The sequence below is a fragment of the Escherichia sp. WS1152 genome, from assembly GCF_046487665.1.
GTDB classification, from domain to species: domain Bacteria; phylum Pseudomonadota; class Gammaproteobacteria; order Enterobacterales; family Enterobacteriaceae; genus Escherichia; species Escherichia coli.
On sequence record NZ_JBJQJA010000006.1, the window covers coordinates 1 to 112,315 of the forward strand.

Consider the following 112,315-nt stretch of genomic DNA (forward strand, 5'->3'; position numbering starts at 1 on the left):
GAATTACGTGTTCACTCTTGAGACTTGGTATTCATTTTTCGTCTTGCGACGTTAAGAATCCGTATCTTCGAGTGCCCACACAGATTGTCTGATAAATTGTTAAAGAGCAGTGCCGCTTCGCTTTTTCTCAGCGGCGCGGGGTGTGCATAATACGCTTTCCCGCTACAGAGTCAAGCATTTATTTTTGCTTTCTCTGTCGGAATTCTCAGGAGAACCCCGCTGACCCGGCGGCGTGTTTGCCGTTGTTCCGTGTCAGTGGTGGCGCATTATAGGGAGTTATTCCGGCCTGACAAGCGAAAAATATAAAAACTTTATCGTTCGCTCACTTTTCAGGCAAAACATCTTAAATATAGTCTTTTCCGTCTAACTTATAGACAAAAACGAGCCCCGAAGGGCTCGTTTTATCATTTACTGGACGGCGACAATCCGGTCTTCATTAACTTCCAGGCGAATCACTTTACCCGGAACCAATTCACCAGACAGTATTTGCTGTGCCAGCGGGTTTTCGATCTGCTGCTGAATTGCACGTTTCAGAGGACGTGCACCATAGACCGGATCGTAACCGTTCTCGCTCAGCAGTTTCAGCGCCTCGTCAGAAATGTGGATTTCATAACCACGTTCTTCCAGACGTTTATACAGACGTTTCAACTGAATCTGCGCAATCGACGCAATGTGCTGTTCACCCAGCGGATGGAAGACCACCACTTCATCGATACGGTTAATGAATTCCGGACGGAAGTTATGGCTAACCACACCGAGCACCAGCTCTTTCATGTGCGCATAATCCAGTTCACCGAAGCGTTCCTGAATCAAATCGGAACCGAGGTTAGAGGTCATAATGACAACCGTATTACGGAAGTCGACCGTTCTCCCCTGCCCGTCAGTCAGACGCCCATCATCCAGTACCTGCAACAGAATGTTGAAGACATCCGGATGCGCTTTTTCCACTTCATCCAGCAGGATAACGGAATACGGACGACGACGCACAGCTTCGGTCAGGTAGCCACCTTCTTCATAACCGACATATCCCGGAGGCGCACCAACCAGACGAGACACCGAGTGTTTCTCCATAAACTCGGACATATCGATACGGACCATCGCCTCGTCGCTATCAAACATAAAGTTCGCCAGCGCCTTACAAAGCTCTGTTTTCCCCACACCAGTTGGGCCGAGGAACAGGAATGAACCAATCGGGCGATTTGGATCCGCCAGCCCCGCACGGCTACGACGAATAGCGTTAGATACCGCATCAACCGCTTCGTTCTGACCAATTACGCGATGGTGCAGTTCTTGCTCCATACGCAGCAGTTTTTCGCGCTCGCTTTCCATCATGCGAGAAACCGGAATCCCCGTCCAACGCGCCAGCACTTCAGCAATTTCGGCGTCGGTCACTTTATTACGCAATAGACGCATAGTTTTGCCTTCGAGCTGCGTTGCGGCTTCCAGTTGCTTTTCCAGTTCCGGGATTTTGCCGTATTGCAGTTCAGACATCCGCGCCAGGTCCCCCACACGGCGAGCCTGTTCAATAGCGATTTTCGCCTGTTCCAGTTCCGCTTTAATGGTCTGCGTACCAGAAAGCGATGCCTTCTCTGCTTTCCACTCTTCTTCTAACTCGGAGTACTGACGTTCTTTGTCGCTCAGTTCTTCGTTGAGCATATCCAGGCGTTTTTTACTGGCTTCATCAGACTCTTTCATTAACGCCTGTTGTTCCAGTTTGAGCTGGATGATACGACGATCGAGTCGGTCGAGTTCTTCTGGTTTTGAGTCAATTTGCATACGAATGCTGGATGCTGCTTCATCGATCAGGTCGATAGCTTTATCCGGCAGCTGACGGTCAGCAATGTAGCGATGAGACAACGTCGCCGCTGCAACAATTGCCGGGTCAGTAATTTGCACATGGTGGTGCAATTCGTAACGTTCTTTCAGGCCACGCAGAATCGCAATGGTATCTTCAACAGAAGGCTCGGCAACAAACACTTTCTGGAAACGACGTTCCAGCGCAGCATCTTTTTCGATGTACTGGCGATATTCGTCAAGCGTAGTGGCACCTACGCAGTGCAATTCACCACGCGCCAGCGCCGGTTTCAGCATGTTTCCGGCGTCCATTGCGCCATCGGCTTTACCCGCGCCGACCATGGTATGTAATTCGTCGATAAACAGGATGACGTTGCCTTCCTGTTTGGCAAGATCGTTAAGCACGCCTTTTAAACGTTCTTCAAACTCACCGCGATATTTCGCCCCAGCCACCAGCGCGCCCATATCCAGCGCCAGTACCCGGCGGCCTTTCAACCCTTCCGGCACTTCGCCGTTGATAATACGCTGCGCCAGACCTTCAACGATGGCAGTTTTACCGACGCCGGGTTCACCAATCAGTACCGGGTTATTTTTAGTACGACGTTGCAGCACCTGAATGGTACGGCGAATTTCTTCATCACGACCAATCACCGGATCGAGTTTGCCCTGTTCGGCTCGTTCGGTAAGGTCGATGGTATATTTTTTCAAAGCCTGACGTTGGTCTTCAGCACCTTGATCGTTCACGCTTTCACCTCCACGCATTTGTTCAATCGCTTGAGTAATGTTGGCGGTGGTCGCCCCTGCTGCTTTCAGGATGTCGGCCAGCGTGCCGCGAGACTCAAGTGCCGCCAGAACGAACAGTTCTGACGAGATAAAGTTATCACCACGTTTTTGCGCCAGCTTGTCGCAAAGATTAAGAACGCGCACCAGATCCTGTGATGGCTGGACATCACCACCAGTACCTTCAACCTGCGGTAAACGATTTAATGCCTGATTGATATCTGTGCGCAACTGGCCAGCATTTATGCCAGCTGATGTTAACAAAGGACTAACCGACCCCCCTTCCTGATTCAGCAGGGCGCTCATTAAATGAAGTGGTTCGATGAATTGGTTGTCGTGCCCGAGTGCAAGTGATTGGGCATCGGCAAGAGCAAGCTGGAATTTATTAGTAAGACGATCCAGACGCATAACTCCTCCCATAACGGATCAAAGTTGCTACTGGAGATTAAATGAGGTCATCCCTCAATTATTCAAGGTTATTGACCAGATTAATGTGAAAAGAAAATCACGCGTACCGGATCGTCTTGATTCTTTAGGTTATATCAGCCAAATGAAACTTGCCATACGCCCGGTGGTCTTGTCGCGACGATAAGAGAAGAAAGTCTCATTTTCCGTATATGTACAACGGTCGCCGCCGAAAATTTGTTCAACACCAACGCTCGCCAGACGCTGCCGGGCAAGCAGATAAATATCCGCCAGATACTTATCACCATGCTGAATGAAAGCTGTACTCGCTTTGGCGTCTGCTGCCATAAACGCCTCGCGAACCTCCGCCCCCACTTCGAACGCGCGTGGACCAATTGCCGGCCCTAACCAGGCGAGAATATTTTCCGGATTATCAGCAAAACAGGAAACTGTCTCTTCCAGCACGCCTGCGCACAGTCCACGCCAGCCAGCATGAGCGGCGGCGACTTCCGTTCCCGCTCGATTGCAAAACAGCACAGGGAGGCAGTCGGCAGTCATCACTGCGCAAACCGTGCCAGGCGTATTGCTATAAGAGGCATCTGCTCGTTTTGAGGCATAAGGTTCGCCAGTAAGCTTAAGCACATCTTTGCCGTGTACCTGCTCAAGCCAGACCGGTTTAGAAGGCAAATTGCCCGCAGCAAAAAGTCGCTTGCGATTCTCCTCAACATGATCCGGGTTATCGCCACAATGGGCACCGAGGTTGAGCGAGTCATACGGGGGCAAGCTCACGCCGCCGATACGAGTAGAGCTACAAGCCGCAACACCTTTTGGCAGCGGCCACTGCGGGACAATCAGCTTACTCATAACCAGTCCACTTCATCCTTATGTTCTTCGAAATCGGCACGCATCGCCTCAATCAGCTCCACCATATCTTGTGGAATAGGCGCATGCCATTCCATTTCGATGCCGGAGATCGGATGATAAAGACGCAGCATGGTTGCATGAAGCGCCTGGCGGTCAAACTTACGCAGCGTGGAGATAAACGCTTCCGAAGCACCTTTTGGCGGACGCGGACGGCCACCATAAACCGGATCGCCCACCAGCGGATGAGTGATATGGGCCATATGCACGCGGATCTGGTGCGTACGTCCAGTTTCCAGACGCAACCGCAGACGCGTGTGCACACGGAAGTGTTCCATGATGCGATAGTGAGTCACCGCTGGTTTGCCCATCGGATGCACCGCCATGTGAGTACGTTTGGTCGGGTGGCGACTGATTGGCTCATCCACCGTACCGCCAGCGGTCATATGACCAATCGCCACCGCTTCGTACTCACGAGTAATTTCACGCCTTTGCAAAGATTCGACTAAACGCGTCTGAGCCGGAACGGTTTTTGCCACAACCATCAGGCCAGTGGTGTCTTTATCCAGACGATGGACGATGCCCGCACGCGGTACATCGGCAATAGGCGGATAATAATGAAGCAACGCATTCAGTACCGTGCCATCCGGGTTACCCGCGCCAGGATGAACCACCAGGTCGCGCGGTTTATTAATGACGATGATGTCTTCATCTTCATAGACGATATCCAGCGGGATATCCTGCGGTTCAAAACGCGCTTCTTCTTCAATCTCTGCGTTGATGGCAACCTGCTCGCCACCCAATACTTTTTCTTTCGGCTTATCACAAAGTTTGCCGTTAACCAGCACGCGCTGGTCGAGGATCCATTCTTTTATTCGCGAACGTGAATAATCCGGGAACATTTCGGCCAAAGCCTGATCTAAGCGTTGACCGAGTTGGTTTTCGGACACCGTTGCAGTGAGCTGTACTCGTTGTGCCATATATACTGCTTCTTCGTTTATCGTTGGGGTTTTACGGCTTTGCCGTTTAATATAGTGTGCTATTGTAGCTGGTCTTAACCGGGAGCAGGAACAGAGAATCTCCCGTATTACATTTTGAGGAAAGTCAAAACGTCATGACGCGCATGAAATATCTGGTGGCAGCCGCCACACTAAGCCTGTTTTTGGCGGGTTGCTCGGGGTCAAAGGAAGAAGTACCTGATAATCCGCCAAATGAAATTTACGCGACTGCACAACAAAAGCTGCAGGACGGTAACTGGAGACAGGCAATAACGCAACTGGAAGCGTTAGATAATCGCTATCCGTTTGGTCCGTATTCGCAGCAGGTGCAGCTGGATCTCATCTACGCCTACTATAAAAACGCCGATTTGCCGTTAGCGCAGGCTGCCATCGATCGTTTTATTCGCCTTAACCCGACCCATCCGAATATCGATTATGTCATGTACATGCGTGGCCTGACCAATATGGCGCTGGATGACAGTGCGCTGCAAGGGTTCTTTGGCGTTGACCGTAGCGATCGAGATCCTCAACATGCACGAGCTGCGTTTAGTGACTTTTCCAAACTGGTGCGCGGCTATCCAAACAGTCAGTACACCACCGATGCCACCAAACGTCTGGTATTCCTGAAAGATCGTCTGGCGAAATATGAATACTCCGTGGCCGAGTACTATACAGAACGTGGCGCATGGGTTGCCGTCGTTAACCGCGTAGAAGGCATGTTGCGCGACTACCCGGATACCCAGGCTACGCGTGATGCGCTGCCGCTGATGGAAAATGCATACCGTCAGATGCAGATGAATGCGCAAGCTGAAAAAGTAGCGAAAATCATCGCCGCAAACAGCAGCAATACATAACAGAAACCTGAAACACAAAACGGCAGCCCTTGAGCTGCCGTTTTTTTATTCTGTCAGTTGTGAAACTGAAGCGATTTAGTCACTATCGATCTCATCAAATATGGCTCGCTTTGAGATATTCCTCAAGTAAAAAAACACCTCTTCCTGCGATTTCTCACAAAAAAGATTCGTTGACAAAAAGTGACAAAATTATGAGATTTCCATCACACATTTTGACATCAGGAACGGTATGCTGAATTCACCAAGACGGGAAGACAAGAGGTAAAATTTATGACAATGAACATTACCAGCAAACAAATGGAAATTACTCCGGCCATCCGCCAACATGTCGCAGACCGTCTCGCCAAACTGGAAAAATGGCAAACACATCTGATTAATCCACATATCATTCTGTCCAAAGAGCCACAAGGGTTTGTTGCTGACGCCACAATCAATACACCTAACGGCGTTCTGGTTGCCAGTGGTAAACATGAAGATATGTACACCGCAATTAACGAATTGATCAACAAGCTGGAACGGCAGCTCAATAAACTGCAGCACAAAGGCGAAGCACGTCGTGCCGCAACATCGGTGAAAGACGCCAACTTCGTCGAAGAAGTTGAAGAAGAGTAGTCCTTTATATTGAGTGTATCGCCAACGCGCCTTCGGGCGCGTTTTTTGTTGACAGCGTGAAAACAGTACGGGTACTGTACTAAAGTCACTTAAGGAAACAAACATGAAACATACACCGTTTTTCTTCGCATTCTTTTTTACCTTCCCCTGAATGGGAGGCGTTTCGTCGTGTGAAACAGAATGCGAAGACGAACAATAAGGCCTCCCAAATCGGGGGGCCTTTTTTATTGATAACAAAAAGGCAACACTATGACATCGGAAAACCCGTTACTGGCGCTGCGAGAGAAAATCAGCGCGCTGGATGAAAAATTATTAGCATTACTCGCAGAGCGGCGCGAACTGGCCGTCGAGGTGGGAAAAGCCAAACTGCTCTCGCATCGCCCGGTACGTGATATTGATCGTGAACGCGATTTACTGGAAAGATTAATTACGCTCGGTAAAGCGCACCATCTGGACGCCCATTACATTACTCGCCTGTTCCAGCTCATCATTGAAGATTCCGTATTAACTCAGCAGGCTTTGCTCCAACAACATCTCAATAAAATTAATCCGCACTCAGCACGCATCGCTTTTCTCGGCCCCAAAGGTTCTTATTCCCATCTTGCGGCGCGCCAGTATGCTGCGCGTCACTTTGAGCAATTCATTGAAAGTGGCTGCGCCAAATTTGCCGATATTTTTAATCAGGTGGAAACCGGCCAGGCCGACTATGCCGTCGTACCGATTGAAAATACCAGCTCCGGTGCCATAAATGACGTTTACGATCTGCTGCAACATACCAGCTTGTCGATTGTTGGCGAGATGACGTTAACTATCGACCATTGTTTGTTAGTCTCCGGCACGACTGATTTATCCACCATCAATACGGTCTACAGCCATCCGCAGCCATTCCAGCAATGCAGCAAATTCCTTAATCGTTATCCGCACTGGAAGATTGAATATACCGAAAGTACGTCTGCGGCAATGGAAAAGGTTGCACAGGCAAAATCACCGCATGTTGCTGCGTTGGGAAGCGAAGCTGGCGGCACTTTGTACGGTTTGCAGGTACTGGAGCGGATTGAAGCGAATCAGCGACAAAACTTCACCCGATTTGTGGTGTTGGCGCGTAAAGCCATTAACGTGTCTGATCAGGTTCCGGCGAAAACGACGTTGTTAATGGCGACCGGGCAACAAGCCGGTGCGCTGGTTGAAGCGTTGCTGGTACTGCGCAACCACAATCTGATTATGACCCGTCTGGAATCACGCCCGATTCACGGTAATCCATGGGAAGAGATGTTTTATCTGGATATTCAGGCCAATCTTGAATCAGCGGAAATGCAAAAAGCATTGAAAGAGTTAGGGGAAATCACCCGTTCAATGAAGGTATTGGGCTGTTACCCAAGTGAGAACGTAGTGCCTGTTGATCCAACCTGATGAAAAGGTGCCGGATGATGTGAATCATCCGGCACTGGATTATTACTGGCGATTGTCATTCGCCTGACGCAATAACACGCGGCTTTCACTCTGAAAACGCTGTGCGTAATCGCCGAACCAGTGCTCCACCTTGCGGAAACTGTCAATAAACGCCTGCTTATCGCCCTGCTCCAGCAACTCAATCGCCTCGCCGAAACGCTTATAGTAACGTTTGATTAACGCCAGATTACGCTCTGACGACATAATGATGTCGGCATAAAGCTGCGGATCCTGAGCAAACAGTCGCCCGACCATCGCCAGCTCAAGGCGGTAAATCGGCGAAGAGAGCGCCAGAAGTTGCTCAAGCTGAACATTTTCTTCTGCCAGGTGCAGCCCGTAAGCAAAAGTAGCAAAGTGGCGCAGTGCCTGAATAAACGCCATATTCTGATCGTGCTCGACAGCGCTAATACGATGCAACCGAGCGCCCCAGACCTGAATTTGCTCCAGAAACCATTGGTATGCTTCCGGCTTACGTCCATCACACCAGACCACAACTTGCTTTGCCAGGCTACCGCTGTCCGGGCCGAACATCGGGTGTAACCCCAGTACCGGGCCATCGTGCGCCGCCAGCATGGCCTGTAATGGTCCATTTTTCACTGATGCCAGATCAACCAGAATACAATCTTTCGGTAAAGGCGGTAATTTGCCGATAACTTGCTCAGTAACGTGGATTGGCACACTAACAATCACCATTCCGGCATCGGCAACAATATCAGCCGCTCGATCCCAGTCATGTTGCTCCAGAATCCGCACCTGATAACCCGATAGTGTCAGCATCTTCTCGAACAGGCGTCCCATCTGACCGCCGCCGCCAACGATAACTACCGGGCGTAACGCAGGACAAAGTGTTTTAAATCCTTTGTCGTTTTCACTGGAGTAAGATTCACGCATCACCCGACGCAAAACATCCTCAATCAGATCTGGCGGTACACCCAGAGCTTCCGCCTCTGCACGACGCGAGGCCAACATAGATGCCTCGCGCTCCGGAACATAAATAGGCAGTCCAAAGCGGCTTTTCACCTCGCCCACTTCAGCAACCAGTTCCAGACGCTTCGCTAATAAATTCAGCAGCGCTTTATCGACTTCATCAATTTGATCGCGTAATGCGGTCAATTCAGCAACCATAATAAACCTCTTAAGCCACGCGAGCCGTCAGCTGCCCGTTCAGATCCTGATGAATTTCACGCAGCAAGGCATCGGTCATTTCCCAGCTAATGCAGGCATCGGTTACGGATACACCGTATTTCATTTCACTGCGCGGTTGCTCGGAAGACTGATTGCCCTCGTGGATATTACTTTCGATCATCAGACCAATAATTGAGCGATTGCCATCTTTGATTTGAGCAACCACGGATTCTGCCACCGCAGGCTGACGGCGATAATCTTTATTGGAATTACCGTGGCTGCAATCTACCATCAGAGACGGGCGCAGTCCCGCCTGTTCCATCTCTTTTTCACATTGCGCAACATCCGCAGGGCTATAGTTCGGCGCTTTACCACCGCGCAGGATCACATGTCCGTCCGGATTCCCCTGAGTTTGTAGCAACGCAACCTGACCTGCCTGGTTAATGCCAACAAAACGGTGCGGCTGGGCGGCGGCGCGCATAGCGTTAATTGCTGTTGCCAGACTGCCGTCGGTGCCGTTTTTAAAACCAACCGGCATGGAAAGCCCGGAGGCCATTTCACGGTGAGTTTGCGATTCCGTTGTACGAGCACCAATTGCTGACCAGCTAAACAAATCGCCCAGGTATTGCGGGCTATTCGGATCTAACGCTTCCGTCGCCAGTGGCAGTCCCATATTCACCAGCTCAAGCAGCAATTTACGCGCGATCTGCAGCCCGGCTTCTACATCAAAAGAGCCATCCATATGGGGATCGTTAATTAACCCTTTCCAGCCGACAGTGGTACGGGGTTTTTCAAAATAGACGCGCATTACCAGATAGAGGCTATCGCTGACCTCTGCGGCAAGGGCTTTAAATCGACGAGCATATTCCAGAGCAGTTTCCGGATCATGAATGGAACAAGGACCACATACTACCAGCAGACGAGGATCGCGCCCGGCGATAATATCTGAAATGGTTTTACGCGAGTCAGCAATCTGGGCTTCTTGTTGCAGGCTTAATGGAAAAGCGGCCTTCAGTTGTGCCGGAGTCATTAAAACCTGTTCGTCGGTAATATGTACGTTATTCAGCGCGTCTTTTTGCATGATGGCGATCCTGTTTATGCTCGTTTGCGATAGTTGATCCTCAGCGAGGATGACGTAACGATAACACATAAAGTAAAGTTTTCAATCCATATTTCGTACATTTTTCTTTACAGAAGCAATTTATTCGCGCTTTCAACCCTTGATTCTGTATAGATAAATTTACACCACCTTTGAAAACAATCCGCTATGCTTTGAAAAAGGAGAAAGAAATGATGAAAAAGTTTATCGCCCCCTTGTTGGCTTTACTGGTTAGCGGATGCCAGATTGATCCTTATACTCACGCGCCAACCTTGACCAGCACCGACTGGTATGATGTTGGTATGGAAGATGCGATATCGGGCAGCGCCATAAAAGATGACGATGCATTTAGCGATTCACAGGCGGATCGCGGTCTATACCTTAAAGGATATGCCGAAGGACAAAAGAAAACTTGCCAGACCGATTTTACTTATGCCCGAGGACTTTCCGGTAAAAGCTTTCCTGCCAGCTGCAACAATGTTGAAAATGCCAGCCAACTGCATGAAGTATGGCAAAAAGGGGCTGATGAAAATGCCAGCGCAATACGATTAAATTAATTAAAACCCCACAAATAAATTAAACATAAGATTTTACTCATTATGTTTTATTTCTCACAATGATGACGACCGCATGAAATAATGATATTTTAATGAGCATTCTGAAAAAATATCGATGCATTTCGAGCGAAGATGGTGGGGATCCCTGAATGCGTTTTTCTCACCGACTGTTCTTACTGCTGATTCTCCTGCTGACGGGAGCACCAATACTCGCTCAGGAGCCTTCTGACGTTGCGAAAAACGTGCGTATGATGGTTTCCGGTATTGTCAGTTACACCCGCTGGCCTGCGCTATCAGGGCCACCAAAGTTATGTATCTTTTCATCTTCACGTTTTAGTACCGCCCTACAAGAGAATGCCGCGACATCTTTGCCTTATCTGCCTGTCATCATTCACACTCAACAAGAGGCGATGATTTCAGGCTGCAATGGTTTTTATTTTGGCAACGAGTCACCGACATTCCAGATGGAATTAACCGAACAATATCCGTCAAAGGCGTTATTATTAATTGCCGAACAAAATACCGAGTGCATTATTGGTAGCGCCTTTTGTCTGATCATCCACAATAATGACGTCAGATTTGCCGTAAACCTGGATGCCTTATCGCGTAGCGGTGTAAAGGTCAACCCGGATGTCTTAATGCTCGCACGGAAGAAAAATGATGGATAACGATAATTCTCTTAATAAGCGCCCCACGTTTAAAAGAGCATTACGCAACATCAGTATGACCAGCATATTTATCACTATGATGCTGATCTGGTTGCTGCTTTCCGTGACCTCGGTGCTGACCCTGAAACAGTACGCGCAAAAAAACCTGGCACTGACAGCAGCAACAATGACTTACAGTCTGGAAGCAGCTGTCGTTTTTGCCGATGGCCCTGCAGCAACTGAAACACTGGCAGCGCTGGGCCAGCAAGGGCAATTTTCAACTGCAGAAGTACGTGATAAGCAGCAAAATATTCTGGCATCCTGGCATTACACCCGTAAGGATCCAGGCGATACTTTCAGCAATTTCATAAGCCACTGGCTCTTCCCTGCCCCCATCATTCAGCCGATTCGTCACAATGGTGAAACCATTGGCGAAGTACGCTTAACCGCTCGCGACAGTTCAATCAGCCATTTTATCTGGTTTTCGCTCGCCGTACTGACCGGTTGTATTCTGCTGGCATCAGGAATCGCAATTACCCTCACCCGCCATTTGCACAATGGCCTGGTGGAAGCACTGAAAAATATCACCGATGTCGTACATGATGTGCGTTCCAACCGCAATTTTTCCCGACGAGTTTCGGAAGAACGTATCGCTGAGTTTCACCGCTTCGCTCTCGACTTCAACAGTCTGCTGGATGAAATGGAAGAGTGGCAGCTTCGTTTACAGGCCAAAAATGCGCAGCTTCTGCGTACCGCGCTACATGACCCATTAACCGGGCTGGCTAACCGCGCAGCGTTTCGTAGCGGCATCAATACGTTGATGAACAATTCCGATGCCCGAAAAACGTCGGCGTTACTATTTCTTGATGGCGATAATTTCAAATATATCAATGATACCTGGGGTCATGCGACGGGCGATAGAGTCTTGATTGAAATCGCAAAACGGTTAGCTGAATTTGGCGGGCTGCGACATAAAGCATACCGCCTGGGCGGCGATGAATTCGCTATGGTGCTCTATGATGTACAGTCGGAATCTGAAGTGCAGCAGATATGCTCAGCACTGACACAAATCTTTAATCTCCCGTTTGATCTTCATAATGGCCATCAGACCACCATGACATTAAGCATTGGTTACGCAATGACCATTGCGCACGCTTCTGCGGAAAAATTACAAGAGCTGGCCGATCACAATATGTATCAGGCCAAACACCAGCGTGCCGAAAAGCTGGTGAGATAACAAGGATATATCGATATGATAAAGCACCTGGTAGCACCCCTGATTTTCACCTCACTAATACTGACTGGCTGCCAGTCCCCTCAGGGAAAGTTTACTCCTGAGCAAGTCGCCGCTATGCAATCTTATGGATTTACTGAATCCGCCGGCGACTGGTCGCTGGGCTTATCAGATGCCATTCTGTTCGCAAAAAATGACTACAAATTGCTCCCGGAAAGCCAGCAACAGATCCAAACCATGGCAGCCAAATTGGCCTCGACAGGGCTAACACATGCCCGTATGGATGGACACACCGATAACTATGGTGAAGACAGTTACAACGAAGGCTTATCATTGAAACGGGCGAATGTCGTGGCCGATGCATGGGCTATGGGTGGACAAATTCCACGCAGCAATCTCACCACACAGGGTTTAGGAAAAAAATATCCCATAGCCAGTAACAAGACCGCCCAGGGCCGCGCCGAGAACCGCCGCGTCGCAGTGGTGATTACTACCCCTTAAAACACGAGCAAACAGATAAAAAAAGGGCCAGCCAATTGGCCAGCCCTTCTTAACAGGATGTCGCTTAAGCGAAATCTTAGTTAAGACGCTCTTTGATACGAGCAGCCTTACCAGTACGCTCACGCAGGTAGTACAGTTTAGCTTTACGAACAGCACCACGACGTTTGACAGAAATGCTGTCAACTACCGGAGAGTGAGTCTGGAAGACACGCTCAACGCCTTCGCCGTTGGAAATTTTACGAACAGTGAATGCAGAGTGCAGACCGCGGTTACGAATAGCGATAACCACGCCCTCGAATGCCTGCAGACGTTTTTTGGAACCTTCAACAACCCATACTTTCACTTCCACGGTATCACCCGGACGGAAGGAAGGTACGTCCTGCTTCATCTGCTCTTGTTCAAGTTGCTTAATAATGTTGCTCATAATTTAATCTCTTATCCTGGGTAAACTGATATCTCGGGGGCTTACGCCATCCCATCATGTTTATGTTGCTGTTGTGCGTGTTCCGTTTTGAACTCCGCCAGCAACCTTGCTTGCTCTTCAGTCAGAGCCAGGTTTTCCAGAAGTTCAGGTCTTCTAAGCCAGGTACGGCCCAGCGACTGTTTCAAACGCCAGCGACGTATCTCGGCATGGTTGCCCGACAGTAACACTGGCGGAACCTCCATCCCTTCTAACACCTCAGGCCGCGTATAGTGCGGGCAATCCAGCAATCCTTCAGCAAAGGAATCTTCCGTTGCCGAGGCTTCATGTCCCAGTACTCCCGGAATAAACCGGGAAACGGAGTCAATCAGCGTCATTGCTGGTAACTCACCACCACTGAGAACGTAATCGCCGATTGACCATTCTTCGTCAATTTCGGTTTGGATCACGCGCTCATCTATACCTTCGTAGCGACCGCACACCAGAATCAATTTTTGATTCGTTGCCAGTTCGCTGACGCCCGCTTGATCAAGCTTGCGTCCCTGTGGTGAAAGATAAATCACCTTTGCGCCTTCACCCGCCGCGGCTTTTGCTGCATGAATGGCGTCCCGCAAGGGTTGCACCATCATTAACATCCCCGGTCCGCCGCCGTAAGGACGATCGTCCACGGTACGGTGCCGGTCATGCGTGAAATCGCGAGGACTCCAGCTCTGGATGCTCAGCAGGCCATTTTTAACTGCCCGGCCAGTTACCCCGTAATCGGTAATTGCGCGGAACATTTCAGGAAACAGGCTAATTATGCCAATCCACATAGCGCCGTCTTTTACCGTTTATCCGGTGGTTTAAAAACCAGGATCCCAATCTACTTCGATTGAACGAGTAGTGAGATCGACTTTCTTGATAACCTGCCCATCGAGGAACGGTACGAGACGTTCCTTGATACCAAACGCATCTTTCAGGTTTGCCTTAATGACGAGAACGTCATTGGATCCGGTTTCCATCATATCGACGACTTTACCGAGATCGTAGCCTTCAGTGGTTACTACCTGGCAGCCCATCAGGTCTTTCCAGTAGTAGTCACCCTCTTCAAGCTGAGGCAGCTGCGATGAATCCACGACAATTTCACAATTTGTCAGCAGGTTCGCCGCATCACGATCGTCAACGCCTTTCAGCTTGATGATCATGTCCTGATTGTGGTGCTTCCAGCTTTCCAGCTGGACTTGCTGCCACTGACCCGCCTTCTGGATAAACCAGGGCTGATAGTCAAAAATGCTTTCGGCGTCTTCGGTGGAAGAAAACACTCTGAGCCACCCACGAATACCGTAAGACGAACCCATTTTTCCCAAAACGATGGGATCAACAGGTGCTTGCGCGGTGAGTTGTTTGCTCATCATGACCACCGTGACAGATTAAGCTGCTTTGTTTACTTCTTTGATCAGCGCAGCAACGCGATCAGAAATAGTTGCGCCCTGGCCAACCCAGTGAGCGATGCGATCCAGATCCAGGCGAGTGCCTTCTTCTTTTTCGCTAGCGATTGGGTTGAAGAAACCAACGCGCTCGATGAAGCGACCGTTGCGTGCATTACGGCTGTCAGCGACAACAACCTGGTAGAACGGACGCTTTTTAGCGCCGTGACGTGCTAAACGAATAGTTACCATAACATCCTCTTGTGTGAATAAAACAACCGGACCCCATCGAGGAACGGAGTCCGGTGTCATATTAAAAGCCCGAAAATTTTACTGATTTCTGGAGAAAATGCAATCAGCAGTTAATAACTCTGTCGCATAAGGTCATTTAGCGACCAGGAAATCCCGGCGGCATCATCCCCTTCATGCTTCTCATCATCTTCGCCATTCCGCCCTTCTTCATTTTCTTCATCATGCGCTGCATGTCGTCGAACTGTTTCAGAAGACGGTTAACGTCCTGCACCTGCATACCGCAACCGGCAGCAATACGGCGTTTACGCGAACCTTTGATGATTTCTGGCTTAGCGCGCTCTTTCATCGTCATCGAGTTGATGATGGCTTCCATACGCACCAGCACTTTATCGTCCATCTGTGACTTGACGTTATCCGGGATCTGCCCCATGCCCGGCAGCTTGCCCATCAGACTAGCCATGCCGCCCATATTTTTCATCTGGCGCAGTTGCTCAAGAAAGTCGTTGAGATCGAAGCCGTCGCCTTTTTTTAGCTTGCTGGCTAATTTCTCTGCCTGCGCGCGGTCAACTTTGCTTTCGATATCTTCGATCAGCGACAGTACGTCGCCCATGCCGAGAATACGCGACGCGATGCGGTCCGGATGGAACGGCTCCAGCGCCTCAGTTTTCTCGCCAACACCGAGGAACTTGATCGGTTTGCCAGTGATGTGACGAATAGAGAGCGCCGCACCGCCGCGGGCATCGCCGTCCACTTTGGTCAACACTACGCCGGTCAGCGGTAACGCTTCATTGAATGCTTTTGCCGTATTGGCCGCATCCTGACCGGTCATGGCGTCAACCACAAACAGGGTTTCAACCGGATTTATGGACGCATGGACTTGTTTGATCTCGTCCATCATCGCTTCGTCAACGTGCAGACGACCAGCGGTATCCACCAGCAGCACGTCGTAGAATTTCAGTTTGGCTTCTTTCAGCGCCGCGTTAACGATATCTACCGGCTTCTGACCAACATCAGAAGGGAAGAAATCAACGCCCACCTGCTCTGCAAGCGTCTCAAGCTGTTTGATTGCCGCTGGACGATAAACGTCGGCAGAAACCACCAGCACTTTTTTCTTGTGCTTCTCGCGCAGGAACTTACCGAGCTTACCGACACTGGTGGTTTTACCGGCACCTTGCAGGCCCGCCATCAGCACGACCGCAGGCGGTTGTGCCGCCAGATTCAGGGTCTGGTTCTCTTCGCCCATCGCCGCAACCAGTTCGTTACGGACGATTTTGACGAACTCCTGCCCCGGCGTCAGGCTTTTATTAACTTCATGACCAACCGCTTTCTCTTTTACGCGATTGATAAACTCACGCACTACCGGCAGAGCGACGTCCGCCTCCAGCAGCGCCATGCGCACTTCGCGCAGCGTATCTTTTACGTTGTCTTCAGTGAGGCGTCCACGGCCACTGATATTGCGCAGCGTGCGCGACAAACGATCGGTTAAATTATCAAACATTGTCTCTCGCCTGGGGTGGAAACGGTTGGCCGCAATCGCGACACATCATCAGTATTTTGCCGCAGTATAACATGAAGGCGTCTTTGTTGTTATGCAACGGTTGGAGCAGCGTTCACCTGACGCTATACTGCTTCTCTTTCTTATTGCTCAAACTGTCGACATTACTATGCCCGTTTTTGCTCTGCTCGCGCTTGTCGCCTACTCCGTCAGTCTTGCGCTGATTGTTCCCGGTCTGCTGCAAAAAAACGGCGGCTGGCGGCGCATGGCTATTATTTCTGCGGTCATTGCGCTGGTCTGCCACGCAATCGCTCTGGAAGCCCGCATCCTGCCCGACGGTGATAGCGGACAAAACCTCAGCCTGCTGAACGTTGGTTCATTGGTCAGTTTGATGATCTGTACGGTAATGACCATTGTGGCTTCTCGCAATCGTGGCTGGTTGCTGCTACCCATTGTCTATGCCTTTGCGCTTATCAACCTGGCGCTGGCAACCTTCATGCCCAATGAATACATCACCCATCTGGAAGCTACACCTGGGATGCTGGTGCACATTGGCTTATCGCTCTTTTCCTATGCCACGCTAATTATCGCCGCCCTGTACGCGCTGCAACTGGCGTGGATTGATTACCAACTGAAGAACAAGAAGCTGGCGTTTAACCAGGAAATGCCGCCATTGATGAGTATCGAGCGTAAAATGTTCCACATCACGCAGATTGGCGTGGTGCTGCTAACGCTCACGCTTTGCACTGGCCTGTTCTACATGCACAACTTATTTAGCATGGAAAATATCGACAAGGCTGTGCTCTCTATCGTGGCGTGGTTTGTCTATATTGTGCTGCTGTGGGGACATTATCATGAAGGATGGCGTGGACGCCGCGTCGTCTGGTTTAACGTTGCGGGTGCAGTCATTCTGACACTGGCCTACTTCGGCAGCCGAATTGTCCAGCAGTTAATCAGCTAAACCCAGAAAAGGAGTTTCCCCTGGAACACATTTCTACTACTACGTTGATCATTATTCTGATCATCATGGTGGTCATTTCAGCCTATTTTTCCGGGTCCGAAACCGGAATGATGACCCTCAACCGCTATCGTCTGCGACATATGGCGAAACAGGGTAATCGCTCGGCCAAACGCGTCGAAAAATTGCTGCGTAAGCCAGACCGCCTGATAAGCCTGGTGTTAATCGGCAATAACCTGGTCAATATTCTTGCCTCCGCGCTCGGCACTATTGTTGGGATGCGTTTGTACGGCGATGCGGGCGTGGCAATTGCGACTGGTGTGCTGACCTTTGTGGTGCTGGTTTTTGCCGAAGTGTTGCCGAAAACTATCGCTGCGCTATACCCGGAAAAAGTCGCTTATCCGAGTAGTATTCTGTTAGCACCGCTGCAAATTTTGATGATGCCGCTGGTCTGGTTGCTGAACGCTATCACCCGCATGTTAATGCGCATTATGGGCATCAAAACCGATATCGTGGTCAGCGGCTCTTTGAGCAAAGAAGAGTTGCGCACTATCGTGCACGAATCGCGCTCACAAATTTCCCGTCGCAATCAGGATATGCTGCTGTCGGTGCTCGATCTGGAAAAAATGACCGTTGATGACATCATGGTGCCGCGCAGTGAAATTATCGGTATTGATATCAACGATGACTGGAAATCTATTCTGCGCCAACTCTCCCACTCACCTCACGGGCGCATCGTGCTCTACCGTGATTCGCTGGACGACGCCATCAGTATGCTGCGAGTACGTGAAGCCTGGCGGTTGATGTCGGAGAAAAAAGAGTTCACCAAAGAAACCATGCTGCGCGCCGCGGACGAGATCTATTTTGTGCCGGAAGGTACGCCGCTCAGCACGCAGTTGGTAAAGTTTCAGCGCAACAAAAAGAAAGTCGGCCTGGTCGTCAACGAGTATGGAGACATTCAAGGGCTGGTGACGGTTGAAGATATTCTGGAAGAGATTGTCGGCGATTTCACTACGTCGATGTCGCCAACACTTGCCGAAGAGGTCACGCCGCAAAACGACGGTTCGGTGATTATCGATGGCACCGCCAACGTGCGGGAAATCAACAAAGCCTTTAACTGGCATCTACCGGAAGATGATGCCCGCACGGTTAATGGCGTCATTCTTGAGGCACTGGAAGAGATCCCTGTCGCAGGCACCCGCGTGCGTATTGGCGAGTACGATATAGATATTCTCGACGTACAGGACAATATGATTAAGCAGGTAAAAGTTTTTCCTGTGAAACCGCTGCGCGAGAGTGTGGCGGAGTAACGAAAACGGCCCTGCATTCGCATGCAGGGCCGTGAATTATTACGAAAACAGAAATTACGCTTTTGCTTTCGCTACAGTTACCATCGCCGCACGAATCGTACGACCATTCAGCGTATAACCCTTCTGCATAATGCCCAGTACGTTACCTGGCGCAACGTCATCAGATTCCACCATTGCGATAGCCTGATGCACATTCGGGTCCAGCGGCACGTTAGTTTCGGCGATCACTTCAACACCAAACTTACGCACAACATCCAGCATCGACTTCAGCGTCAGCTCAATGCCTTCAACCATCGCAGACATATCCGGGTTAGCTTTATCAGCCACTTCCAGCGCACGATCCAGGCTATCAATCACCGGCAGCAATTCGTTGATGAATTTCTCCAGCGCGAATTTGTGGGCTTTTTCAATATCCAGTTCAGTACGACGACGCAGGTTTTCCATTTCGGCTTTTACACGCAAAATGCCGTCACGTTCACGGGTCTGGGCTTCAGCCAGCTGAGCTTCGAGATTCGCAATTTTTTCATCGCGCGGATCCACCTGCTCAGCAGAAGCTTCTGGCTCAACTGCCTCAATCTCTTCGTGCTGATCCATGATAATTTCTTCCGGGGCTTGCCCCTCAGGCGTTTTCTGTTCTTTACTACTCATGAATTTCTCCGCGTTTTTTTCGCATTCATCTCGCTAACTTCGCTTATTATGGGGATCAGTTTCAGGGTTTCAAGGGAAGCACTCACATTGTCATCAATCTTCGCAACAAGGACCTCGGAAAAATGAATAATCATTTCAAGTGTATTGGCATTGTGGGACACCCACGGCACCCTACTGCACTGACAACACATGAAATGCTCTACCGCTGGCTGTGCACAAAAGGTTACGAGGTCATCGTTGAGCAACAAATCGCTCACGAATTGCAACTGAAGAATGTGAAAACTGGCACGCTCGCGGAGATTGGGCAACTGGCTGATCTCGCGGTAGTCGTTGGTGGCGACGGTAATATGCTGGGCGCGGCGCGCACGCTCGCCCGTTACGATATTAAAGTTATTGGAATCAACCGTGGCAACCTGGGTTTCCTGACTGACCTTGACCCCGATAACGCCCAGCAACAATTAGCCGATGTGCTGGAAGGTCACTACATCAGCGAGAAACGTTTTTTGCTGGAAGCGCAAGTCTGTCAGCAAGATTGCCAGAAACGCATCAGCACCGCGATAAATGAAGTGGTACTTCATCCAGGCAAAGTGGCGCATATGATAGAGTTCGAAGTGTATATCGACGAGATCTTTGCGTTTTCTCAGCGATCTGATGGGCTAATTATTTCGACGCCAACAGGCTCCACCGCCTATTCCCTCTCTGCGGGCGGTCCTATTCTGACCCCCTCTCTGGATGCGATTACCCTGGTGCCCATGTTCCCGCATACGTTGTCAGCACGACCACTGGTCATAAACAGCAGCAGCACGATCCGTCTGCGTTTTTCGCATCGCCGTAACGACCTGGAAATCAGTTGCGACAGCCAGATAGCACTGCCGATTCAGGAAGGTGAAGATGTCCTGATTCGTCGCTGTGATTACCATCTGAATCTGATTCATCCGAAAGATTACAGTTATTTCAATATATTAAGCACCAAGCTCGGCTGGTCAAAAAAATTATTCTAATTTTACGCCAGCCTCTTTACTGTATATAAAACCAGTTTATACTGTACACAATAACAGTAATGGTTTTTCATACAGGAAAACGACTATGTTGGCACAACTGACCATCAGCAACTTTGCTATCGTTCGTGAGCTTGAGATTGATTTTCATAGCGGCATGACCGTAATAACTGGCGAGACCGGCGCGGGTAAATCTATTGCAATAGATGCCCTCGGTCTTTGTCTCGGTGGTCGCGCTGAAGCCGACATGGTGCGTACCGGCGCTGCTCGCGCTGACCTGTGCGCCCGTTTTTCTCTGAAAGATACGCCAGCGGCCCTGCGCTGGCTGGAAGAAAACCAGCTTGAAGACGGGCATGAATGTTTGCTTCGTCGCGTGATCAGCAGCGATGGTCGCTCCCGTGGTTTCATCAACGGTACAGCTGTTCCTCTGTCACAACTGCGCGAACTGGGTCAGTTGCTGATTCAGATCCATGGTCAGCACGCTCATCAGTTACTCACCAAACCCGAGCACCAAAAGTTCCTGCTTGATGGCTATGCCAATGAAACCTCTCTACTCCAGGAAATGACCGCACGTTATCAGTTGTGGCATCAAAGCTGCCGTGACCTCGCGCATCATCAACAGTTAAGTCAGGAACGCGCCGCCCGTGCGGAACTGCTGCAATACCAATTAAAAGAACTTAACGAATTTAATCCGCAGCCCGGAGAGTTTGAGCAAATCGACGAAGAGTACAAACGTCTGGCGAACAGCGGTCAATTGCTGACCACCAGCCAGAATGCATTGGCATTAATGGCCGACGGTGAAGACGCAAACCTGCAAAGTCAGCTTTACACGGCTAAACAACTGGTGAGCGAATTGATTGGCATGGACAGCAAACTGTCCGGCGTACTTGATATGCTGGAAGAAGCTACCATCCAGATCGCTGAAGCCAGCGACGAACTGCGCCACTACTGCGATCGTCTGGATCTCGATCCCAACCGACTGTTTGAACTTGAACAGCGCATCTCAAAACAGATTTCGCTGGCACGTAAACATCACGTCAGCCCTGAGGCATTACCACAGTATTACCAGTCGCTACTGGAAGAACAGCAGCAACTGGACGATCAGGCCGACTCACAAGAAACGCTCGCGCTGGCGGTAACGAAACATCATCAGCAGGCACTGGAAACGGCGCGCGCATTACACCAGCAACGCCAGCATTATGCAGAAGAACTTGCACAGCTGATCACCGACAGTATGCATGCGCTCTCAATGCCGCATGGGCAGTTTACGATTGATGTTAAATTTGACGAGCATCACCTGGGCGCTGACGGTGCCGATCGTATTGAGTTTCGGGTAACCACCAACCCAGGTCAGCCAATGCAGCCTATTGCCAAAGTCGCATCCGGTGGTGAATTGTCCCGCATCGCACTGGCAATCCAGGTCATCACGGCGCGTAAAATGGAAACCCCGGCACTGATTTTTGATGAAGTGGATGTAGGGATTAGCGGTCCAACAGCGGCAGTTGTCGGCAAACTGCTGCGTCAACTCGGCGAATCAACTCAGGTGATGTGTGTTACCCACCTGCCACAAGTCGCGGGATGTGGTCATCAACACTATTTTGTCAGCAAAGAAACCGATGGTGCGATGACAGAAACGCATATGCAATCTCTGGATAAAAAAGCGCGGTTACAAGAGCTGGCGCGCCTGCTTGGTGGCAGTGAAGTCACACGTAACACACTGGCGAATGCGAAAGAACTGCTTGCGGCGTAAACTTTTTTCCTGCTTCACGGTCAGAGTAAACAGCAAAACGCCGTAAGACCGGAAAGCAAAAGGTTTTAAAGTGATGAAAGGTCTATTATCATCGGCATATTACAGATGAGCCACGTACTGCTCGGGCCCGAAAAGGAATCAAATCACTATGCGCTGTAAAACGCTGACTGCTGCAGCAGCAGTACTATTGATGTTGACCGCAGGCTGTTCCACTCTGGAGCGAGTGGTTTACCGTCCTGACATCAACCAGGGGAACTATCTGACCGCTAACGACGTATCCAAAATACGTGTTGGCATGACGCAACAACAAGTTGCGTACGCATTGGGTACACCGCTGATGTCCGATCCATTTGGTACGAATACCTGGTTCTATGTCTTCCGCCAGCAACCAGGTCATGAAGGTGTAACGCAGCAAACGCTGACGCTAACCTTTAACAGTAGCGGTGTGTTGACCAATATTGATAACAAACCTGCGCTGAGTGGTAACTAATAATAAAGTTGCTCTCAAAGACGTTAAAAAAGGTGCTCAATGAGCACCTTTTTTCTGTCTGTTATTTATTCGCTGATTTTTCTGCTCGTTGCCTGCGAAGCTCTTTCGGATCGGCAATGAGAGGGCGATAAATCTCCACCCGATCGCCATCATGCACACTATCGCTTAGTTTTGCCGGACGGCTGTAAATGCCGACTTTGTTTTTAGTTAAATCGATATCGGTACGCAACTCCAGCAAGCCACTGGCGCGAATAGCTTCTTCAACCGTCGCGCCCTCCTGCAGCGTCACGCGCTGCAGGTACTGCTTCTCAGGTAGCGCATAAGCCACCTCAACGGCAATTTTACCTGGCACTGTAAACCTCTTTCGCACGAACCGTAAAAGCCTGGACCATATTAGACGCCAGCTCTTTAAACACGCGACCAAAAGCGAGTTCAATCAACTTATTGGTAAACTCAAAGTCGAGATGAAACTCGATACGACACGCCTCCTGGCTCAGCGGCGTAAACTTCCATCCACCAATCAATTTCTTGAACGGCCCATCCACCAGATTCATAAGAATACTTTGGTTACTGGTCAACTGGTTGCGGGTAGTAAACGTTTTGCTGATCCCAGCCTTAGAGACATCTACCGCCGCAGTCATCTGCCCAGGAGTGGACTCCAGAATCCGACTTCCGGTACAACCCGGCAAAAACTGAGGATAAGACTGAACGTCATTCACTAACTGATACATTTGCTCCGCGCTGTAGGGTACCAGTGCGGTCCGGCTAATCTGAGGCATAACAATTTCCATCAACAAAAATCCAACAAATAATATCATTTATCCTGCTGTAAAAAAAACGCTATCCCGGCGCTGGGTAACATCGGGTTCATGCTAAGATAGAGCCTTGTCCCCCGCAGGATTGATATGGGGTGTTTTCGATTTCAGATTACCGATGATTCACGACGCTTATGACGAAGAAAAAAGCACATAAACCTGGTTCAGCGACCATCGCGCTTAACAAGCGCGCCCGTCACGAATACTTTATCGAAGAAGAGTTCGAAGCGGGACTTGCCCTGCAAGGCTGGGAGGTTAAATCCCTGCGCGCAGGAAAAGCCAATATCAGCGACAGCTACGTCCTTCTGCGTGACGGAGAGGCATTTCTGTTTGGCGCTAACATCACGCCAATGGCCGTGGCCTCCACGCATGTGGTGTGCGATCCTACCCGTACCCGCAAGTTACTTCTCAACCAGCGCGAACTGGACTCATTGTACGGTCGCGTCAATCGAGAAGGCTATACCGTAGTGGCGCTCTCCCTGTACTGGAAAAATGCCTGGTGCAAAGTGAAAATCGGCGTCGCCAAAGGTAAGAAACAGCACGATAAACGTTCAGATATCAAAGAACGCGAATGGCAGGTGGATAAAGCGCGTATCATGAAAAACGCTCACCGTTAAACCTGCACTCCAATTATTGACCAGTTCCTCACCGCGCCTCCCTCTCCGGCGGCGCGAATGAACATCTTATTGGCTATCACATCCGACGAAAATGTTGCCATCCCATTGCTAAATCGAATAAAAATCAGGCTACATGGTCGCTAAATCTTTAACGATAACGCCATTGAGGCTGGTCATGGCGCTCATAAATCTGGTATACTTACCTTTACACATTGGGGCTGATTCTGGATTCGACGGGATTTGCGAAACCCAAGGTGCATGCCGAGGGGCGGTTGGCCTCGTAAAAAGCCGCAAAAAATAGTCGCAAACGACGAAAACTACGCTTTAGCAGCTTAATAACCTGCTTAGAGCCCTCTCTCCCTAGCCTCCGCTCTTAGGACGGGGATCAAGAGAGGTCAAACCCAAAAGAGATCGCGTGGAGGCCCTGCCTGGGGTTGAAGCGTTAAAACTTAATCAGGCTAGTTTGTTAGTGGCGTGTCCGTCCGCAGCTGGCAAGCGAATGTAAAGACTGACTAAGCATGTAGTACCGAGGACGTAGGAATTTCGGACGCGGGTTCAACTCCCGCCAGCTCCACCAATCATGATTGGACGGTGTAAGGACAACACCAACAAAAACAGGAAGTTAGCAGTCTCAGCAGGACACCGACCAGACGGTGAGGAGACAAAAAAGGATACGCAAAGGAGCCGCGGCTCTCAAGTGTGAAAAAAGCCCGCAAATTGCGGGCTTTTTTATTGATCAGTCAACAATAAACAGTAACCGAATGAGAATTTAATAAGGATATTCATATGGAAGCTACTGTGGATTCGATTGATTTTCTGATCCGTAGTGAAGATGATTTTCTAAACTTTCTGGAAGAAATGAAAGCCCGAGAGGGGCTTGATTCTAAAGAGTTTATTTTCCCTAACGTAAAGTTTGCAGGCTGGCCATCCTTAGACATAAATGTTAAAGGAGAGCGGTATCATTCATCAATTACATCAGCAATGTTGTTTGGTATGTCAATGCTCAACGAGGAGATACAGCGGGCGTTTGCAACCATACGATACGGATCGCAGAATCTTCAACGCTTGACTAATGAAGACAAGCAACGACTTGATATAAATTTTAAAATTAGCGAAGGTTCTAGTGATGCGGAAGGCACCACTGACAAGATCATCAACGCAGTAACTGATTTTTTGCGAGATACTATGTCTGGACTGAACGGCTGGCAGAAAATGCTTGTTATAATCACAATGGTTGGCGCGGCCAGCACATGTGGTTATCACTACATTTCAGAAAATGCCGTAACAGAAAGACATGCAACTGATCGGCAGGTTGAAATTGCGAAAACCACATCCGATGGCATAAACAAAGCCATAGAAGCAACATTAGATTATAAAATCTATGGGAAATCAGCGATTAGCGATAAAGTTACTAGTCACGGACAAGCAGGTAAAAGTGCTTTAGTGAAGCAATTAGCTGCTGATCCTACTGTCGAAACCGTGACTTTAGGAAATGAGAAACTAACACGACAAGACCTAAATACCTACAACAGCCGACAATCTGTAGATAGAGAACGTAAAGAACGAACTGATATATTTTCCATCAAAGGTGTAACCAGAACAGGGCCAACAAATCAGGATATTAATATTAACGTTGTTAGGGTCTCTAATGACGAATGCTTCACAATCAAAGCTTCAGCTGATGTTATCACCCAAGATGAGTTGACAGCTATTGTTGACGCTTTGTCAAACAACTCTCATATTAAAATCAGTTACTTAGAGGTAATTGAAAAGGGTGCTGTTTCTATAGGTCAGTTCAACACTATTGTTTCAGAATAATCACTTAACCCCATTTATGTCGGTTGAGGTTATAAGTCACGGAGACCAGATATGTCCTTAAAGTATGCACATGAAAAATTTCATACTGCAGTACTTACTCTTGCGGGCCATGGAAGTATTCAAGAACGCTTGATTAATTCGTATGTTTTTAGCCTTGGGCATCTTAAAACAGCCGATGATATTCCAAATGCCTTACAAAGCAGGTTCGATGAATTATGTAAGGAACTGACTAAGTTTGATGCCACTGGCGATGAGGGGCGAGTTCAAGCAACAGTATCAAAACTTAACGATTTCGAGATCAATAAACTGATCGAAGATATTGTCAGTCTTAACGATGATATTTGCATGAAATTGGCTCTGACGGATGAGACTTACCAAGACATACACCAAAGTTAATTGATTAAATTCAAAAAGTTAACGTTCAACCAGCCAGTTTTTGGCTGGTTTATTGTCTTATAATATTCTTGCTCGAATGATGCACTATTTATGATGTAATCCGGACATCAGTTCATGGACAAGATTATCTCTTTCATTGTGTTGCAACCGTAAATGCATAGCAAAAAGGTGAGCACTATCCTCATTCCTCTTCAAGCCATGCTGTTCAAGATACCCGAAAAAACGGCTTCTCTTATCCGCTATTTCCTGAGTCTGACGTGCAACATTTACCAAATTTTCTAGCGTTTTTCTTGGCATACTATTTCCTCCTGAAATTGTTGTAATTCACTAGGATATTCATTTTAATTTGTATCATTTAGTACCAAAACCGCTATCAATTAACAAAGCCATCGTTGTGGTTTACCTTGCAGCCGTTTTTTGTCATTGACTCTATGTGAAAATAATGAATCATCATGAGATTGGCTCACACGTTCTTGAATTCGACGAGCTGTGTCTTTATTTATCTCCTGCCGGAAACCTCTGATACAAAGTCGATACGCCAACATCATAGATAATCGCAACTTTCTGGCGCGGAACTCCTGATGCAATTAATCGTCCGGCTTGTGCCCATTGTTCTGGTGTAAGTTTGGGACGACGTCCACCAATTCGTCCCTGTGCGCGAGCAGCTTCCAGTCCAGCTTTTGTTCGTTCAACAATCAGTTCTCGTTCCATTTCAGCCAAGGCCCCCATCACATGAAAGAAAAAACGCCCCATTGGTGTGCTGGTATCAATTGAATCCGTCAGACTACGAAAGTTGATGCCTCGTTCGCGCAACTCCTCCACCAACACGACAAGATGCCGCATACTACGCCCCAGCCGATCCAGCTTCCAGACAACCAGAGTGTCACCTGCCGATAATGTCCTGAGCAGTTTTTTCAGTCCCGGCCTTTCGGACTTTGTGCCGCTTATCTTGTCTTCAAAAATCAGCTCGCATCCTGCACAGTTCAGCGCATTACGTTGTAGATCTGTGTTCTGGTCATTTGTTGATACGCGTACATAGCCAATAAGCATGGTAGATCCCCCTGACAAAAGCAGGAATGATGCCATTTGCTCGTTATTTCTGCATTTTCATAAACGTTGGTTTTGGAGAAGGTGCTAACTGGGTTATGTTACCTGGAGGAATGATAATTCAGCGTGTTTATCTTGGATTTCCTATTGGCACCAATGCAAGACACATAACTTTCCCCCGGTCGTTTACAACAACGAACTATTCCATCTCAATTAACTGGAATGATATCGGTACTGTAACAACTGAAACACAATCACCAGCAAATGTGGCGGTTGTTCATCAAACAAAATCATTAACAGGGGCCAGCATCTGGCAGGCAGGTCCCGGGGGATTTAATGTGGACATTATAGCGGTGGGGTATTGATATGTACGTATGGAGCGCTAAATCAAATGGCTTTTTCCCCATATCGGAGAAAGAAAAATTTGAGGCATCAGGTCTGTGGCCTGATGATGGTGTAATAGTCAGTGAGGAAGAACATAAAAAGTTATTTATGGATATTCCACCAGGAAAACAGATTGGAACACTGAATGGAAAACCAGCACTGATAGATATTCCTCAGCCGACCAAAAAGGAATTAATAGCTATTGCTGAAGTTAAAAAATCCCAATTACGGGAAAAAGCTGACAGTGAAATATCCTGGCGTCAGGATGCTGTTGATGCTGATATCGCAACTGATGAAGAAACTTCAACTCTCACCGAATGGAAGAAATACCGTGTGCTGCTGATGCGTGTTGATACTTCAACAGCACCCGATATTGAATGGCCTACGCCTCCGGCAGTTCAGGCCAGATGACATCCGGCGCGGTGCTGGTATCTGTTGCCGTCACCGCGTCAATGTAATCCAGCACGGTGTTAAGTCGGGTTGTTTCTGCCTGAGTCAGTTTCCGCCCGGCCTGTAATTTCAGCTGAATCAGACTAATGGAAGCCATTGCTGCATCAATCAGTGACTGGCGCTGTGCTTCTGCCGCTTCTACTGCGGCGCTATGCTGTGCCTCAGTATCGGTCACCCATTTCTCACCATCCCATTTATCGTATGGCGTTAATGGGGCGATAGTGGTTGTATTTTCAGGGTAATCACCCGGAACTGTGATTTCTCTGGTATCTCCCGTTTCGGTACTATAGACAACTTCACCGCGATGGTCTGGCACATATTCCCATGAATTTAAATCTACAGAGCGACAGATTGCATAACCAGCTTTATGTATACCTGGTGCATCCAAACAGGAACATGCCGGGATACCGACGCCGACAGCGAGATATTCAGTTGATGTAGAAATATATTCCCGCGTTTCACCATCATAATTATAAATGATAATGTCTCCCGCTTTTATTGCAATGAGTTCGCTATTTAATATAGCTTTATTCATCATGCGGCCCTCACAATATAATTAAAAGCGATGTTACGAGGACGAGTTTCTGTACCTACATTTCCACTAATTTCACCATAACGTTTAACACTACGAGAGCTAAGAGCTCGTAGTGAGGAAGGCACCTTAAGACCGGGTTCGTCCGTTTTAACTATTCCCCCGTCACCGTATGTAGCCAGTATTCCTGGGTTTACTCCTTCCCGTGCACTTCCTGCGGCGAGTCCGTCCCCTGTCCATAATTCCATATAGTGTGCATGGTCCAAAATTGTGTGTGGCTGCCAATTAAGCAAAGCGCGACCAGTATCAATCCCGCGACCGTCATCCCAGCCACGAATAAATTCACCGCGTAAATCAGGCAATTTATTGGTCTGGTAAGCCTTTGCCAGTTCCGGGTATTCTTCAGCAGAAAAAGCCGCACCATTGCATTTCAGCCAGCCTGTTGGCGGAGTGGCTGAGGGCCACGGAACAGGCACACCAACGGGTAATGCCGAACCTTCTCCCAAACCAAGGTTTTCGAGAGCCGTTTTCACCGTGCCGTCCGATTTGATATCGCCAAACGGATTCTTGCGGCTTAACAGCAGCGCACGAAGCGCAGTAAGCAGCTGGTCATGCCGCCCCTTCTCCAGGCTGGCACCGGATGCCTCCACCACGCTGCAGAGTTCTTCCTGCAACATGTCAAAGTAGTCATCATCCAGATCGGTGGCAGGTGTGCCGGTCTGGGGGTTACCACGGGTAAAACCGTTCTTACCCGCGCCGAACTTATCCTTCTGCGCGGTTTTCGTGTCTATACGATGCATGGATTACTCCGGATATTTAAAAATTACGTAGGTATGCGAAGGGCAGAGTTTGTTAAGCACACACTCGACAACGGTGTCGCCCCAGATACGCAGTGCGGAATCACAGGGATCACCACATGTCATCCAGGTGGTGTTGGTGGCAGCTGGCATGTTGACCTGCCAGTAATACCGCCATTCCGGCGCATTCACCGCGTCAGTACAGGCCGATGAGCAGGTGAAGGTGCTTTTGTCGTATCGCGTGATGGTGGCATCTGGTCTGCCCAGGGCAGCAAGCTGTGCAAGATAAAAATCCTCGTTGATGCCGCCCGCCAGGTTAACCTTCGCATCCAGCCGTTGCTGACGCTGGCGAAGGGTCTGTGTCCCTGCGGGAATACATTCATCCGGCAGGCCGCACAGACGCTCCCAGCGGTTTATCAGTTCGGTGGTGGTGCGCGGATCCAGCTCCCGCATCAGGGCATCCGCACGCTGATGAACACGGGTTAATGACGGTGCTGCACCGGCAATCGCCGGATCGCTGACTGACCACGCCGGACCGGGCGGCAACAGTGCCGACAACAGACGGATATAATCATCGTTTGTCACGTCCATGAAATCGTCCCCAGAACTGCCAGCTCATTTTTTGCAATGGAGATATTGTCCGCCGGTGCAAGCAACTGATGGCTGTATTCCCCGTTCGCACCGGAAATCGCTTCACTGATACGCGATACCTTCAGTTCTCCCTGCGGATAACCATCACGCAGCAGGAACGAACGCAACTCGGCGGTGATGGCAGCCCGTATTTCCGGTGTGTCCGGCGTCACGCGGATATGAAAATCCACCGTATGCGCCACCGGCCTGAACACATACAAATCAGAGCCTGCCACCGGGGCCAGTGGCCAGATATGTTGTCTTGCTGCCGTTTCCGTTGATTCTTCCGGAATGGGATTAATCAGGTCACTGCTGGCAATCATCACACCGACAGTTCCCGTTCCCATCCAGTGACGGTATGTCCATGCGCGGGTAATGCCGGGCACTTCTTTAGCCCAGACGACATAGTCCCCGTCAGCCCCGCCCTGAGGCGTCCAGTAATACCGCTCAATGACGCGGGCGCGCCACGTTTCCAGCTCTTCAGTATCAAATCCGCCTGTCAGGGTGTCAGTCACACCGGAAGACGGCAGACCATTCACCGGCGTGACCAGGATTAATGCCGTACCATCGTCAGCGTTACCGACCGCGCCTGCAGTTGAGCAGGCGATCGGCACGCGCAGGACACCACCGGAGCTGGTTGCATCGGCAGTTGCCGTGTACTGAACCAGGTCATCGCGCTGAATAACACTCCCGGCAGTCACCTTCAGGCCATCGCTGACACCTTCCCAGCGCATATACCCGCTGGCAGCCGTGGCCCCCTTGCGCGGACACCGTTTCATCGCAGCATGTCGCGCCAGCCAGGACTCATCGCACAGGTCAGGCAGCATGTTCATTGCCAGATAATCGATGTAACCGTAAACCGTATGCAGCGCCGCCGCATACACCTTTGCCCGCACGTCTTCATCCATGCGCCGGAGCGTGTCGCTGACGTCCAGCCTGGCGAATAAATCGTTACGGAGCATACTGATATTTTCTGCCAGCGTCGGGCGCTGAAATTCACTGTCCGCCATGCGTTATCGCACTCCACAGATCATCAAAAGAAATCATTACCGGTCCGTCACGACGCCAGAGAGTGATACTGTTACCCAGTTCATTAATCCCGGTGCGGCGGATATCCAGATCAATACGGGACACCACGCCGTCATCAATCATCCATTGCAGGCATTCGCGGATATACCCCCTTACCGTCTGCACCAGCTGATTGGTCAGTTTGCTGCGCTGAAGCAGCCACAGTCGGGAGCCGTAACGGTCATTCTGTACCGCAGGCCAGGTATCCCCCCACCATCCCATCGGGACGTCGGCGTTGTCATCAGGCTCCGCCCGCCGCCAGGTAAACAGGGAAATCACCACGGCGCGGGTCAGCGGATCCAGTTGTGCGCTGGCGCAGGTGCGTTTACCGTTCACCGTCAGCCACAGTTCCATCATGCCTCCATCGCTTTATCAGGTTTGTCGGTGTTACTGCCCTGACCGTTCTCTCTGTGACGATGCCCGTTATAGGCAAGCCGCATCGCTGACATGGTGGTACCGCCGGAGTCGCACAGGTCTTTCACCTGTCCGGTCACTTCCAGGTCCATTTCAAAACGTGCTCTGGGCGCATTGCGAAACGTGATCGTTTTACCTGCACCGTCCACCACGATCCCCTCCCGGGTCAGCGTCACAGACTGCCCCTGATCGTCATAGACAGCCACCTCACCCGTCTGCAGCCCTTTCAGGCGGTAGCGCCGGTCCGACACCGTAACAACCACCGCATGAGAACGGTCGCCATCCGGAAACAACACCACCGCTTCCGCACCGCTGTTTGCCCTTGCGGTAAAACCGTAGGGTTCAAGATGTTCAACCCCGGCTTTGGGTTCACCGGCAATCAGGGACACATCCACGGTCTGACATTTCGTGGCGGCACTGATGCTTTTCACCACTGCCCGCCCAATCAGGCCGAGAAGTTGTCGCTGCATTGCTTCAATCGTCCTCATCAGAACGGGTCCTCCTGTACTCTGGCTTTTTTCTTTTTCCGCGCGCCGGGATCTTCGGGTTCAGGCAGATAAGCATCAGGCGGGCCGACACGGATTTCCGTCAGGGTGCCGTTCTGGTCCTGAGTAAACGTGACTTCCGAGACAAGCAGTTCGGTATTGTCGAAACCACAGACCGGATCGAAGACAATCACCCGCTGGTTGGGCTGCCACAGCGTACCGTTACCCTGTCGCCAGCCCTGCACCACATAGGTGGTTTCATCCGTCCGCGCCGCCCGTTGCCGGGCTTCAAAGTCAGCACGCGCAATACAGCCTGCCCCCGTAGCCTGCCCTGTCTGCCTGATATACATCGGACGGTAACGGGCAATAAATGCGTCCTCTGTGCGGGCCCGCAGCGCGGTGGTGGTGGCCTCACCGAAATCATCGTCGTTTCCGGCACGCTGCCCCGCCACCTGGTAAACAGAAAACCGCTCCCGGATACTCTTCTCCGTATCACAGGAAAGGATGTTTTCCCCAAGTACCAGCGCGGTATGTGCCCGCGTTGAGCCAATACCGCCAATCACCAGCCTGCCGTGCGGGTCGTCATAAGCCAGCGCCTGCTGCTGACCGAGTATTTTGTTGATTACCTCAATCACCGTTTCACCGTGATCAGGCTGGACATCAGGAATAACACCCGACGGCGCACCGCTGTTCACCACCTCAATGCCGAAAGGCGCAGCAAGCGCCTGCGCAATCTGTACCAGCGATCGTCCGTTAAACTGTGTCGGTTCGGCTGCACAGTCAATCAGGTCAGCGGTCAGACTGCGTCCGGCAATACCGGTGCTGACCGAACGGGCATCGTAACGAACGGGCGTCGCCTCCACCCAGCCGGTGATCACCAGCTCATCACCAATCAGCACCTCCACTTTTGAACCGTTTTTAATGCGCGGCTGAAGCGTGGTGATACCCTCATCTCCCGGCCACTGGCGGGTGATCTCCACACTGAAATCCCGCGCCAGTCGTTCAACACCGGCACCGATGCGCACCGATGTCCAGCCATTCCACTCCCGGCCATTTACCCGTAGCGTGACGTTATCGTTCATTGCACTGGCACCTTCAGAGGGATCACCGGCACAAAGCCGGGATGCGTAATGGCATTACGCCGGATAATGTCCGCGTCACGCGCCGCGTTATCAAACCAGGTCGCCGCCAGCACCAGCGCGGGTAAAACCTCATCCGGTGTGCGCTGAATGATCCGTGCAGACTGTTCAAGGCGCGTGTTGATATCCGCATTCAGATCTGCTTTCACCCGGCGCAGCGCCAGAAACAGCGCATCGCTGGTTGTACGGGACAACTCCTTATCAATTGCCGTATTCAGTGTGTCGCGAATGTCAGTCAGTTCTTCCCACGTCGGCAGGTCAACCGTGTTTTTCACCGCCGGTGCATTGTTCAGTGCCGGATGCGTGATGGAAGGCCAGCCAGTGCTCTGCGCGGGTGTTGTTGCCTGCCCCACTGCGGAATTCTGCATCACCGCGGAAGTTGTTGGCGCAGGCAATCGGGTGACGGCATACGCCGCTTCGCTGATTGCGGTCGTACGAAGGGTGCTGGCAACCACGTTACGCTGCTGCGTAGCCGTGGCGGTGGTTTTACTGTCCGTTTTCCAGACGCCGCGCGGTTGCAGATCGCTGCCGAGGCTGACACCGGAAAGCGTTTTGATCATGGTGACCAGGTCGCTGGCGTTACCATAAAGGCGCTTCCCGGTACGCCACATTTTCTGCACCTGCTCAACGAAATTTTTGCCTGACGATGGCGGCGGCAGAAGTACCGAGATATCCCCCTGCAACAGTCTGGCGGCATCCGATACGGCAGAATCCACCACTTTCATCGCATCAGAAACATACCCAAGCATTGTGCTGGCATTACCGACGACGTCGTTCTGCACAAAATCCGCCACGCCATCGATACTGAAACCACTGAAACTGTCACTGATGCAGTCATCCAGTGCAGAACAGGATGACATCAGCGTCTGCGCCGTCGCCGCACCTGATGTGGGGTAAGAGAGTTCTCCTGCTTCGACAAACTTCAGGTCAAAGCGGACAATACGCCCTTCACTTTTCGATGTGCTGACCCGAACTTCCCCGTCAACACAGACTTTCAGCTCACCATATGTCGGGTGGACAAGCTTGCCGGGACCGGGTTTATTCAGCGCTTCAATCAGGCGATCGCGCTGGTCAAAGCAGTCATCTCCCACCACATAAGCTGTGATGGACGGGCGGAAAGTGACTTTTCCCAGATCTTCGGTATAGGGCTTGTCGCGGTTCGGGTATTCATGTGTTTCCACACGGCGACCGGTTCCCGCACTTTCTTCTTCAACCTTAAACGGCACACCTCGAAATGACGCATCCTGAAGCCTGTCTTTCCACGTCATATACACTCCGAAAATAAAAAAGCCACCTATTAGAAGGTGGCCTTGTAATGAATTTTATTAATTAGCGAGTCAGAAACAACGAATCTTTATACTTTTGCTGTTGTTCATTTAAATACTTAGCTGTTTCATCGCTGGCAAATGGAAATATTACCGTATTTTTAGGCATGGTAATTTCTTTTTTGTCCAGCGTCAGAGTAAACATAGGAACATACTGAGCAGAGTAACGCACCGCAGAAACGAGCTCTAGTTTAGACTCTTCAATAACACTTAAATTATCCAGGCTAACTTTCTCTTCATCTTTTTTCTTTGACGCATTTAAAGTTTTTATTACTTTATTTAATTTCTCCTGAAAATCCTCCTTAAAGTTTTCAGGATTGCCGTCGACAACAAGAATCTGTTCACCCTGATTATCTGGAAAAATAATCTTTGCACTTATCAATTTATTTTCTTTATAAACATCACCAAGTTTTATGGCTCCTCCAGATAACTGAATAATATGTTCATCTTTAAAGGAGATGTTGCCAGAGATTATGAGAGATGAAAAAATAGCCGCTGCTCCAAGAATTACACTTGCTGTGATATAGCCTTTCATTTTTCGCCTATTAACATTTTTCTAAATGTGCATTAATTCTATCACTCTATTTATGACTTACAACCAGCAATACCTGTGAGGGGAATCCTGGCTACCAAAATCGGGTATAGCCAACATCGTGATTTATATCAATGCCACTGGAGCGTGTTTCCGTAACCCGCATATCTGGTGGCATATTTATAAATGATACCTTGATCTCACCATCAACTTTTGGCGCGGTAGCTTTATTAATCATGAAGGGATTCGAGCCTGTGGCATCGGAGGCGTTGTTTGCCTGAGCCGGATCCACCGCCGGATAAGGCGTGTATCCCCGTGCCGGTATTCCCGTCCCATAAGCATCATAAGCACCCGCGCCCCACTGCGCCGAGTTAATGGCATCGACCGTGTCACCGGAACTGTCGGTAAACCATTCAATAATAGGCTTCAGCTTATCCCACATATCCTGAAACCACTTAACAACCGGTCCCCAGTTATTGATCACCATCCCCAGCGGCGACCAGGCAAAAACCTTCTTCAGAAGTTCCCAGCCAGCCTCAAAATAAGGACTAATGGTTTCCCAGAGTTTCTTAAAATAAGGTCCGACAACATCCCAGTTAGTGATAATTAATCCCGCAGCCAGGGCAATCGCCGTCGCAATCATGCCAATGGGCGTCATCGACATGATCCTGCTGACGATACTGATGGCACTGCCCACGCCCATCAATCCCAGTTTCAGAATCGCAAGACCGGCAGCAAGCCCGACGACGCCGCGAATAACCCGGGGATTTTCATCCGCAAACTTCGTGAATTTCTCCCCCAACTCCCCCAGCCATTGCGTGATATTTTTGGCGTCACCAGAAAATGCGCCGCCAATAGCCGCAAGGCCGTTAGTTGCGGTCCCCGTCATTGCTTCCCACAGGTTGGACAGCGTACCAAGCTGGGCCTGAACACGTTTATTCAGGCTGGCCTGTTTATTCATCTTCTGCTGGATCTGATCGTAGCCATCCTTTCCTTTATCGATTAGTGCATTGACCACCTGAAGGGTTTCGGCATCATCACCAAATATTGCCTTAAGTACACCTGTTCGCTTAACGTCGGTCAGTTTTCGCAGCTTTGCCAGTTGCCTGAACATGTTATCAAGACCGCCAAAACTTCCTTTGCCGTCAGTAAAATCGAGCTGTACCCCGAGTTTCTGGCGGGCCATGATTTTATTGACGTCCCTGATTTTCTTAACGCTTAATCCGGACTGGATAACTTTTCGCAGGGCATTACCTGCCGACTCCCCGTTCATCCCCATCTGATCCATCATGACGCTGATAGGGGCAAGGCTCTGTGCAGCCTGAAGACCGTCCTTGTTCACCATCTTCAGAACAGAACTGGTTTTAGTGAAGAAGGACAACATGTTGGTATCGTCAACGCCCAGATAAAACGCCTTCTGGATAGTGTCGAACAGCCCCATCATGTCTTCTGACGCCGTTCCGGTAGCATCCTGCATCTTTGCAGCAAACTCAGCAGCCGCTTCCGGTGTTTTTTTCAGTTGTACCGCAAGATAAGCTGTCGCTTTACCCACACCGCCAAGAATGTTTTCTGCCGGGATCCCCTGACGCACCAGCATCTGCATCATGTTCTGGAAATCAGCCGTTGTACCGGGTAGCTGGTTACCCAGGCCAATAGCCAGTTTATTGATGTCCTGAAAGCTCTTTCCAACCTCGCCATTCGCATCCATCATGGCGACTTTCAGCCCGGTGGCGGCGTTTTCCTGATCGGCATAAGATTTCAGGGAAAGCGTCAGACCCGCTGCCAGTCCGCCACCAAGCGCCAACCCACCCTGTGACGCTTCTTCCGCCTGGCGTTTAAATCCCCGGATTTTCTTTTGCATTTTCGACAGCGCGGGAGAAAGCCTGTCGACACCGGTGATCAACGCCTTAAGCTCAAATTCAGCCATGTGTGCGTTTCTCCTGCTCTATCCTGTTTGCCTGACTGACCAGCAAGGGAATTTCACTGATCGGCATATTCAGCAATTCGAAGGGATTAATGCGCCAGTAGCTGGCGCAATCAAAGAAGCGATCAGTAAGGTATTCAGCCGTCAGGCCTGGAGGAAAAAACCAGCCACAAGCCACGCCGCTGCATTCAGGTCTGCCGGAGACATCTGGTCGACAGAGCTTTGCGGCACTTTCGCCAGCCGCACAATATATTTCGATACCACATGCGCCAGAAGTCTGACGGACTCATCCTGATTCATCTGGTAGGGATACCCCAGCTCGCGGACATCTTTCCCGGTGGGCTCATCAAACTCCAGTACGGAGAGTGTCTCGCCATGAGCGGTAATCGGTTTCTTTAACTCAAGCTCTTTCATTACTGGTAATCCCCTTCTTCACCGTGGAACTCAAGATCGACCGTGCCTTCTTCGGCATTATGGTTCGCTTCGCCGTGCAGCCAGGCAGACGACAGTACATAGACCTGACCGTTCGCCAGCTCGGCAGTGATGGTCATCTCATCAGACGAGGTGATTTTGCTCACCGGAAAATTCTTCGGCACCTTGAAGGTCCCTTTGACATAAGGCGCACGGTGAGTTTCCTTGCGGTCCACTGAACCGTCCAGGCCGATGATGTCATCATTGACCGTCCTGTTCATGGGCACCTCAATGCCGCCGGTCAGCGATAGCTGCTGACCGTCAATTTTGAAATAACAGGTTCCCCCGATACGGGCCATTATGCAGACTCCTCTGAATACTGAAGACGGAACTGGTTAACCACGGCAAAGACACGCAACTGGTTAACATAGTCAGGCGGGAACAGCGTGTTCAGGCGGTTCGGATCGCTGGCATCACGCTCCACAACCAGGTACTGCTTGAACAGTTCGTAGTTTTCCACGATCCCCGCACGCTCGAGCTGACGGTAGGTTGCCAGCAGTTCCCCTTTGATCACCGCCGGGGTGACAATCGCCTGACCGGGACCAAAGCGGGTACCGTCACAGGCAAGCTTGTGACGCCCGTACTTACTGGTAATGACGGATTTCAGTTTGCGCAGTACATACGCACTGGTATGCAGCGTCTCGCTGTCGAGGTAGCTGTTATCCGCAACCCCGTAAGCATTTTTCCTGTACGTGGTGACATCACGCTGAATGCGCAGCACCCCACTTTCGACATACGCCGTTGCCACGCCATGAGACAGCAGGGTCTGCTGCTCGGTCATCGTGAACCGTTTCCCCTTCGGCGCAGGCAGCATACCCACCAGCTCACCGGTCTGCGTGGGACGTGCCGGATCGTTGCGGATAAACACCGCTGCGCGGGCGGTACGGCTTGCCGCCAGCTCGTCGGCAGGCGTCTGGGTCTCTTTTTCGTACCCCGCCAGGGTGATGTGCTGCTGGTTAAACTGGTCACCTGCGGTCACCAGTTCTGACAGCGTGCCGATCTTTGCCGTATACACATGACCATACAGCTGACGCGCATAGCTCCAGCGACCGCTGGTATCGTTCATCTCGGCCACCAGCGTGTTAACGGAGGCCGTGTCGTTGAACGGCAGACCGATATAATCAAACGGCTCATCCGCCATTGCAGCCACCGCACCGGTGAGAACCGGAGCGCCCGTTCCGGCGGTCCCCGTCGCCACGGCAATCTGTACACCCGCTGGCAGCACTTCGCCCCCACCAAAGCCGTAGTAATTGAGGCTGACAGGAATTTCATTCCCGCAAAGCCCCTTATGACGCGCGGTCAGTGTGACCACGCCTGCCGAAGATGAGGCCGTAAACGGCAGGGCCGGAACGGCATTGATGGCATCTTTGATACTGCTGGCAATCGTCGTGACGTTATCGCCGTTGGTCACCGGTGCCTGCACGCGGGTACGTCCCACATACACATTCACCGTGCCGGTTTCGGTTGCTGCTCCGGTCACCGTCAGCGTAACCGTTGCCGCCGCGCCTGTGGCTTCCGGAACGGCAATCACATACAGCTCGCCAAACGGGTCGGTCTGGCGATAAGCCTCGACCATACGCGCCAGCTGACTTCCCGCACCACAAATCTGGCGTGCATAGTCTGCCGACGGCATCAGCACCAGACTGTTGGCAACAATCTCTGCACCGTTATTGGCGTGACCAATCAGCAACGATGCCCCGCTGTCCTGTGCAGTATTCGCCGCCGAGTTATCCATTTCCGCATAAAACAGCGGAACCAGCGTATTCGACGGAATGGTGTTAAAGCTTATCGTCATCGGTGTTCACCTTTTTATTCACGCGCCGGATATCACCCGCTGCTTCACGGCGCAGCCAGTAGTTGTTCTCGTCAACATTTCGCCCTTCGGCGGGCAAAAGGTCACCGCGGGCAGGGTCAGGCACTGACCGCCCTTTAACAGGTTTCACAAACATGAAGATTCTCAGGAAGGAAGGGTTATTTCGGTGTGATGTTCGATATCGCCGTCAGGCCCGTTACCGGGATCGAGATAATCAACATCAATCGCCAGCGTTCGCAGTTCATCCAGACTGTTCAGCTCATCCTGCTGGCGGGTATCGTCTTCGGTCAGCTCGCTGATGACCGAAAAATCGAACTGATAAATCAGCTCATGACGATTCAGATCCAGCAGCGTGCCGCCGTCATAGGTAATCGGGTTACCGCACGCTTCCGGGTTCCAGCCCAGCAGAGCCTTAAAGAGCATCTGCCGGACATCGTCCACCACATCATACGAGGCAAACTGACCGCGCTCATCACGCCCGTTACTCAGTATGACAACCACGGAGAAGCCCTCTTTCAGCTCCTGCCAGTAGTCGGTCTGGCTTTTGTTTTCTCCCGGAGAGTCATCACCCGGTACCACATACGCCGCCGGGAGTCTCAGCTTTCCGACCTCCGGCAGATTTTTGAACTGTGCCGCGCCTGCCACCCGGTTTTCAAAATACGGGCAGCGGGCACGCAGCGCAGCAATAACAGGCGTCAGTTTCATCTGTGTCGTCGCTCCGGCTTCAGTGATTTACGCAATTCCCGCGCCAGAAAATAGCGTGTCCAGCTGCGGTTCTTTTCAAGCGTTTCCACCATAAAGTTATTACGTGGAGCCAGCCGCCAGCCGCTGCCACCGGATGCACCACGATGATGACTACGACGACGTTTTGCTCCTCCCCGGACACCAAAAAACAGAAACGCCGGATAGAAGTCACCAGAGATCATCCGGTTCCCCTTCCCGTTGCGCTGGTTAGGGGCAATGCGTGTCATAAAACCGGCTCGCTTTTTACTGGCTCTCGGCACCATGTAACCAATCGAACGAGCCAGGCGTCCTGGTCTGATAACCGGGGTTTTCACCCGGTGCCGACCGCGCACGGCGCATCACCAGCCGACGGGCATCACGCATATGACGCTGCCCAATCGTGACAAACGCCCGCCGGACACGGGCGCGGTTAAAGCGCATCTCCGCGGGCTGCTGAACATCAACGTGAAAAAAGGGAGTCGCCATTGCTGCCTCCGTGACTCTGCGTAAATTCGCCCAGTTCCGTACACTCCAGCAGCAGAAAGCGCCGCGCCCCGTTCAGATCGCGCTGACGTTTCACCCGGTACACACTGTCATCACAGACCACCTCATAATCAGCAGTGATCCCCCGGCGGTAGCGAATGGTGATGTAATGGGTGATGGCGTCTCCGGTCTGCGCGGTTTCCTGCCAGGTGGTGGCACTGGTCTGGATAACCTTCGCCCATGCCCGGAACGCAACCGGGTATTGAGGCTCCACGCCAAAGTTATCCGCGGGCATATCCACCCGCTGGCGGATCAGGACGCGTTTATTCAGTTCGCCGGGGTCCGGCAGAATGTAGGTTGCGCTGGTCTGCGCCTGACGAATTTTCATAGTGGTATAAGGCGATAAGGAACAACCAACCAGTTAAAACTCATTGGCAACTCCATTTTCTCAACGTCTGTAACCGTTGAGCGGTTTTCGTAGAAATGGCTGACAAGTAGCAGAAGCGCCAGCTTCACATCATCAGATATCACAAGCCCATCAGGATCATCCGCAGGCCTGTCATCTGCGGTTGCATACAACTTACGGTTAAGGAAGTTTTCCGTACGACTCTGAGCGGCCTTACCAAGCAGTTCAAGCAACTCATCTTCATCAGAGAAATCATCATCCAGACGGAGCTGAAGCTTAATCTCTTCCATTTTTAACAGCATAAAACCTCCTGTGCCCGCCAGAACGCGGGCACAAAAAAACCGCATTACGCGGCGTGCTGTATTACGTAAAAAGACTAATCAACCACCAACGCTACCTTTCCCCACCAGCGCTTTAATGGCAGAGGTGTCTTCCAGGATACAGTCAAAACGATGGAAGGCCAGAAAACCAGTCTGATCATATTCCGCGTAACGCTCAACCAGACGTTTAAGAATCATGTATCGCACACGACGGATAATGAAGCGATCAAAGTCACCACAGAACATGAATTTTTTACCCGCCCCGATATCATCAATTTCCTGATCAATGACATACGGTACATTCAACACTGAAGCAGGTGCCACACCAACAATATCCGGCAACCATAAAGGGCGTCCCTGACCGTCTTCCATCTCACTGATCAGTTTCAGCGTATTATCGTTAAACGCCAGGCGGAATTTCGGCCCGCGACGATATGCAGGATCAATGCTGTGTTTCAGAGCCAGAATTTCCTGCCACTTCACCGTATTTGCCGCGGCAGTCTGTGTTGTGCCGGTCACAGATGCGACCAGCCCTTTGGGTTGTTTAGGCGTACCAGCACCAGTTCCCTGAATCAGATAACGGGCTTCACCACGACCAATACGTTCAGCAATGCGACGGGCAAGATAAGCTTCCATATCGATCGCGCTGTCCTGCAGCAACTCATTAGACACACGAATGATTTTCGATGTCATTTTGAGCGCCCCAAGACTTCCCATACCGAAATCGGTGTCTTCTTCACCGGCTTCTTCATTTTCGCCCAGCAGAACACCAACTTCGGAAGTACCATCAGCTGTTGCCCACTCCATAGTGCGACCGTCAGAAGTGGTCAGAATCTGCGCCACACTGGCGATGCCACCGTAGGATTTCATCTTCTCAACAACTTTCGCCAGGAATGTTTCTGGTACGGTATATCCGCCCTTTTCATCCTGAGCTACACCCTGGGCACGAAGTTCACGCAACGCCTTTCGTTCTTCTGATGTCAGCTCACTGGCACCGTGACGCATCCACTTATCAAAAACCTGAGCTCGTTTCTCATCCTGTTGCGGATTGTTTTCCGGATCAAGATTCTGACGCTGCTCTTCCTCATTGCTTTCAATGTACGCCTGATCCTGACGACGCAGTTCTTCTTCGCGTGCAATTCGTTCATCAAGCGCTTCCAGTTCGGATTTTGCTTTGTTCCACTCAGTGCGCTGCTCTTCCGTCCATGCGTTATCACCAATTTTTTCATTCAGGGCGCGCATGTCAGTTGCGATAGTATTACGTTTCTGTTTCAGTTCATGCAGTTTCATGATGTTTCCTTTACGCGTTAAGAAGGGTCAGGACGCGTTCACGCGCCATACGTTGATTAATGGCTTTCTGTAGCGCGCCACTGTTGCGCGCCTCCTGCCATGCTTTCATGGAGCGAACAGCCGAGTCAGCCTCCTGATAGGCAGGATATGTCACAGGACTGACATCCAGCAGACGGGAAAAGCGGGTTATCTCGCGAATAACAACCCCGTCCTCATCCTGATACCACTCCTCACCGTCACGGGCGACACGGAAAGCGAAAGATGACTGGTTAATATCTCCACGTTGCATCGGGGCCAGCACCAGATCACGAATGGTCTGTGTCTCCGGAGCCTGGATGTCATAGCGTAATCCGCGCTCATCAACTGAAAGATTCAGCGTGCCTGCTGCACTACGCCCAAGAATAAAATTAGGATCGTGGTTAAACAGTGCGCGTACATCATCACCAAGCACATCGTCAAAAGCGCCGGGCCGGATGATTTCGCGGAATGAACCGAATATCAGCTCAGAACGACAGTCAAACACCGATCCATAACCGATAATGTGCGCCGGGTTATCGTCATGCCGCTCAGCACGCACCTCACCGCTGTAACAACGGATTTCACGGTCATTCATTGGTTTTTCCCTCATCGTTTTTTGGGGGCTTAAAATCTCCTGCCGGGTTAGCAGCATTCACGCTTACCAGCATCTCGTCCAGCCCTTCAACCGGATTCATATCCTCAAATGCGCGGGCCTCATTACGGCTCATCCATCCATCGGTAATAGCGAAGTGATAGAATTGCGCGCGCTCCTGCGGAGTTCCGCGTAAAAGCCCCGTCAGATTGAACCTGACGTAATACCCGGCGGCTAACTCAGCGCGGGTAAACAAGCGACGGTTAAGCTCCTGCTCCCAGTTCGTCACCCACGGCATCATCGTGTAGCGGACAAACTGAATCGCCTGCGCAGAAATATTGGAGAAGGTGGCTTTTTCGAGGTCATTAATCATGTGCGCAGGAATATTGAAAATACCGGCGATCATTGAACGGTTCAGCTTCATCATGTCAATGATCTGAGCGTCAACTGGCGACACAGTCAGTGCCTTGTAATCCAGATCGGCTGGCAGCAGCATGGTTTTGTTTTCCTGGCGGCGTAACGCCTGCGATGCCTTCTGCCACTGTTCTTTAAGCCAGCCCCAGCTTTCCTTATTGAGTCCGCTTTTAACGGATACTATCCCCGCCGGACGGGCATTACCGCTGAAGAAGCTTTCTGTGTACTTCTGACCGCTCATCCCCATGCCTATTGTTTCGGCATGTTGCATAATCGGACTCAGCCCCATCTTCTGATTATTACCCAGCGCTCGGATGTGGATCATATCGTCGGGGCTGATCGCAAACGCCCCATATTCGTTGTACAAACCGTAGGTGTATCGGCCACCAGTATTCATCAGCGTCGTTTCCCACGGCATACAGCAATCCAGGGATATGACTTCACCGCGACGATTACGTTTCACCCAGGTATACCCATTCCCCCAGCCAAGGATGTGACGTTGCTTCAGTTCGCGCTATTTGTAACTGGTTTGCCAGGTATTGGGCTCATCATGAACCAGATAAAACGCCGGATGATCGCGTGCGGGCTCAACCTTCCCATTGTGCCTGCGCATAACATGCAACGGCATCTGGGCAAGGCTGGAAGACAGGACATAGATACAGGAATACACCGCAGCCAGTTTCATCGCAGTTTCAGGACTGACATAAACGTCTGCCCGGAACAGCCCATCAGTATCAACGGCATCCCCGGTTATCGGGGTGGAAGGATTCTCCAGTGATTTACTTCTGAACAGAGCATCAAGCAGCACGCGTCCCCCTTCTGACCATAACCAGTGCACCCACCAGCAGTAAAGCACCGGACAAAATCAGAGCCGGAGCCATACCAAACTGCAGGTAAACTCCGCACGTAAGCAGGCCAAAACCAGTCAGCCCGATAACATCAGCAATTAGTGATTTCATAGAATTAAGAGATCATCGTCCGGATCAAGAGATGAGAGGAAATCGCCAGGTTCTTTGAGCATTGCCCGACCGATCGTCATAATCAGTGCAACCGCACCATCGATTTTGTTTTCCGCCTGCTCCTTGACGGGCTTCACTAAATCATCGTTACCAGGCATGTTTTTGCCGACCACATTGCCGATACACCAGGTCATGATGGGATTGCCGTCATGATGAAAGCGTCCCGATTCAATCGCTGCTTCCAGCTCTTTCATCGGATCGGACATATTGGCGAAGTTCTGGACGATAGTGACGGGATTCAGATCTTCATCAGCAAGGTCATGTGACAGCCCGGTCGCCCCGAAGGGGTCGATGGGTGACTCACTGACCGGGCTGATTTTGTTCGCCGCTTTGGCCTCTTCGAGGATGTAGCGATAATCCACCTCTGCACCATCGGTAACGGTCAGGACGCCCATTTCCACCCATTTCTGAAAGCGTTCGGCTGTCCGTCTATCTTCATTTTTCTCGACGCTGTACACCGTGTCATACGGTACCCAGAAGCGCGGGGCCACACTGTAGTAATGCGTTTTACCGTCAATCTCGCGGGTATAAAGTCGCGCCATGCTGTTCATATCCAGCTTACGCGCCAGGTCAAAGGCCAGAATGCACGGCTGCCCCTCGAACTGCTCAAGGGTCAGTGATTTATCCTCGCAGCTCTGCCAGCTCACCAGGTTGAAATACGCCGAACGTGCCGACACCCAGATATTGAGGTGTTTCGTTTTAAAGACGTTTGCCAGACGGGCGTTATTTTTCGCACGCTGCTGCTGACTTAACAAAAATTCGCGATAAACCGACACGCCAATATTTGGATTGGCTTTTTCCAGCACCTGCGGGTCGGTCCAGTCGTCACCTTCATCAACGGTATAGATGATCCCGAACAGTTCATCGTTAGGCACCGAGCCGTTGAGCATCTCGATGACTTCCCGCCGCTTGTCGTAGCACGGCCCCTCAATGTTGTACCCGGCGGTGGTGATGGCCCACATCAGTGGCTGACGTCGCGCCCCCATCCCGGTAAGCATTGTGGTATAAAGCGCATCGGTGGCATGCTCGTGATATTCATCAACCACGGCACAGTGGGGTGATGAACCATCACCGGGGTTGCCGATCAGCGGTTCAAACCGCGCGCCATCCTCCGGACGGTTCATGTTTGAGGCGTTAACCTCAATCCCGAACGCTTCCGTCAGCATGGGTGTGCGTTTACACATCAGTCGCGCCGGGCGAAAGACTTCCCACGCCTGTTTCTCTGTCGTGGCACCGGAATACACTTCCGCGCCAAACTCGTTATCACAGGCAAAACAATACAGGGCAACACCGGCAGAGATTGCTGATTTGCCGTTCTTACGGGGGATTTCGGTATACACCTCCCGGAAGCGGCGCAACCGGGTGCCTTTATTGACCCAGCCAAACGCACAGCAGATCACAAATAGCTGCCACGGCTCCAGCGTGATGGGCATCCGTTTGAATGCCCACTCACCCTTGGTGTGCGGCAACAGCTGAATAAATTTCGCGGCCCGTTCAGCCAGGTCCTTGTCGAAGCGGTAACGAAACGACTTACTTTTTTCCGCCATCAGGTCATCAAGATGGCGCTGGCAGGCCTGAATCACAAACTGGCAGGCAACAATCTTTCCGCGCACGACATCCCGGGCATACTGATTGGCAGCATTTACGTTGGGGTAAGATTTCCGGCTCATGACTCGATGATTTTCAGAAACGGGTTAGTGGCTTTCTTCTTCCCCGCCAGGCCAATCAGACGCTGGCGGCTGCTGGGGTCGAGTCCGAGCATTGCCCCCGTGCTGCTCATCTCGGACTCCTGTTCTTTCTTGGCGGTCAGCTCCGGGTTTTTGACCATACCGCCCATTGCACCGGTAATGGTGTTGCCCTGGCTGGCAATATTTTTCACGGCACGTCGCCAGAACTCATAGGCCACGCACCACCGCTCAAGCACCGCGAGGTCAGTCACGCACAGCAGGCCCTGACCGCAGAGTTCTTTGGTTGTCAGTTGCCACATGATCGTGGCGAGAGGGAGATCTTCTTCAGCGAACCACTCCGGTGGCTCAACACCTTTGATGGGCGTAAAAACAGGTTCATCTTTATTCAGGGCTCGCTTGCCGGGGTTTCCGGCCAGCGCCTTGCGCGCCGTTGGCTTGGGGCGACGCCCGGAACGCCCCGCCGTTCCAGCCATATGCGGCACTCCTGGTTAAATTTCATTTTTCGCGGGTATAAAAAAACGATGGGGCGGGCAGTCCGGAAGACGTCAGGTCACAGGGATTTGACCCGCCCCTCCCCTCTGGCAGTGGGAACTGGTTCTTACTTCAGCCGTTCACGGGCCGTCTTCGCCTTATGACACGGCCAGCACAAACTCTGCAGATTACTGTCGACATCAGTGCCGCCATGTGCTTTAGGGATGATGTGGTCAACGGTTTTCGCCTCGCGCACCACACCGGCACGCAAACACAACTGACACAGGCCTTTGTCACGCTTGAGCACACGTTCACGGATAACATCCCATTTCGCACCATAACCGCGCTGGTGTCGGGACTGGCCTGGCTTGTATTGCTTCCAGCCTTCGCTTTTGTGGCTTTCGCAGTAGCCTGACGGGTCTGTGGTGGTATTACGGCAACCTCGAGCACGGCAGGCTTTCGGGATACGAGGAGGCACTTTATTACCTTGATTATTTATAGGGTTAAAATAAGTATATTCACAAAAAACATTCATTGATTATGAGAATCAAAAATCAGGAAATAATACCCTCCGATTTTCCTTTGCTTATGTAAACTAATTTATCATTACCTAATGATAACACTTGTTGAAATTGTGGCTTTATTTTTATGCATCCTCCCAAAAAATAAGCAAAACTACTTACCCCTCCAATAACATTATAAGGATAATCTACTGACATAGATAAAACAGTTCCCGCCAGACTAAATATTTGTGAAAAATCGAACTCAAAGGAAGTAGAGATGCTAAATTTTATTGGACTTTTCCACACTTCACAATTTAAGCGTTCAATATCCTTTATTGCTTGTTTAAGATTAGAAAGAGCTTTTGCTTTCTGAAGATTGATATCACCAGAACGTTTTATTTCCAAGTAAAGCTCATCAAGATATTCATGTAAAGCGATTAATTCAGGTTTTCTTCTTTCCTTGAAATCAAGAATATCATGTAGGTGCACATCTTCTGTGGGAACGGGTAATAAATTTGCTAGCTCAAAACGTATCACTTCTGAGGTTCTAGATAATTCAGGCACCAAGTTTATTTGGTCACTTAAAAAATGCATGCGCCAATCGACAGAAGAATCCGCATGCCTAAGTATATCTATTGTTTTGGCATGAGTTTCAGCATAAAAATCAGCCATATATTGGCCATCAAAACAACCATGATGTCTATATACAGGTCTGGTTAGCAATCCACATTTTTCTAATTCATCCTCGTTATTTAATGCTGTATGTATAATATTATTAGTGGGTGAAACTAGTTTATCCCAATAAAGACATAGATAGTTTATTTCTAATTGACTAATCCATTTACCTGTACGGATGCCTTTTCCATCCTCGGTTTTAAGTAATTCGCATGCACTAAATACCACACCTCTTTCCATGTCCGTCTCCTGTGATTAAGCTAATAGTAATTTAGCATTATCTTATACGAACGTGGAGTGTCATCTATAGATTCATTTCTGGCACTGTGTCTTGATGTACTCCTGCAAATAGTTAACCTGTGCAGTTATCTTGTCGATCCCACTTCGGAGGCGGTAATAATTGAGTTCAGCATCAGCTGTAAGTCTTGGACTTTCTCCATAGCCCATGCCGCTGGCTCCGGTCGTTGACTTTGCACAGGTGGCGGCGATTTGCAAGCGCTTACGACCAGCAGAGACATCAGTACGGAGACTTTCGAGAGTCGTGTTAGCATCAGCAAGCTCCTTTGTGTATCTGGCGTCAAGTTCAGCTACGTCACGTTGACGCTTCTGCATATCAGAGATCGTCGCCATAGCCGAATGTAATGCCATAGCGTTTTCGTCGCGCTGCTTTTTGTATTCAATGGCTTGATTGTGGTAATGATTCGCTGACCAGATGAAAGAACCAATAATAGTAACGAAGAAAGCAGCGATAACTAGCTTATAGCTCAACTTCATTTACCACCCCGCCAACCTCTTTAAACCTGGCAATCAGGTCACCAATTTTATGTTCATACTGACCGTAACCAGCGCCCGGCAACGAAGCCCAGATATTGCTGCAACGGTCGATAGCCTGACGAATATCACCACGATCAATCATCGGTAAAGCGCCACGTTCTTTAATCTGCTGCAATGCCACAGCGTCCTGGCTTTTGGGGGAGAAGTCTTTCAAACCAAGCTGTTTACGGTAAGCATCCCACCAACGTGAAAGAAGCTGGTAACGTCCGGCGGCTGTTGATTTGAGTTTGGAGTTTAGCGTGACAAGTTTGCGAGGATGATCGGAGTAATCAGTAAACAGTTCACCACCAACAATAACGTCATAACCGTGGTTACGTGTCGGTTGTCGCCCGTTATCCGTTCCTTCTGACCATGCCACCATATCAAGGAAAGCTTTACGCTGGGAATTTAGTGCCTGCATAAATTACTCCTTCGAGCTACCAAATTTGTTACCGATTACTCGCATTGCTGCCCCACGAATAGCATCGACACCGATCAGCCCAACACCACCACCAATGGCAACAGAAAGTGATTTAGGCCATCCGACATACTCAAGAGCGGATGCAAAAGTCAGCGTCAGAGCGCCACAGAGTAGAATTTCGAGTGTTTTTCGTTTCCAGCCCCCACCACCGCCAAAATAGGCAATACGTAAACCAGCCATAACAATCGACATAATCACTGCGCCCAGCGGTGTGTCTCCACGCCACCAGCTCTGGACCAACTCCAACCAGGTATTTGGGTTATGAGGCATTTGTAGTTATCTCTCACCTCGCTGATACAGCAGGTGCAAAATGAGGGAACATCATGTACCGCAAATCAGAAGCGGAAACGTCAAAGAGCCGAACCAATGGATAACTGCGGGATAGGCCAGGCCCAACGAATCCCCAGCAACAAAAACGACAAAACCCGCTCGACGGCGGGTTTAAGCTGTGTGGCGAAGTAACCACTCTTAACAGATTACAAGAATTTTTGCGGACCGCGTTAATGATTTTTAATCCCAAAGTCGTATTATTCGTTTTTTACTGTAGGAGTTAATAGGTTTATATTATGTTAGATACACTATCTTTCACTGAACGTGACGAGTTCCAACGAAGAAACATCGCTGAAAATATCATCAAGTTGCTAAAACCAGAGGCAGACATTTCACCACTGGTAATAGACGGCGCATGGGGAACAGGGAAAACAGAATTTAGTATCAAACTGAAAAATCTCATTATTGAGCAAGAAACTGAATCTAAAGTTGTTTATATTGATGCCTTTAAAGGGGATCATGCAGAATCTCCATTACTTCTCATAACCTCTGCAATTGCCAGCATTTTGCCTGAGGAAGAAAAACAACACTTCATTAAGAGATCTCTTCCTGCAATTCGCTTTGGTTTAAAAACGGTACTAAAAGCTGGTGCAGGTTGGTTTTTACGACAGGAGGCTAGTGAAGTTGCCGAAGAATTCCAAGATGCGATGAAGAAAGCAAGCAATGCAGCAATAGATGGGACTATTGAAAATTTGCTTGAAGACCATATGGACTCAGAGAAAAACATAAATTCACTTAAATCCTGCATCGAAAGTATATCAAAAAATCAAAAAATCGTAATTATAATTGATGAATTAGACCGATGTAAGCCGAGTTTTTCAACAAATGTCATTGAAACAATAAAACACATTTTTGACATCAATAATGTCTTTTTTATTTTAGTTACAAACACAGAACAATTAAAAGCATCTATAAATCATATTTATGGTTATAGCATTGACTCACAAAAATATCTTGACAAGTTTATAAAATATACCATCACGCTTCCAGATACATGTTTGATAAATGGTCACAACGTATGTAAAGCCTCTGTTATATATTGGGATTATCTTGTAGAAAAAACAAGGTTATTGAATAAAATCAATAGATTATCAGGTGACTTTATCCGTGATTTAATTCAACGAACCAACTTATCATTACGTGAAACACAAACATTTTCACGCAATCTTAACATTTTTCAACTGTTAAACGACGATGAGAACAAAAGCAGTAATCCTTTAATAAATATGATCTTTGTCGTAGCTGCCTTCATACATTGCTTTGGTAACAAGGAAAAACTAAAACAAGAAATTACCGCTGAATCTATATCTTATTTAGCAGACCTGCTTAACATAAAAGAAATACCTTATTCTTATGAGAGAAGATCGCAAATCCCTGAAATATCCATTGTATTCTTCGGAATAATTAAAGACAGTATTACTCTTAATGAGCGATTTGCCCCTAAAAGTGATGAAGAACTTAAAAAATTCACAAATGTTTATACTGATTATGAACACATAAATTTTTGGAGTACTACACCCAGAGAGTTATTGATAAAATATATTAATCAAATGTCATTCATCCAGTAAATAATACGCCCCATGCAGGGGCGTATTATTAAACGTCCAAATCTAATGTTAGATCTAGCATGGAAAGGCAGCCATCAATAAATCCTTCGGCTAGCTGTATTTCTATACGTATCAATTTCTCATCTTTTTTACGAGCCTTGGCGAGCTTTCTTTTAGAGATACCGTATAGGTAATGGGCAACAAGAAGCGAATGTTCGTCCGGCCTTTTTTGCTTTAGACGAGCAAGACAACCTTCAATAATTAAGGCATCACTATCCGAACAAGCCAAGCGTTTCTTGCTTGTATAGGGAAGAAGTCCCTTAAACCCAGCGGCTATAGGTGAATAATCAACGCCTGAACTATCACTCGCCGCCCATGCCCCCCAACGCTCCAGAACCATCTGAATATCACGCATCAACTTTCTCCACCAAATCAGGCTAGCACACCAATTGCCAACGCACGGTCGATAAAACGAAATATCAGCTCCAGCTGGGAGCCATACTTCTCTTCAAATGCCACGGTATCCGCATGCAGCTCGTCGTGATGCTTTCTGCACAAAGGCAACACAAAGAGGTCATGCGCTTTTGTACTCATTCCCCCCTGACCGTGGCCTATCAGGTGGTGGGGATCATCAGCAGGCTTTCCACAACATGCACACGGCTGTGTCTTAACCCAGCGCGTGTACTTTTCATTAACCCAGCGGCGACGTTTGGGGCGTAACATAAAAGACTCCGGCGACTCCGGCTCCACTTTCAGCGCCAGCACCTTTTTCGCCTTATCCTGGATGATGCTGGTGGCAGGAACCGAAGGCACAAGGTCACTTTCCCGGGTAACAGACGGCACAACAGGCTTCGGTAATCTCAGTGCCTTACGGGCTGCACTTTCCGGTAAGGCATCCGCCAGATCATTACGAATCAGCCACCAGCACAGTTCCGGCATTGTCACAACGTGACTGTCATCAAAACCGAGATCCCGACGCACAACAGACAACACCCAGCGGGCACAGTTATCCGTTGCCATTGATTCCAGCCGTTCCGTGAACTGATGGCGCAGCTGGTTATCGCAGTGCCAGCACAGACGGATTGCGCCCGGAGCGTGTCGCATTGTGGTCATGTTCTCGCTGTGCCAGTCGGAATGAGGCCACTGGCAGCCTTTTTCACGAAGTAACCAGCTTTCAAGACATTCCACGCCACCAGCACGACGGATCACTGCCTCATTGCGGAACACGGCCTGAACGGCAGGATCATCCGCCAGCGGTTGTGATGCCGCCGGAACGGCACCACTGGCGAAAGATGAATAACGTTCCGGCTCAGGCTCCAGCAGGACACGCCCCTGCATAAACAGGGGCATCAGCTCTGAACCTGGTCTGAACAATACGATCCCCATACGCGGGGCAATTTCAGGGGTCAGTAGTGCTCTCACGGTCACCTCAATGAACGGTATCGAGCAGCTTTAACAGCTCAGGGAATCGGGATTCGAAGAAATGCGGCTGCGTCTCGCGCGGATTTGCAGGACTGGTGATGTTCTTGCCGAACATGCAGCCTTTCGCCGTCAGCGACCAGAATTTTTTGATGTTGTTAATCGCGGTACGGCTGTATCGTTCGCGTTGTTCAACGATCCCCAGCTTCGCCATCTGGTGATATGCCTGATTAGCTGTCAGGCAGATACCATACTGCTTCAGCAGTGCACTCAGTGACAGCGTGGGGCGGCTTGAGCCATCAGGCGCGTCAGCAGGAGCATCAATGGCATAGCGCGGTGCCAGATTCGGTAAGCCAACAGCCTCCTGGAGTTTCTGACAGGCACCAAGCACTGAAGAGTTAGACAGGTTTAACTCCCGGCGCATAAAGTCCAGCAGGATCACGCCAGCCTGCATCTTGTCAGCAGCCTGCCCGGATAATTTTTCCGGTGTGCTGGTTACCATATCGAAAGTACGGATCACCTTCAGATGGAATGACGGGCTGATCCACATTGCATAGGCATACACCAGTTCTTTGCAGACATACGTCCCTTGGTTATTTCCGCCACGAATAACGTTAACTGGCGCTATATTGACCGAGTTGCAAATCTGCAACTCGCTTATTAAACGTTCGGTTTGCTCATTGCGGAGCCAGAATGCAGGCTTATGTTTATCCAGAGAACCGGCAGCCCTGTGCAGATCGTTCAGGCTGTAACGCCCATAAGCATCACGACGAACTTCAATACCATCAATAACCATCAGATTATTCATACTTCGTTTCTCCTCTTAATCAGGCGGCTGCACCCGCCGGTTTCTCGTACTTACTGATAGTGATCTCGACCTTCCCTTCCGGGATAACCGGTCCCCACTCCACCAGCATTCTTTTCACCTGACTGTCGTCTTCCCACACACCCGCGTGGGTCAGGGCGTCAAACAGCGCCTTGTTATAGTTGTCCAGATCGCGGATCCGGTTATCCGGAGGAAACAACACGATCTCCACTGAAGCAGGTGCCGACGTTGGTTTTGGCAGACGACGTAACTGCTCAACTATTGCTGCACACGCCGCGCTCTGGAATTTGCGCCCCGCCGCGCTTATCAGGCTCTTACCAGCAAACGCCCCTTTGTTGGGGTGTCGCCAGTACGTGTTCACGCTGGGCGGAAAAGGCAGGATCAGCTTCATACTTTCAGGCCCCTCTCATGTAACCAGTGGGCTGCACGCAGCCTGGCGTTTTCCTCACCGGCAAGCAGTGAGCGGATAATCCCGACCGCCTCGCTGTCGTCGTCCTTCACCGCGGTATGAAGCGTTATCCCCCGTGCCACGCCACGCTTTATCGTGATGACGCCTTTTTTCTCCAGTGCGCGAAGATGCTCCACCGCTGCATTCACTGAACGGTATCCCAGCATGGTAGCCACCTCCTGATTGGTTGGCGGGAAGCCACGTTCTTTCTGATAAGAAATCAGCATATCCAGCACCTGCTGCTGGCATTGAGTTAATGTCGTCATGCCGCCATCTCCCTGACCAGTTTTTCCGCCTGCTGGCGAACCTGCGCCAGAAACGCCTCACCACATGTCTCAAGTTCATCGCGCCCGATGTAGCTGATTGCCGGTCCCTTCCAGGTCTTATCGAAAACAGCAATAGCACCAGCGAAGAACGCTCCTGTCGGCACCTGCTTCTCGTCTTTCGGGATAAACCAGACAGGCAGTTCAAAACCAATACGCCCGCGAATAAAAGCAATATGGTCTGCATCTTCCGGCCACCACACTTCGCTGGTGGCAGCTTTGATCAGGAAAACATAGCGCCCGCCTTTATCACGCATGGCACTGGCATGCTTCATGATGTAACGCATGCCGGTGATGTATTGCCCCTCATGCTGACTGGCGCGGCTGTATGGGGGATTACCAAAGGCAGCACCTTTAAGCTCCGCAAGACGTTCTGACCAGTCATGCGCCAGCGCGTTGTCTTCCGCCGTGTAATACGCGGCACATTTGGCGTTATCACCGTCAGTGAACAGATCCAGAACAAACGGACCAAACAGGGTGTTAATTCCCCAGAAAATGTTATCCGGCGTGCGCCACTGATCTCCCACTTCCTTCAGTTCATGGGCTGGTTTATTCCGCAGTTCCACCAGCGCCTGGCAATATTTATTACTCATTAAGCCCCCACGTAATTCCCTGACAGATACCACTCTTCACCCGATGCAGCGCGCTTGCTGCTTTTCCGTAAGCACCGCTCACGACGCGCCAGAAAATTGTTTCGTTCTGGCTGGGAGTGGCTTTCACGGAATGCCGCCATCCACACGGTTGCAGCACGACGGTATAAGCCCCTTGACTCCAGTTCTTCCGCCTGGCGGGTCAGGCACAAAATCACCCGGGGATCGTTAGTGCCGACATAGAAATTGCGCGCAGGTCTGGTTTCACGAACTGGTTGTGGTTCCGGCTCCTGCGCTCTCTCAGTCAGGCGCGGGAAATGTCTGCGTGTATCCCCTTCACAACGGTGAGCCACACGCCCACTCTGACGTAACTTGCTTGCTGACTGCAGAACGCGCTGCCGTGAGTAACCAGCAAAAGCATCCGCAATGTCTCCGGAAGTACACCCCGGATGGGCTTCAATGTATTTCTGAACTTCATTCAAAAGACTCATGATCACCCCCTGAATCCTGCCGGGATCTGGCTGTAGTCCACGTTGTCGTAACTGGCTTTGAAGTACGGGTCTTCGCGTTTTTCGGTGTACGTGCTGACGGACGGCGATAAGCGCAGGGAAAGCTCATCCCATTTTTCCCGCAGCTTCGACGGACTGAGCACGTTACGGCACCAGAACGGATCGCGGCTGACGCGGCTGTACATCTCGCAGATTTGTTTGTGAGTACGACCATCCTGCACACACATCAGGCGAATTTCGTTTGCCCAGGCTGTCCAGTTCGGTTCTTTGGGACGAACCACCTCGCCGTCACATTCGGCGGCCTGCTCGTACAGGGCGATGATTTTTTTCCAGAGCCACTGTGCGCAGGTCAAATCATCCTGCGTTCCCCACTGGCGCTTTTTAGGGCTGAATACAACCGCATCAGGATGGCGAGTTAAAAACTCCTGTTCAGCCGTCTGCGTGTCCGGTTGCGAAGCGTCCGGACGAGAAGTTTTTTTATCTGACGGATCATGTTTTGATTTTACTGACGGATCCCCGCCAGATTCTGACGGGTGAAAACCCGCTTTTTTGCCAGATTTCGACGCATCAAATTTTGACGGGTCAGATTTTGATGCGTCAGATTTTGACGGGTCAGAATCTGACAATTGAGAAAATGCCGCTGCCTGAAGCTTCGCAACGTTAAGCTGATAAACATTCGACGCATTGCGGTTACCCTGGCGACGCGCCTTACGCGTTAACCAGCCTTCTGCTTCCAGCCGTGCGATAGCCGTTCTGACGGTACTCATCCCCGCGCCAATCTGACGGGCAATGGTTTCAATTGATGGCCAGCACACACCTTCGTCATTACTGAAATCAGCCAGGCGGGCCATAATTGCCACGCTGGATAATTTCATGCCTGACGCAGCGCAACCATCCCATACATAGCCGGTTAATTTAGTGCTCATGACCGACCTCTATTTCCCTGAATTTACGACGAAACTGTTCGAGCGGACTGAAGCATTCATGCTCATAGCCTTCGCGGAGGTAGATAACCCGTTGTGTTTCCGGCTCCCAACGAATGACTCTGACGGGTACTCCGTAGTGATCTTTGAACCAGCGGTTAACTTGTCGCAAAGGACTGTCTCCTTTTGCCGGTTAAAATCACCCACAGCCCACTCTGCAAAGCTGTGGGTTACAATTACCCTGCCACCTGGTACATTTACTGCATAGCAATACTCCACCTTCGCTTTTCCACCCGGTACAGGAAGCGCAATCAGTTGCGAGCGACGGTAGTGTGTTGTTAAACTGTTCATGCGTTAGTTTCTCCACAGTCACGACACGCCACGGCGCCCGGAGCTGCACACTCGCGGGCGTCATTACTTTCTGAAATGCAAAAAATTTTGTAGACCAGTGCTGCATGCTCCTGCAGCTTCGAAATTGAGAGGTACAGCTCGTCGTTAATTGCTGTCTTCTCATGCGGTTCCACTACACCGTCTTCAATTGCTGAACGAATCTGTTTTGAATAACTGCCGATCTGTTCAATGACTTCCAGCAGACGCTGGTTAATATCGGCGTTGTCCACATCCTCGACGTCAGGAAGAGACACAAAGACGCCATTTGCAGACTGCGCCACAGCGTCAGCAATGAAGTGAGTTCCACCAGCACGTTGCAAAATCATTGCCCATCCCAGCGGGAAAATCTGATCGCCATCGGCACGAAGGCGGTTAAATAATGCGTTCTCTGTTACATCCAGCCAGTCAGCCGCTTCAGCGTAACCACCCGGCAACGCCGCGATAGTTTTTCTGACAGCTTTCACGTACCACTCAGGCTGTTTTTCTATTTTCCAGTGATGCTTACCCACGATTAGCCTCATCGTTCTGTGGTTAAAAATTGAAAGTGTTCTGCTAATCTTTCGGATAGATATCCGGTCTTAAGTCAGATTTCGTAATTGCACCTGACGTGCATTGCTCAAGTTTTTTAGCCAGCACAAAACTGGCTTTTTTATAGCCATTGAAAACCAGCCGTAAGTAGCCAGGTGTTGAGCCAACTTTTCCGGCCAACTCGCCCTGCTGTTCTTTGGTTAAAGAGTCCCAATACGCTTTCATACAATATGTACCTCCGGTGTACATATTACATGATTAAAATGAACCTTCAAGATACTTGTACCTTAACGGTACAAGGGTTTTAATTTCGTTATGAAAACAATCCATGACATCCGGCGGTCTAACGCCAGAAAACTGAGAGATGGTGTTGGCGGGAATTCTTCCTTTGCCACTATGATTGATCGCGAGCCAACCCAGACCAGCAGGTTTATGGGAGATGGTGCTACTAAAAATATCGGTGACAGCATGGCACGACACATCGAAAAATGTTTCGACCTGCCTGTCGGATGGCTCGATCAAGAACACCAGACAACGAACATCACAAAAAAACCTGATGTTTCAATCACTAATAAACAAATCACATTAGTCCCTGTCATATCATGGGTACAGGCCGGAGCATGGAAAGAAGTTGGATATTCTGAGGTTGATTTGAGCACAGCAGAAACGTATCCCTGCCCTGTACCCTGTGGGGAAATGACTTATATCTTGCGGGTGATAGGTGATTCAATGATTGATGAGTACCGCCCGGGAGACATGATTTTTGTCGATCCTGAAGTACCTGCCTGCCACGGTGACGACGTTATTGCATTGATGCACGATACAGGTGAAACCACCTTCAAAAGGTTGATAGAAGATGGGACACAGCGTTATCTCAAAGCGTTAAACCCAAACTGGCCTGAGCCTTACATTAAGATCAACGGTAATTGCTCTATAATTGGAACTGTGATTTTCTCAGGAAAACCAAGAAGATACAAAATCAAAGCCTAATCAATGTTTATGAACCTGCTTCGGCAGGTTTTTTTATACTTGACAATGTACCTTTGAGATACATAATGTACCCAAGAGAAACAACAAACAGGCAGGACGCCCACGAAGTATCCGCCTGGGGCATATGAAGTCCAGGATGATTCGTTAGCAACAAAAAAGCGCCCTACAGGACGCTTAGCTCTTTAACAATCTGGTCCCCATCAACAAGTAACTGATAACTTGAGGAGATGTGAAATGCACAAAACAGAACCCAAAATCGTCGCGCCTGGCTACACAGATGAGGAAATTTATGAGTGGATGACAAAGAAGCTGGCAGCTATAAACCAGCTTCGTGAAGTGCTGTCTTATCGACAGGAAACAATAGACTCCTTAAAAAAACTGGATCAGGAAATCACGGTTTTATCACAGGATGTTACTTTAGATATTGTGCAGACAAATTAGGATCCCATTCATTTTCGTCAAAATCATCAAAGTGATGAATTTGTGATCTCCAGTCTCGATAATCTAAAAATTTCTGGGCGGTTACGCTTATTTTATCAAGTGTGAGTTCATCCTGAATTGAAAGAAGAAGTTCATCAAATTTCATCTCATTAATCTGTTTTGGCATCCAGTGATGCTTCATCAGAATAAGGTGAACCAGAGCCTTTTTCCCATTCAACTGATTATAGGGAGTGCCGAATTTCTTCCGGTGCTCATGTAAGACAAGGTCCAAAAGAGTAAGTAATGTTGCCCTTGATTCAACTTTGCTTATTTCGACTGATGACACTACCCCACTGATTTCAATGCCCCGATACTTTCCAACATTTTCACAGTGGGATTTGTACAGCGTATAGATATTACCGGACATTTCTTTTCCTTTTGCGTTGTTGGGGATAACCAGATTAACCGAATCCTTGTTGTTGGGGAATAACTAGGTCCACCTCGCCTGATGTGGCTAAAAGCAGGCACATAACAGCTAAGTATTTTCAACCAGAGAGAATCCTTAGCGTTGTGGTGAATGCGGCTCAGCGCACGCGGGTTAAGGTTGAGGCTGACAGTCGACCTTCTGTGGATACCCACCCGCCTGGTGTGCAACCTTCGCCAGGCACCGGGAGGCACCCGGCACCACAACTTTATGCTGTGTGTAGTCCTGGCGGTACCAGCTTGTACCCTTGCTTCCGGCTGGTACCGCTCTTTTTACAAAACAGAGAAGAGCATCACCGGACGACAGGCTCATAACCCAATCCATCCGGGCGGCTGCCACCGCAGGTGTTCTTCTCTGTTTTGTGGAGAAACTAACCGCCCCTACGGGGGCATTTATGGAAATGTAATTGACTCAATAATCGCCGGACGGTGAGGGCTTCCTTTTACCCGAATTCAGCGCGGTGCAGCGCATATACGTGGAGAACAAAATGTCATTTATTAAAACTTTTTCCGGGAAGCATTTTTATTATGACAGGATAAATAAAGACGACATCGTTATTAACGATATCGCGGTTTCCCTTTCAAATATCTGTCGCTTTGCAGGACATCTTTCACACTTCTACAGTGTCGCCCAACATGCGGTGCTTTGCAGCCAGCTGGTGCCGCAGGAATTTGCTTTTGAAGCTTTAATGCATGATGCAACAGAAGCATATTGCCAGGACATCCCCGCACCACTGAAACGACTTCTTCCTGACTATAAACGGATGGAAGAAAAAATAGACGCCGTAATCCGAGAGAAATACGGGTTACCTCCTGTTATGAGCACGCCAGTGAAATATGCCGATCTCATTATGCTGGCAACCGAACGCCGCGATCTCGGGCTTGATGATGGCTCTTTCTGGCCTGTACTGGAAGGTATCCCGGCAACAGAGATGTTCAAAGTGATTCCACAGGCACCGGGCCATGCCTACGGGATGTTTATGGAACGTTTTAACGAGTTATCGGAGTTACGCAAATGCGCATGAATGTTTTCGAAATGGAAGGGTTTCTTCATGGGAGATGTGTACCGCGAGATCTGAAAGTGAATGAAACAGATGCTGAATACCTGGTGCGTAAATTCGATGCGCTTGAAGCTAAATGTGCAGCACAGGAAAACAAAGTAATACCAGTGTCAACTGAACTGCCACCAGCAAATGAAAGTGTTTTGTTATTCGATGCTAACGGAGAAGGCTGGCTAATTGGCTGGCGTTCTCTCTGGTACACCTGGGGACAAAAAGAAACCGGAGAATGGCAGTGGACATTTCAGGTCGGGGACCTTGAAAACGTCAATATCACTCACTGGGCAGTAATGCCGAAAGCACCGGAGAATAAGAAATGAGCGTGATAAAAACTCATACAGGAATTGTTATCACCCGAGACGGTGAAAAGCGGATGAAATTACATTCCACTGAAACGTCCTGGGTTGCCGGACGTTGTGAATCCTACGACAAAAAGACTGGTTACCGTTGGGGTGCGCCAAACATGCGCCGCCGTCTGCTCCTGGACAGCATCAGGCCAATTAAACAGGTAGCAACCAGAGAACAAAATTAATTATCAGGACTGAAATTTGATTTTACTGCCCGTGTGCAGCGGGCTAAGTGGAGAAACATATGCTGAACCTCGATTGCGTTCCTATCTCAACTTATTGCAAAGAAACTGGCGAAACTCCTGAAGCAATAAACAAACGTGTACAGCGCGGTGTTTGGCGTGAAGGTGTTCAGGTTTTAAAGGTTGAAGGCGTTAAGGAGAGGTGGATTGATCTTAGTGAGGTTGCAAAATGGGCCAGACAAAACTGCTCAAACTACCGCGCGGCGTAACAATCAGAAAACACCGTCAGGGAGAAACGATCAATATAACTTTCACCTACAAAGGAGTTAAATGTCGTGAGCCACTTTCCAATCTGGAAGTAACACCAAAGAACATTAAATACGCCGAGCGCACACTCGGCGAAATTCATAATAAGATCGAAAGGGGAACATTCATTTATGCGGAATATTTTCCCCGTTCTGCTCGTTTGAAAATTTTTGGTAATGCTGCTGCAGGCAAAACGGTAAAAATGTACCTGGACGAATACCTTGAAATCTGCGAAACGAGAAAACTTTCACCATCTACGATTGGTGGTTATAAAAAATGCCGTAGTGCGTTAGCCTCACTCCACATTTGCCCTGCAAGTGAATTAACACCAGCAATCCTGAAAGCGTGGATTCAAAGCCAGAAAACGACCTTAAAAACAATTCGCAACCAGTTATCTTTCCTGCGGTCAGCACTTGATGAAGCCGTAACCGATGGGGTACTTCAAATTAACCCCGTATCGTTGGTAACTGCTTCGCGCTACCAAAGTGATAAGTCAGAAGCAGAAAGCAGCTACGTGGTTGATCCGCTATCACCAACAGAAGTTGATGCATTACTAGCAGCAGCCGGAAACAAACAATGGGAGAATCTGTTCCGGTTCGCTATACATACAGGCCTGCGTAGTTCTGAATTATGTGCCCTTCGATGGCGTGATATCGACTTTGTTGGAAAAACTGCCCATGTCCAGAGCGCAAGTGTTGTCGGTGTTATCAAAGGGACAAAGACAAAAGCAGGTACTCGTAAAGTTGAACTGACAGAAGAGGCAATGTTGGCGCTGATAAATCAGAAGCCATTTACATTCATGAAGGATGCTACTGTCTTTGAAGACCCAAAGACCAATAAGCCTTGGGCAAGTGCTGATGCAATCAGGAAAAAAGCATGGGTGCCAACATTACGGAAAGCAGGTATTCGATACAGAAATCCATATCAAACTAGGCATACATTCGCCACCAGCCATATCAGCCGAGGAGCAAATCTGTTTTGGCTTGCAGCTCAAATGGGGCATAAAGGGCCGGAAATGCTTTTCAGGCATTATGGTTCGTATCTCGTAGACTATGATGGCAAGACAGCTTGTAAGGACCAAGTATCAAAAAATCCGGAGAACATGAAAATTGAGAAGTAAAACGCCCGATAGCACTAGCCCCCCTTCGCAAAACAGTAAAGCTTACAAGAATGTTAGCAGGATGATGAGGATAGTGTACAATGGTTTTAGTGTGCATTAAATGCAAAGATTTGACGTTTTTTGTCAAATTTGTGCTATAAAATCACTTTTAGTGGTTTTTAAGCTATGGGAAGTTAAAAGGGTATAAATTATGTTGATTGAGTTTACAGTACAAAACTATAAATCTATTTCAGAGAAACAAACACTGAGTTTAGTTGCATCAAAACTTAACGATTTGCCTAATAATCTGTTCAGTATTGATGAACCTAAATCTCTTGAATTGCTTAAAAGTGCTGTGATTTATGGCCCTAATGCTGCCGGAAAATCAAACATTATTAACGCTATTACAACTATGGCTGAACTTATTGTCCGGTCTGCTACAGGTTATAAAAGTGGTGATAAACTTGATATCACGCCTTTTAGACTAGACTCAAAGAAGATTAATCAACCATCTGAATTTGAAATTAACTTTATTTCCGAAGGCATCAGATACCAGTATGGTTTTTCTGCAACAGAAGATTTTATTCACGACGAATGGTTATTTGCATTCCCCAAAGGCAGACCACAAAAATGGTTTTTACGTCTATGGGATGAAGAAAAACAAACCCATGAATGGGAGTTGGGGCCATCGTTGACAGGAGAAAAACAAACATGGTTGAAATCAACTAGGCCTAATGCGCTCTTTCTTTCTACAGCGGTACAATTAAACAGTGTACAACTAAAACCTGTATACGATTGGTTTTATTACAAAGTTAAATTTACTGAATTAACAGGCTGGGATAGTGATTACAGTGCAAAGCAATGCTTAAATGATAAGAAAGATGAGATTCTCAATTTTTTAAAAGCTGCCGATGTAGGTATTGATGACATTCATGTAACAAAAGAAAAATTCAATCCCAATGCTCTTCCTGATGATATGCCTGCAGCCATCAAGGAACTAGTGATTAAGAATATGCAAGGCAAGGAAGAATATGTCATTAAAACACTTCATAATAATGAGGATGGAGAGCCAATTCCATTCGATTTAAAAGATGAATCGCATGGAACTAGAAAAATCTTTAGTTTCGCGGGTCCCTTATCACATTCACTCGAGACAGGAAACATCCTGTTTATTGATGAATTAAATGATAACTTACACCCCAAATTAGTTGAGTTTATTGTAGGTTTATTTCACGATAAAAATATCAATAAGAATGGTGCCCAGTTAATCTTTACAACTCATGAGACGTCTATTTTAAATCAAGATGTTTTCAGACGAGATCAGATTTGGTTTGTAGAAAAAGACAATTCAAAGCAAACAAATCTTTTCCCACTTACGGATTTTAGTCCAAGAAAAGGAAGGGAGAATTTAGAAGCTTCTTATCTTGACGGTAGATATGGGGCTTTACCACTCATTGGGAAATGGGAGAGATATTAATGGGAAGCGAAGATCTGTTCAAAAAAAGAAAGGCTCGGCGTAATAATGAATTCAAACGAGTTAGTAAAGCACGAGCTCAAATGAAGAAAATTCTTATCGTCTGTGAGGGAGAGAAGACTGAGCCCGCATATTTTACAGATTTTATAAAACATTGCCGTATAAGCACGGCAAGCATAGTTGAGATTTCTGGAGAGTGCGGCTCAAGCCCTATGAATGTGGTATCTTGGGCAAAAGAAAAATATAATACGGAAAAAAAAAGGAGCGACCCTTATGATAAGGTTTATTGTGTCTTTGATAGAGACGCTCACCCTAACTATGATGAAGCTCTTAGCAGGATTAATTCCTTAAATCCAAAAGGGATTTTTGTTGCTATAACTTCCATACCATGTTTCGAGTACTGGCTGATACTACATTTTGGATACACCCGAAAATCATTTTCACCTCAGAAAGGCAAAAGTGAAGGCGCACAAATGCTAGCTGAGTTAAAAAAATACATGCCAGATTATGAGAAAAAGGCATCAGGTGTATTTAATAAATTGCAAGATCGGCTCGATACGGCATTAATCAATGCTAAAAGAGTCGAAGATGCCGCCAAAAAAGACGGTTCGATAAATCCTTCAACTAAAGTTGGCGCTTTGATTACAGATCTAATTAACATTCGTGATGACTTTGAAAATGAGAAGTAAAAATAACATGTCATGATGTAGCGACGGCAGCATGTTTAAGTTCAAATGGCAAAGTGTACGCGAAGTATACGCGGATCAAAAACAATAGAAAAAACGTATATTTTACAAAAGATTATATAAATTTTGACGCGGGTTCAACTCCCGCCAGCTCCACCAAATGATGATCCGGATACGTCCGGTGAAGTACAGAAAGCCCGCACGGCACAAGCCCTGCGGGCTTTTTTGTGTCTGTCGTTGTCCGAGAACATCCGGCTAAATCCAGAGAAAATTGGTACACGTTTAGGTACACGCTATACTGTGGTCCATTAAACGTGTACCAATTATGGAAGGGATCCAGACATGGCGCGCATTACACGCCCCCTCACTAACAACGAAATCCTCAAAGCGAAACCCCGCGAAAAAGACTTCACCCTGCATGATGGTGATGGCCTGTTCTTACTCGTCAAAACCTCCGGTAAAAAACTCTGACGCTTCCGTTATCAACGACCGGGAAGCAGCAGCCGCACAAATTTGAGTCTCGGCTCATACCCTGCCCTTACACTCGCAGCAGCTCGTCAGATACGCGACCAGCACTTAACCACGCTCGCGCAAGGCATGGATCCACAACAGCAACAGGAGCAAGCGTCAGCACAACGCCAGATTGAGTTAGACAGCATTTTCTCAACTGTGGCCGCTAACTGGTTCCAGATTAAAAGCAGAAGTGTCACAGAGGATTATGCAAAGGATATTTGGCGTTCTTTGGATAAAGACGTGTTCCCGGCAATCGGTGCGATGCCCGTTCAGGATATAAAGGCCAGAACGATTGTTGAAGCATTGGAGCCAATCAAAGCACGTGGCGCATTAGAGACGGTTCGTCGCCTAGTTCAGCGTATTAACGAAATAATGATTTATGCGGTTAATACCGGTCTGATAGATGCCAACCCGGCTTCGGGTGTAGGAATGGCTTTTGAGAAACCCAAAAAGCAAAATATGCCCACGCTACGGCCAGAAGAATTACCTAAGCTTATGCGTTCCCTGGTCATGTCGAATCTGTCTGTTCCGACTCGCTGTCTTATTGAATGGCAGCTTCTGACCCTAGTGCGCCCTTCTGAGGCTTCTGGTGCTCGGTGGGTAGAGATCGATCTCAATGCCAAACTCTGGACGATTCCCGCCGAACGAATGAAGGCTAAGCGTGAACACATTGTTCCTTTATCACCACAAGCATTAGAAATTCTGGATGTGATGAAACCTATTAGTGCACATCGAGAACATGTTTTTCCCAGCAGAAATAATCCAAAACAACCTATGAATAGCCAAACTGCCAATGCTGCACTTAAGCGAATAGGTTATGGTGGGAAATTGGTTGCACATGGTTTACGTTCGATTGCAAGTACGGCAATGAATGAAGCCGGTTTTAATGCTGATGTAATTGAGGCTGCTCTTGCTCATTCAGATAGAAATGAAGTACGAAAAGCCTACAATCGCTCAACATATTTACACGCAAGAATTGAATTGATGAATTGGTGGGGACGACATATTCATCCCCACCAGTAAACTCACTCTGGAGTTCCTAAGGCAGTAATAAAACCAGCGTCAAGGAACTCCACATTATCGGATAGACTATCTATCAATGCTCTTCTCCAATGATTAAGCCCATAACGTCTGGTATAGTCATCCCTAGTTCTTTTTAGAAATAATCTTAATCCTTCTTGGCCTGCAGAATTATATGTTTCTTCAAGTGAAGTATAGAGCCCCCCTAAAAAATCATTCGCTTCCATCTTTAACCTTTCATTTAGGTTAACAACTCTATTTTGAAAGCATAATGAATCATATACCTCTCGAGTCATACCCTCGATCATATTGATATTAAAATCAATTACTAAAGCACCATCTATCATTTCAGTATTGGCAACGAAAAATACACCATCGGGCTCATCAAAATAATACACATGAATAAATCCAACTCCATTTTCTGCTACACCAGCTCTTTTTTTATTATTGCACTTATGACAGGTCGGTATCAGGTTTCTTGAATATACTGCGAGACATTTATATATTGATTCGGGAAGATAATGATCTAGGTCGGTTGATGATTCGATCCCACATAATGGGCATTTTTTAGAACTTAATAAAATCCTTGAGCGAAGGGTTGAAAGCCGTCCATTTATTTGCACTTCTGAATAAGCTGTTTTTATAGCATTTTGGGTTTCATCACTTATTTCCTCTGCTAAAAATTCAGCACAGGGAGTTGCTTTACGATCGTGATATAAAGTATAAATAGTTTCAATTTTATCCTTTTCATCTTGTGTTAAAGCATACTTAGGATTTCCATTTTTATACGTTAAAGCGGTTAATAACTCGCTCATTCTATCCGCATCATCTGGTAAAGGTAGTGTCCACATATGTATTATCCTTTTACCGCTAATTTAGATATTACATAAGACCTTGCTTGTGTACTAAGACCTGTATCAAAACATTTTTCAATGTCATCTAATGGATTATTATTATTTTTATATTCTATTATTAGCTTGTCTAATTCATCATGATAATCAGTTATTTGAGTCGTTAATGAAAATACTGATGATGTTATTGCTCCAATATTCTCACCAAAAGTTTCAATTTCAGGTCGTTGAAAATCAGTAAACTCCCCATTTCTAGTTATAACATTAACATTTTTACTTAATGTTTCTTGTACTACCACAGGTGAATGAGTAGCAACAATAGCAAAAGCATCGACTTCGTTCAAAACAATTCTCAGAGCGCTCATTAAAACCGCAAGCAATGGCGGGTGCAAATGAGTTTCAGGCTCATCAAATAAAACAAGGCATCTTTTTTCAATATACAACAAAATATGCGCCATCGAATGCAAAACAAATTTATGCCCTGTACTCAACCTATGAAAATATTCTTTAGATTTAAGAATAAAATCATCTTTAAAGATTTCATCAATAATTTCAGATAATGAAACCTCTTCTCTCAACTTCATCATCACTTTATTAAACAAATTCCACTTATCACTATCTTTATGTATTTTTATCAAGACACCATAAAACTCTTCACTAAGTACTTCAAGAGGTTTTAATATGGTTCTCTCTTGCCTATCTAATGTAATAAACTCTATATCCATATTGTTTTCATCTACATTAGCCAATACATAATCCAATTCAGCACCAACATCCCTGACTCCGCAATATATATACCTACCTTTCCCATCAAGTATGTCTTGCCTTAGCTGTTTCTTTTCTTTAAAAGTACACCCGGGTATTTGAAAACTATCAAAAGCACTGTATGAAAGGTTGATTATTTTCGGAAAACCTAATCCCTCTGGAAGAATTTCACCAATTTTGGCTATCTGTTCTTTTTTTCTGTCCTGAGTTGAAGAATAAGCAACCCTAGAAAGTCTTGCCAATGTTGTACTCTTCCCACAACCGTTCCGGCCTACAATTACGGACATTCTACATGGTAGTTTTTCACTTTCAAAATATCCATATTGTATTGAATCGAAATCAAACGAAAGAGTATTAATCATTCCTGAATACATAAATGAAAACTTCATGTCTATACTAGGTATAGCCGAGAACTGATTTTTTATTATAAACTTTGGAAGAATAAAAATATCATCATCATTATTTAAGTCTCTCATGATAGAACGTTCCCAAGCTCTTTCATTTTTGAAACCCTCAGAAACATAATCAAACATATTAATGTCGCGTAATGATGTCAATATCCCCTCACAAATTTCACTCCCCAATTCAGAGAGCCTCCCATAATAATCAAGAGATTGTCCCACAGAACAAAACTCGTCACTCAAATATGAAAACTCGCCTTCTTCAACCATGTAGTAATCAGCTTCAGACTGATCTTTTTTTATAATTTTAACAACCCCAGCATACTCTATTTCATCAAGACCAGTAAGTTTCGTTGTAATGTATAAATGATACTTAGTGATAAAACTAAAATCATTCCAATCATCTTGTTGCAATATAAAATCATACAATACATTATTTTTTGGGTGATTTTTTCTTGAAGGTGCAGTTACTAGAATTTTCATATTTTCAACATACCTCATGTGATTATAATTCCTTTTCAAGTTTGTTATAGCTTACCGCAATTAAAATACAAAATTAAATGAAATTTACTCTGTATCACAATCCAAAAATTAAAATACATTTTTACAAACGCACCATTCTTTTCGTCCCAGTATTAGTGAAACTAGCTACGTACTGCATACCTTAAGTTTATGTGACATACAAAAAATAAAACACCCACTCCGCGCGCAATGCTCTCCCCGCCACGCCTGCCCGCTTAAGAGGTCGCTTTTAATGCAGGTGCATGAACCGGCTCAGGCCGCGCCGGTACTGGCGCGGTGAGGAAAATAAAATACGGGGATTTGCATGAAAAACCATGCACCTTATGGATGCATGGCTTTTTTCGGAAAAAATAGCGGAATTTTGCGGATTTTTTTGCGTGCTACCGTGCGGCCAGTTCTGCACGTCGGCGGGTGTAAATCAGGTTCTGTGCCGGGGTGAATTTCTGGCGATTATCATCCCGCGAGGCCGCATCAGGCCTGAATCCGATGGCCGTTAAAATATCGCTGTCCTGCGCGGAATAATTAATTTTTTCACCTGCAGCCAGCCATACCGACAGGGCTTCACGCAGATAATCAACCGAGTGCTGCATGGCGCTCTGTTTTACTGCGGGAAGCTGTTCGTTATACCCCATCAGCTCAGGTGCCAGCGTGGCGGCCAGCTCCGCGCCGTGCTACTGCATAAAGTCATGGAGCCGGTTGCGGATGCTGATGTGCTGCACTTCCTCATGTGAGCGGATATAACGACCGGCGGCCTGATTAATCTCCCATTTTTTCACGTCGATATTGTCGCGCAAATCCTGCATTCTGCGCGGGATTTGTTCGTCACCGGCAAGGAGCTGTTCACGGTATTCCCGTTCAAGGTCTGCCAGTTCGGCTTTACGTTTCAGCCAGGTATTTTTGTTCGTCTGACAGGCCTCAAAGGCCTGCTGTATGGTCACAGTGGTCACGAGTCTCTCTCCTGATTAATGCCGGAACGGCGAGCTGTAGCAGCCCTGTACTTTACGCGGCGGCGGTGACGGCGCAGGGCTTAAGGCCATCACCGGCGGCGATGCGGTCTCGGTTGACCCGAAATACCAGAACCCGTACTCAACACACATTCCGGCGGTGATTCTGGCAGTGAACAATAACCCCATGCGCTTCACCGACCGCAGCGGTGGTGTGTCACGTCGCCGGGTGATTATTCACTTCCCGGAGCAAATTGCGCCGGAGGAACGCGACCCGCAGCTCAGGGATAAAATTGCGCGCGAGCTGGCCGTGATTGTGCGCCAGCTCATGCAGAAGTTCAGCGACCCGATGGCAGCCTGCGCACTGCTCCAGTCACAGCAGAATTCCGACGAGGCGCTCAGCATCAAGCGCGATGCTGACCCTACGTTTGATTTTTGCGGCTATCTGGAAATGCTCCCGCAGACCAACGGGATGTTTATGGGGAATGCCAGCATCATCCCGCGTAATTATCGTAAATATCTCTATCACGCGTATCTGGCCTATATGGAGGCTAACGGGTATAGGAACGTACTCAGCCTGAAAATGTTCGGGCTGGGGCTGCCCATGATGCTGAAAGAGTACGGCCTGAATTATGAGAAGCGGCACACTAAGCAGGGGATACAAACCAATCTGTCGCTGAAAGAGGAAAGCTACGGCGACTGGCTACCGAAATGCGACGAACCCGTAGCAACATAACCTCACTCAGACCGGCAACAGCCGGTCTTTTCCTTTCTGGCCATTGCCACAAGGTGAACAATCCACTGTTCACCCTTCACCGTATCTTCACCCTGTATCACCATGAAATTATTAATAAAAAACCAGAGGTGAACAGTGTGAACAGTAAAACCTAAAAAAACTTTTTACCCCCCCCCACCACATCGCCTGACCGGGCAGATCCAGAACGAGCAAAAATCACAAAGGGGAAGATTCGACTTTTCACTCCTCACCAACTCACCACCGCTTAACCACATGATATAAAATAGAAAATCATCGAAGTTAACAGTATAAACAGTTAGATTAAAAAAATACTAACGCATCTTATGGCGATAGGTAACACTATCGCCATAAGAAAAAGCACATTACATGAAGAACAAAGAAGGAAGGCATATAAATGGATAAAACTGATTACATCCTACGTTCACTTACGAAAACCTCAAAAAAACGATGGGAACATTATGCAGTAACTCGCATTTATCATCTTTTAAATGATCCCGACATTGAATTTGTCTGCCAGCAATGTGTCAGAAAAGAAAATGGAAAAATCTATTTGGCAGATTTATTTTTCCCACAACTGGAACTTTATCTTGAAATTGATGAAGGGCATCACAACAGTGAGCAATCACAAATAGATGATGCGAAACGTCGTATGGATATTACTGAAGTTACAGGATTTTTAGAGAAAAGAATTCCCGCCAGCGAAATAAGTCTTGAAATTTTCGATCGTTATATCAATGAATTTATTGAGTTGATACGCAATCGTAAAAATAGAATGATTAAAGATAAAAAATTCAAAGAATGGGATTATGATAATAAATATACAGCTCGTCCTCATCTTAAGGCAGGAAGGATATCTGTAGGTCCAGATGCCGTCTTCAGATACCACCGGGATGCTTTGAACTGTTTCGGTTACAACAAAGGACATCATCAGTCTGGCGGTTGGAGCATTCCTTCTCACATAAGTGAAGCAATGGGTCTATCAGGAAAATGCATGGTTTGGTTTCCAAAACTATATGGAAATTCAGATTGGGGAAATGAATTGACTGATGATGGTAACAAAATCATAGAGCGGAATATAAAGGATGATGAGGGATACACAGAACGCTGGGATAAACGAATTGTTATGGCACATTCTCGTGATGAGTTGAACAGGACACTGTACCGATTTCTTGGGGTGTTTGAAGCTATCCCTGGTCACCATACTGGCAACATACTAGAGTTTCATCGTGTAAGTACATCGGTCAATGTATACCCTCCTAATGATGCTGCCCCATGATTAACAGCATATTTAGTTCCCTGTTTATACGAGATACAACACTGCTACAGTGAGAAAATTGGTACACGTTTAGGTACACAACTGAAAGTTGAATACGAAAAAATCTCTTACTTTTAATAGGTTGGGAAATTTATTCAGACTCCGCCAGCCCTCATGATTGGACGGTGTAAGGACAACACCAACAAAAACAGGAAGTTAGCAGTCTCAGCAGGACACCGACCAGACGGTGAGGAGACAAAAAAGGATACGCAAAGGAGCCGCGGCTCCTGGCGACATGAAAGCCCACAGATGTGGGCTTTTTCGTTGATGGTCAGAACGACCAGTTCACACCAGCTACCGCGTTCCACGGGGATTCCACACCGGCACCATGGCTATACCCCACCCCAAGATGCCCGCTTAACGTACTGCTGAATGAGGCTTTAATACCTGCCTGGTATATTCCACGTCTGCCCGACAAATCATTGACGAAATTACCGTCATTATTCACCTTCACCCGGTTATCATCGACAAATTCTTTGCGCACAGCCGCCTTCAGCCACGGCTCAATTTCCATACCGTTTCCCAGACGCATGTTGTAACTCAGCGTTGCGCCCAGTTCACGATATATACTGCGGGTATCGACTGATTTCGATTCCATGCCATTGGATAAATGATATTCGGGGTTATCAGCGGTGAACCCCGTTAACGAGGCATACGGCGTCAGGTTCCAGTTACCATCGGTAAATCGCATCCCGGTTTCAATGTGACCGCCCAGCCCGTTGCTGCGATAACTGCCGTTGGCGGCTCCACCACTGCTCATTTTACCGACTACGTTACTTTCAAAACGGTTCAGCTTCACGACACCGTCCAGATAGAAACCACTTTCATGTTCCCAACTGGCATAGCCGCCCAGAGAATAACTGCCCACACTGCCATGTCCTCCACGATCAAAACCGATATGTGAATGGGAATAACCCATAAAAGTGCCCAGCGTGGCAATCCCCTCAGGAATATCATTACGGCTGTCGATCCCCACTGTCATTCCGGTCAGCGTCTGCTCAAACCCGGCCCCCGCATCGGTGGTGACATTATTACGGGTGTTATACGTTGCCCCCCAGACATTATTGTTGTGTGGACTCGCTTTCATTATGTTCAACCGCTCGCGAATACTGTTTAGCTCAGCATCAAATACCAACGGTAATGTTGCTGCCATATTGAGTACGGCTGCGGTAGAAGGCGTAATGCGTTTCTCCGGAACGGGTGTCGGCGTTGGATCGGGAGTCGGGTCTGGTTTTGGATTTGGGTCTGGCTTTGGATCGGGTTTTGGGTCTGGCTTTGGATTTGGGTTGGGGTCCGGGTTGGGTTTGACATCATTGGTCAGGTTCCAGTTGCTGTTGCCGTCACTTTTCAGGACATACTCATAGGTCCCAAGATCAACGAAACCGCCGGTATTGCCCAGCGTAAACGAAGCATCCCCTCCCCCTGTTTTCACCAGCGTCATCGCGTCGTCAGACTGAGGGCTGACGCCGGTATCCTGAACAAAGATTTTAAAATTACCAGTGGCGTTGTTGTTGACGACCAGTTGATCGCCCCGGGAGCCAGCAACGTTGGTATGCAGGTAGAAATTACCGCTACCGGAAAGTTCATTGGTTGTCAGCGTATTGTAGATACCGTTAGTTGTGGCAGGCGCTGCTGTTTGTGCTGATAAATAAACATCACCGTCGTTGAGTAGCAAACTGTTTACTCTATATTCGCAGTTGCTGGTACCTGCACAGGAATTATTGCTGTTAAGCCAGACACTGCCCCGGCTGGCAGCCGTCAGGTCGGCAAGCGTGGTATCGACGCCATTTCCGATAGTTAATGTCGCGCTATCGGTAATCCGGACCGCCCCTTCGAGTTTAACTGGCGTAACATTACCCCGTGGCGTCATTAACGACAGGCTTCCTGTCGCGCCACTGACCGATGCATCCGCCAGCGTACCTGCGTAGACGATTGCCGTCCCGCCAGCGACCTGGAGATCTTCTGCCCGGGCCAGAGCCTGAAACTCATCTTTTGACCGCCCAAGGGTATATTGCCCGCCAGAGTTAACCTTTGTGGCGGAGTCCTGACCCAGGTTTTGCATTGCCCCACCCTTGCCAACCGTGGAGTCGCGAGCTTCGGTACCTGCTAATACCAATAAATTACCGCCATTTTCCAGCAACATATTGGTCGCTAAATTGCCGGAAATGGAAAAAGTGCCGTACTGGTGAGTACCGCTGATTTCAATACCGTTAGCCGTGCTCGTCTGGAGAGCGGCACCGCTGTTCTGGACGATATCTGTCGCTTTGCCATTATCGTTGACTGTCAGCGTACCGCCTTCATTGATCTTTGTTTTTATTGCCTCTCCGTTAGCTGAAACTGTTTGTATTCCGCCGTCGTTAATTGTTGTCTCATTCGCCACACCCTCGACAATTTGTTCACCGCCGGTGAGCGTCGTGCCTGTCGCAGTGGCTTTTGTTTTGACGATCTCCCGTCCGCCCGTATTGACCTGTGTTTTGTCAGAAGAGGTGTCTGACTCCACGGTTAACACGCCGCCATTTGCCAGCAGGATATTGTTCGCCGCACCCTGCTCGATGCTGAACGCGACGCCATCCGCGCGTGTTCCTGTGACCCGCGTCGCCCTGGTGGTTGCAACCAAAGCGCCCTGGCTACTCTGCTGTATCCCCGTTGCGCTGCCTTTCTCCCGCACATCGAGTGTGCCGCCGTCATTAAGCACCGAGTTTTCAGCCAGACCGCCCTCATTAACTACCTGTGAACCCCCATTAATAATGGAACCTTCCGCTGTCCCGTTTGCCATAATTTGTTGTAGGCCAGAGACGATATCGGTATTGATTGCCTTACCATAATTCTGAACGGTTTGCGTGCCACCATTGATGTGTGTTTTCTCTGTTGACCCACCATCAACAATTTGTTCACCACTTTCGATATTTGCTTCAGTGGCTAAACCATATACCGTTTGCTTGCCACCTTTGATATTTGCTTTATCAGAAGTGGCACTGGCATATATTGTTTGGGTGCCAGCACTATTGAGTACAGTGCCAACATCTTTTCCATAAACATCCATTTTGCCGTTGGCATTAATAATCGTGTCAACTGCCCGGGAACCAGTGACGACTGTTAATGAGCCTGCGTTTTCCAGCACTACATTTTTAGCTTCTGAATTCCTGATGTAGAAAGCATCACCATAACTGTTGGTTCCTTCGATAAGTGTTCCGGATGTCGTGGAAGCAATTAATGCGCCGCCGGATTGTTGCTCAACATGCTTAGCCTCACCACCATCCTGAACCTCCAGAACGCCGCCATTATTAAGTCTGGTGCTATCTGTTTTAGCCTCCTTCTGGACAATCAGCTTACCGCCAGCATCAATGGTAGTATTTTTCGCCGAGGTTTTAGCCACTACCGTCAGTTCGCCGGTATTTTCCAGCACAACATAATTAGCCTCCCCTCCGGTAATAGTGAAGTGAGAGAGCTTGTTGTATCCTTCGATATCAGTCCCTGCACCCGTGTTGGCAACTAAAGCACTGCCCGTCTCCTGGTTAACCCCATGTGCAATACCGCCGGTATAGACAATCAGCGAGCCTCCGGCGCTAATATTGCTGCCAATTGCCGTACCATCTTTCTCAACAACCTGCCGGCTCCCGGAGGATATAATTGTTGTGTCAGCTTTCCCGCCGCTTTTGATATTTTGCGTTCCGCTGTTGATATTGGTGCCTGTGGCTATGCCATAATTATTAATATTCTGTGTGCCACCATTAATTATGGTATTTGTCGCGTTTCCGGCAACATCCATAACCCCGCCATTATCTATTCGGGTCGCATCAGCTTTAGCATTGGTTAAAACTGACATTGTTCCTTTATCTTTGATAATCGTCTTGTTTGCAGAATGAGATACTTCTAAATGGCCTCCGTTTTCCAGCAACACATTGTCAGCCACTTTATTGTGGATGGAGAATGCCCCTTCACTATTCGTACCGCTCACCGTCAAATCGTAAGTCGTTACTTTTAAAGCGGCTCCATCGTGCTGCGTAATATTAGTTGCCGTACCACCTCTAACATCAAGCACGCCGCCGGAATAAACTTCAATAACATCCGAGGAGCTCGTGTTATCAACAATTTGCGTACCACCAGAATAGATCTGCGTATTTTTTGCCGTTGACTTACTATTCAGAGACTGAGTTCCGCCTTCAATCGTAGTGTCCAGCGCACGGCTCTCATATACTCTTTGCTCACCGCCATTTTTAATGGTGGTTGTTTCTACTGTGCTCTGTTCAATATACTGCCGACCACCATTTATGGTTGTGTTCGTTGCCAGACTTCCTTGTACTACGTCCTGAGAGCCAGACTTATTTATCGTTGTACCGTCAACATGCCCCTGAGTTGTTACTTGTTGGCTACCACCATCAATGATTGTTCCATTTGCAGTCCCCCCCTCTATGCGTGAAGTACCGCCCTTAATTGTCGTGTCATTGCTGGTACCACCTTTATGAACATATTGATTGCCACTTTCGATTATCGTGCCAGTAGAAATTCCTCCGTACTCAATTGACTGTCTGCCTCCATTAATGGTTGTATTATTAGCTTGCCCGTTAATATCGGCATGGATTGATACTAGTTGCTCGCCACCAGTTTCAATAATACTACTATTAGATATCCCACCATAGACCTCCTGCCGGCCATGGTTGATAATATGAGTGTTATTTGTTGTACCTCGTTCATCTACTTTTTGGACACCATCTACAGTCTCATCGTTTACCACACCAATAACATTAGTAGTAAAGGCCGCCATCCCGGGCGGGGCATATATCAAGGCAGATATCAATAAGGAAAGTACTGAGCGGCGACAATAATGGGGACTGGTCCTGTTCATAAATTTCATCCTCTGAAAAGTGAATACTGAGTAGCGTTTAAGCGACCTTAGCTCTGCTGCAACATCAGCCCACAGGCACCAGACCAGGGGATTCATCCTGAAGAGACAGCGCAAGTGTATTGTGTTCACCGCTCATCAAAGACATCATGATGAAATGATGATATTCCGCATAAGAATGAGGCATTTTTTAAACGCAGTGCGCTGAAGTGTGGTTGGATAAAAAAGTCAATCTATTCAGGAAACACGGGCGTATTCTTTTCTTTCGACAATGAGGCCGTTGGCAAAATAAAATGATTTACATAATCGTTTCTGATGAATATCTTCTGCTCACATAAAAATCACACAATAACTTTGAGATCGCAGATTGTTTTACTTTTACAGCATTCGTCCCCCCATTGTTGGGCAAATATAGATTGGGCCAGAGCACGAAAGTTAATACCACGTTCGCACAGCTCCTCCAACAGCACGACAAGATGCCACATACTGCGCCCCAGTCGGTTCAGTTTACAGACTAGCAGTGCGTTCCCTGCCGATGATGTCCTGAGCAGTTTTTTCAGTCCGGACCTCCTGCCACGGTTTTACGTTGAAGTGGTAACCCTGAGCACGCAGTTCTTCAGTCAGGCGTGGTGCACCGTAACGCTGTTATTGCTGGGTAAGCTCAAAAAATTTTCAGGCAGCTAAGGAAAGTTGAACCAGACATTAGATGAAATATTTCAACCAATTACAGCACCAATTCAACACCGACAGATCACCAAATAAATCAAGGGGTTACGTGAAAGCGCAGCCCCTTTTTCTTTGGTAGTGACAGCAAAATGGATGTAGTGTGAAGAATAATCCCGTTTAATCAATCAATAATACATATTGTTTCAATCTACGTTATTATCTCTTTGTAAAAATTGCCATTTATTCATCATTGAAAACTGCTTTTAGAACTTTATACAATAGAACTATTCACAACAGGACTATTCTCAACGGGATCATCCTCAGAGGAACTATCATCAAAGTCATCATCCATAAATAAAATATCATCGAATGGTGCCACGCCCGTGATTAGTTTTATTTTATTATTACGATCAGACAAGACTCCATTTAAACCGTTTTCGCTGACGGATTTTAATAATTTCTCATAACTCTTATTGTCATCAGGCACATTAAAAATACACGGTGCATCAACATCAAACAATGAAGTTCTCCAATTCACATTTTTAATATCATAGTTACGGAAGTTCTGTCCAGAAAAGAAGCATCCCTTAAAATCCAACCCACCTAAATTATATAAACCACCCTCTCCTTTTTGTAGAGTAATATTAATTCTGGCTATCTCCCGGACAAAACTTCCTTTTTTATATTTGAATACCGTTTCAAGATTTTCCCCAGACAGCTTGACTTCTGGGAATAATTTGAAATTAAACCCTACATCATTATTATTCAAAGTAGATGAACGGAAGATGGAAAAAGCTTGCAGCGCTGAATTATAGCTTTCGATTTTATCTTGAGGCTGCGCTCTTGGTAAAAATATATAGCAGCACTCATAAAAATTGAATAAACGTTCTGATGAATTTCCATTTTTATCAAATAATATCCCCCGGAACTCCTTCACAAAGGCATCCGTTATTTTTTGAATATCTATGGTGTGTTCCTTTGACTCTGACAAAGATGGAGCCTGTTGAAGTGCATTGCTCATCTGGTTAAGGAACATCTGCATTTCTTTCAATTTATCTCCATAGTGGCCTTTAACTTGCTGAGAGTTTTTAGTTACAGGTGAAACCTTATCTATTTGGTTGTCATATAAATTACGTGGTTCCATAGAGACATTTGGTTGCGTTTCTAAAATAACACTACGCGTACTACCTGGCTTTAATGAATCAACATGAAACTCACTTTTTCTTATATTGCCGAATAGGGTCTGTTCATCTCTCTTAGCGGATTCAAAAAAATGATCAACATTATTTTTATTCGATGACAGGTCAGTTTCAGAAACCGCATTTTCTTTGTTCTCCAGCTTTAGTTTAATGAGAAGATCTTCCCAGACCTGCTTGCTTAAACATACTACGTCAGGCTCACCATCAGTAACTAACTCTTCATTATTATCAAAGTATACGTTGAATACTTTTAAGTTATTTTCATCAACATCATATTTAATACGTTTTAATTGCTCTCCAGATCCCATAATGACAAAGGCGTTGCCTTCATGATATATACATTCAGACATCATTTTTTGTAAAGTTTCAAGAGCACCGCGATACGTCTCTGATGCAGCTTCCTTACAAATTAATTTTACAATACTATGAGCTAGTAGCCCCATGGGGTTGGAAGAATTGTTTTCATTATAATTCCTGCTAGCCAAAACTGCGCTAGTGTTAATTTCGTTGCTTTTACTAACTAACATTGTCTATTCCTCAGTTAATGTCTTCATGGCTATTTTTAACGTTATTACTGTTTGTCACTATAAAAAATCGCTCATTTGAGACAATTGCTGACATTAACTGTTTCACATGCTACGCACGGAATTTTTAATTAAATAAGCACAAGAATGTTAAATTTAATAAACAAAAGGTTATTTCGCTGTATGATAAAAATCACCCATTATGATTTATTAGTGAAATTCGTTTTTCGAGTGTTAGGAATTTATATCTATTAGAGTTGGTTAATGAGCATAGCCATGCTTCTGTAACACTCACAAGACTCATCTACCTGCGGCGGGTGTTCTGGTCAGTAGTAGATGTTTAATGCGTGGCAGAGACATTTCATCCTTACTCTACGGCATTGTTCTACATACATTGGTTGTGGTACTCACTCATCATCAGTGAGCGAACAGAGAATAGTTCAGTGATTTGAGTAATTAACCTGATTAAATGAATGGGTATAATAAATGATAATACTCTGGCTTTATCGTTAATTACTTAATTCCACATGTAAGCAATTTGCCCGCTTGGCATAGCGGGCATTTTTTCCAGGTACTTTTGAATGAGTACTGATGGATAAATACATTGCAGTGGCGTGCCACGTACCAAAACACCAGCCCTCATTCGAAACCACCCACCGCACTTCTTCCTTTAAATGGCGTTAGTCATGAAATATAGACCGCCATCGAGTACCCCTTGTACCCTTAACTCTTCCTGATACATGAATGATGATTTGGTGGCCCCTGCTGGACTTGAACCAGCGACCAAGCGATTATGAGTCGCCTGCTCTAACCACTGAGCTAAAGGGCCTTAAGTATGCAATAACAATACTTATAAACCACGCAATAAACATGATGATCTTATGATGTAAATAACAGATTTTTATGCGTTCTCATCCATCCTGGGTCGTCAATACATGCGACATAAAACCCAACATCGCCTCCATTCGCAAAGTCGATACTCGCAGTCAACAAGCAAATGTTAATAATTAACACTATCTATAGTTATCATCGATTCAATGATACTTTGTAATGATTTTGTATCTAATAATATAAGTTTATTACATTAACTGAAGAGTTTTCGCATCATTATGATATCTGTTACTTTTCACTCCATAAAAATAAACTTCATATAGCAATATATTCTTTTATAGAACTTATTCTGCTAATAATTAGTTTCGTATGAGCGATTTTTGACAGTTGCCTCTCCAGACCACATCGATAATTAAAAAAACAGATTTAAGCATTATCCTTTTCCATATAAATATTGGATAAAAATAGGACATCTGTTTGCAATTACTTTCACAACAATTAAACATTTTTATGTTTCCGTATACATCATATTACTCTACCATTAGAGGAACGTTATTATGTTTTCTATAAAACCAGGACCAAGAAATTTACCTATCGACAACCCCACATTGTTATCATGGAACATTACTGACGGGGATCTAAATTCCAAATTAAATACATTAGAATATCTAAACTGTGTAACAAATATTATTAATGCTTGTGGAGTTTATCCTCAGGATTTAAAAGACAGAGAAATTATATCAACTTTTCACGCAGAAAAAATCATTAATGATCTGTTAAAAAACGATTATAAAATTTCCCTTTTTCCAGATACAACTTACCGTGAACTGAATAAAGCTGCACAGCGTAGTATTACAGCGCCAGACAGGATAGGAGAAGGAAAAACATGGATTTATCAAAGAGATACAATGAATGAAAGAGAAGATAACAAGGGGGTTCACCAGTATGGTCCTGCTGAACATTTCACCCACATTATAACTGACAACCCCTCCCCAAAAGATAAATATGTTGCATATGCTATTAACATTCCTGACTATGAGCTGGCAGCCGATGTATATAATATTAACGTGACGTCACCTTCCGGACAGCAAGAAACATTTAAAATACTAATCAATCCAGAACATCTACGGCAAACACTTGAGCGTAAATCTCTTACTGCTGTTCAGAAATCACAATGTGAAATCATCACCCCCAAAAAACCTGGCGAAGCGATTCTTCATGCTTTTAATGCCACCTACCAGCAAATCAGAGAAAATATGTCTGAATTTGCACGTAGCCATTATGGGTATATACAAATCCCTCCAGTGACAACTTTCCGTGCCGACGGACCAGAAACTCCCGAAGAAGAAAAAGGTTACTGGTTTCACGCTTATCAACCCGAAGATCTTTGTACCATCCACAATCCAATGGGAGATTTGCAGGATTTTATCGCATTGGTTAAAGATGCTAAAAAATTTGGTATCGATATCATTCCTGATTATACCTTTAACTTTATGGGAATCGGGGGTAGTGGTAAAAATGACCTGGATTATCCCTCTGCTGATATACGAGCGAAGATCAGTAAAGATATAGAAGGTGGTATCCCTGGCTATTGGCAAGGTCAGGTTTTGGTTCCATTTATTATCGATCCAGTAACAAAAGAACGTAAACAAATCCATCCAGAAGATATACATCTCACTGCAAAAGACTTCGAAGCAAGTAAAGATAACATCTCTAAGGATGAATGGGAAAACCTCCATGCATTAAAAGAAAAGCGTTTAAATGGAATGCCTAAAACAACCCCCAAAAGTGACCAGGTTATTATGCTGCAAAATCAATACGTTCGTGAAATGCGAAAATATGGCGTACGAGGTTTACGTTATGATGCAGCAAAACACTCAAAACATGAACAAATAGAAAGATCAATAACCCCACCGCTTAAAAATTATAATGAGCGATTACACAATACTAACTTATTTAACCCAAAATATCATGAAAAAGCCGTTATGAATTACATGGAATATCTGGTAACTTGCCAGTTGGATGAACAACAAATGTCATCGCTACTTTATGAAAGAGATGATTTAAGCGCCATTGATTTTTCATTGCTCATGAAGACGATAAAAGCCTTTTCATTTGGTGGCGATCTCCAAACCCTTGCATCAAAACCGGGTTCCACAATCTCAAGCATCCCATCAGAAAGACGGATATTGATTAACATTAACCACGATTTTCCTAACAATGGCAATCTTTTCAATGACTTTCTATTTAACCATCAACAAGATGAACAATTAGCAATGGCATATATGGCCGCTCTCCCGTTCAGCAGGCCTTTAGTTTACTGGGATGGCCAAGTATTAAAATCAACGACTGAAATTAAAAATGATGATGGGTCGACGCGTGTCGGCGGTGAGGCGTGGCTTAATAAAGGTTGCTCTACCTATCAGCAGCTCTACAATGAATTCCACGCATTATATATAGATAAAGCAGGAATATGGAGCGCATTTGAGGGTGTATTTGCAACTAAAAACGTTCTGGCCTTTAGTCGTGGGGATTCTGTGAATATTAATCACTCTCCTCATGACGGACTAGTTATAATAAATAAAGGAAACGAAGAAATTGAAGGTACCTGGCCTAACAAATTGCAACCAGGAATATATAAAAATATGGGGAGTAATAGCGTTAACATTATTATTAATAATACACGCAAAAGTATTCCCCCTGGTAAAGTATTTACGCTTAAAGGCGGAACTCTAAATATCAACATTCCTGGGCGTAGCGCTCTTCTTTTAGGGAAAACAGGAGAACTGCCGAACTATCTCTATTTGTAATTTAATGTTATATCTGCCCCGCTAAAACGGGGCAGATAATATGTTTAGTTTACTAACGGTCATTTTGCATTGAAGCCATTTACTGTTTTTTATCGACCAGATAATCTGTTCTCTGATGGTAACTCCCCCTAACCTGTTGCTTTAGTTATTCATTTCCTGTCTCACTTTGCCTTAATACCCTACGTTAAATGTTACTAATTTGTTGTTTTTGATCACAATAAGAAAACAATATGTCGCTTTTGTGCGCATTTTTCAGAAATGTAGATATTTTTAGATTATGGCTACGAAATGAGCATCGCCATGTCACCCTACATCTCATAAGAGGATCGCTTCTGATGAATGCACTGACCGCCGTACAAAATAACGCTGTCGATTCAGGCCAGGACTATAGCGGATTTACTTTCATCCCGTCGGCGCAATCCCCGCGTCTGCTGGAACTTACCTTCACCGAACAGACGACCAAACAGTTTCTCGAACAGGTTGCCGAATGGCCCGTACAGGCGCTGGAGTACAAATCCTTTCTGCGTTTTCGGGTAGGCAAAATTCTTGACGATCTGTGTGCGAATCAGCTGCAACCGTTGCTGTTAAAGACGTTGCTAAACCGCGCTGAGGGTGCGTTGTTGATCAATGCGGTGGGGGTCGATGATGTGAAGCAAGCGGATGAGATGGTGAAGCTGGCGACGGCGGTGGCGCATCTGATTGGTCGCTCCAATTTCGACGCAATGAGCGGTCAGTATTACGCGCGTTTTGTAGTGAAAAATGTCGATAACTCAGACAGCTATCTGCGCCAACCGCACCGCGTGATGGAGCTGCACAACGACGGTACCTACGTTGAAGAGATCACCGACTATGTGCTGATGATGAAAATCGACGAGCAGAACATGCAGGGGGGTAACTCGCTGCTGCTGCATCTCGATGACTGGGAACATCTGGACCACTATTTCCGCCACCCGCTGGCACGTCGACCGATGCGCTTTGCCGCACCGCCAAGCAAAAACGTCAGCAAAGATGTTTTCCATCCGGTATTCGATGTCGATCAGCAGGGCCGCCCGGTGATGCGCTATATCGACCAGTTCGTCCAGCCGAAAGACTTCGAAGAAGGCGTGTGGTTGAGCGAGCTTTCAGACGCCATTGAAACCAGCAAAGGCATTCTTTCTGTACCCGTTCCCGTTGGCAAATTCCTGTTGATTAACAACCTGTTCTGGCTGCACGGTCGCGACCGCTTTACTCCGCACCCGGATCTGCGCCGTGAACTGATGCGTCAGCGTGGCTATTTCGCTTACGCCACTCACCACTACCAGACGCATCAGTAAGCGCAAAGGAATTGAGCGGATGTATGATTTTGTGATTATTGGCGGCGGCATCATCGGCATGTCGACCGCCATGCAACTGATTGATGTCTATCCGGACGCACGCATTGCGTTGCTGGAAAAAGAGTCCGGCCCGGCCTGTCACCAAACGGGCCACAACAGTGGCGTGATCCATGCCGGGGTTTATTACACGCCCGGTAGCCTGAAGGCACAGTTTTGCCTGGCGGGAAACCGCGCCACTAAAGCCTTTTGCGATCAAAACGGCATTCGCTATGACAACTGCGGCAAGATGCTGGTCGCCACCTCTGAACTCGAAATGGAACGGATGCGCGCCTTATGGGAACGCACGGCGGCGAACGGTATCGAGCGCGAGTGGTTAAACGCCGAGGAACTGCGCGAGCGCGAACCAAATATCACCGGGCTTGGCGGTATTTTTGTACCGTCCAGCGGCATTGTCAGCTACCGCGAAGTAACGGCGGCGATGGCAAAAATTTTCCAGGCCAGAGGCGGTGAGATTATTTATAACGCCGAAGTCAGCGCCCTCAGTGAGCATGAAAACGGCGTGGTGATACGTACCCGTCAGGGCGGCGACTATGAAGCATCGACGCTGATTAGCTGTTCCGGGCTGATGGCTGACCGGCTGGTGAAAATGCTCGGACTCGAACCGGGCTTTATTATCTGCCCGTTCCGTGGCGAGTATTTCCGCCTTGCGCCGGAGCATAACCAGATTGTTAACCATCTGATTTACCCCATTCCCGATCCGGCAATGCCGTTTTTGGGCGTTCATCTCACCCGCATGATCGACGGCAGCGTCACCGTCGGGCCAAACGCAGTGCTGGCTTTTAAACGCGAAGGCTATCGCAAGCGCGACTTCTCATTTAGCGACACGCTGGAGATTTTAGGCTCGTCGGGGATTCGCCGGGTGCTGCAAAACCATCTACGCTCAGGACTGGGCGAGATGAAAAACTCGCTGTGTAAAAGCGGCTATCTGCGGCTGGTGCAAAAGTATTGTCCCCGGCTTTCGTTAAGCGATCTCCAGCCCTGGCCCGCCGGTGTGCGGGCGCAGGCGGTATCGCCGGACGGCAAGCTGATTGACGATTTTCTGTTTGTCACCACCCCGCGCACGATCCACACCTGCAATGCGCCCTCCCCGGCAGCGACATCAGCAATTCCTATTGGTGCGCATATTGTCAGCAAGGTACAAACGCTGTTGGCAAGCCAGAGTAACCCCGGACGCACGCTGCGAGCGGCACGTAGTGTGGATGCCTTACACGCCGCATTTAATCAATAACCTTTGAAAACAGGACGTAACGATGAAACTGAACGACAGTAACTTATTCCGCCAGCAGGCGTTAATTAACGGGGAATGGCTGGACGCCAACAATGGCGAGGTCATCGACGTCACCAATCCGGCGAACGGCGACAAGCTGGGTAGCGTGCCGAAAATGGGCGCAGATGAAACCCGCGCCGCTATCGACGCCGCCAACCGCGCCCTGCCCGCCTGGCGTGCGCTCACCGCCAAAGAACGCGCCAACATTCTGCGCAACTGGTTCAATTTGATGATGGAGCATCAGGACGATTTAGCGCGCCTGATGACCCTCGAACAGGGTAAACCGCTGGCTGAAGCGAAAGGCGAAATCAGCTACGCCGCCTCTTTTATTGAGTGGTTTGCCGAAGAAGGCAAACGCATTTATGGCGACACCATTCCCGGTCATCAGGCCGATAAGCGCCTGATTGTGATCAAGCAGCCGATTGGCGTTACCGCTGCCATCACGCCGTGGAACTTCCCGGCGGCGATGATTACCCGTAAAGCCGGCCCGGCGCTGGCGGCAGGCTGCACCATGGTGCTGAAGCCCGCCAGTCAAACGCCGTTCTCTGCGCTGGCGCTGGCGGAGCTGGCGATCCGCGCGGGCATTCCGGCTGGCGTGTTTAACGTGGTCACCGGTTCGGCGGGCGCGGTGGGTAACGAACTGACCAGCAACCCGCTGGTACGCAAACTGTCGTTTACCGGTTCGACCGAAATTGGCCGCCAGTTAATGGAACAGTGCGCGAAAGACATCAAAAAAGTGTCGCTGGAGCTGGGCGGCAACGCGCCGTTTATCGTCTTTGACGATGCCGATCTCGATAAAGCCGTGGAAGGCGCACTGGCCTCGAAATTCCGCAACGCCGGGCAAACCTGCGTCTGCGCCAACCGTTTATACGTGCAGGACGGCGTGTATGACCGCTTTGCCGAAAAATTGCAGCAGGCGGTAAGCAAACTGCACATCGGCGACGGGCTGGATAAAGGCGTCACCATCGGGCCGCTGATCGATGAAAAAGCGGTAGCAAAAGTGGAAGAGCATATTGCCGATGCGCTGGAGAAAGGCGCGCGCGTGGTTTGCGGCGGTAAAGCACATGAACGTGGCGGTAACTTCTTCCAGCCGACCATTCTGGTGAACGTTCCGGCTAACGCCAAAGTGTCGAAAGAAGAGACCTTCGGCCCCCTCGCCCCACTGTTCCGTTTTAAAGATGAAGCCGATGTGATTGCGCAGGCCAATGACACCGAGTTTGGCCTTGCCGCCTATTTCTACGCCCGTGATTTAAGTCGCGTCTTCCGCGTGGGCGAGGCGCTGGAGTATGGCATCGTCGGCATCAATACCGGGATTATTTCCAATGAAGTGGCCCCGTTCGGCGGCATCAAAGCCTCGGGTCTGGGTCGTGAAGGTTCGAAGTATGGCATCGAAGATTACTTAGAAATCAAATATATGTGCATCGGTCTTTAACTGGAGAACGCGAATGAGCAGCAATAAAGAGTTAATGCAGCGCCGTAGTCAGGCAGTTCCTCGTGGCGTTGGGCAAATTCACCCCATTTTCGCTGATCGCGCAGAAAACTGCCGGGTGTGGGACGTTGAAGGCCGTGAGTATCTTGATTTCGCGGGCGGCATTGCGGTGCTCAATACCGGGCACCTGCATCCGAAAGTGGTTGCGGCGGTGGAAGCGCAGTTGAAAAAATTGTCGCACACCTGCTTCCAGGTGCTGGCTTACGAGCCGTATCTGGAGCTGTGCGAGATTATGAATCAGAAGGTGCCGGGCGATTTTGCCAAGAAAACGCTGCTGGTTACGACCGGTTCCGAAGCGGTGGAAAACGCGGTGAAAATCGCCCGCGCAGCCACCAAACGTAGCGGCACCATCGCTTTTAGCGGCGCGTATCACGGGCGCACGCATTACACGCTGGCGCTGACCGGCAAGGTGAATCCGTACTCTGCGGGCATGGGCCTGATGCCAGGGCACGTTTATCGCGCGCTTTATCCTTGCCCGCTGCACGGCATCAGTGAAGATGACGCTATCGCCAGCATCCACCGGATCTTCAAAAATGACGCCGCGCCGGAAGATATCGCCGCCATCGTGATTGAGCCGGTTCAGGGCGAAGGCGGTTTCTACGCCGCGACGCCTGCGTTTATGCAGCGTTTACGCGCGCTGTGTGACGAGCACGGGATCATGCTGATTGCCGATGAAGTGCAGAGCGGCGCGGGGCGTACCGGCACGCTGTTTGCGATGGAGCAAATGGGCGTGGCACCAGATCTCACCACCTTTGCGAAATCGATCGCAGGCGGCTTCCCGCTGGCGGGCGTCACCGGGCGCGCCGAAGTGATGGATGCCGTCGCTCCAGGCGGGCTGGGCGGCACCTATGCCGGTAATCCGATTGCCTGCGTGGCGGCGCTGGAAGTGTTGAAGGTGTTTGAGCAGGAAAATCTGCTGCAAAAAGCCAACGATCTGGGGCAGAAGTTGAAAGACGGATTGCTGGCGATAGCCGAAAAACACCCGGAGATCGGCGACGTACGCGGGCTGGGAGCGATGATCGCCATCGAGCTGTTTGAAGATGGCGATCACAGCAAACCGGACGCAAAACTCACCGCCGAGATCGTGGCGCGCGCCCGCGATAAGGGCCTGATTCTTCTCTCCTGCGGCCCGTATTACAACGTGCTACGCATCCTTGTACCGCTCACCATTGAAGACGCTCAGATCCGTCAGGGTCTGGAGATCATCAGCCAGTGTTTTGCTGAGGCGAAGCAGTAGCACCGCACCCATGCCGGAGGCGACGCTACGCGTCTTGTCCGGCCTACGAGAGTGTAGGTCGGATAAGGCGTTTACGCCGCATCCGACAATCTGTACGTGAACAGGAAGAAATCTATGTTGGCCGGGTAAGGCGGAGCCGCTCTCCGGCAAAAAGAATCAATAACAATTATACGCGTGACCCGACGCGGGAAATGTCGGGGCGCTCTCCCAAGTGACACACTTTCGAGAGGATTCAGGATGGGGCAATCATCGCAACCACATGAGTTAGGCGGCGGGCTGAAATCACGCCATGTCACCATGTTGTCTATTGCCGGTGTTATCGGCGCAAGTCTGTTTGTCGGTTCCAGCGTCGCCATCGCCGAAGCGGGCCCGGCGGTATTACTGGCCTATCTGTTCGCCGGGCTACTGGTGGTTATGATTATGCGGATGTTGGCGGAAATGGCGGTTGCCACGCCCGATACCGGTTCGTTTTCCACCTATGCCGATAAAGCCATTGGTCGCTGGGCGGGCTATACCATCGGCTGGTTGTACTGGTGGTTTTGGGTACTGGTTATCCCGCTGGAAGCCAACATCGCCGCCATGATCCTGCACTCGTGGGTTCCCGGTATTCCCATCTGGTTATTTTCCCTCGTCATTACTCTCGCTTTAACCGGCAGTAATTTATTAAGCGTTAAAAACTACGGCGAATTTGAGTTCTGGCTGGCGCTGTGCAAAGTCATCGCTATCCTGGCCTTTATTTTCCTTGGTGCAGTCGCAATTAGCGGTTTTTACCCGTATGCCGACGTGAGCGGGATCTCAAGATTGTGGGATAGCGGCGGCTTTATGCCCAACGGCTTCGGTGCGGTATTAAGCGCGATGTTGATCACCATGTTCTCGTTTATGGGCGCAGAAATTGTCACCATTGCCGCCGCGGAATCCGACACGCCGGAAAAACATATTGTCCGCGCTACCAACTCGGTTATCTGGCGTATTTCTATCTTCTATTTGTGCTCTATTTTTGTCGTAGTGGCGTTAATACCGTGGAATATGCCGGGGCTGAAAGCCGTTGGTTCTTATCGCTCGGTTCTGGAATTGCTCAATATTCCCCATGCGAAATTAATCATGGACTGCGTGATATTACTTTCCGTAACCAGCTGTCTGAACTCGGCGCTGTATACCGCGTCAAGGATGCTCTACTCCTTAAGCCGTCGCGGTGATGCGCCCGCGGTAATGGGCAAAATCAACCGCAGTAAAACCCCGTACGTGGCGGTGTTACTCTCCACCGGAGCGGCATTTTTAACGGTGGTGGTGAACTATTACGCACCTGCGAAAGTGTTTAAATTCCTGATAGATAGCTCCGGTGCTATCGCCCTGCTGGTTTATTTAGTCATCGCCGTTTCACAGTTGCGGATGCGTAAAATTCTGCGAGCAGAAGGAAGCGAAATTCGCTTGCGCATGTGGCTTTACCCGTGGCTCACCTGGCTGGTAATAGGCTTTATTACCTTTGTGTTGGTGGTGATGTTATTCCGCCCGGCGCAACAGTTAGAAGTGATCTCTACCGGCTTATTAGCGATAGGGATTATCTGTACCGTGCCGATTATGGCGCGCTGGAAAAAGCTGGTATTGTGGCAAAAAACACCCGTTCATAATACGCGCTGATAATGATCAGGAGTCACACCATGACCATTACGTCTCTGGATGGCTATCGCTGGCTGAAGAACGATATTATTCGCGGTAATTTTCAACCGGATGAAAAATTACGAATGAGTTTGCTGACATCGCGTTATGCACTTGGCGTTGGGCCGTTACGGGAAGCTCTTTCGCAACTGGTGGCGGAACGGCTGGTCACGGTGGTGAATCAAAAAGGGTATCGGGTGGCGTCTATGTCAGAGCAGGAGCTGCTCGATATTTTCGACGCCCGCGCCAATATGGAAGCGATGTTAGTGAGTCTGGCGATTGCCCGCGGTGGCGATGAGTGGGAGGCAGACGTTCTCGCAAAAGCGCATCTGTTGAGTAAGCTTGAGGCCCGTGACGCCAGCGAGAAAATGCTTGATGAGTGGGATCTGCGTCATCAGGCGTTTCATACGGCAATTGTGGCGGGCTGTGGTTCTCACTATTTGCTGCAAATGCGTGAACGGTTGTTTGATCTGGCGGCGCGCTATCGATTTATCTGGCTGCGACAAACAGTGCTTTCGGTGGAAATGCTGGAGGATAAACACGATCAGCACCAGACCCTGACTGCGGCGGTACTGGCGCGAGATACCGCGCGCGCCAGTGAGTTAATGCGCCAGCATTTACTGACGCCAATTCCCATTATCCAGCAGGCGATGGCTGGCAATTAACTACTCTTCAGGAATACGCAACACTTGCCCCGGGTAAATTTTATCCGGGCTTTTTAGCATCGGTTTATTCGCTTCGAAGATTTTATTGTACAGATTGGCGTTACCGTAGACCTGTTTGGAAATGGCACTCAGAGTGTCGCCAGACTTAACGGTATAAAACTGGCTGGCAGTGGCTGGTGTCGCCGTTTTCACCTGATCATCAACACTGGCAATGCCGGAAATATTCCCCACCGCAACAAGGATTTTCTCTTTCGCCTCCTGACTCAGGCCGTCACCAGTGACCGTCGCTTTGCCGTCGGCAATTTGAATATTCACTTTATCGGCATCAGGTATACCGGTTTTGTTCAGATGCTCCTGCACCTTCTTCGCCTGATCGTCTTTATCGTGCTGACCTGTAACCGCGTCCCAGAGTTTTTCTCCGGCATCTTTCACAAAATTGAACAGACCCATAGCTACCTCATTCGTTAACGGAAACACTCAGAAAGTGTAGCAGAGGAACGCGGCGCGTTAACGCCGCGGGGATGAGCACAGGTTTAATCGCGGGTTTGCACCCAGAACGCGTGAATCAAACCGGGGATATACCCAAGCAGTGTCAGCAGAATATTAATAATGAACGCCCAACCGAACCCTTTACCGAGCAGCACGCCGAGCGGCGGCAGAATGATGGTGATGACGATTCTCCAGAAACCCATATGTACTCCCTATAAGAAAATTACTCATTGTTTAAAAAGAGATTTTATCTCTTAAGCGTAGTAATTTTAGCGGAGGCTGCCAGTTTCAGCTTACGCTTTTACTCTCATTTACGCTGCTGAGGCTGGTATATGTTGCATTTTTAGTTTAGAGTTTACTTAATTTAGAAAATACTTAAATAACTATGACCGAACTCACGCAATTACAGGCCAGTGCTGAACAGGCAGCGGCCTTATTGAAAGCAATGAGCCACCCTAAACGATTGCTGATTCTGTGCATGCTTAGCGGTTCCCCCGGCACCAGCGCGGGAGAGCTGACGCGCATTACCGGACTGAGTGCCTCTGCGACATCACAGCATCTCGCTCGTATGCGGGACGAAGGGCTTATCGACAGCCAACGGGATGCCCAACGCATTCTATATTCCATTAAAAATGAGGCGGTAAATGCCATTATCGCCACCCTGAAAAATGTCTATTGTCCGTAAGGAGTCACTATGGCTTTGACAACCATTTCGCCGCATGATGCACAAGAATTAATCGCACGCGGCGCAAAGTTAATCGATATTCGTGATGCTGATGAATATCTTCGTGAACATATTCCTGAAGCAGATCTGGCTCCATTATCCGTGCTGGAACAGTCAGGTCTTCCGGCTAAATTACGTCACGAGCAAATTATATTCCACTGCCAGGCAGGTAAACGCACCAGTAATAATGCCGATAAATTAGCAGCGATTGCCGCCCCCGCAGAAATCTTTTTACTCGAAGATGGGATTGATGGCTGGAAAAAAGCAGGATTGCCAGTAGCGGTAAATAAATCTCAACCCTTGCCGTTAATGCGCCAGGTGCAGATCGCTGCGGGTGGTTTAATATTAATCGGCGTTGTACTGGGTTATACCGTAAATAGCGGTTTCTTCTTATTAAGTGGCTTGGTTGGTGCCGGGTTACTGTTTGCAGGAATCAGCGGTTTTTGTGGAATGGCAAGGTTGTTAGATAAGATGCCGTGGAACCAACGAGCTTGAGAAGCGACGCCGGACGCGCCCTGGCAGCGACATCCGGCCTCAGTAATTAGATCAGGAAATCGTCGAGAGATTTACCTTCTGCCAGCGCCTGAGCGATTGGCTTCGGTGTACGGCCCTGACCGGTCCAGGTTTTAGTTTCACCGTTAACATCGGTGAATTTATATTTCGCCGGACGCGGCTGGCGTTTTTTACCAGCGCGTGGTGCAGCAGCAGAGCTATTACCCAATAACTCTTCCGGGTTAATTCCGTCAGCTTTCATCAGCTCCAGCCAGGTGCTAATTTTTTCCTGGCGCTCTGCCAGTTCACGCTGCTGCTGTTCTTCTTCTTCACGTCTTTCTTTAGTGACAACCCTGAATTTTTCGAGCATTTCTTCAAGAACGTCAATGGAGAATTCGCGAGCCATCGCACGGAGGGTGCGAATGTTATTTAAACTTTGTAACATTACGGACATAATAAAGAAAACCTTTTAACGCCAAAACAAAAAAGTATTTCGTCGCGTAGTGTAAGCGATCACTTATTATATTTCCACAAAATTTAATCTATTTACAGTCCTGCGCGAGATTATTTCAGCTGTTATTTTCTGAAACTCTCAGAATAATTTCAAGATTATATATTAGCCATTTTGATGAGTAATTTAGATTATTGGTGAACAGAACGGCGCTCTCTGCTCGCTAATTCCGCAAGCCTGACAAAACCAAAGTGAATAAAAATGCAATATAACAGAATAAAAGAAAACATCCATCACTGGTGCTTTCTGCTGTTAATGTACATTTTCTGGCATAAAAAATGCTGTAAATGACCCGGTCACGACATACACCGAATTCTCTACGCTTATAGCGTTACCTCACCCCCAAACTTTCATTAGTGAAATTAAAGGCAAGGTCATATCTAATTGATTTAATTGAAAATAAATCATATCGGCATGTAAAAATCCACAATGTACAAAAAACGAGCCGTTACGGAATATTTTATCTACAAAAACTGACTAAATAAAAATTTTTCACTAATTGATTAGTCATAGCCAGCGATATACGCTATGCGAAAATGCAGATGGCAATGAGATCCACTGCTTTCATCTCCATTAACATCCCATTACGCTTTTATTAAGGAGCATTAGCATGTTCTCACCGCAGTCACGCTTGCGTCATGCAGTTGCAGATACGTTCGCGATGGTTGTTTACTGTTCTGTCGTGAACATGTGTATTGAAGTTTTCCTCTCCGGAATGAGCTTCGAACAGTCTTTTTATTCCAGATTGGTAGCGATTCCGGTGAACATCTTAATTGCATGGCCATACGGTATGTACCGCGATCTGTTTATGCGCGCGGCACGCAAAGTTAGCCCGTCGGGCTGGATAAAAAATCTGGCGGATATCCTGGCTTATGTGACGTTCCAGTCACCGGTGTATGTGGCGATCTTGTTAGTGGTGGGCGCAGACTGGCATCAGATTATGGCGGCGGTCAGTTCAAACATCGTTGTTTCGATGTTGATGGGGGCGGTTTATGGCTACTTCCTCGATTATTGCCGCCGACTGTTTAAAGTCAGCCATTACCAGCAGGTAAAAGCCTGACTCTTCTTTTCGCGACTGGCATCGCCAGTCGCGTCTTTAACTGGCTTCGCCAAATAAACCATTCAAATAACGTTCAAGCGCAACACGCGAACTAAAGCCATGCGGGATACCGTAATGCTCGTGTCGCTCGCCTGCTAAATAGAGCGGAAATTGTTGATAATGATCGCAAGTTTTAATATCGGAAGCGGGTTCAGCCAGTGTCGAACTACGTTCTTTTAATGTTGGATGAATTACCAGTGCGGTACGTCCCATTCGCGCTTCGCGATTAACATAGACATAATTTTCCCCACGGCGGTAACCATACGCTTTCTGGGTTACCACATCGACAGTAAAACCGACTTTTTCAAGTACGCGCGCCACCTCGTCTGGTCGTAAATACATATTTGATCCTCGTTATTATCAACCGCGGGCCTACCTTACCTGATTGCGCATTCACAACGCTTTCAGAAAAGTCCATAAAGCCGCGATGAACCTCAGTTAAGAAAATTATGGTCTACACTGAAAATTACATCGAATTCTAATGGGGGATCATATGTTTAACCGACCGAACCGCAACGACGTTGATGATGGCGTGCAGGATATCCAGAATGATGTCAATCAATTAGCTGACAGCCTCGAATCTGTATTGAAGTCCTGGGGCAGCGACGCCAAAGGGGAAGCTGAAGCCGCACGAAGTAAAGCTCAGGCATTGCTGAAAGAAACCAGGGCGCGAATGCATGGTCGTACTCGCGTCCAGCAAGCCGCACGCGATGCCGTTGGCTGCGCGGATTCTTTTGTTCGTGAAAGACCCTGGTGTAGCGTGGGTACAGCAGCTGCGGTAGGTATTTTTATCGGCGCACTGTTAAGCATGCGCAAATCGTAGTGCAAAAATGATAATAAATACGCGTCTTTGACCCCGAAGCCTGTTTTCGGGGTTTCTTTTTGCCTCTTAAATCACACAAATCCCCCTACCCCGTCACGCTCATATCCAGGGTAATTCCGACCACTATTTGCTATATATTGTGTGGTTGAATCTTTTTTCAACTACATCTAGTATCTCTGTATCAACAGAGAGACAACCCGACGCGTATCATCGCGCCGTATCTTCATTTTAAACGGAAATACGAATCATGCGCATTACTATTTACACTCGTAACGATTGCGTTCAGTGCCACGCCACCAAACGGGCGATGGAAAACCGGGGCTTTGATTTTGAAATGATTAATGTCGATCGCGTTCCTGAAGCGGCAGAAGCGTTGCGTGCTCAGGGCTTTCGTCAGTTGCCGGTAGTGATTGCTGGCGATCTTAGCTGGTCTGGTTTCCGTCCGGACATGATTAACCGTCTGCATCCAGCGCCACACGCGGCCAGTGCATGAGCCAGCTCGTCTACTTCTCCAGCAGCTCCGAAAATACGCAGCGTTTTATCGAACGTTTAGGGCTGCCCGCGGTGCGCATCCCGCTCAATGAGCGGGAACGGATTCAGGTAGACGAGCCTTACATCCTGATCGTGCCCTCTTACGGCGGCGGCGGTACGGCTGGCGCGGTGCCACGACAGGTAATTCGCTTTTTAAACAACGAGCATAACCGGGCATTGCTGCGCGGCGTTATTGCTTCGGGTAATCGCAACTTTGGTGAGGCGTATGGCCGCGCCGGAGATGTGATTGCCCGGAAATGCGGCGTGCCGTGGCTGTACCGTTTTGAACTCATGGGTACGCAAAGCGATATCGAAAACGTTCGTAAAGGAGTAACCGAATTTTGGCAACGACAACCGCAGAACGCCTGACGCAGGAAACGATGGATTATCACGCGCTGAATGCGATGCTTAACCTCTACGATAGCGCAGGTCGCATTCAGTTCGATAAAGACCGCCAGGCCGTTGACGCCTTTATTGCGACGCATGTGCGTCCGAACAGTGTGACCTTCAGTAGCCAGCAGCAGCGCCTGAACTGGCTGGTCAACGAAGGTTACTATGATGAAAGCGTTCTTAATCGCTACCCTCGCGACTTTGTCATTACGCTGTTTGCCCACGCACACACCAGCGGTTTTCGTTTCCAGACATTCCTCGGGGCATGGAAGTTTTACACCAGCTATACGTTGAAGACATTCGACGGTAAACGTTATCTGGAAGATTTTGCCGATCGAGTCACGATGGTGGCGCTGACGCTGGCACAAGGCGATGAAACACTGGCGACGCAGCTCACTGATGAGATGCTGTCAGGACGCTTTCAGCCAGCCACGCCGACATTCCTCAACTGCGGTAAGCAGCAGCGCGGCGAACTGGTTTCCTGTTTTCTGCTGCGTATTGAAGACAATATGGAGTCGATTGGCCGGGCGGTAAATTCCGCACTACAACTGTCGAAACGCGGCGGCGGCGTGGCATTTTTGCTGTCGAATCTGCGAGAAGCGGGCGCGCCAATTAAACGTATTGAAAATCAATCTTCTGGCGTAATTCCGGTGATGAAAATGCTGGAAGACGCATTTTCCTATGCCAACCAACTCGGCGCTCGTCAGGGGGCTGGTGCAGTCTATTTACATGCTCATCATCCCGATATTCTGCGTTTTCTCGACACGAAACGGGAAAATGCCGACGAAAAAATCCGCATTAAAACACTGTCGCTGGGCGTGGTGATCCCGGATATCACTTTCCATCTGGCAAAAGAGAATGCGCAGATGGCGCTGTTTTCGCCTTATGACGTAGAGCGAGTTTATGGCAAGCCGTTTGCCGATGTGGCCATCAGCCAACACTATGACGAACTGGTTGCCGATGAACGCATTCGCAAAAAATACCTCAACGCCCGTGATTTCTTCCAGCGACTGGCAGAAATCCAGTTTGAGTCTGGCTATCCGTACATCATGTATGAAGACACGGTAAACCGTGCTAACCCTATCGCCGGGCGCATAAATATGAGTAATCTCTGCTCAGAAATTTTGCAGGTTAACAGCGCCTCAGAGTATAACGAGAATCTCGACTATGCCCGCACAGGCCATGATATCTCCTGCAATTTAGGTTCGTTGAATATTGCCCACACCATGGATTCCCCCGACTTTGCCCGCACGGTAGAGACTGCCGTACGCGGTTTAACGGCGGTGTCAGATATGAGTCATATCCGCAGCGTGCCCTCCATCGAAGCCGGAAATGCCGCCTCGCACGCCATCGGACTGGGGCAGATGAATTTACATGGTTATCTGGCGAGGGAAGGCATCGCTTATGGTTCGCCGGAAGCACTGGATTTCACCAATCTCTATTTCTATACCATCACCTGGCACGCACTGCGTACCTCGATGTTGCTGGCGCGCGAACGCGGTCAAACCTTCGCCGGGTTCAAACAGTCACGCTATGCCAGTGGTGAATATTTCAGCCAATATCTGCAAGGTAACTGGCAGCCGAAAACGGCGAAAGTTGGCGAACTGTTTGCCCGCAGCGGTATTACGTTACCTACCCGTGAGATGTGGGCGCAACTGCGCGATGACGTGATGCGATACGGCATTTACAACCAGAATCTCCAGGCGGTGCCGCCAACCGGTTCTATCTCTTATATCAACCATGCTACGTCGAGTATTCATCCGATTGTGGCGAAAGTAGAGATACGCAAAGAGGGCAAAACAGGACGCGTTTACTACCCTGCCCCGTTTATGACTAACGAAAATCTGGCGCTATATCAGGACGCTTACGAAATCGGCGCAGAAAAGATCATCGACACCTACGCGGAAGCGACTCGCCATGTCGATCAGGGGCTGTCGCTGACGCTGTTTTTCCCCGATACCGCCACCACTCGCGATATCAACAAAGCGCAGATTTACGCCTGGCGCAAGGGTATCAAAACGCTCTATTACATCCGCCTGCGTCAGATGGCGCTGGAAGGCACTGAAATTGAAGGCTGCGTCTCCTGTGCACTTTAAGGAATATCTATGAAACTCTCACGTATCAGCGCCATCAACTGGAACAAGATATCTGACGATAAAGATCTGGAGGTGTGGAATCGCCTGACCAGCAATTTCTGGCTACCAGAAAAAGTGCCACTATCGAACGATATTCCTGCATGGCAGACACTAAGTGTCGTAGAACAACAACTGACGATGCGCGTTTTTACTGGCCTGACGCTGCTCGACACGCTGCAAAATGTTATCGGCGCGCCTTCGCTGATGCCCGATGCGCTCACGCCCCATGAAGAGGCGGTATTATCGAATATCAGCTTTATGGAAGCGGTTCATGCCCGTTCTTACAGTTCGATTTTCTCGACGTTGTGCCAGACCAAAGATGTCGATGCCGCCTACGCCTGGAGTGAAGAAAACGCACCGTTGCAGCGAAAAGCTCAGATTATTCAGCAACATTATCGCGGTGATGATCCGCTGAAAAAGAAAATCGCCAGTGTGTTTCTTGAATCTTTTTTGTTCTATTCCGGTTTCTGGCTGCCGATGTATTTTTCCAGCCGCGGAAAGCTGACCAATACCGCGGACCTGATCCGTCTGATTATCCGCGATGAAGCAGTCCACGGTTACTACATAGGCTATAAATATCAGAAAAGACTGGAAAAGATCTCCGAGGCACAACGTGAAGAGTTGAAGAGTTTCGCCTTCGATTTGTTGCTAGAACTCTATGACAACGAGTTGCAATATACCGATGAGCTGTACGCCGAAACCCCGTGGGCTGACGATGTGAAAGCGTTTCTCTGTTACAACGCCAATAAGGCGTTGATGAATCTGGGCTACGAACCTTTATTTCCCGCAGAAATGGCGGAAGTGAATCCGGCAATCCTCGCCGCGCTTTCGCCGAATGCCGATGAAAATCACGATTTCTTTTCCGGTTCAGGCTCCTCTTATGTGATGGGGAAAGCGGTTGAAACAGAAGATGAAGACTGGAATTTCTGAGGGTGTTATTTTCAAAAATATCACTACCCGCGACAGGGAAATAATTCCCGCCAAATAGCTTTTTATCACGCAAATATTTTGTGGTGATCTACACTGATACTCTGTTGCATTATTCGCCTGAAACCACAATATTCAGGCGTTTTTTCGCTATCTTTGACAAAAAATATCAACTTTTCTCGATTTGCTCTCAGCCCTTATATCACGGGAAATTCCGGCGATTTGCTCACATCAATATTCATGCCACATTTGCCCTCAGGGGTTGCCTCAGATTCTCAGTATGTTAGGGTAGAAAAAAGTGACTATTTCCATTGGGTAATGTATCGACATAAACAAATAACAGGAATCTTTCTATTGCATGGCAATTAAATTAGAAATTAAAAATCTTTATAAAATATTTGGTGAGCATCCACAGCGAGCTTTCAAATATATCGAACAAGGACTTTCAAAAGAACAAATTCTGGAAAAAACTGGGCTATCGCTTGGCGTAAAAGACGCCAGTCTGGCCATTGAAGAAGGCGAGATATTTGTCATCATGGGATTATCCGGTTCGGGTAAATCCACAATGGTACGCCTTCTCAATCGCCTGATTGAACCCACCCGCGGGCAAGTACTGATTGATGGTGTGGATATTGCCAAAATATCCGACGCCGAACTCCGTGAGGTGCGCAGAAAAAAGATTGCGATGGTCTTCCAGTCCTTTGCCTTAATGCCGCATATGACCGTGCTGGACAATACTGCGTTTGGTATGGAATTGGCCGGAATTAATGCCGAAGAACGCCGGGAAAAAGCCATTGATGCACTGCGTCAGGTCGGGCTGGAAAATTATGCCCACAGCTACCCGGATGAACTCTCTGGCGGGATGCGTCAACGTGTGGGATTAGCCCGCGCGTTAGCAATTAATCCGGATATTTTATTAATGGATGAAGCCTTCTCGGCGCTCGATCCATTAATTCGCACCGAGATGCAGGATGAGCTGGTAAAATTACAGGCGAAACATCAGCGCACCATTGTCTTTATTTCCCACGATCTCGATGAAGCCATGCGTATTGGCGACCGAATTGCCATTATGCAAAATGGTGAAGTGGTACAGGTCGGCACACCGGATGAAATTCTCAATAATCCGGCGAATGATTATGTCCGTACCTTCTTCCGTGGCGTTGATATTAGTCAGGTATTCAGTGCGAAAGATATTGCCCGCCGGACACCAAATGGCTTAATTCGTAAAACCCCTGGCTTCGGCCCACGTTCGGCACTGAAATTATTGCAGGATGAAGATCGCGAATATGGCTACGTTATCGAACGCGGTAATAAGTTTGTCGGCGCTGTCTCCATCGATTCGCTTAAAACCGCGTTAACGCAGCAGCAAGGTCTTGATGCGGCGCTGATTGATGCGCCGTTAGCAGTCGATGCACAAACGCCTCTTAGCGAGTTGCTCTCTCATGTCGGACAGGCACCCTGTGCGGTGCCCGTGGTCGACGAGGACCAACAGTATGTCGGCATCATTTCGAAAGGAATGCTGCTGCGCGCTTTAGATCGTGAGGGGGTAAATAATGGCTGATCAAAATAATCCGTGGGATACCACGCCAGCGGCGGACAGTGCCGCACAATCCGCAGACGCCTGGGGTACACCGGCGACTGCACCGACTGACGGCGGTGGTGCTGACTGGCTGACCAGTACGCCTGCGCCAAACGTCGAGCATTTTAATATTCTCGATCCGTTCCATAAAACGCTGATCCCGCTCGACAGTTGGGTCACTGAAGGGATCGACTGGGTCGTTACCCATTTCCGTCCCGTCTTCCAGGGCGTGCGCGTTCCGGTTGATTATATCCTCAACGGTTTCCAGCAATTGCTGCTGGGTATGCCCGCACCGGTGGCGATTATCGTTTTCGCTCTCATCGCCTGGCAGATTTCCGGGGTCGGAATGGGTGTGGCGACGCTGGTTTCGCTGATTGCCATCGGCGCAATCGGTGCCTGGTCGCAGGCAATGGTGACTCTGGCGCTGGTGTTAACCGCCCTGCTGTTCTGTATCGTCATCGGTTTGCCGTTGGGGATCTGGCTGGCGAGAAGTCCGCGAGCGGCGAAAATTATTCGTCCACTGCTTGATGCCATGCAGACCACGCCAGCGTTTGTTTATCTGGTGCCAATCGTCATGCTATTTGGTATCGGTAACGTGCCGGGCGTGGTGGTGACGATCATCTTTGCTCTGCCGCCGATTATCCGTCTGACCATTCTGGGGATTAACCAGGTTCCGGCGGATCTGATTGAAGCCTCGCGCTCATTCGGTGCCAGCCCGCGCCAGATGCTGTTCAAAGTTCAGTTACCGCTGGCGATGCCGACCATTATGGCGGGCGTTAACCAGACGCTGATGCTGGCCCTTTCTATGGTGGTCATCGCCTCGATGATTGCCGTCGGCGGGCTGGGTCAGATGGTACTTCGCGGTATCGGTCGTCTGGATATGGGGCTTGCCACCGTTGGCGGCGTCGGGATTGTGATCCTCGCCATTATCCTCGATCGTCTGACGCAGGCCGTTGGGCGCGACTCACGCAGTCGCGGCAACCGTCGCTGGTACACCACTGGCCCTGTCGGTCTGCTGACCCGCCCATTCATTAAGTAACTCTGCACTTGCCCGGTGACGCCGGGCATATCACCCTGCCAAAAAAAGGAATAACAATGCGACATAGCGTACTTTTTGCGACAGCGTTTGCCACGCTTATCTCTACACAAACTTTTGCTGCCGATCTGCCGGGCAAAGGCATTACTGTTAATCCAGTTCAAAGCACCATCACCGAAGAAACCTTCCAGACACTGCTGGTCAGTCGTGCGCTGGAGAAATTAGGTTATACCGTCAATAAACCCAGCGAAGTGGATTACAACGTTGGCTACACCTCGCTTGCTTCCGGCGATGCAACCTTCACCGCCGTGAACTGGACGCCACTGCATGACAACATGTACGAAGCTGCCGGTGGCGATAAGAAATTTTATCGTGAAGGGGTATTTGTTAACGGCGCGGCACAGGGTTACCTGATCGATAAGAAAACCGCCGACCAGTACAAAATCACCAACATCGCACAACTAAAAGATCCGAAGATCGCCAAACTGTTCGATACCAACGGCGACGGTAAAGCGGATTTGACTGGCTGTAACCCTGGCTGGGGCTGCGAAGGGGCGATCAACCACCAGCTTGCCGCGTATGAACTGACCAATACCGTGACGCATAATCAGGGGAACTACGCGGCGATGATGGCTGACACCATCAGTCGTTACAAAGAGGGCAAACCGGTGTTTTACTACACCTGGACGCCGTACTGGGTGAGTAATGAGCTGAAGCCAGGGAAAGATGTGGTCTGGTTGCAGGTGCCGTTCTCTGCACTGCCGGGCGATAAAAATGCCGATACCAAACTGCCGAATGGCGCGAATTACGGCTTCCCGGTCAGCACCATGCATATCGTTGCCAATAAAGCCTGGGCCGAGAAAAACCCGGCAGCAGCGAAACTGTTTGCCATTATGCAGTTGCCAGTGGCAGATATTAACGCCCAGAACGCCATTATGCATGACGGCAAAGCCTCAGAAGGCGATATTCAGGGCCACGTTGATGGCTGGATCAAAGCCCACCAGCAACAGTTCGATGGCTGGGTGAATGAGGCGTTGGCAGCGCAGAAGTAATTTTTATTCGGGCGGATAAGGCGTTTACGCCGCATCCGCCGTTCTGTACACAATGCCTGATGCGACGCTGGCGCGTCTTATCATGCCTACAAACCACACCGCACATTTCAACAATCTATCTTTCATCCCATATTCATCAACATCCGCTATTATTGATTTCCAGCTTAATCATCACCTGATGAACAAAAATAATGACTAAACCTAATCATGAGCTTAGCCCGGCGCTGATCGTGCTGATGTCTATCGCCACCGGTCTGGCGGTCGCCAGTAACTATTACGCCCAGCCATTGCTCGACACCATCGCGCGTAACTTTTCCCTTTCCGCCAGTTCGGCAGGCTTTATTGTTACCGCCGCGCAGTTGGGCTATGCCGCAGGTCTACTGTTTCTTGTTCCCCTCGGTGATATGTTTGAACGCCGCCGCCTGATTGTCTCGATGACCTTACTGGCGGCATGCGGCATGTTGATTACCGCCAGCAGTCAGTCGCTGGCGATGATGATCCTCGGTACGGCATTAACCGGTTTATTCTCAGTCGTGGCACAAATTCTGGTTCCACTGGCAGCGACGCTGGCTTCACCGGACAAACGCGGCAAAGTGGTTGGCACCATTATGAGCGGTCTGCTGTTGGGGATCTTGCTGGCACGAACCGTTGCCGGGTTACTGGCAAACCTCGGCGGCTGGCGCACCGTCTTTTGGGTTGCCTCGGTGTTAATGGCACTGATGGCGCTGGCATTATGGCGTGGTCTGCCACAAATGAAATCAGAAACCCACCTCAATTACCCACAGTTGTTGGGTTCCGTTTTCAGTATGTTTATCAGCAATAAGATCCTGCGCACCCGCGCGTTGCTGGGCTGCCTGACCTTTGCCAACTTCAGCATTCTCTGGACCTCAATGGCCTTTTTGCTTGCCGCTCCACCTTTTAACTACAGCGATGGTGTCATTGGTCTGTTTGGGCTTGCGGGAGCTGCCGGAGCGTTGAGCGCTCGTCCGGCGGGCGGTTTTGCCGACAAGGGCAAATCGCACCACACCACAACTTTCGGTCTGCTGCTGCTATTACTTTCATGGCTGGCAATCTGGTTTGGTCACACTTCCGTACTGGCGTTGATTATCGGCATTCTGGTGCTGGACCTCACCGTACAGGGCGTGCATATCACTAACCAGACGGTAATTTATCGAATACATCCTGATGCGCGTAATCGCCTGACTGCAGGTTACATGACCAGCTACTTTATTGGCGGTGCCGCCGGTTCGCTAATTTCAGCCTCAGCCTGGCAACATGGCGGTTGGGCTGGCGTTTGTCTGGCTGGCGCGACAATTGCCCTGGTTAACTTACTGGTCTGGTGGCGAGGTTTTCATCGTCAGGAAGCCGCAAATTAAGCAATCAGCAACCGTTTTCGTGGCTTTACACTTATAAGGGTGTTAAGAAGCCCATCAGTCTGATAAGGTTAAGATATTCATTCAGTCTATTTATAATATTAACAATCGTTAAGCGTACACTCTATGGAAAGCCCTACTCCACAGCCTGCTCCTGGTTCGGCGACCTTCATGGAAGGATGCAAAGACAGTTTACCGATTGTTATTAGTTATATTCCGGTGGCCTTTGCGTTCGGTCTGAATGCGACCCGTCTGGGATTCTCTCCTCTCGAAAGCGTTTTTTTCTCCTGCATCATTTATGCAGGCGCGAGCCAGTTCGTCATTACCGCGATGCTGGCAGCCGGGAGTAGTTTGTGGGTTGCTGCACTGACCGTCATGGCAATGGATGTTCGCCATGTGTTGTATGGCCCGTCACTGCGTAGCCGTATTATTCAGCGTCTGCAAAAATCGAAAACCGCCCTATGGGCGTTTGGCCTGACGGATGAGGTTTTTGCCGCCGCCACCGCAAAACTGGTACGCAATAATCGCCGCTGGAGCGAGAACTGGATGATCGGCATTGCCTTCAGTTCATGGTCATCGTGGGTATTTGGTACGGTAATAGGGGCATTCTCCGGCAGCGGCTTGCTGCAAGGTTATCCCGCCGTTGAAGCAGCATTAGGTTTTATGCTTCCGGCACTCTTTATGAGTTTCCTGCTCGCCTCTTTCCAGCGCAAACAATCTCTTTGCGTTACCGCAGCGTTAGTTGGTGCCCTTGCAGGCGTAACGCTATTTTCTATTCCCGTCGCCATTCTGGCAGGCATTGTCTGTGGCTGCCTCACTGCGTTAATCCAGGCATTCTGGCAAGGAGCGCCCGATGAGCTATGAGGTTCTGCTGCTTGGGTTACTGGTTGGCGCAGCGAATTATTGCTTCCGCTATTTGCCGCTGCGCCTGCGTGTGGGTAATGCCCGCCCAACCAAACGTGGCGCGGTAGGTATTTTGCTCGACACCATTGGCATCGCCTCGATATGCGCTCTGCTGGTTGTCTCTACCGCACCAGAAGTGATGCACGATACACGCCGTTTCGTGCCCACGCTGGTCGGCTTCGCGGTACTGGGTGCCAGTTTCTATAAAACACGCAGCATTATCATCCCAACACTGCTTAGTGCGCTGGCCTATGGGCTCGCCTGGAAAGTGATGGCGATTATATAACCCACAAGAATCATTTTTCTAAAACAATACATTTACTTTATTTGTCACTGTCGTTACTATATCGGCTGAAATTAATGAGGTCATACCCAAATGGATAGTTCGTTTACGCCCATTGAACAAATGCTAAAATTTCGCGCCAGCCGCCACGAAGATTTTCCTTATCAGGAGATCCTTCTGACTCGTCTTTGCATGCACATGCAAAGCAAGCTGCTGGAGAACCGCAATAAAATGCTGAAGGCTCAGGGGATTAACGAGACGTTGTTTATGGCGTTGATTACGCTGGAGTCTCAGGAAAACCACAGTATTCAGCCTTCTGAATTAAGTTGTGCTCTTGGATCATCCCGTACCAACGCGACGCGTATTGCCGATGAACTGGAAAAACGCGGTTGGATCGAACGTCGTGAAAGCGATAATGATCGCCGCTGCCTGCATCTGCAATTAACGGAAAAAGGTCACGAGTTTTTGCGCGAGGTTTTACCACCGCAGCATAACTGCCTGCATCAACTCTGGTCCGCGCTCAGCACAACAGAAAAAGATCAGCTCGAGCAAATCACCCGCAAATTGCTCTCCCGTCTCGACCAGATGGAACAAGACGGTGTGGTTCTCGAAGCGATGAGCTAACGCGTCATCTCGCTCAAAAATCCAGATTTATAAAAGAAAAAATGACTGGCCAGCATCGCAACATGCTGGCCTTTTTGGCAAGCAGGTCGGCTCAGCCGATGAGTTAAGAAGATCGTGGAGAACAATATGAGCGCAAATGCGGAGACTCAAACCCCGCAGCAACCGGTAAAGAAGAGCGGCAAACGTAAGCGTCTGCTCCTCCTTCTCACCTTGCTCTTTATAATTATTGCCGTAGCGATAGGGATTTATTGGTTTTTGGTACTGCGTCACTTCGAAGAAACCGATGACGCATACGTGGCAGGGAATCAAATTCAAATTATGTCTCAGGTGTCTGGCAGCGTGACGAAAGTCTGGGCCGATAACACCGATTTTGTAAAAGAAGGCGACGTGCTGGTCACTCTCGACCCGACAGATGCTCGCCAGGCGTTTGAAAAAGCCAAAACTGCACTGGCTTCCAGCGTTCGCCAAACCCACCAGCTGATGATTAACAGCAAACAGTTGCAGGCGAATATTGAGGTGCAAAAAATCGCCCTCGCGAAAGCACAAAGCGACTACAACCGCCGTGTGCCGCTGGGCAATGCCAACCTGATTGGTCGCGAAGAGCTGCAACACGCCCGCGACGCCGTTACCAGTGCCCAGGCGCAACTGGACGTCGCGATTCAACAATACAATGCCAATCAGGCGATGATTCTGGGGACTAAACTGGAAGATCAGCCTGCCGTGCAACAGGCTGCCACCGAAGTACGTAACGCCTGGCTGGCGCTGGAGCGTACTCGTATTGTCAGTCCGATGACCGGTTATGTCTCCCGCCGCGCGGTACAGCCTGGGGCGCAAATTAGCCCAACGACGCCGCTGATGGCGGTCGTTCCAGCCACCAATATGTGGGTGGATGCCAACTTTAAAGAGACGCAGATTGCCAATATGCGCATCGGTCAGCCGGTCACCATCACCACCGATATTTACGGCGATGATGTGAAATACACCGGTAAAGTGGTTGGTCTGGATATGGGCACAGGTAGCGCGTTCTCACTGCTTCCAGCGCAAAATGCGACCGGTAACTGGATCAAAGTCGTTCAGCGTCTGCCTGTGCGTATCGAACTGGACCAGAAACAGCTGGAGCAATATCCGCTGCGTATCGGTTTATCCACGCTGGTGAGCGTCAATACCACTAACCGTGACGGTCAGGTACTGGCAAATAAAGTACGTTCCACTCCGGTAGCGGTAAGCACCGCGCGTGAAATCAGCCTGGCACCTGTCAATAAACTGATCGACGATATCGTAAAAGCTAACGCTGGCTAATCCAGAGGTGCGTGTGATGCAACAGCAAAAACCGCTGGAAGGCGCGCAACTGGTCATTATGACGATTGCGCTGTCACTAGCGACATTCATGCAGGTGCTGGACTCCACCATTGCTAACGTGGCGATCCCCACTATCGCCGGGAATCTGGGCTCATCGCTCAGCCAGGGAACGTGGGTAATCACTTCTTTCGGGGTGGCGAATGCCATCTCGATCCCGCTTACCGGCTGGCTGGCAAAGCGCGTCGGGGAAGTGAAACTGTTCCTCTGGTCAACCATCGCCTTTGCTATTGCGTCGTGGGCGTGTGGTGTCTCCAGCAGCCTGAATATGCTGATCTTCTTCCGCGTGATTCAGGGGATTGTCGCCGGGCCGTTGATCCCGCTTTCGCAAAGTCTATTGCTGAATAATTACCCGCCAGCCAAACGCTCAATCGCGCTGGCGTTGTGGTCGATGACGGTGATTGTCGCGCCAATTTGCGGCCCAATCCTCGGCGGGTATATCAGCGATAATTACCACTGGGGCTGGATATTCTTCATCAACGTGCCGATTGGCGTGGCGGTGGTGTTGATGACACTGCAAACTCTGCGCGGACGCGAAACCCGCACCGAACGGCGGCGGATTGATGCCGTGGGGCTGGCACTGCTGGTTATTGGTATAGGCAGCCTGCAGATTATGCTCGACCGCGGTAAAGAGCTGGACTGGTTTTCATCACAGGAAATTATCATCCTTACCGTGGTGGCGGTGGTGGCTATCTGCTTCCTGATTGTCTGGGAGCTGACCGACGATAACCCGATAGTCGATCTGTCGTTGTTTAAGTCGCGCAACTTCACCATCGGCTGTTTGTGTATCAGCCTCGCGTATATGCTCTACTTCGGCGCGATTGTTCTGCTGCCGCAGTTGTTGCAGGAGGTCTACGGTTACACGGCGACCTGGGCAGGTTTGGCCTCTGCGCCGGTAGGGATTATTCCAGTGATACTGTCGCCGATTATCGGCCGCTTCGCGCATAAACTGGATATGCGCCGACTGGTAACCTTCAGCTTTATTATGTATGCCGTCTGCTTCTACTGGCGTGCCTATACCTTTGAACCAGGTATGGATTTTGGCGCGTCGGCCTGGCCGCAGTTTATCCAGGGGTTTGCGGTGGCCTGCTTCTTTATGCCGCTGACCACCATTACGCTGTCTGGTTTGCCACCGGAACGACTGGCGGCGGCATCGAGCCTCTCCAACTTTACGCGTACGCTGGCGGGGTCTATCGGCACGTCGATAACCACAACCATGTGGACCAACCGCGAGTCGATGCACCATGCGCAGTTAACCGAGTCGGTAAACCCGTTCAACCCGAATGCCCAGGCGATGTACAGTCAACTGGAAGGACTTGGGATGACGCAACAGCAGGCATCAGGCTGGATTGCCCAGCAGATCACCAATCAGGGGCTGATTATTTCCGCAAATGAGATCTTCTGGATGTCAGCCGGGATATTCCTCGTCTTGCTGGGGCTGGTGTGGTTTGCTAAACCGCCCTTTGGCGCAGGTGGCGGCGGAGGCGGTGCGCACTAAGTACAACTAAGCCAGTTCATTTGAACTGGCTTTTTTCAATTAATTGTGAAGATAGTTTACTGACTAAATGTGCAGTTCCTGCAACTTCTCTTTCGGCAGCGCCAGTTCTTCGTTGCTGTTGATGCGCACGTCACGTTCCAGAATGCTACGCGCAATATCCTGCGCTTCCTGCAACGAGTGCATCTGGTAAGTGCCACACTGGTAGACGTTCAGCTCCGGAATCTGATTCTGATCCTGCACTTTCAGCACGTCTTCCATTGCCGCTTTCCAGGCATCAGCAACACGCTGCTCATCTGGCGTACCAATCAGACTCATATAAAAACCGGTGCGGCAGCCCATTGGCGAGATATCGATAATCTCTACACCATTACCGTTAAGATGGTTACGCATAAAACCAGCAAACAGGTGCTCCAGGGTATGGATCCCTCTTTCTGGCATCACTTCTTTGTTCGGCACGCAGAAGCGCAGATCGAACACGGTGATTGCGTCGCCATGCGGGGTGTTCATTGTTTTCGCCACCCGAACTGCAGGCGCTTCCATCCGGGTATGATCGACTGTGAAGCTATCTAACAACGGCATTTAGCCACCTCCGGTAATTTTTTTAAAAATTTTCTGAACTCTTTCTTCCCAGGCGAGTCTGAGTATATGAAAGACGCGCATTTGTTATCATCATCCCTGAATTCAGAGATGAAATTTTGGCCACTCACGAGTGGCCTTTTTCTTTTCTGTCAGGCGTGTTTTTCCAGCCACACCGCAAACGGTTCGGTATCTGCGGCTTCCATTTCCTGCTGACGGCGTTCAGATGCCTCGCGCTCGGCTACAAAATCCTCTTCGCGCAGAATTTCCAGCGGCTCTTCACGCAGCAGATTACGGTACGCTTCAGCAAACGCTTTGCCTGTTCCGCCAATACCAGTATCAATCATAGACCTTAAGATACGGGCAGAGAAAGTCAGATCGGGATTATCGAAGCAGGCGACCAGTTCATCACACACTTTCTGATACGCTTCGCCGCCGTTAATGCTATCCAGCGTTTGCGCGACGCGTTTCAGATCGCGGAACAGATCTTTACCCACCTGCGGTAACGGGAACTGTGCGGTTTCGCAGCCGATACCCAGCGTCAGACCCGGTTTGCGACCTTCGAGGATCACCCGGTTCCAGTTAACGCGTGTACAGGCAAGTTCGCTACTGCTCATTTCCGGTGCATCAGCCAGCGCACACCAGACCATAAACAGGTCGAGGAATCGCACCTGCTGTTCATCTACACCAATCGGCGAGAACGGGTTGATGTCCAGCGAACGCACTTCAATATATTCAATGCCGCCACGTAACAGCGCATCAGAAGGCGACTCGCCGCTGCGGGTAACACGTTTTGGACGAATCGGCGCGTACAGTTCGTTTTCAATCTGCAGCACGTTGCTATTGATTTGCAGCCTCTTACCGTCTTTCTCAATACCAATCTTCGCGTACTCTTCCGATGGCGTTTTGATTGCCTGTTTAAGGCCCGCTACGTACTCGTAAAGATCGTTGAAGGTAATACCAAGATTGCTTTGCGATTTATTGGTATAGCCGAGGTCGCTCAAACGAAGAGAGGTCGCATACGGCAGGTAATACATACCGCACTCGGTTTTCTCAAACGGCAGCGACGTTGGTTTTCCTTGCAGGAAAGAAGAACAAATCGCCGGAGATGCACCAAACAGATAAGGAATGACCCAACCGAAACGATAGTAATTGCGGATAACGCGGAAATAGCCCGCAGAAATTTTCTCTTTGGCATCAGCGCCCGAGATATCACCGCACTTCGCTTGCCAGAATGCCATTGGCAAAGAGAAATTGTAATGCACGCCGGAAATGGTTTGCATCAGCGCGCCGTAGCGATTTTTCAGCCCTTCACGATACAGCGTTTTAAAGCGTCCGGTGTTAGAAGTGCCGTACTGTGCCAGTTCGATGTCCTGACCTTCTGCGATGTAGCATGGCATACTTAACGGCCACATCCGCTCATCGCCCATATTGCGCGCCGTATAACGATGCAGATCGCGCATAAAGGTCAGCATATGTTCAATATCACCATCCACTGGTGTAATGAATTCCAGCAATGCTTCCGCAAAATCGGTAGTAATCCATTTATGCGTCAGTGCGGAACCTAATGCTTCAGGATGACCTGTTGTTGCCAGTGTGCCATCAGCATTAACACGCAAAGTTTCGCGCTCCAGCCCACGCTGTATCCCCTTTAACGCCTGAGGATGTTTTTCCAGCCAGGCCAGCGCCTGTGATACGTCCGGGATCAAATTGACCTCCCGCCTGTCAAAATCGTTTTAATTAGCATAACTGTAATGGTGACCATATGTGCAGGCCTACAATTAGTGCCACCACATCATGCCCTGAACGGTCGCTGCTGCAACTGCAACATAGCGTAACGCTTTACCAAGGCACAAAAAAAAGATTACTGGCCCCCAGGAGATGCGCATCCATCCCGCTAACAGACACAGTAAATCGCCAACCACGGGCATCCAGCTTAATAATAGCGTGACTGCACCATAGCGTTTCAGCCAGCCGGTAGCTTTCTCTTGCCAGCGCGATGTTTTACGCAATGGAAAGAAACGCCCAAGGATAACGTTAGTTAACCCTCCAAGGCTATTACCCATTGTTGCTGTTAAAACTAAAACCCAGGGATGACTGATCCCGGAAAGCAACATTGCCACCAGCACGACTTCGGAGTTGCCGGGTAATAGTGTAGCGCTGAGAAAACTACTGGCAAACAACGAGAAAAGCGATAACGCTTCACTCACAGCAAGCGAACATCCACAGCGTCCATGCCTGCTGCACGGGCCGCCTGAATACCGAAATCGGCATCTTCAAAGACCACACACTGTGTCGGTTTCACGCCCATACGCTGCGCGCACAACAAAAATGTGTCTGGCGCAGGTTTATGGTGTTGGACGTGATCGGCAGCGACGACGGCGTCAAAATAACGGCGTAATCCCAGGTGAGCCAGCAATGCCTCAGCGATGGCGCTTTCACTCCCCGTTCCTACAGCCATTGGGCGACGACCATGCCAACTTTTCACCACTTCAACAAGAGGAAGCGGCTCGACACTATCCAGTAGCATACTTCTTACTGCTTCTGTTTTTTCACGCGCTAACGCATGCGGGTCGAGATCGGCCTGATTCAGCTCAATAATTGCCTGAGCAATACGCCAGGTGGGCGATCCATTAAGCGCAATCATCGCCTGAACATCGTACTGAAGACCGTAGTGCCCTAATACTTCGCGCCACGCTTTACGGTGCGTAGGCTCCGTATCCAGGATTGTGCCATCCATATCAAAAATTAAACCTGCATAACGCTCGTACATGGTCTTCTCGCAAGTCGAAAAATATGACGCTACTTTAGCGTAATTGCTTGATTTTGTCGCTGATGGCGAAGGAGAAGAAAATTCAGGAAATGGATAAAGTAGTTATTTAGAAATGAGATATTTTTGAAGGAAATTTTTTGGAGAAGATGGTGCATCCGGGAGGATGACTCACTGGCGTTCGCCCTTCGGGCCGTTGCTAAAGCAACGTTATCCTTCCTGGTGCCTGCGGTTAATTCCGCTACCTCTTCGATATCTTCATTGCTGAAGATTTCGGAGAATATGGTGCATCCGGGAGGATTCGAACCTCCGACCGCTCGGTTCGTAGCCGAGTACTCTATCCAGCTGAGCTACGGATGCATCGGGAAAATTTATTTTACTGCTGATATTGATATCGCTACTAAAGCCATATCAAGTAAGAGATGGTGCATCCGGGAGGATTACTCGCCTTGCGGCTCGCCCTTCGGGCCGTTGCTGGCGCAACGTTATCCTCCCTGGTGCCTGCGGTTAATTCCGCTACCTCTTCGATATCTTCATTGCTGAAGATTTCGGAGAATATGGTGCATCCGGGAGGATTCGAACCTCCGACCGCTCGGTTCGTAGCCGAGTACTCTATCCAGCTGAGCTACGGATGCATCGGGAAATTTATTTTACTGCTGATATTGATACCGCTACTAAAGCCATATCAAGTAAGAGATGGTGCATCCGGGAGGATTCGAACCTCCGACCGCTCGGTTCGTAGCCGAGTACTCTATCCAGCTGAGCTACGGATGCATCGGGAAACTTACTTTACTGCAGATTTTTTGATACCGCTACTAAAGCCGTATCAAGTAAGAGATGGTGCATCCGGGAGGATTACTCGCCTTGCGGCTCGCCCTTCGGGCCGTTGCTAAAGCAACGTTATCCTCCCTGGTGCCTGCGGTTAGTACCGCCACCTCTTCCATACCTTCATCGCTGAAAGTTACGGAGAATATGGTGCATCCGGGAGGATTCGAACCTCCGACCGCTCGGTTCGTAGCCGAGTACTCTATCCAGCTGAGCTACGGATGCAAATGGCGGTGAGGCGGGGATTCGAACCCCGGATGCAGCTTTTGACCGCATACTCCCTTAGCAGGGGAGCGCCTTCAGCCTCTCGGCCACCTCACCACACGCCTCTTACGAGTGCTTCGAAGAACTTGTTTATCGCTCATCGTCGCTGCGTGGCGCACATATTACTTTCTGAGACTTATAAGTCAAACAATTTTTCCCACACTTTTATCGTTTGCACACTTCACGCTCAATTAGTCTGTAAAAACGTCAAAAAGAGTGTTTTATCAACAGAAAAACGGAGGTCTGACAGATAGCAGTAATGTAAAAAATATGGAGACTTAAGTTGAATGAACGGGAGTAAAGCGAAAAGACTATAGAGTGAAGGAGAAATT

At 48.8% G+C, this 112,315-nt stretch carries 120 protein-coding genes, 6 tRNA genes, 1 other RNA gene, 7 pseudogenes and 1 other annotated feature; of the genes and pseudogenes, 57 read left to right on the plus strand and 77 right to left on the minus strand.

All coding sequences use genetic code 11. The features are described from left to right. Window positions 1–408: 408 nt before the first annotated feature. The 3 genes from clpB to rluD form a co-directional block, all read right to left on the minus strand. On the minus strand, window positions 409–2,982 hold the full coding sequence (clpB, locus tag ACJHW7_RS11065; RefSeq protein ID WP_001235102.1) for an ATP-dependent chaperone ClpB: 2,574 nt from the start codon (window positions 2,980–2,982) through the stop codon (window positions 409–411). Window positions 2,983–3,111: 129 nt separating this feature from the next. Next, window positions 3,112–3,843 (minus strand): purine nucleoside phosphorylase YfiH, encoded by a 732-nt coding sequence (gene yfiH, locus ACJHW7_RS11070; RefSeq protein ID WP_000040129.1) that lies wholly within the window; start codon window positions 3,841–3,843, stop codon window positions 3,112–3,114. Further along, on the minus strand, window positions 3,840–4,820 hold the full coding sequence (gene rluD / locus ACJHW7_RS11075) for a 23S rRNA pseudouridine(1911/1915/1917) synthase RluD (RefSeq protein ID WP_000079091.1): 981 nt from the start codon (window positions 4,818–4,820) through the stop codon (window positions 3,840–3,842). Before rluD ends, yfiH begins: the two co-directional genes overlap by 4 nt. Window positions 4,821–4,954: 134 nt before the next feature. Between rluD and bamD the strand changes: the two genes are divergently transcribed. From bamD to pheA, 4 genes are all read left to right on the plus strand, one after another. Then, on the plus strand, window positions 4,955–5,692 hold the full coding sequence (gene bamD / locus ACJHW7_RS11080) for an outer membrane protein assembly factor BamD (RefSeq protein WP_000197686.1): 738 nt from the start codon (window positions 4,955–4,957) through the stop codon (window positions 5,690–5,692). Between the two features lie 270 nt (window positions 5,693–5,962). After that, complete coding sequence (gene raiA, locus ACJHW7_RS11085) at window positions 5,963–6,304, plus strand: ribosome-associated translation inhibitor RaiA (protein ID WP_000178456.1); 342 nt, start codon at window positions 5,963–5,965, stop codon at window positions 6,302–6,304. 102 nt (window positions 6,305–6,406) lie between these two features. Further along, window positions 6,407–6,532: a sequence feature (Phe leader region), on the plus strand. Continuing rightward, on the plus strand, window positions 6,408–6,455 hold the full coding sequence (pheL, locus tag ACJHW7_RS11090; RefSeq protein WP_001386991.1) for a pheA operon leader peptide PheL: 48 nt from the start codon (window positions 6,408–6,410) through the stop codon (window positions 6,453–6,455). (Overlaps the previous feature by 48 nt.) 21 nt (window positions 6,533–6,553) lie before the next feature. Beyond that, entirely contained in the window at window positions 6,554–7,714 is a 1,161-nt protein-coding gene (pheA, locus tag ACJHW7_RS11095; RefSeq protein ID WP_000200120.1) for a bifunctional chorismate mutase/prephenate dehydratase, read from the plus strand. A 42-nt stretch (window positions 7,715–7,756) separates the two neighbouring features. Here the strand turns inward: pheA and tyrA are convergent, their stop codons facing one another. Both tyrA and aroF read right to left on the minus strand, forming a co-directional pair. Then, window positions 7,757–8,878: a bifunctional chorismate mutase/prephenate dehydrogenase gene (gene tyrA, locus ACJHW7_RS11100; protein WP_000225204.1), complete on the minus strand. Its 1,122-nt coding sequence runs from the start codon at window positions 8,876–8,878 to the stop codon at window positions 7,757–7,759. 10 nt (window positions 8,879–8,888) lie between these two features. Next, window positions 8,889–9,959 carry a 3-deoxy-7-phosphoheptulonate synthase AroF gene (aroF, locus tag ACJHW7_RS11105; protein WP_001168032.1) on the minus strand — a complete coding sequence of 357 codons (1,071 nt, stop codon included), beginning with the start codon at window positions 9,957–9,959 and terminating at the stop codon, window positions 8,889–8,891. Between the two features lie 209 nt (window positions 9,960–10,168). Here aroF and ACJHW7_RS11110 point away from each other — a divergent pair, with 209 nt between their 5' ends. The 4 genes from ACJHW7_RS11110 to ACJHW7_RS11125 all read left to right on the plus strand — a co-directional run bounded on the left by ACJHW7_RS11110 (window position 10,169) and on the right by ACJHW7_RS11125 (window position 12,916). After that, a complete protein-coding gene (locus ACJHW7_RS11110; RefSeq protein WP_001301878.1) occupies window positions 10,169–10,534 on the plus strand; it encodes a DUF2799 domain-containing protein in 366 nt (121 codons plus the stop codon). A gap of 149 nt (window positions 10,535–10,683) precedes the next feature. Further along, window positions 10,684–11,202: a YfiR family protein gene (locus ACJHW7_RS11115; protein ID WP_001212391.1), complete on the plus strand. Its 519-nt coding sequence runs from the start codon at window positions 10,684–10,686 to the stop codon at window positions 11,200–11,202. After that, window positions 11,192–12,418, plus strand: coding sequence for a diguanylate cyclase DgcN (gene dgcN / locus ACJHW7_RS11120; protein ID WP_000969029.1), 1,227 nt, complete (start codon window positions 11,192–11,194; stop codon window positions 12,416–12,418). The genes ACJHW7_RS11115 and dgcN overlap by 11 nt, the downstream gene beginning before the upstream one ends. Window positions 12,419–12,433: 15 nt before the next feature. After that, entirely contained in the window at window positions 12,434–12,916 is a 483-nt protein-coding gene (locus ACJHW7_RS11125) for an OmpA family protein (protein WP_000589828.1), read from the plus strand. A gap of 76 nt (window positions 12,917–12,992) precedes the next feature. On the opposite strand, the gene rplS is transcribed toward ACJHW7_RS11125, so the two are convergent. The 5 genes from rplS to ffh all read right to left on the minus strand — a co-directional run bounded on the left by rplS (window position 12,993) and on the right by ffh (window position 16,493). Continuing rightward, window positions 12,993–13,340, minus strand: a complete 348-nt coding sequence (rplS, locus tag ACJHW7_RS11130) for a 50S ribosomal protein L19 (protein ID WP_000065253.1) — start codon at window positions 13,338–13,340, stop codon at window positions 12,993–12,995. 41 nt (window positions 13,341–13,381) lie between these two features. Continuing rightward, window positions 13,382–14,149 carry a tRNA (guanosine(37)-N1)-methyltransferase TrmD gene (gene trmD, locus ACJHW7_RS11135; RefSeq protein WP_000264777.1) on the minus strand — a complete coding sequence of 256 codons (768 nt, stop codon included), beginning with the start codon at window positions 14,147–14,149 and terminating at the stop codon, window positions 13,382–13,384. A 30-nt stretch (window positions 14,150–14,179) separates the two neighbouring features. Continuing rightward, the gene (rimM, locus tag ACJHW7_RS11140; RefSeq protein WP_000043335.1) at window positions 14,180–14,728 is read right to left on the minus strand and encodes a ribosome maturation factor RimM; all 549 of its coding nucleotides are present in this window, start codon (window positions 14,726–14,728) and stop codon (window positions 14,180–14,182) included. An 18-nt stretch (window positions 14,729–14,746) separates the two neighbouring features. Next, entirely contained in the window at window positions 14,747–14,995 is a 249-nt protein-coding gene (gene rpsP / locus ACJHW7_RS11145; RefSeq protein ID WP_000256450.1) for a 30S ribosomal protein S16, read from the minus strand. Window positions 14,996–15,131: 136 nt separating this feature from the next. Continuing rightward, the gene (gene ffh / locus ACJHW7_RS11150; protein WP_000460035.1) at window positions 15,132–16,493 is read right to left on the minus strand and encodes a signal recognition particle protein; all 1,362 of its coding nucleotides are present in this window, start codon (window positions 16,491–16,493) and stop codon (window positions 15,132–15,134) included. A 166-nt stretch (window positions 16,494–16,659) separates the two neighbouring features. Between ffh and ACJHW7_RS11155 the strand changes: the two genes are divergently transcribed. Together ACJHW7_RS11155 and ACJHW7_RS11160 are read left to right on the plus strand one after the other, a co-directional pair. Next, a complete protein-coding gene (locus ACJHW7_RS11155) occupies window positions 16,660–17,451 on the plus strand; it encodes an inner membrane protein YpjD (protein WP_001338897.1) in 792 nt (263 codons plus the stop codon). Between the two features lie 20 nt (window positions 17,452–17,471). Further along, window positions 17,472–18,758 carry an HlyC/CorC family transporter gene (locus ACJHW7_RS11160; protein WP_032154090.1) on the plus strand — a complete coding sequence of 429 codons (1,287 nt, stop codon included), beginning with the start codon at window positions 17,472–17,474 and terminating at the stop codon, window positions 18,756–18,758. 54 nt (window positions 18,759–18,812) lie between these two features. On the opposite strand, the gene grpE is transcribed toward ACJHW7_RS11160, so the two are convergent. Beyond that, complete coding sequence (gene grpE, locus ACJHW7_RS11165) at window positions 18,813–19,406, minus strand: nucleotide exchange factor GrpE (RefSeq protein WP_001296310.1); 594 nt, start codon at window positions 19,404–19,406, stop codon at window positions 18,813–18,815. 122 nt (window positions 19,407–19,528) lie between these two features. Here grpE and nadK point away from each other — a divergent pair, with 122 nt between their 5' ends. The 3 genes from nadK to bamE all read left to right on the plus strand — a co-directional run bounded on the left by nadK (window position 19,529) and on the right by bamE (window position 22,644). Next, window positions 19,529–20,407 carry an NAD(+) kinase gene (gene nadK / locus ACJHW7_RS11170; protein ID WP_021557099.1) on the plus strand — a complete coding sequence of 293 codons (879 nt, stop codon included), beginning with the start codon at window positions 19,529–19,531 and terminating at the stop codon, window positions 20,405–20,407. A gap of 85 nt (window positions 20,408–20,492) precedes the next feature. Beyond that, a complete protein-coding gene (gene recN, locus ACJHW7_RS11175; protein WP_000880915.1) occupies window positions 20,493–22,154 on the plus strand; it encodes a DNA repair protein RecN in 1,662 nt (553 codons plus the stop codon). Between the two features lie 148 nt (window positions 22,155–22,302). After that, the gene (gene bamE, locus ACJHW7_RS11180) at window positions 22,303–22,644 is read left to right on the plus strand and encodes an outer membrane protein assembly factor BamE (RefSeq protein ID WP_001203437.1); all 342 of its coding nucleotides are present in this window, start codon (window positions 22,303–22,305) and stop codon (window positions 22,642–22,644) included. Between the two features lie 61 nt (window positions 22,645–22,705). Here bamE and ACJHW7_RS11185 read toward each other — a convergent pair whose 3' ends face one another. After that, window positions 22,706–22,996 (minus strand): RnfH family protein, encoded by a 291-nt coding sequence (locus tag ACJHW7_RS11185; protein WP_001117838.1) that lies wholly within the window; start codon window positions 22,994–22,996, stop codon window positions 22,706–22,708. Further along, on the minus strand, window positions 22,986–23,423 hold the full coding sequence (ratA, locus tag ACJHW7_RS11190) for a type II toxin-antitoxin system toxin RatA (protein ID WP_001341638.1): 438 nt from the start codon (window positions 23,421–23,423) through the stop codon (window positions 22,986–22,988). The genes ACJHW7_RS11185 and ratA overlap by 11 nt, the downstream gene beginning before the upstream one ends. A 170-nt stretch (window positions 23,424–23,593) precedes the next feature. Here ratA and smpB point away from each other — a divergent pair, with 170 nt between their 5' ends. From smpB to ACJHW7_RS11210, 4 genes are all read left to right on the plus strand, one after another. Beyond that, window positions 23,594–24,076 (plus strand): SsrA-binding protein SmpB, encoded by a 483-nt coding sequence (gene smpB, locus ACJHW7_RS11195; RefSeq protein WP_000162574.1) that lies wholly within the window; start codon window positions 23,594–23,596, stop codon window positions 24,074–24,076. A 214-nt stretch (window positions 24,077–24,290) separates the two neighbouring features. Further along, window positions 24,291–24,653, plus strand: a transfer-messenger RNA (tmRNA) gene (gene ssrA / locus ACJHW7_RS11200). 209 nt (window positions 24,654–24,862) lie between these two features. Further along, complete coding sequence (locus ACJHW7_RS11205) at window positions 24,863–25,894, plus strand: hypothetical protein (protein WP_021530618.1); 1,032 nt, start codon at window positions 24,863–24,865, stop codon at window positions 25,892–25,894. A 51-nt stretch (window positions 25,895–25,945) separates the two neighbouring features. Continuing rightward, window positions 25,946–26,290: a hypothetical protein gene (locus ACJHW7_RS11210; RefSeq protein ID WP_000054185.1), complete on the plus strand. Its 345-nt coding sequence runs from the start codon at window positions 25,946–25,948 to the stop codon at window positions 26,288–26,290. An 84-nt stretch (window positions 26,291–26,374) separates the two neighbouring features. Here ACJHW7_RS11210 and ACJHW7_RS11215 read toward each other — a convergent pair whose 3' ends face one another. Continuing rightward, a complete protein-coding gene (locus tag ACJHW7_RS11215; protein WP_001137529.1) occupies window positions 26,375–26,587 on the minus strand; it encodes a hypothetical protein in 213 nt (70 codons plus the stop codon). A gap of 198 nt (window positions 26,588–26,785) precedes the next feature. Then, entirely contained in the window at window positions 26,786–27,340 is a 555-nt protein-coding gene (gene pinE, locus ACJHW7_RS11220) for a site-specific DNA recombinase (protein ID WP_000904997.1), read from the minus strand. Between the two features lie 26 nt (window positions 27,341–27,366). On the opposite strand from pinE, the gene ACJHW7_RS11225 reads away from it, so the two are divergent. Next, window positions 27,367–27,702 (plus strand): phage tail protein, encoded by a 336-nt coding sequence (locus ACJHW7_RS11225; RefSeq protein WP_088172158.1) that lies wholly within the window; start codon window positions 27,367–27,369, stop codon window positions 27,700–27,702. 1 nt (window position 27,703) lies between these two features. Next, on the plus strand, window positions 27,704–28,132 hold the full coding sequence (locus tag ACJHW7_RS11230; RefSeq protein WP_021546515.1) for a tail fiber assembly protein: 429 nt from the start codon (window positions 27,704–27,706) through the stop codon (window positions 28,130–28,132). Here the strand turns inward: ACJHW7_RS11230 and ACJHW7_RS11235 are convergent. The 29 genes and pseudogenes from ACJHW7_RS11235 to ACJHW7_RS11375 all read right to left on the minus strand — a co-directional run bounded on the left by ACJHW7_RS11235 (window position 28,104) and on the right by ACJHW7_RS11375 (window position 49,467). Next, on the minus strand, window positions 28,104–28,706 hold the full coding sequence (locus tag ACJHW7_RS11235) for a tail fiber assembly protein (protein WP_063118164.1): 603 nt from the start codon (window positions 28,704–28,706) through the stop codon (window positions 28,104–28,106). The two genes, ACJHW7_RS11230 and ACJHW7_RS11235, sit on opposite strands and share 29 nt — an antisense overlap. Beyond that, window positions 28,706–29,503 (minus strand): phage tail protein, encoded by a 798-nt coding sequence (locus ACJHW7_RS11240; RefSeq protein WP_072847817.1) that lies wholly within the window; start codon window positions 29,501–29,503, stop codon window positions 28,706–28,708. The genes ACJHW7_RS11235 and ACJHW7_RS11240 overlap by 1 nt, the downstream gene beginning before the upstream one ends. 3 nt (window positions 29,504–29,506) lie before the next feature. Next, window positions 29,507–30,091 carry a YmfQ family protein gene (locus ACJHW7_RS11245; protein ID WP_000383572.1) on the minus strand — a complete coding sequence of 195 codons (585 nt, stop codon included), beginning with the start codon at window positions 30,089–30,091 and terminating at the stop codon, window positions 29,507–29,509. After that, window positions 30,082–31,140 carry a baseplate J/gp47 family protein gene (locus tag ACJHW7_RS11250; RefSeq protein ID WP_063118236.1) on the minus strand — a complete coding sequence of 353 codons (1,059 nt, stop codon included), beginning with the start codon at window positions 31,138–31,140 and terminating at the stop codon, window positions 30,082–30,084. The genes ACJHW7_RS11245 and ACJHW7_RS11250 overlap by 10 nt, the downstream gene beginning before the upstream one ends. After that, window positions 31,127–31,552 (minus strand): phage GP46 family protein, encoded by a 426-nt coding sequence (locus tag ACJHW7_RS11255; protein WP_000424747.1) that lies wholly within the window; start codon window positions 31,550–31,552, stop codon window positions 31,127–31,129. Before ACJHW7_RS11255 ends, ACJHW7_RS11250 begins: the two co-directional genes overlap by 14 nt. Then, window positions 31,552–32,100: a phage baseplate assembly protein V gene (locus ACJHW7_RS11260; RefSeq protein WP_001259084.1), complete on the minus strand. Its 549-nt coding sequence runs from the start codon at window positions 32,098–32,100 to the stop codon at window positions 31,552–31,554. The genes ACJHW7_RS11255 and ACJHW7_RS11260 overlap by 1 nt, the downstream gene beginning before the upstream one ends. Beyond that, complete coding sequence (locus ACJHW7_RS11265; protein WP_020219053.1) at window positions 32,100–33,179, minus strand: phage baseplate assembly protein; 1,080 nt, start codon at window positions 33,177–33,179, stop codon at window positions 32,100–32,102. Before ACJHW7_RS11265 ends, ACJHW7_RS11260 begins: the two co-directional genes overlap by 1 nt. Beyond that, window positions 33,176–34,504, minus strand: a complete 1,329-nt coding sequence (locus tag ACJHW7_RS11270) for a DNA circularization protein (RefSeq protein WP_063118235.1) — start codon at window positions 34,502–34,504, stop codon at window positions 33,176–33,178. Before ACJHW7_RS11270 ends, ACJHW7_RS11265 begins: the two co-directional genes overlap by 4 nt. Window positions 34,505–34,565: 61 nt before the next feature. Continuing rightward, entirely contained in the window at window positions 34,566–35,096 is a 531-nt protein-coding gene (locus ACJHW7_RS11275; protein WP_000679479.1) for a hypothetical protein, read from the minus strand. Window positions 35,097–35,187: 91 nt separating this feature from the next. After that, window positions 35,188–37,020 (minus strand): phage tail tape measure protein, encoded by a 1,833-nt coding sequence (locus ACJHW7_RS11280; RefSeq protein WP_024244102.1) that lies wholly within the window; start codon window positions 37,018–37,020, stop codon window positions 35,188–35,190. 141 nt (window positions 37,021–37,161) lie between these two features. After that, a complete protein-coding gene (locus tag ACJHW7_RS11285) occupies window positions 37,162–37,431 on the minus strand; it encodes a phage tail assembly protein (RefSeq protein ID WP_000661054.1) in 270 nt (89 codons plus the stop codon). Continuing rightward, entirely contained in the window at window positions 37,431–37,787 is a 357-nt protein-coding gene (locus tag ACJHW7_RS11290; protein ID WP_000090998.1) for a phage tail tube protein, read from the minus strand. Before ACJHW7_RS11290 ends, ACJHW7_RS11285 begins: the two co-directional genes overlap by 1 nt. Beyond that, window positions 37,787–39,283, minus strand: a complete 1,497-nt coding sequence (locus ACJHW7_RS11295; RefSeq protein ID WP_054625654.1) for a phage tail sheath subtilisin-like domain-containing protein — start codon at window positions 39,281–39,283, stop codon at window positions 37,787–37,789. Before ACJHW7_RS11295 ends, ACJHW7_RS11290 begins: the two co-directional genes overlap by 1 nt. Then, window positions 39,267–39,437, minus strand: coding sequence for a DUF2635 domain-containing protein (locus ACJHW7_RS11300; protein WP_000497751.1), 171 nt, complete (start codon window positions 39,435–39,437; stop codon window positions 39,267–39,269). The genes ACJHW7_RS11295 and ACJHW7_RS11300 overlap by 17 nt, the downstream gene beginning before the upstream one ends. Window positions 39,438–39,445: 8 nt before the next feature. Continuing rightward, window positions 39,446–40,006 (minus strand): hypothetical protein, encoded by a 561-nt coding sequence (locus ACJHW7_RS11305; RefSeq protein WP_000779296.1) that lies wholly within the window; start codon window positions 40,004–40,006, stop codon window positions 39,446–39,448. Next, window positions 40,003–40,510 (minus strand): annotated as a pseudogene (locus ACJHW7_RS11310) (hypothetical protein). Before ACJHW7_RS11310 ends, ACJHW7_RS11305 begins: the two are co-directional and overlap by 4 nt. After that, the gene (locus ACJHW7_RS11315) at window positions 40,485–40,895 is read right to left on the minus strand and encodes a phage head closure protein (RefSeq protein ID WP_000702395.1); all 411 of its coding nucleotides are present in this window, start codon (window positions 40,893–40,895) and stop codon (window positions 40,485–40,487) included. Before ACJHW7_RS11315 ends, ACJHW7_RS11310 begins: the two are co-directional and overlap by 26 nt. Continuing rightward, window positions 40,892–41,215 carry a head-tail connector protein gene (locus ACJHW7_RS11320; RefSeq protein WP_000924829.1) on the minus strand — a complete coding sequence of 108 codons (324 nt, stop codon included), beginning with the start codon at window positions 41,213–41,215 and terminating at the stop codon, window positions 40,892–40,894. The genes ACJHW7_RS11315 and ACJHW7_RS11320 overlap by 4 nt, the downstream gene beginning before the upstream one ends. A gap of 78 nt (window positions 41,216–41,293) precedes the next feature. Further along, complete coding sequence (locus ACJHW7_RS11325) at window positions 41,294–42,523, minus strand: phage major capsid protein (protein ID WP_000766100.1); 1,230 nt, start codon at window positions 42,521–42,523, stop codon at window positions 41,294–41,296. A gap of 10 nt (window positions 42,524–42,533) precedes the next feature. After that, window positions 42,534–43,136 carry an HK97 family phage prohead protease gene (locus tag ACJHW7_RS11330; protein WP_000999805.1) on the minus strand — a complete coding sequence of 201 codons (603 nt, stop codon included), beginning with the start codon at window positions 43,134–43,136 and terminating at the stop codon, window positions 42,534–42,536. Further along, window positions 43,129–44,355 (minus strand): annotated as a pseudogene (locus ACJHW7_RS11335) (phage portal protein). The gene ACJHW7_RS11330 and the pseudogene ACJHW7_RS11335 overlap by 8 nt, the downstream one beginning before the upstream one ends. Beyond that, window positions 44,345–44,506, minus strand: a complete 162-nt coding sequence (locus ACJHW7_RS11340; RefSeq protein WP_015364398.1) for a hypothetical protein — start codon at window positions 44,504–44,506, stop codon at window positions 44,345–44,347. The pseudogene ACJHW7_RS11335 and the gene ACJHW7_RS11340 overlap by 11 nt, the downstream one beginning before the upstream one ends. Then, on the minus strand, window positions 44,503–46,236 hold the full coding sequence (locus tag ACJHW7_RS11345) for a terminase large subunit (protein ID WP_044527610.1): 1,734 nt from the start codon (window positions 46,234–46,236) through the stop codon (window positions 44,503–44,505). The genes ACJHW7_RS11340 and ACJHW7_RS11345 overlap by 4 nt, the downstream gene beginning before the upstream one ends. Further along, entirely contained in the window at window positions 46,233–46,727 is a 495-nt protein-coding gene (locus tag ACJHW7_RS11350) for a phage terminase small subunit P27 family (RefSeq protein WP_000929180.1), read from the minus strand. Before ACJHW7_RS11350 ends, ACJHW7_RS11345 begins: the two co-directional genes overlap by 4 nt. A gap of 125 nt (window positions 46,728–46,852) precedes the next feature. Further along, on the minus strand, window positions 46,853–47,203 hold the full coding sequence (locus tag ACJHW7_RS11355) for an HNH endonuclease (protein WP_063118238.1): 351 nt from the start codon (window positions 47,201–47,203) through the stop codon (window positions 46,853–46,855). 76 nt (window positions 47,204–47,279) lie between these two features. Further along, the gene (locus ACJHW7_RS11360) at window positions 47,280–48,143 is read right to left on the minus strand and encodes a DUF6236 family protein (protein ID WP_021556491.1); all 864 of its coding nucleotides are present in this window, start codon (window positions 48,141–48,143) and stop codon (window positions 47,280–47,282) included. 72 nt (window positions 48,144–48,215) lie between these two features. Further along, on the minus strand, window positions 48,216–48,677 hold the full coding sequence (locus ACJHW7_RS11365) for a lysis protein (RefSeq protein ID WP_000778468.1): 462 nt from the start codon (window positions 48,675–48,677) through the stop codon (window positions 48,216–48,218). Continuing rightward, the gene (locus ACJHW7_RS11370) at window positions 48,661–49,137 is read right to left on the minus strand and encodes a glycoside hydrolase family 104 protein (RefSeq protein ID WP_016239924.1); all 477 of its coding nucleotides are present in this window, start codon (window positions 49,135–49,137) and stop codon (window positions 48,661–48,663) included. Before ACJHW7_RS11370 ends, ACJHW7_RS11365 begins: the two co-directional genes overlap by 17 nt. Window positions 49,138–49,140: 3 nt before the next feature. Beyond that, window positions 49,141–49,467, minus strand: a complete 327-nt coding sequence (locus ACJHW7_RS11375; RefSeq protein WP_001120497.1) for a phage holin, lambda family — start codon at window positions 49,465–49,467, stop codon at window positions 49,141–49,143. Window positions 49,468–49,763: 296 nt separating this feature from the next. Between ACJHW7_RS11375 and ACJHW7_RS11380 the strand changes: the two genes are divergently transcribed. Further along, on the plus strand, window positions 49,764–51,095 hold the full coding sequence (locus ACJHW7_RS11380) for a KAP family NTPase (protein ID WP_063118234.1): 1,332 nt from the start codon (window positions 49,764–49,766) through the stop codon (window positions 51,093–51,095). Between the two features lie 28 nt (window positions 51,096–51,123). Here ACJHW7_RS11380 and ACJHW7_RS11385 read toward each other — a convergent pair whose 3' ends face one another. The 11 genes from ACJHW7_RS11385 to ACJHW7_RS11435 form a co-directional block, all read right to left on the minus strand. Further along, entirely contained in the window at window positions 51,124–51,492 is a 369-nt protein-coding gene (locus ACJHW7_RS11385) for an antiterminator Q family protein (protein WP_077943988.1), read from the minus strand. A gap of 14 nt (window positions 51,493–51,506) precedes the next feature. After that, window positions 51,507–52,496, minus strand: coding sequence for a DUF968 domain-containing protein (locus tag ACJHW7_RS11390; protein WP_063118233.1), 990 nt, complete (start codon window positions 52,494–52,496; stop codon window positions 51,507–51,509). Window positions 52,497–52,503: 7 nt separating this feature from the next. After that, window positions 52,504–53,301: a KilA-N domain-containing protein gene (locus ACJHW7_RS11395; RefSeq protein WP_020219063.1), complete on the minus strand. Its 798-nt coding sequence runs from the start codon at window positions 53,299–53,301 to the stop codon at window positions 52,504–52,506. Window positions 53,302–53,320: 19 nt separating this feature from the next. Continuing rightward, window positions 53,321–53,710 (minus strand): RusA family crossover junction endodeoxyribonuclease, encoded by a 390-nt coding sequence (locus ACJHW7_RS11400; protein ID WP_000767111.1) that lies wholly within the window; start codon window positions 53,708–53,710, stop codon window positions 53,321–53,323. Beyond that, the gene (locus ACJHW7_RS11405; protein WP_000210164.1) at window positions 53,707–54,033 is read right to left on the minus strand and encodes a LexA family transcriptional regulator; all 327 of its coding nucleotides are present in this window, start codon (window positions 54,031–54,033) and stop codon (window positions 53,707–53,709) included. The genes ACJHW7_RS11400 and ACJHW7_RS11405 overlap by 4 nt, the downstream gene beginning before the upstream one ends. After that, the gene (locus tag ACJHW7_RS11410; RefSeq protein ID WP_059275986.1) at window positions 54,030–54,683 is read right to left on the minus strand and encodes a phage N-6-adenine-methyltransferase; all 654 of its coding nucleotides are present in this window, start codon (window positions 54,681–54,683) and stop codon (window positions 54,030–54,032) included. The genes ACJHW7_RS11405 and ACJHW7_RS11410 overlap by 4 nt, the downstream gene beginning before the upstream one ends. Then, window positions 54,683–55,177 (minus strand): PerC family transcriptional regulator, encoded by a 495-nt coding sequence (locus tag ACJHW7_RS11415; RefSeq protein ID WP_072847818.1) that lies wholly within the window; start codon window positions 55,175–55,177, stop codon window positions 54,683–54,685. Before ACJHW7_RS11415 ends, ACJHW7_RS11410 begins: the two co-directional genes overlap by 1 nt. Then, window positions 55,174–56,115: a helix-turn-helix domain-containing protein gene (locus ACJHW7_RS11420; RefSeq protein WP_000104967.1), complete on the minus strand. Its 942-nt coding sequence runs from the start codon at window positions 56,113–56,115 to the stop codon at window positions 55,174–55,176. Before ACJHW7_RS11420 ends, ACJHW7_RS11415 begins: the two co-directional genes overlap by 4 nt. Then, the gene (locus ACJHW7_RS11425; protein WP_001250269.1) at window positions 56,105–56,284 is read right to left on the minus strand and encodes a DUF4222 domain-containing protein; all 180 of its coding nucleotides are present in this window, start codon (window positions 56,282–56,284) and stop codon (window positions 56,105–56,107) included. Before ACJHW7_RS11425 ends, ACJHW7_RS11420 begins: the two co-directional genes overlap by 11 nt. A 175-nt stretch (window positions 56,285–56,459) precedes the next feature. Next, window positions 56,460–57,011, minus strand: coding sequence for a protein YmfL (ymfL, locus tag ACJHW7_RS11430; RefSeq protein ID WP_032141723.1), 552 nt, complete (start codon window positions 57,009–57,011; stop codon window positions 56,460–56,462). 43 nt (window positions 57,012–57,054) lie between these two features. Then, window positions 57,055–57,255, minus strand: a complete 201-nt coding sequence (locus tag ACJHW7_RS11435; RefSeq protein ID WP_000649477.1) for a YdaS family helix-turn-helix protein — start codon at window positions 57,253–57,255, stop codon at window positions 57,055–57,057. A gap of 90 nt (window positions 57,256–57,345) precedes the next feature. Here ACJHW7_RS11435 and ACJHW7_RS11440 point away from each other — a divergent pair, with 90 nt between their 5' ends. Together ACJHW7_RS11440 and ACJHW7_RS11445 are read left to right on the plus strand one after the other, a co-directional pair. After that, entirely contained in the window at window positions 57,346–58,020 is a 675-nt protein-coding gene (locus tag ACJHW7_RS11440; RefSeq protein WP_000848748.1) for a LexA family protein, read from the plus strand. A gap of 234 nt (window positions 58,021–58,254) precedes the next feature. Then, on the plus strand, window positions 58,255–58,461 hold the full coding sequence (locus ACJHW7_RS11445) for a hypothetical protein (RefSeq protein ID WP_000549623.1): 207 nt from the start codon (window positions 58,255–58,257) through the stop codon (window positions 58,459–58,461). Here the strand turns inward: ACJHW7_RS11445 and ACJHW7_RS11450 are convergent. Beyond that, window positions 58,433–58,867, minus strand: a complete 435-nt coding sequence (locus ACJHW7_RS11450; protein WP_000016389.1) for a hypothetical protein — start codon at window positions 58,865–58,867, stop codon at window positions 58,433–58,435. The two genes, ACJHW7_RS11445 and ACJHW7_RS11450, sit on opposite strands and share 29 nt — an antisense overlap. 143 nt (window positions 58,868–59,010) lie before the next feature. On the opposite strand from ACJHW7_RS11450, the pseudogene ACJHW7_RS11455 reads away from it, so the two are divergent. From ACJHW7_RS11455 to ACJHW7_RS11495, 9 genes and pseudogenes are all read left to right on the plus strand, one after another. Next, window positions 59,011–59,330: pseudogene (locus ACJHW7_RS11455) on the plus strand (hypothetical protein). Between the two features lie 81 nt (window positions 59,331–59,411). Further along, a complete protein-coding gene (yfdR, locus tag ACJHW7_RS11460) occupies window positions 59,412–59,948 on the plus strand; it encodes a 5'-deoxynucleotidase (RefSeq protein WP_000008235.1) in 537 nt (178 codons plus the stop codon). Continuing rightward, entirely contained in the window at window positions 59,939–60,301 is a 363-nt protein-coding gene (locus ACJHW7_RS11465; RefSeq protein ID WP_063118231.1) for a hypothetical protein, read from the plus strand. Before yfdR ends, ACJHW7_RS11465 begins: the two co-directional genes overlap by 10 nt. Next, window positions 60,298–60,513 (plus strand): hypothetical protein, encoded by a 216-nt coding sequence (locus ACJHW7_RS11470; protein WP_001331173.1) that lies wholly within the window; start codon window positions 60,298–60,300, stop codon window positions 60,511–60,513. The genes ACJHW7_RS11465 and ACJHW7_RS11470 overlap by 4 nt, the downstream gene beginning before the upstream one ends. Window positions 60,514–60,572: 59 nt before the next feature. Further along, entirely contained in the window at window positions 60,573–60,779 is a 207-nt protein-coding gene (locus ACJHW7_RS11475) for a hypothetical protein (protein WP_001331174.1), read from the plus strand. Beyond that, entirely contained in the window at window positions 60,740–61,936 is a 1,197-nt protein-coding gene (locus tag ACJHW7_RS11480; protein ID WP_054632495.1) for a site-specific integrase, read from the plus strand. The genes ACJHW7_RS11475 and ACJHW7_RS11480 overlap by 40 nt, the downstream gene beginning before the upstream one ends. 190 nt (window positions 61,937–62,126) lie before the next feature. Further along, on the plus strand, window positions 62,127–63,392 hold the full coding sequence (locus ACJHW7_RS11485) for an AAA family ATPase (RefSeq protein WP_044527605.1): 1,266 nt from the start codon (window positions 62,127–62,129) through the stop codon (window positions 63,390–63,392). Beyond that, the gene (locus ACJHW7_RS11490; RefSeq protein WP_032211342.1) at window positions 63,392–64,078 is read left to right on the plus strand and encodes an RloB family protein; all 687 of its coding nucleotides are present in this window, start codon (window positions 63,392–63,394) and stop codon (window positions 64,076–64,078) included. The genes ACJHW7_RS11485 and ACJHW7_RS11490 overlap by 1 nt, the downstream gene beginning before the upstream one ends. Before the next feature lie 339 nt (window positions 64,079–64,417). Then, window positions 64,418–65,611: pseudogene (locus ACJHW7_RS11495) on the plus strand (integrase domain-containing protein). Window positions 65,612–65,613: 2 nt separating this feature from the next. Here the strand turns inward: ACJHW7_RS11495 and ACJHW7_RS11500 are convergent. The 3 genes and pseudogenes from ACJHW7_RS11500 to ACJHW7_RS11510 all read right to left on the minus strand — a co-directional run bounded on the left by ACJHW7_RS11500 (window position 65,614) and on the right by ACJHW7_RS11510 (window position 69,094). Next, complete coding sequence (locus ACJHW7_RS11500) at window positions 65,614–66,459, minus strand: HNH endonuclease signature motif containing protein (protein WP_021557102.1); 846 nt, start codon at window positions 66,457–66,459, stop codon at window positions 65,614–65,616. Window positions 66,460–66,464: 5 nt separating this feature from the next. Continuing rightward, complete coding sequence (locus ACJHW7_RS11505; RefSeq protein WP_021557103.1) at window positions 66,465–68,126, minus strand: AAA family ATPase; 1,662 nt, start codon at window positions 68,124–68,126, stop codon at window positions 66,465–66,467. Window positions 68,127–68,527: 401 nt separating this feature from the next. Next, window positions 68,528–69,094 (minus strand): annotated as a pseudogene (locus tag ACJHW7_RS11510) (phage polarity suppression protein). A 64-nt stretch (window positions 69,095–69,158) separates the two neighbouring features. Here ACJHW7_RS11510 and ACJHW7_RS11515 point away from each other — a divergent pair. Continuing rightward, a pseudogene (locus ACJHW7_RS11515) lies at window positions 69,159–69,827 on the plus strand (primase-like DNA-binding domain-containing protein); the annotation flags it as partial. A gap of 415 nt (window positions 69,828–70,242) precedes the next feature. Beyond that, a complete protein-coding gene (locus tag ACJHW7_RS11520) occupies window positions 70,243–71,124 on the plus strand; it encodes an AbaSI family restriction endonuclease (protein ID WP_021557107.1) in 882 nt (293 codons plus the stop codon). Window positions 71,125–71,434: 310 nt separating this feature from the next. On the opposite strand, the gene ypjA is transcribed toward ACJHW7_RS11520, so the two are convergent. The 5 genes and pseudogenes from ypjA to ACJHW7_RS11545 all read right to left on the minus strand — a co-directional run bounded on the left by ypjA (window position 71,435) and on the right by ACJHW7_RS11545 (window position 79,224). Beyond that, entirely contained in the window at window positions 71,435–76,009 is a 4,575-nt protein-coding gene (gene ypjA / locus ACJHW7_RS11525) for an adhesin-like autotransporter YpjA/EhaD (RefSeq protein ID WP_021557108.1), read from the minus strand. A 64-nt stretch (window positions 76,010–76,073) separates the two neighbouring features. Continuing rightward, window positions 76,074–76,193, minus strand: coding sequence for a hypothetical protein (locus tag ACJHW7_RS11530; RefSeq protein ID WP_001120794.1), 120 nt, complete (start codon window positions 76,191–76,193; stop codon window positions 76,074–76,076). A gap of 223 nt (window positions 76,194–76,416) precedes the next feature. Then, window positions 76,417–76,584, minus strand: a pseudogene (locus tag ACJHW7_RS11535) (recombinase family protein); the annotation flags it as partial. A gap of 359 nt (window positions 76,585–76,943) precedes the next feature. Next, entirely contained in the window at window positions 76,944–78,398 is a 1,455-nt protein-coding gene (locus ACJHW7_RS11540; protein ID WP_021557109.1) for a DUF5507 domain-containing protein, read from the minus strand. 750 nt (window positions 78,399–79,148) lie between these two features. Further along, window positions 79,149–79,224: transfer RNA gene (locus ACJHW7_RS11545), tRNA-Ile, on the minus strand. 559 nt (window positions 79,225–79,783) lie between these two features. Here ACJHW7_RS11545 and ACJHW7_RS11550 point away from each other — a divergent pair. From ACJHW7_RS11550 to csiR, 7 genes are all read left to right on the plus strand, one after another. Beyond that, the gene (locus ACJHW7_RS11550) at window positions 79,784–82,036 is read left to right on the plus strand and encodes an alpha-amylase family glycosyl hydrolase (RefSeq protein WP_021557110.1); all 2,253 of its coding nucleotides are present in this window, start codon (window positions 79,784–79,786) and stop codon (window positions 82,034–82,036) included. A 335-nt stretch (window positions 82,037–82,371) separates the two neighbouring features. After that, window positions 82,372–83,349 (plus strand): glutarate dioxygenase GlaH, encoded by a 978-nt coding sequence (gene glaH, locus ACJHW7_RS11555; protein WP_021557111.1) that lies wholly within the window; start codon window positions 82,372–82,374, stop codon window positions 83,347–83,349. Window positions 83,350–83,368: 19 nt separating this feature from the next. Then, window positions 83,369–84,637, plus strand: a complete 1,269-nt coding sequence (lhgO, locus tag ACJHW7_RS11560) for an L-2-hydroxyglutarate oxidase (RefSeq protein ID WP_021557112.1) — start codon at window positions 83,369–83,371, stop codon at window positions 84,635–84,637. Window positions 84,638–84,659: 22 nt separating this feature from the next. Next, window positions 84,660–86,108, plus strand: coding sequence for an NADP-dependent succinate-semialdehyde dehydrogenase (gene gabD / locus ACJHW7_RS11565; RefSeq protein WP_001603296.1), 1,449 nt, complete (start codon window positions 84,660–84,662; stop codon window positions 86,106–86,108). Between the two features lie 13 nt (window positions 86,109–86,121). Further along, window positions 86,122–87,402, plus strand: coding sequence for a 4-aminobutyrate--2-oxoglutarate transaminase (gene gabT / locus ACJHW7_RS11570; protein ID WP_021557113.1), 1,281 nt, complete (start codon window positions 86,122–86,124; stop codon window positions 87,400–87,402). A gap of 237 nt (window positions 87,403–87,639) precedes the next feature. Beyond that, a complete protein-coding gene (gabP, locus tag ACJHW7_RS11575) occupies window positions 87,640–89,040 on the plus strand; it encodes a GABA permease (RefSeq protein ID WP_001301367.1) in 1,401 nt (466 codons plus the stop codon). 20 nt (window positions 89,041–89,060) lie between these two features. Then, entirely contained in the window at window positions 89,061–89,723 is a 663-nt protein-coding gene (gene csiR, locus ACJHW7_RS11580; protein ID WP_000156821.1) for a DNA-binding transcriptional regulator CsiR, read from the plus strand. Here the strand turns inward: csiR and kbp are convergent, their stop codons facing one another. Together kbp and ACJHW7_RS11590 are read right to left on the minus strand one after the other, a co-directional pair. Then, window positions 89,724–90,173, minus strand: coding sequence for a potassium binding protein Kbp (gene kbp / locus ACJHW7_RS11585; RefSeq protein ID WP_000522415.1), 450 nt, complete (start codon window positions 90,171–90,173; stop codon window positions 89,724–89,726). 83 nt (window positions 90,174–90,256) lie between these two features. Further along, entirely contained in the window at window positions 90,257–90,415 is a 159-nt protein-coding gene (locus ACJHW7_RS11590; RefSeq protein ID WP_000508177.1) for a YqaE/Pmp3 family membrane protein, read from the minus strand. 182 nt (window positions 90,416–90,597) lie between these two features. Between ACJHW7_RS11590 and ACJHW7_RS11595 the strand changes: the two genes are divergently transcribed. Both ACJHW7_RS11595 and ygaP read left to right on the plus strand, forming a co-directional pair. After that, window positions 90,598–90,897 (plus strand): ArsR/SmtB family transcription factor, encoded by a 300-nt coding sequence (locus tag ACJHW7_RS11595; protein ID WP_021557114.1) that lies wholly within the window; start codon window positions 90,598–90,600, stop codon window positions 90,895–90,897. 9 nt (window positions 90,898–90,906) lie between these two features. Continuing rightward, entirely contained in the window at window positions 90,907–91,431 is a 525-nt protein-coding gene (ygaP, locus tag ACJHW7_RS11600; protein ID WP_021557115.1) for a thiosulfate sulfurtransferase YgaP, read from the plus strand. A gap of 46 nt (window positions 91,432–91,477) precedes the next feature. Here ygaP and stpA read toward each other — a convergent pair whose 3' ends face one another. Beyond that, entirely contained in the window at window positions 91,478–91,882 is a 405-nt protein-coding gene (gene stpA, locus ACJHW7_RS11605) for a DNA-binding protein StpA (protein WP_000115383.1), read from the minus strand. Between the two features lie 667 nt (window positions 91,883–92,549). On the opposite strand from stpA, the gene alaE reads away from it, so the two are divergent. Continuing rightward, window positions 92,550–92,999: an L-alanine exporter AlaE gene (gene alaE / locus ACJHW7_RS11610; RefSeq protein WP_000492655.1), complete on the plus strand. Its 450-nt coding sequence runs from the start codon at window positions 92,550–92,552 to the stop codon at window positions 92,997–92,999. A 36-nt stretch (window positions 93,000–93,035) separates the two neighbouring features. On the opposite strand, the gene ACJHW7_RS11615 is transcribed toward alaE, so the two are convergent. After that, entirely contained in the window at window positions 93,036–93,380 is a 345-nt protein-coding gene (locus ACJHW7_RS11615) for a DUF2002 family protein (protein WP_000281320.1), read from the minus strand. A 151-nt stretch (window positions 93,381–93,531) separates the two neighbouring features. On the opposite strand from ACJHW7_RS11615, the gene ACJHW7_RS11620 reads away from it, so the two are divergent. From ACJHW7_RS11620 to emrB, 14 genes are all read left to right on the plus strand, one after another. Next, on the plus strand, window positions 93,532–93,861 hold the full coding sequence (locus tag ACJHW7_RS11620; RefSeq protein ID WP_001295174.1) for a DUF883 domain-containing protein: 330 nt from the start codon (window positions 93,532–93,534) through the stop codon (window positions 93,859–93,861). Between the two features lie 247 nt (window positions 93,862–94,108). Then, entirely contained in the window at window positions 94,109–94,354 is a 246-nt protein-coding gene (gene nrdH, locus ACJHW7_RS11625) for a glutaredoxin-like protein NrdH (protein WP_001223227.1), read from the plus strand. Next, window positions 94,351–94,761 (plus strand): class Ib ribonucleoside-diphosphate reductase assembly flavoprotein NrdI, encoded by a 411-nt coding sequence (gene nrdI / locus ACJHW7_RS11630; RefSeq protein ID WP_000080956.1) that lies wholly within the window; start codon window positions 94,351–94,353, stop codon window positions 94,759–94,761. Before nrdH ends, nrdI begins: the two co-directional genes overlap by 4 nt. Next, window positions 94,734–96,878 (plus strand): class 1b ribonucleoside-diphosphate reductase subunit alpha, encoded by a 2,145-nt coding sequence (gene nrdE, locus ACJHW7_RS11635; RefSeq protein WP_021557116.1) that lies wholly within the window; start codon window positions 94,734–94,736, stop codon window positions 96,876–96,878. Before nrdI ends, nrdE begins: the two co-directional genes overlap by 28 nt. Before the next feature lie 9 nt (window positions 96,879–96,887). Beyond that, the gene (gene nrdF, locus ACJHW7_RS11640) at window positions 96,888–97,847 is read left to right on the plus strand and encodes a class 1b ribonucleoside-diphosphate reductase subunit beta (protein ID WP_000777944.1); all 960 of its coding nucleotides are present in this window, start codon (window positions 96,888–96,890) and stop codon (window positions 97,845–97,847) included. 355 nt (window positions 97,848–98,202) lie between these two features. Continuing rightward, window positions 98,203–99,405, plus strand: coding sequence for a glycine betaine/L-proline ABC transporter ATP-binding protein ProV (gene proV / locus ACJHW7_RS11645; RefSeq protein ID WP_000985483.1), 1,203 nt, complete (start codon window positions 98,203–98,205; stop codon window positions 99,403–99,405). Continuing rightward, window positions 99,398–100,462 carry a glycine betaine/L-proline ABC transporter permease ProW gene (gene proW, locus ACJHW7_RS11650; RefSeq protein WP_000774978.1) on the plus strand — a complete coding sequence of 355 codons (1,065 nt, stop codon included), beginning with the start codon at window positions 99,398–99,400 and terminating at the stop codon, window positions 100,460–100,462. The genes proV and proW overlap by 8 nt, the downstream gene beginning before the upstream one ends. Window positions 100,463–100,518: 56 nt before the next feature. After that, entirely contained in the window at window positions 100,519–101,511 is a 993-nt protein-coding gene (gene proX, locus ACJHW7_RS11655) for a glycine betaine/L-proline ABC transporter substrate-binding protein ProX (protein ID WP_001216525.1), read from the plus strand. 191 nt (window positions 101,512–101,702) lie between these two features. Further along, window positions 101,703–102,887, plus strand: a complete 1,185-nt coding sequence (locus tag ACJHW7_RS11660) for an MFS transporter (RefSeq protein ID WP_021557117.1) — start codon at window positions 101,703–101,705, stop codon at window positions 102,885–102,887. A gap of 123 nt (window positions 102,888–103,010) precedes the next feature. Continuing rightward, window positions 103,011–103,748 carry an L-valine exporter subunit YgaZ gene (gene ygaZ, locus ACJHW7_RS11665; protein ID WP_000445658.1) on the plus strand — a complete coding sequence of 246 codons (738 nt, stop codon included), beginning with the start codon at window positions 103,011–103,013 and terminating at the stop codon, window positions 103,746–103,748. After that, window positions 103,738–104,073: an L-valine transporter subunit YgaH gene (gene ygaH / locus ACJHW7_RS11670; RefSeq protein ID WP_000119749.1), complete on the plus strand. Its 336-nt coding sequence runs from the start codon at window positions 103,738–103,740 to the stop codon at window positions 104,071–104,073. Before ygaZ ends, ygaH begins: the two co-directional genes overlap by 11 nt. A gap of 90 nt (window positions 104,074–104,163) precedes the next feature. Next, window positions 104,164–104,694 (plus strand): multidrug efflux transporter EmrAB transcriptional repressor EmrR, encoded by a 531-nt coding sequence (gene emrR / locus ACJHW7_RS11675; protein ID WP_000378442.1) that lies wholly within the window; start codon window positions 104,164–104,166, stop codon window positions 104,692–104,694. Between the two features lie 126 nt (window positions 104,695–104,820). After that, on the plus strand, window positions 104,821–105,993 hold the full coding sequence (gene emrA / locus ACJHW7_RS11680) for a multidrug efflux MFS transporter periplasmic adaptor subunit EmrA (protein ID WP_001295175.1): 1,173 nt from the start codon (window positions 104,821–104,823) through the stop codon (window positions 105,991–105,993). 16 nt (window positions 105,994–106,009) lie between these two features. After that, window positions 106,010–107,548 (plus strand): multidrug efflux MFS transporter permease subunit EmrB, encoded by a 1,539-nt coding sequence (gene emrB / locus ACJHW7_RS11685; RefSeq protein WP_001295176.1) that lies wholly within the window; start codon window positions 106,010–106,012, stop codon window positions 107,546–107,548. A 63-nt stretch (window positions 107,549–107,611) separates the two neighbouring features. On the opposite strand, the gene luxS is transcribed toward emrB, so the two are convergent. From luxS to ACJHW7_RS11730, 9 genes are all read right to left on the minus strand, one after another. Next, window positions 107,612–108,127: an S-ribosylhomocysteine lyase gene (luxS, locus tag ACJHW7_RS11690; RefSeq protein WP_001130211.1), complete on the minus strand. Its 516-nt coding sequence runs from the start codon at window positions 108,125–108,127 to the stop codon at window positions 107,612–107,614. Window positions 108,128–108,276: 149 nt separating this feature from the next. Next, window positions 108,277–109,833 carry a glutamate--cysteine ligase gene (gene gshA / locus ACJHW7_RS11695; RefSeq protein WP_000611804.1) on the minus strand — a complete coding sequence of 519 codons (1,557 nt, stop codon included), beginning with the start codon at window positions 109,831–109,833 and terminating at the stop codon, window positions 108,277–108,279. A 72-nt stretch (window positions 109,834–109,905) separates the two neighbouring features. After that, window positions 109,906–110,334 carry a YqaA family protein gene (locus ACJHW7_RS11700; protein WP_001287454.1) on the minus strand — a complete coding sequence of 143 codons (429 nt, stop codon included), beginning with the start codon at window positions 110,332–110,334 and terminating at the stop codon, window positions 109,906–109,908. Next, on the minus strand, window positions 110,331–110,897 hold the full coding sequence (gene yqaB, locus ACJHW7_RS11705; RefSeq protein ID WP_021557118.1) for a fructose-1-phosphate/6-phosphogluconate phosphatase: 567 nt from the start codon (window positions 110,895–110,897) through the stop codon (window positions 110,331–110,333). Before yqaB ends, ACJHW7_RS11700 begins: the two co-directional genes overlap by 4 nt. A 280-nt stretch (window positions 110,898–111,177) precedes the next feature. After that, window positions 111,178–111,254, minus strand: a tRNA-Arg gene (locus ACJHW7_RS11710). Window positions 111,255–111,452: 198 nt separating this feature from the next. Continuing rightward, window positions 111,453–111,529: transfer RNA gene (locus ACJHW7_RS11715), tRNA-Arg, on the minus strand. Window positions 111,530–111,591: 62 nt separating this feature from the next. Further along, a tRNA-Arg gene (locus tag ACJHW7_RS11720) sits at window positions 111,592–111,668 on the minus strand. Window positions 111,669–111,867: 199 nt separating this feature from the next. After that, window positions 111,868–111,944 (minus strand) — tRNA-Arg (locus tag ACJHW7_RS11725). 3 nt (window positions 111,945–111,947) lie between these two features. Next, window positions 111,948–112,040, minus strand: a tRNA-Ser gene (locus ACJHW7_RS11730). Between the last annotated feature and the right edge of the window lie 275 nt (window positions 112,041–112,315).

Bases quoted from the DNA above. Each gene is read 5' to 3' on its own strand.
- clpB (WP_001235102.1), bottom strand. From the start codon at position 2,982: ATGCGTCTGGATCGTCTTACTAATAAATTCCAGCTTGCTCTTGCCGAT.
- yfiH (WP_000040129.1), bottom strand. From the start codon at position 3,843: ATGAGTAAGCTGATTGTCCCGCAGTGGCCGCTGCCAAAAGGTGTTGCG.
- rluD (WP_000079091.1), bottom strand. From the start codon at position 4,820: ATGGCACAACGAGTACAGCTCACTGCAACGGTGTCCGAAAACCAACTC.
- bamD (WP_000197686.1), top strand. From the start codon at position 4,955: ATGACGCGCATGAAATATCTGGTGGCAGCCGCCACACTAAGCCTGTTT.
- raiA (WP_000178456.1), top strand. From the start codon at position 5,963: ATGACAATGAACATTACCAGCAAACAAATGGAAATTACTCCGGCCATC.
- pheA (WP_000200120.1), top strand. From the start codon at position 6,554: ATGACATCGGAAAACCCGTTACTGGCGCTGCGAGAGAAAATCAGCGCG.
- tyrA (WP_000225204.1), bottom strand. From the start codon at position 8,878: ATGGTTGCTGAATTGACCGCATTACGCGATCAAATTGATGAAGTCGAT.
- aroF (WP_001168032.1), bottom strand. From the start codon at position 9,959: ATGCAAAAAGACGCGCTGAATAACGTACATATTACCGACGAACAGGTT.
- ACJHW7_RS11110 (WP_001301878.1), top strand. From the start codon at position 10,169: ATGATGAAAAAGTTTATCGCCCCCTTGTTGGCTTTACTGGTTAGCGGA.
- ACJHW7_RS11115 (WP_001212391.1), top strand. From the start codon at position 10,684: ATGCGTTTTTCTCACCGACTGTTCTTACTGCTGATTCTCCTGCTGACG.
- dgcN (WP_000969029.1), top strand. From the start codon at position 11,192: ATGATGGATAACGATAATTCTCTTAATAAGCGCCCCACGTTTAAAAGA.
- ACJHW7_RS11125 (WP_000589828.1), top strand. From the start codon at position 12,434: ATGATAAAGCACCTGGTAGCACCCCTGATTTTCACCTCACTAATACTG.
- rplS (WP_000065253.1), bottom strand. From the start codon at position 13,340: ATGAGCAACATTATTAAGCAACTTGAACAAGAGCAGATGAAGCAGGAC.
- trmD (WP_000264777.1), bottom strand. From the start codon at position 14,149: ATGTGGATTGGCATAATTAGCCTGTTTCCTGAAATGTTCCGCGCAATT.
- rimM (WP_000043335.1), bottom strand. From the start codon at position 14,728: ATGAGCAAACAACTCACCGCGCAAGCACCTGTTGATCCCATCGTTTTG.
- rpsP (WP_000256450.1), bottom strand. From the start codon at position 14,995: ATGGTAACTATTCGTTTAGCACGTCACGGCGCTAAAAAGCGTCCGTTC.
- ffh (WP_000460035.1), bottom strand. From the start codon at position 16,493: ATGTTTGATAATTTAACCGATCGTTTGTCGCGCACGCTGCGCAATATC.
- ACJHW7_RS11155 (WP_001338897.1), top strand. From the start codon at position 16,660: ATGCCCGTTTTTGCTCTGCTCGCGCTTGTCGCCTACTCCGTCAGTCTT.
- grpE (WP_001296310.1), bottom strand. From the start codon at position 19,406: ATGAGTAGTAAAGAACAGAAAACGCCTGAGGGGCAAGCCCCGGAAGAA.
- nadK (WP_021557099.1), top strand. From the start codon at position 19,529: ATGAATAATCATTTCAAGTGTATTGGCATTGTGGGACACCCACGGCAC.
- recN (WP_000880915.1), top strand. From the start codon at position 20,493: ATGTTGGCACAACTGACCATCAGCAACTTTGCTATCGTTCGTGAGCTT.
- bamE (WP_001203437.1), top strand. From the start codon at position 22,303: ATGCGCTGTAAAACGCTGACTGCTGCAGCAGCAGTACTATTGATGTTG.
- ratA (WP_001341638.1), bottom strand. From the start codon at position 23,423: ATGCCTCAGATTAGCCGGACCGCACTGGTACCCTACAGCGCGGAGCAA.
- smpB (WP_000162574.1), top strand. From the start codon at position 23,594: ATGACGAAGAAAAAAGCACATAAACCTGGTTCAGCGACCATCGCGCTT.
- ACJHW7_RS11205 (WP_021530618.1), top strand. From the start codon at position 24,863: ATGGAAGCTACTGTGGATTCGATTGATTTTCTGATCCGTAGTGAAGAT.
- ACJHW7_RS11210 (WP_000054185.1), top strand. From the start codon at position 25,946: ATGTCCTTAAAGTATGCACATGAAAAATTTCATACTGCAGTACTTACT.
- ACJHW7_RS11215 (WP_001137529.1), bottom strand. From the start codon at position 26,587: ATGCCAAGAAAAACGCTAGAAAATTTGGTAAATGTTGCACGTCAGACT.
- pinE (WP_000904997.1), bottom strand. From the start codon at position 27,340: ATGCTTATTGGCTATGTACGCGTATCAACAAATGACCAGAACACAGAT.
- ACJHW7_RS11225 (WP_088172158.1), top strand. From the start codon at position 27,367: ATGATGCCATTTGCTCGTTATTTCTGCATTTTCATAAACGTTGGTTTT.
- ACJHW7_RS11230 (WP_021546515.1), top strand. From the start codon at position 27,704: ATGTACGTATGGAGCGCTAAATCAAATGGCTTTTTCCCCATATCGGAG.
- ACJHW7_RS11235 (WP_063118164.1), bottom strand. From the start codon at position 28,706: ATGAATAAAGCTATATTAAATAGCGAACTCATTGCAATAAAAGCGGGA.
- ACJHW7_RS11240 (WP_072847817.1), bottom strand. From the start codon at position 29,503: ATGCATCGTATAGACACGAAAACCGCGCAGAAGGATAAGTTCGGCGCG.
- ACJHW7_RS11245 (WP_000383572.1), bottom strand. From the start codon at position 30,091: ATGGACGTGACAAACGATGATTATATCCGTCTGTTGTCGGCACTGTTG.
- ACJHW7_RS11250 (WP_063118236.1), bottom strand. From the start codon at position 31,140: ATGGCGGACAGTGAATTTCAGCGCCCGACGCTGGCAGAAAATATCAGT.
- ACJHW7_RS11255 (WP_000424747.1), bottom strand. From the start codon at position 31,552: ATGGAACTGTGGCTGACGGTGAACGGTAAACGCACCTGCGCCAGCGCA.
- ACJHW7_RS11260 (WP_001259084.1), bottom strand. From the start codon at position 32,100: ATGAGGACGATTGAAGCAATGCAGCGACAACTTCTCGGCCTGATTGGG.
- ACJHW7_RS11265 (WP_020219053.1), bottom strand. From the start codon at position 33,179: ATGAACGATAACGTCACGCTACGGGTAAATGGCCGGGAGTGGAATGGC.
- ACJHW7_RS11270 (WP_063118235.1), bottom strand. From the start codon at position 34,504: ATGACGTGGAAAGACAGGCTTCAGGATGCGTCATTTCGAGGTGTGCCG.
- ACJHW7_RS11275 (WP_000679479.1), bottom strand. From the start codon at position 35,096: ATGAAAGGCTATATCACAGCAAGTGTAATTCTTGGAGCAGCGGCTATT.
- ACJHW7_RS11280 (WP_024244102.1), bottom strand. From the start codon at position 37,020: ATGGCTGAATTTGAGCTTAAGGCGTTGATCACCGGTGTCGACAGGCTT.
- ACJHW7_RS11285 (WP_000661054.1), bottom strand. From the start codon at position 37,431: ATGAAAGAGCTTGAGTTAAAGAAACCGATTACCGCTCATGGCGAGACA.
- ACJHW7_RS11290 (WP_000090998.1), bottom strand. From the start codon at position 37,787: ATGGCCCGTATCGGGGGAACCTGTTATTTCAAAATTGACGGTCAGCAG.
- ACJHW7_RS11295 (WP_054625654.1), bottom strand. From the start codon at position 39,283: ATGACGATAAGCTTTAACACCATTCCGTCGAATACGCTGGTTCCGCTG.
- ACJHW7_RS11300 (WP_000497751.1), bottom strand. From the start codon at position 39,437: ATGTTTGTGAAACCTGTTAAAGGGCGGTCAGTGCCTGACCCTGCCCGC.
- ACJHW7_RS11305 (WP_000779296.1), bottom strand. From the start codon at position 40,006: ATGAAACTGACGCCTGTTATTGCTGCGCTGCGTGCCCGCTGCCCGTAT.
- ACJHW7_RS11315 (WP_000702395.1), bottom strand. From the start codon at position 40,895: ATGAAAATTCGTCAGGCGCAGACCAGCGCAACCTACATTCTGCCGGAC.
- ACJHW7_RS11320 (WP_000924829.1), bottom strand. From the start codon at position 41,215: ATGCTGTTAAAAATGGAAGAGATTAAGCTTCAGCTCCGTCTGGATGAT.
- ACJHW7_RS11325 (WP_000766100.1), bottom strand. From the start codon at position 42,523: ATGAAACTGCATGAACTGAAACAGAAACGTAATACTATCGCAACTGAC.
- ACJHW7_RS11330 (WP_000999805.1), bottom strand. From the start codon at position 43,136: ATGAATGACCGTGAAATCCGTTGTTACAGCGGTGAGGTGCGTGCTGAG.
- ACJHW7_RS11340 (WP_015364398.1), bottom strand. From the start codon at position 44,506: ATGAAATCACTAATTGCTGATGTTATCGGGCTGACTGGTTTTGGCCTG.
- ACJHW7_RS11345 (WP_044527610.1), bottom strand. From the start codon at position 46,236: ATGAGCCGGAAATCTTACCCCAACGTAAATGCTGCCAATCAGTATGCC.
- ACJHW7_RS11350 (WP_000929180.1), bottom strand. From the start codon at position 46,727: ATGGCTGGAACGGCGGGGCGTTCCGGGCGTCGCCCCAAGCCAACGGCG.
- ACJHW7_RS11360 (WP_021556491.1), bottom strand. From the start codon at position 48,143: ATGGAAAGAGGTGTGGTATTTAGTGCATGCGAATTACTTAAAACCGAG.
- ACJHW7_RS11365 (WP_000778468.1), bottom strand. From the start codon at position 48,677: ATGAAGTTGAGCTATAAGCTAGTTATCGCTGCTTTCTTCGTTACTATT.
- ACJHW7_RS11370 (WP_016239924.1), bottom strand. From the start codon at position 49,137: ATGCAGGCACTAAATTCCCAGCGTAAAGCTTTCCTTGATATGGTGGCA.
- ACJHW7_RS11375 (WP_001120497.1), bottom strand. From the start codon at position 49,467: ATGCCTCATAACCCAAATACCTGGTTGGAGTTGGTCCAGAGCTGGTGG.
- ACJHW7_RS11380 (WP_063118234.1), top strand. From the start codon at position 49,764: ATGTTAGATACACTATCTTTCACTGAACGTGACGAGTTCCAACGAAGA.
- ACJHW7_RS11395 (WP_020219063.1), bottom strand. From the start codon at position 53,301: ATGAATAATCTGATGGTTATTGATGGTATTGAAGTTCGTCGTGATGCT.
- ACJHW7_RS11400 (WP_000767111.1), bottom strand. From the start codon at position 53,710: ATGAAGCTGATCCTGCCTTTTCCGCCCAGCGTGAACACGTACTGGCGA.
- ACJHW7_RS11405 (WP_000210164.1), bottom strand. From the start codon at position 54,033: ATGACGACATTAACTCAATGCCAGCAGCAGGTGCTGGATATGCTGATT.
- ACJHW7_RS11410 (WP_059275986.1), bottom strand. From the start codon at position 54,683: ATGAGTAATAAATATTGCCAGGCGCTGGTGGAACTGCGGAATAAACCA.
- ACJHW7_RS11420 (WP_000104967.1), bottom strand. From the start codon at position 56,115: ATGAGCACTAAATTAACCGGCTATGTATGGGATGGTTGCGCTGCGTCA.
- ACJHW7_RS11435 (WP_000649477.1), bottom strand. From the start codon at position 57,255: ATGAAAGCGTATTGGGACTCTTTAACCAAAGAACAGCAGGGCGAGTTG.
- ACJHW7_RS11440 (WP_000848748.1), top strand. From the start codon at position 57,346: ATGAAAACAATCCATGACATCCGGCGGTCTAACGCCAGAAAACTGAGA.
- ACJHW7_RS11445 (WP_000549623.1), top strand. From the start codon at position 58,255: ATGCACAAAACAGAACCCAAAATCGTCGCGCCTGGCTACACAGATGAG.
- ACJHW7_RS11450 (WP_000016389.1), bottom strand. From the start codon at position 58,867: ATGTCCGGTAATATCTATACGCTGTACAAATCCCACTGTGAAAATGTT.
- yfdR (WP_000008235.1), top strand. From the start codon at position 59,412: ATGTCATTTATTAAAACTTTTTCCGGGAAGCATTTTTATTATGACAGG.
- ACJHW7_RS11465 (WP_063118231.1), top strand. From the start codon at position 59,939: ATGCGCATGAATGTTTTCGAAATGGAAGGGTTTCTTCATGGGAGATGT.
- ACJHW7_RS11470 (WP_001331173.1), top strand. From the start codon at position 60,298: ATGAGCGTGATAAAAACTCATACAGGAATTGTTATCACCCGAGACGGT.
- ACJHW7_RS11475 (WP_001331174.1), top strand. From the start codon at position 60,573: ATGCTGAACCTCGATTGCGTTCCTATCTCAACTTATTGCAAAGAAACT.
- ACJHW7_RS11480 (WP_054632495.1), top strand. From the start codon at position 60,740: ATGGGCCAGACAAAACTGCTCAAACTACCGCGCGGCGTAACAATCAGA.
- ACJHW7_RS11485 (WP_044527605.1), top strand. From the start codon at position 62,127: ATGTTGATTGAGTTTACAGTACAAAACTATAAATCTATTTCAGAGAAA.
- ACJHW7_RS11490 (WP_032211342.1), top strand. From the start codon at position 63,392: ATGGGAAGCGAAGATCTGTTCAAAAAAAGAAAGGCTCGGCGTAATAAT.
- ACJHW7_RS11500 (WP_021557102.1), bottom strand. From the start codon at position 66,459: ATGTGGACACTACCTTTACCAGATGATGCGGATAGAATGAGCGAGTTA.
- ACJHW7_RS11505 (WP_021557103.1), bottom strand. From the start codon at position 68,126: ATGAGGTATGTTGAAAATATGAAAATTCTAGTAACTGCACCTTCAAGA.
- ACJHW7_RS11520 (WP_021557107.1), top strand. From the start codon at position 70,243: ATGGATAAAACTGATTACATCCTACGTTCACTTACGAAAACCTCAAAA.
- ypjA (WP_021557108.1), bottom strand. From the start codon at position 76,009: ATGAACAGGACCAGTCCCCATTATTGTCGCCGCTCAGTACTTTCCTTA.
- ACJHW7_RS11530 (WP_001120794.1), bottom strand. From the start codon at position 76,193: ATGCCTCATTCTTATGCGGAATATCATCATTTCATCATGATGTCTTTG.
- ACJHW7_RS11540 (WP_021557109.1), bottom strand. From the start codon at position 78,398: ATGTTAGTTAGTAAAAGCAACGAAATTAACACTAGCGCAGTTTTGGCT.
- ACJHW7_RS11550 (WP_021557110.1), top strand. From the start codon at position 79,784: ATGTTTTCTATAAAACCAGGACCAAGAAATTTACCTATCGACAACCCC.
- glaH (WP_021557111.1), top strand. From the start codon at position 82,372: ATGAATGCACTGACCGCCGTACAAAATAACGCTGTCGATTCAGGCCAG.
- lhgO (WP_021557112.1), top strand. From the start codon at position 83,369: ATGTATGATTTTGTGATTATTGGCGGCGGCATCATCGGCATGTCGACC.
- gabD (WP_001603296.1), top strand. From the start codon at position 84,660: ATGAAACTGAACGACAGTAACTTATTCCGCCAGCAGGCGTTAATTAAC.
- gabT (WP_021557113.1), top strand. From the start codon at position 86,122: ATGAGCAGCAATAAAGAGTTAATGCAGCGCCGTAGTCAGGCAGTTCCT.
- gabP (WP_001301367.1), top strand. From the start codon at position 87,640: ATGGGGCAATCATCGCAACCACATGAGTTAGGCGGCGGGCTGAAATCA.
- csiR (WP_000156821.1), top strand. From the start codon at position 89,061: ATGACCATTACGTCTCTGGATGGCTATCGCTGGCTGAAGAACGATATT.
- kbp (WP_000522415.1), bottom strand. From the start codon at position 90,173: ATGGGTCTGTTCAATTTTGTGAAAGATGCCGGAGAAAAACTCTGGGAC.
- ACJHW7_RS11590 (WP_000508177.1), bottom strand. From the start codon at position 90,415: ATGGGTTTCTGGAGAATCGTCATCACCATCATTCTGCCGCCGCTCGGC.
- ACJHW7_RS11595 (WP_021557114.1), top strand. From the start codon at position 90,598: ATGACCGAACTCACGCAATTACAGGCCAGTGCTGAACAGGCAGCGGCC.
- ygaP (WP_021557115.1), top strand. From the start codon at position 90,907: ATGGCTTTGACAACCATTTCGCCGCATGATGCACAAGAATTAATCGCA.
- stpA (WP_000115383.1), bottom strand. From the start codon at position 91,882: ATGTCCGTAATGTTACAAAGTTTAAATAACATTCGCACCCTCCGTGCG.
- alaE (WP_000492655.1), top strand. From the start codon at position 92,550: ATGTTCTCACCGCAGTCACGCTTGCGTCATGCAGTTGCAGATACGTTC.
- ACJHW7_RS11615 (WP_000281320.1), bottom strand. From the start codon at position 93,380: ATGTATTTACGACCAGACGAGGTGGCGCGCGTACTTGAAAAAGTCGGT.
- ACJHW7_RS11620 (WP_001295174.1), top strand. From the start codon at position 93,532: ATGTTTAACCGACCGAACCGCAACGACGTTGATGATGGCGTGCAGGAT.
- nrdH (WP_001223227.1), top strand. From the start codon at position 94,109: ATGCGCATTACTATTTACACTCGTAACGATTGCGTTCAGTGCCACGCC.
- nrdI (WP_000080956.1), top strand. From the start codon at position 94,351: ATGAGCCAGCTCGTCTACTTCTCCAGCAGCTCCGAAAATACGCAGCGT.
- nrdF (WP_000777944.1), top strand. From the start codon at position 96,888: ATGAAACTCTCACGTATCAGCGCCATCAACTGGAACAAGATATCTGAC.
- proV (WP_000985483.1), top strand. From the start codon at position 98,203: ATGGCAATTAAATTAGAAATTAAAAATCTTTATAAAATATTTGGTGAG.
- proW (WP_000774978.1), top strand. From the start codon at position 99,398: ATGGCTGATCAAAATAATCCGTGGGATACCACGCCAGCGGCGGACAGT.
- proX (WP_001216525.1), top strand. From the start codon at position 100,519: ATGCGACATAGCGTACTTTTTGCGACAGCGTTTGCCACGCTTATCTCT.
- ACJHW7_RS11660 (WP_021557117.1), top strand. From the start codon at position 101,703: ATGACTAAACCTAATCATGAGCTTAGCCCGGCGCTGATCGTGCTGATG.
- ygaZ (WP_000445658.1), top strand. From the start codon at position 103,011: ATGGAAAGCCCTACTCCACAGCCTGCTCCTGGTTCGGCGACCTTCATG.
- ygaH (WP_000119749.1), top strand. From the start codon at position 103,738: ATGAGCTATGAGGTTCTGCTGCTTGGGTTACTGGTTGGCGCAGCGAAT.
- emrR (WP_000378442.1), top strand. From the start codon at position 104,164: ATGGATAGTTCGTTTACGCCCATTGAACAAATGCTAAAATTTCGCGCC.
- emrA (WP_001295175.1), top strand. From the start codon at position 104,821: ATGAGCGCAAATGCGGAGACTCAAACCCCGCAGCAACCGGTAAAGAAG.
- emrB (WP_001295176.1), top strand. From the start codon at position 106,010: ATGCAACAGCAAAAACCGCTGGAAGGCGCGCAACTGGTCATTATGACG.
- luxS (WP_001130211.1), bottom strand. From the start codon at position 108,127: ATGCCGTTGTTAGATAGCTTCACAGTCGATCATACCCGGATGGAAGCG.
- yqaB (WP_021557118.1), bottom strand. From the start codon at position 110,897: ATGTACGAGCGTTATGCAGGTTTAATTTTTGATATGGATGGCACAATC.